Source organism: Ruegeria marisflavi, from assembly GCF_025673445.1.
Taxonomy (GTDB): domain Bacteria; phylum Pseudomonadota; class Alphaproteobacteria; order Rhodobacterales; family Rhodobacteraceae; genus Ruegeria_B; species Ruegeria_B marisflavi.
Genome location: NZ_JAOVQN010000007.1, coordinates 1 through 109,958, shown reverse-complemented (window position 1 = coordinate 109,958; position 109,958 = coordinate 1). Strand labels below are relative to the sequence as shown.

Annotated in this window: 119 protein-coding genes and 1 tRNA gene (1 of these 120 running past the window's edge); 51 read left to right on the top strand and 69 right to left on the bottom strand. The window is 63.5% G+C overall.

The features are described from left to right. Positions 1–642 carry the 3' portion of a glycosyl transferase family protein gene (locus OEZ49_RS08925; RefSeq protein WP_263387978.1) on the top strand. The gene continues 378 nt to the left of window position 1, outside the view, so the window shows 642 of its 1,020 coding nt (coding positions 379–1,020); the start codon falls outside the window, past its left edge; its stop codon occupies positions 640–642. After that, on the top strand, positions 639–2,045 hold the full coding sequence (locus OEZ49_RS08920) for a cobyrinate a,c-diamide synthase (protein ID WP_263387977.1): 1,407 nt from the start codon (positions 639–641) through the stop codon (positions 2,043–2,045). The genes OEZ49_RS08925 and OEZ49_RS08920 overlap by 4 nt, the downstream gene beginning before the upstream one ends. An 11-nt stretch (positions 2,046–2,056) precedes the next feature. On the opposite strand, the gene OEZ49_RS08915 is transcribed toward OEZ49_RS08920, so the two are convergent. The 3 genes from OEZ49_RS08915 to OEZ49_RS08905 form a co-directional block, all read right to left on the bottom strand. Next, on the bottom strand, positions 2,057–2,281 hold the full coding sequence (locus tag OEZ49_RS08915; RefSeq protein WP_263387976.1) for a sulfurtransferase TusA family protein: 225 nt from the start codon (positions 2,279–2,281) through the stop codon (positions 2,057–2,059). 31 nt (positions 2,282–2,312) lie between these two features. Next, on the bottom strand, positions 2,313–2,816 hold the full coding sequence (gene dsrE2, locus OEZ49_RS08910; protein ID WP_164131259.1) for a sulfur carrier protein DsrE2: 504 nt from the start codon (positions 2,814–2,816) through the stop codon (positions 2,313–2,315). 317 nt (positions 2,817–3,133) lie between these two features. Beyond that, positions 3,134–3,207: transfer RNA gene (locus tag OEZ49_RS08905), tRNA-Cys, on the bottom strand. A 206-nt stretch (positions 3,208–3,413) separates the two neighbouring features. Between OEZ49_RS08905 and OEZ49_RS08900 the strand changes: the two genes are divergently transcribed. The 3 genes from OEZ49_RS08900 to OEZ49_RS08890 all read left to right on the top strand — a co-directional run bounded on the left by OEZ49_RS08900 (position 3,414) and on the right by OEZ49_RS08890 (position 6,640). Next, positions 3,414–4,067: a protein-L-isoaspartate O-methyltransferase family protein gene (locus OEZ49_RS08900; protein WP_263387975.1), complete on the top strand. Its 654-nt coding sequence runs from the start codon at positions 3,414–3,416 to the stop codon at positions 4,065–4,067. A 95-nt stretch (positions 4,068–4,162) separates the two neighbouring features. After that, a complete protein-coding gene (locus OEZ49_RS08895; RefSeq protein WP_263387973.1) occupies positions 4,163–5,581 on the top strand; it encodes a TolC family outer membrane protein in 1,419 nt (472 codons plus the stop codon). Between the two features lie 75 nt (positions 5,582–5,656). Beyond that, a complete protein-coding gene (locus OEZ49_RS08890) occupies positions 5,657–6,640 on the top strand; it encodes a prolipoprotein diacylglyceryl transferase (RefSeq protein WP_263387972.1) in 984 nt (327 codons plus the stop codon). On the opposite strand, the gene OEZ49_RS08885 is transcribed toward OEZ49_RS08890, so the two are convergent. Beyond that, complete coding sequence (locus OEZ49_RS08885) at positions 6,641–8,098, bottom strand: cobyric acid synthase (protein ID WP_263387971.1); 1,458 nt, start codon at positions 8,096–8,098, stop codon at positions 6,641–6,643. Between the two features lie 156 nt (positions 8,099–8,254). Further along, positions 8,255–8,572, bottom strand: coding sequence for a DUF6280 family protein (locus tag OEZ49_RS08880; protein ID WP_093030065.1), 318 nt, complete (start codon positions 8,570–8,572; stop codon positions 8,255–8,257). A gap of 219 nt (positions 8,573–8,791) precedes the next feature. Between OEZ49_RS08880 and efp the strand changes: the two genes are divergently transcribed. Further along, positions 8,792–9,355 (top strand): elongation factor P, encoded by a 564-nt coding sequence (gene efp, locus OEZ49_RS08875; RefSeq protein ID WP_164132472.1) that lies wholly within the window; start codon positions 8,792–8,794, stop codon positions 9,353–9,355. A 69-nt stretch (positions 9,356–9,424) separates the two neighbouring features. On the opposite strand, the gene OEZ49_RS08870 is transcribed toward efp, so the two are convergent. Both OEZ49_RS08870 and ygfZ read right to left on the bottom strand, forming a co-directional pair. After that, entirely contained in the window at positions 9,425–10,321 is an 897-nt protein-coding gene (locus tag OEZ49_RS08870) for an ABC transporter transmembrane domain-containing protein (protein WP_263387970.1), read from the bottom strand. Positions 10,322–10,376: 55 nt separating this feature from the next. Then, positions 10,377–11,111 carry a CAF17-like 4Fe-4S cluster assembly/insertion protein YgfZ gene (gene ygfZ, locus OEZ49_RS08865; RefSeq protein WP_263387969.1) on the bottom strand — a complete coding sequence of 245 codons (735 nt, stop codon included), beginning with the start codon at positions 11,109–11,111 and terminating at the stop codon, positions 10,377–10,379. 80 nt (positions 11,112–11,191) lie between these two features. Here ygfZ and OEZ49_RS08860 point away from each other — a divergent pair, with 80 nt between their 5' ends. The 5 genes from OEZ49_RS08860 to OEZ49_RS08840 are packed head-to-tail and all read left to right on the top strand — an operon-like array spanning position 11,192 to position 16,162. After that, a complete protein-coding gene (locus tag OEZ49_RS08860; RefSeq protein ID WP_263387968.1) occupies positions 11,192–11,872 on the top strand; it encodes a TIGR04283 family arsenosugar biosynthesis glycosyltransferase in 681 nt (226 codons plus the stop codon). A gap of 39 nt (positions 11,873–11,911) precedes the next feature. Continuing rightward, positions 11,912–12,595 carry a paraquat-inducible protein A gene (locus tag OEZ49_RS08855; RefSeq protein WP_263387967.1) on the top strand — a complete coding sequence of 228 codons (684 nt, stop codon included), beginning with the start codon at positions 11,912–11,914 and terminating at the stop codon, positions 12,593–12,595. Further along, positions 12,592–13,194, top strand: a complete 603-nt coding sequence (locus OEZ49_RS08850) for a paraquat-inducible protein A (RefSeq protein WP_263387966.1) — start codon at positions 12,592–12,594, stop codon at positions 13,192–13,194. Before OEZ49_RS08855 ends, OEZ49_RS08850 begins: the two co-directional genes overlap by 4 nt. Next, positions 13,187–15,601, top strand: coding sequence for an MlaD family protein (locus OEZ49_RS08845; RefSeq protein ID WP_263387965.1), 2,415 nt, complete (start codon positions 13,187–13,189; stop codon positions 15,599–15,601). Before OEZ49_RS08850 ends, OEZ49_RS08845 begins: the two co-directional genes overlap by 8 nt. 3 nt (positions 15,602–15,604) lie before the next feature. Beyond that, positions 15,605–16,162, top strand: a complete 558-nt coding sequence (locus OEZ49_RS08840; RefSeq protein WP_263387964.1) for a PqiC family protein — start codon at positions 15,605–15,607, stop codon at positions 16,160–16,162. Between the two features lie 33 nt (positions 16,163–16,195). Here the strand turns inward: OEZ49_RS08840 and OEZ49_RS08835 are convergent, their stop codons facing one another. Then, positions 16,196–16,954, bottom strand: a complete 759-nt coding sequence (locus OEZ49_RS08835) for a hypothetical protein (protein ID WP_263387963.1) — start codon at positions 16,952–16,954, stop codon at positions 16,196–16,198. 178 nt (positions 16,955–17,132) lie between these two features. Here OEZ49_RS08835 and OEZ49_RS08830 point away from each other — a divergent pair, with 178 nt between their 5' ends. Beyond that, entirely contained in the window at positions 17,133–17,483 is a 351-nt protein-coding gene (locus OEZ49_RS08830) for a L,D-transpeptidase (protein ID WP_263387962.1), read from the top strand. Positions 17,484–17,608: 125 nt separating this feature from the next. Here the strand turns inward: OEZ49_RS08830 and OEZ49_RS08825 are convergent, their stop codons facing one another. From OEZ49_RS08825 to OEZ49_RS08805, 5 genes are all read right to left on the bottom strand, one after another. After that, a complete protein-coding gene (locus OEZ49_RS08825) occupies positions 17,609–17,734 on the bottom strand; it encodes a hypothetical protein (protein WP_255455806.1) in 126 nt (41 codons plus the stop codon). 425 nt (positions 17,735–18,159) lie between these two features. Continuing rightward, complete coding sequence (locus OEZ49_RS08820; RefSeq protein ID WP_263387961.1) at positions 18,160–19,026, bottom strand: hypothetical protein; 867 nt, start codon at positions 19,024–19,026, stop codon at positions 18,160–18,162. 25 nt (positions 19,027–19,051) lie between these two features. Continuing rightward, positions 19,052–21,010: a DNA topoisomerase IV subunit B gene (parE, locus tag OEZ49_RS08815; RefSeq protein ID WP_263387960.1), complete on the bottom strand. Its 1,959-nt coding sequence runs from the start codon at positions 21,008–21,010 to the stop codon at positions 19,052–19,054. Positions 21,011–21,161: 151 nt separating this feature from the next. Next, the gene (locus tag OEZ49_RS08810) at positions 21,162–23,087 is read right to left on the bottom strand and encodes a DUF3604 domain-containing protein (protein ID WP_263387959.1); all 1,926 of its coding nucleotides are present in this window, start codon (positions 23,085–23,087) and stop codon (positions 21,162–21,164) included. A 148-nt stretch (positions 23,088–23,235) separates the two neighbouring features. Then, positions 23,236–25,104, bottom strand: a complete 1,869-nt coding sequence (locus OEZ49_RS08805) for an adenylate/guanylate cyclase domain-containing protein (RefSeq protein ID WP_263387958.1) — start codon at positions 25,102–25,104, stop codon at positions 23,236–23,238. A 160-nt stretch (positions 25,105–25,264) separates the two neighbouring features. Between OEZ49_RS08805 and OEZ49_RS08800 the strand changes: the two genes are divergently transcribed. Both OEZ49_RS08800 and ppk2 read left to right on the top strand, forming a co-directional pair. Next, a complete protein-coding gene (locus OEZ49_RS08800) occupies positions 25,265–25,873 on the top strand; it encodes a carboxymuconolactone decarboxylase family protein (protein ID WP_164132459.1) in 609 nt (202 codons plus the stop codon). A gap of 350 nt (positions 25,874–26,223) precedes the next feature. Next, on the top strand, positions 26,224–27,123 hold the full coding sequence (gene ppk2 / locus OEZ49_RS08795; RefSeq protein ID WP_263388027.1) for a polyphosphate kinase 2: 900 nt from the start codon (positions 26,224–26,226) through the stop codon (positions 27,121–27,123). Positions 27,124–27,125: 2 nt separating this feature from the next. Here the strand turns inward: ppk2 and OEZ49_RS08790 are convergent, their stop codons facing one another. The 4 genes from OEZ49_RS08790 to OEZ49_RS08775 all read right to left on the bottom strand — a co-directional run bounded on the left by OEZ49_RS08790 (position 27,126) and on the right by OEZ49_RS08775 (position 30,483). Beyond that, entirely contained in the window at positions 27,126–27,737 is a 612-nt protein-coding gene (locus OEZ49_RS08790) for a glutathione S-transferase family protein (RefSeq protein ID WP_263387957.1), read from the bottom strand. Further along, on the bottom strand, positions 27,734–28,627 hold the full coding sequence (locus tag OEZ49_RS08785; protein WP_263387956.1) for an alpha/beta fold hydrolase: 894 nt from the start codon (positions 28,625–28,627) through the stop codon (positions 27,734–27,736). The genes OEZ49_RS08790 and OEZ49_RS08785 overlap by 4 nt, the downstream gene beginning before the upstream one ends. Before the next feature lie 65 nt (positions 28,628–28,692). After that, positions 28,693–29,850, bottom strand: coding sequence for an alpha/beta hydrolase family protein (locus tag OEZ49_RS08780; RefSeq protein ID WP_263387955.1), 1,158 nt, complete (start codon positions 29,848–29,850; stop codon positions 28,693–28,695). A gap of 3 nt (positions 29,851–29,853) precedes the next feature. Further along, the gene (locus OEZ49_RS08775; protein ID WP_263387954.1) at positions 29,854–30,483 is read right to left on the bottom strand and encodes a TIGR02453 family protein; all 630 of its coding nucleotides are present in this window, start codon (positions 30,481–30,483) and stop codon (positions 29,854–29,856) included. Between the two features lie 100 nt (positions 30,484–30,583). Here OEZ49_RS08775 and OEZ49_RS08770 point away from each other — a divergent pair, with 100 nt between their 5' ends. Then, the gene (locus tag OEZ49_RS08770; protein ID WP_263387953.1) at positions 30,584–31,936 is read left to right on the top strand and encodes an MATE family efflux transporter; all 1,353 of its coding nucleotides are present in this window, start codon (positions 30,584–30,586) and stop codon (positions 31,934–31,936) included. A 64-nt stretch (positions 31,937–32,000) separates the two neighbouring features. On the opposite strand, the gene OEZ49_RS08765 is transcribed toward OEZ49_RS08770, so the two are convergent. The 3 genes from OEZ49_RS08765 to OEZ49_RS08755 all read right to left on the bottom strand — a co-directional run bounded on the left by OEZ49_RS08765 (position 32,001) and on the right by OEZ49_RS08755 (position 35,068). After that, a complete protein-coding gene (locus OEZ49_RS08765; RefSeq protein WP_164132454.1) occupies positions 32,001–33,371 on the bottom strand; it encodes a dipeptidase in 1,371 nt (456 codons plus the stop codon). Between the two features lie 67 nt (positions 33,372–33,438). Continuing rightward, a complete protein-coding gene (locus tag OEZ49_RS08760; RefSeq protein WP_164132453.1) occupies positions 33,439–33,840 on the bottom strand; it encodes a hypothetical protein in 402 nt (133 codons plus the stop codon). A gap of 25 nt (positions 33,841–33,865) precedes the next feature. Next, positions 33,866–35,068, bottom strand: coding sequence for a pyridoxal phosphate-dependent aminotransferase (locus tag OEZ49_RS08755; RefSeq protein ID WP_263387952.1), 1,203 nt, complete (start codon positions 35,066–35,068; stop codon positions 33,866–33,868). A 91-nt stretch (positions 35,069–35,159) separates the two neighbouring features. On the opposite strand from OEZ49_RS08755, the gene OEZ49_RS08750 reads away from it, so the two are divergent. From OEZ49_RS08750 to OEZ49_RS08740, 3 genes are all read left to right on the top strand, one after another. Continuing rightward, positions 35,160–35,552, top strand: a complete 393-nt coding sequence (locus OEZ49_RS08750; protein ID WP_263387951.1) for a helix-turn-helix domain-containing protein — start codon at positions 35,160–35,162, stop codon at positions 35,550–35,552. Continuing rightward, entirely contained in the window at positions 35,549–35,806 is a 258-nt protein-coding gene (locus tag OEZ49_RS08745) for a succinate dehydrogenase assembly factor 2 (RefSeq protein ID WP_164132450.1), read from the top strand. Before OEZ49_RS08750 ends, OEZ49_RS08745 begins: the two co-directional genes overlap by 4 nt. Before the next feature lie 77 nt (positions 35,807–35,883). Continuing rightward, positions 35,884–36,381, top strand: a complete 498-nt coding sequence (locus tag OEZ49_RS08740; protein ID WP_370462863.1) for a MarR family winged helix-turn-helix transcriptional regulator — start codon at positions 35,884–35,886, stop codon at positions 36,379–36,381. A gap of 111 nt (positions 36,382–36,492) precedes the next feature. Here the strand turns inward: OEZ49_RS08740 and OEZ49_RS08735 are convergent, their stop codons facing one another. From OEZ49_RS08735 to OEZ49_RS08715, 5 genes are all read right to left on the bottom strand, one after another. Next, positions 36,493–37,200 (bottom strand): DUF1194 domain-containing protein, encoded by a 708-nt coding sequence (locus OEZ49_RS08735; protein WP_263387950.1) that lies wholly within the window; start codon positions 37,198–37,200, stop codon positions 36,493–36,495. Further along, complete coding sequence (locus tag OEZ49_RS08730; protein ID WP_397545654.1) at positions 37,197–37,931, bottom strand: DUF1194 domain-containing protein; 735 nt, start codon at positions 37,929–37,931, stop codon at positions 37,197–37,199. Before OEZ49_RS08730 ends, OEZ49_RS08735 begins: the two co-directional genes overlap by 4 nt. After that, positions 37,898–38,326 carry a VOC family protein gene (locus tag OEZ49_RS08725; protein WP_164132448.1) on the bottom strand — a complete coding sequence of 143 codons (429 nt, stop codon included), beginning with the start codon at positions 38,324–38,326 and terminating at the stop codon, positions 37,898–37,900. Before OEZ49_RS08725 ends, OEZ49_RS08730 begins: the two co-directional genes overlap by 34 nt. Before the next feature lie 67 nt (positions 38,327–38,393). Further along, on the bottom strand, positions 38,394–39,812 hold the full coding sequence (locus OEZ49_RS08720; protein WP_263387949.1) for a porin family protein: 1,419 nt from the start codon (positions 39,810–39,812) through the stop codon (positions 38,394–38,396). Next, positions 39,778–40,698, bottom strand: coding sequence for a thymidylate synthase (locus OEZ49_RS08715; protein ID WP_263387948.1), 921 nt, complete (start codon positions 40,696–40,698; stop codon positions 39,778–39,780). The genes OEZ49_RS08720 and OEZ49_RS08715 overlap by 35 nt, the downstream gene beginning before the upstream one ends. Positions 40,699–40,897: 199 nt before the next feature. Between OEZ49_RS08715 and thyX the strand changes: the two genes are divergently transcribed. Then, positions 40,898–41,809 carry an FAD-dependent thymidylate synthase gene (gene thyX / locus OEZ49_RS08710; RefSeq protein WP_263387947.1) on the top strand — a complete coding sequence of 304 codons (912 nt, stop codon included), beginning with the start codon at positions 40,898–40,900 and terminating at the stop codon, positions 41,807–41,809. A 101-nt stretch (positions 41,810–41,910) separates the two neighbouring features. On the opposite strand, the gene OEZ49_RS08705 is transcribed toward thyX, so the two are convergent. Next, positions 41,911–42,117, bottom strand: a complete 207-nt coding sequence (locus OEZ49_RS08705) for a cold-shock protein (RefSeq protein WP_164132444.1) — start codon at positions 42,115–42,117, stop codon at positions 41,911–41,913. Between the two features lie 215 nt (positions 42,118–42,332). On the opposite strand from OEZ49_RS08705, the gene OEZ49_RS08700 reads away from it, so the two are divergent. Then, positions 42,333–42,650 carry an arsenate reductase family protein gene (locus OEZ49_RS08700; RefSeq protein ID WP_164132443.1) on the top strand — a complete coding sequence of 106 codons (318 nt, stop codon included), beginning with the start codon at positions 42,333–42,335 and terminating at the stop codon, positions 42,648–42,650. A 44-nt stretch (positions 42,651–42,694) separates the two neighbouring features. Continuing rightward, complete coding sequence (locus OEZ49_RS08695) at positions 42,695–43,063, top strand: hypothetical protein (RefSeq protein WP_263387946.1); 369 nt, start codon at positions 42,695–42,697, stop codon at positions 43,061–43,063. 40 nt (positions 43,064–43,103) lie between these two features. Here OEZ49_RS08695 and OEZ49_RS08690 read toward each other — a convergent pair whose 3' ends face one another. From OEZ49_RS08690 to OEZ49_RS08660, 7 genes are all read right to left on the bottom strand, one after another. Then, positions 43,104–43,670, bottom strand: a complete 567-nt coding sequence (locus OEZ49_RS08690) for a DoxX family protein (protein WP_263387945.1) — start codon at positions 43,668–43,670, stop codon at positions 43,104–43,106. Further along, positions 43,645–44,427 (bottom strand): HvfC/BufC N-terminal domain-containing protein, encoded by a 783-nt coding sequence (locus tag OEZ49_RS08685; protein WP_164132440.1) that lies wholly within the window; start codon positions 44,425–44,427, stop codon positions 43,645–43,647. The genes OEZ49_RS08690 and OEZ49_RS08685 overlap by 26 nt, the downstream gene beginning before the upstream one ends. Then, complete coding sequence (gene bufB, locus OEZ49_RS08680) at positions 44,424–45,281, bottom strand: MNIO family bufferin maturase (RefSeq protein ID WP_263387944.1); 858 nt, start codon at positions 45,279–45,281, stop codon at positions 44,424–44,426. Before bufB ends, OEZ49_RS08685 begins: the two co-directional genes overlap by 4 nt. A gap of 81 nt (positions 45,282–45,362) precedes the next feature. Then, positions 45,363–45,668 (bottom strand): BufA1 family periplasmic bufferin-type metallophore, encoded by a 306-nt coding sequence (locus OEZ49_RS08675; protein ID WP_263387943.1) that lies wholly within the window; start codon positions 45,666–45,668, stop codon positions 45,363–45,365. Between the two features lie 221 nt (positions 45,669–45,889). After that, a complete protein-coding gene (gene thrS, locus OEZ49_RS08670) occupies positions 45,890–47,836 on the bottom strand; it encodes a threonine--tRNA ligase (RefSeq protein WP_263387942.1) in 1,947 nt (648 codons plus the stop codon). Positions 47,837–47,994: 158 nt separating this feature from the next. Then, a complete protein-coding gene (locus OEZ49_RS08665; RefSeq protein WP_263387941.1) occupies positions 47,995–48,408 on the bottom strand; it encodes an MAPEG family protein in 414 nt (137 codons plus the stop codon). Then, complete coding sequence (locus OEZ49_RS08660; RefSeq protein WP_263387940.1) at positions 48,405–49,148, bottom strand: ArsR/SmtB family transcription factor; 744 nt, start codon at positions 49,146–49,148, stop codon at positions 48,405–48,407. The genes OEZ49_RS08665 and OEZ49_RS08660 overlap by 4 nt, the downstream gene beginning before the upstream one ends. A 115-nt stretch (positions 49,149–49,263) precedes the next feature. On the opposite strand from OEZ49_RS08660, the gene OEZ49_RS08655 reads away from it, so the two are divergent. The 5 genes from OEZ49_RS08655 (at position 49,264) to OEZ49_RS08635 (ending at position 52,825) form a co-directional block, all read left to right on the top strand. Further along, the gene (locus OEZ49_RS08655; RefSeq protein ID WP_263387939.1) at positions 49,264–50,007 is read left to right on the top strand and encodes an alpha/beta hydrolase; all 744 of its coding nucleotides are present in this window, start codon (positions 49,264–49,266) and stop codon (positions 50,005–50,007) included. Next, positions 50,007–50,999 (top strand): alpha/beta hydrolase, encoded by a 993-nt coding sequence (locus OEZ49_RS08650; RefSeq protein ID WP_263387938.1) that lies wholly within the window; start codon positions 50,007–50,009, stop codon positions 50,997–50,999. The genes OEZ49_RS08655 and OEZ49_RS08650 overlap by 1 nt, the downstream gene beginning before the upstream one ends. Further along, on the top strand, positions 50,999–51,427 hold the full coding sequence (locus OEZ49_RS08645) for a VOC family protein (protein WP_263387937.1): 429 nt from the start codon (positions 50,999–51,001) through the stop codon (positions 51,425–51,427). The genes OEZ49_RS08650 and OEZ49_RS08645 overlap by 1 nt, the downstream gene beginning before the upstream one ends. A gap of 17 nt (positions 51,428–51,444) precedes the next feature. Then, positions 51,445–52,059, top strand: a complete 615-nt coding sequence (locus tag OEZ49_RS08640) for a hypothetical protein (RefSeq protein ID WP_263388025.1) — start codon at positions 51,445–51,447, stop codon at positions 52,057–52,059. 70 nt (positions 52,060–52,129) lie between these two features. After that, positions 52,130–52,825, top strand: a complete 696-nt coding sequence (locus OEZ49_RS08635; protein WP_263387936.1) for an alpha/beta fold hydrolase — start codon at positions 52,130–52,132, stop codon at positions 52,823–52,825. A gap of 3 nt (positions 52,826–52,828) precedes the next feature. Here the strand turns inward: OEZ49_RS08635 and OEZ49_RS08630 are convergent, their stop codons facing one another. Together OEZ49_RS08630 and phaZ are read right to left on the bottom strand one after the other, a co-directional pair. Further along, positions 52,829–53,413, bottom strand: a complete 585-nt coding sequence (locus OEZ49_RS08630; RefSeq protein ID WP_263387935.1) for a DUF6151 family protein — start codon at positions 53,411–53,413, stop codon at positions 52,829–52,831. Between the two features lie 2 nt (positions 53,414–53,415). Beyond that, positions 53,416–54,690 (bottom strand): polyhydroxyalkanoate depolymerase, encoded by a 1,275-nt coding sequence (phaZ, locus tag OEZ49_RS08625; protein WP_263387934.1) that lies wholly within the window; start codon positions 54,688–54,690, stop codon positions 53,416–53,418. A gap of 111 nt (positions 54,691–54,801) precedes the next feature. On the opposite strand from phaZ, the gene OEZ49_RS08620 reads away from it, so the two are divergent. The 4 genes from OEZ49_RS08620 (at position 54,802) to OEZ49_RS08605 (ending at position 58,655) form a co-directional block, all read left to right on the top strand. Continuing rightward, on the top strand, positions 54,802–56,604 hold the full coding sequence (locus OEZ49_RS08620; RefSeq protein WP_263387933.1) for a PHA/PHB synthase family protein: 1,803 nt from the start codon (positions 54,802–54,804) through the stop codon (positions 56,602–56,604). Positions 56,605–56,735: 131 nt separating this feature from the next. Beyond that, positions 56,736–57,182 carry a phasin, PhaP gene (locus OEZ49_RS08615; RefSeq protein WP_164132427.1) on the top strand — a complete coding sequence of 149 codons (447 nt, stop codon included), beginning with the start codon at positions 56,736–56,738 and terminating at the stop codon, positions 57,180–57,182. A 145-nt stretch (positions 57,183–57,327) separates the two neighbouring features. Beyond that, positions 57,328–57,888: a polyhydroxyalkanoate synthesis repressor PhaR gene (gene phaR, locus OEZ49_RS08610; RefSeq protein WP_263387932.1), complete on the top strand. Its 561-nt coding sequence runs from the start codon at positions 57,328–57,330 to the stop codon at positions 57,886–57,888. Next, complete coding sequence (locus OEZ49_RS08605) at positions 57,885–58,655, top strand: trypsin-like serine peptidase (RefSeq protein ID WP_263387931.1); 771 nt, start codon at positions 57,885–57,887, stop codon at positions 58,653–58,655. Before phaR ends, OEZ49_RS08605 begins: the two co-directional genes overlap by 4 nt. Positions 58,656–58,697: 42 nt before the next feature. Here OEZ49_RS08605 and OEZ49_RS08600 read toward each other — a convergent pair whose 3' ends face one another. From OEZ49_RS08600 to OEZ49_RS08535, 14 genes are all read right to left on the bottom strand, one after another. Beyond that, on the bottom strand, positions 58,698–60,413 hold the full coding sequence (locus OEZ49_RS08600; RefSeq protein ID WP_263387930.1) for an adenylate/guanylate cyclase domain-containing protein: 1,716 nt from the start codon (positions 60,411–60,413) through the stop codon (positions 58,698–58,700). A 74-nt stretch (positions 60,414–60,487) separates the two neighbouring features. Next, complete coding sequence (locus tag OEZ49_RS08595) at positions 60,488–61,702, bottom strand: DegT/DnrJ/EryC1/StrS family aminotransferase (protein ID WP_263387929.1); 1,215 nt, start codon at positions 61,700–61,702, stop codon at positions 60,488–60,490. Between the two features lie 158 nt (positions 61,703–61,860). Beyond that, positions 61,861–63,219 carry a glutamine synthetase family protein gene (locus OEZ49_RS08590; RefSeq protein WP_263387928.1) on the bottom strand — a complete coding sequence of 453 codons (1,359 nt, stop codon included), beginning with the start codon at positions 63,217–63,219 and terminating at the stop codon, positions 61,861–61,863. A 1-nt stretch (position 63,220) separates the two neighbouring features. Next, a complete protein-coding gene (locus tag OEZ49_RS08585; RefSeq protein WP_263387927.1) occupies positions 63,221–63,901 on the bottom strand; it encodes a type 1 glutamine amidotransferase in 681 nt (226 codons plus the stop codon). 61 nt (positions 63,902–63,962) lie between these two features. Continuing rightward, on the bottom strand, positions 63,963–65,303 hold the full coding sequence (locus OEZ49_RS08580; protein WP_263387926.1) for a glutamine synthetase family protein: 1,341 nt from the start codon (positions 65,301–65,303) through the stop codon (positions 63,963–63,965). 189 nt (positions 65,304–65,492) lie between these two features. Next, positions 65,493–66,551, bottom strand: coding sequence for an NAD(P)/FAD-dependent oxidoreductase (locus tag OEZ49_RS08575; RefSeq protein ID WP_263387925.1), 1,059 nt, complete (start codon positions 66,549–66,551; stop codon positions 65,493–65,495). Between the two features lie 8 nt (positions 66,552–66,559). Continuing rightward, positions 66,560–67,369: an ABC transporter permease gene (locus OEZ49_RS08570; protein ID WP_164132418.1), complete on the bottom strand. Its 810-nt coding sequence runs from the start codon at positions 67,367–67,369 to the stop codon at positions 66,560–66,562. Continuing rightward, a complete protein-coding gene (locus OEZ49_RS08565; protein WP_164132417.1) occupies positions 67,366–68,253 on the bottom strand; it encodes an ABC transporter permease in 888 nt (295 codons plus the stop codon). Before OEZ49_RS08565 ends, OEZ49_RS08570 begins: the two co-directional genes overlap by 4 nt. Before the next feature lie 86 nt (positions 68,254–68,339). Beyond that, on the bottom strand, positions 68,340–69,062 hold the full coding sequence (locus tag OEZ49_RS08560) for a transporter substrate-binding domain-containing protein (protein ID WP_164132416.1): 723 nt from the start codon (positions 69,060–69,062) through the stop codon (positions 68,340–68,342). Positions 69,063–69,099: 37 nt separating this feature from the next. Continuing rightward, complete coding sequence (locus tag OEZ49_RS08555; protein WP_164132415.1) at positions 69,100–69,876, bottom strand: ABC transporter ATP-binding protein; 777 nt, start codon at positions 69,874–69,876, stop codon at positions 69,100–69,102. A 109-nt stretch (positions 69,877–69,985) separates the two neighbouring features. Next, entirely contained in the window at positions 69,986–70,738 is a 753-nt protein-coding gene (locus OEZ49_RS08550; RefSeq protein ID WP_263387924.1) for a phosphate/phosphite/phosphonate ABC transporter substrate-binding protein, read from the bottom strand. Further along, on the bottom strand, positions 70,735–71,172 hold the full coding sequence (locus tag OEZ49_RS08545; RefSeq protein ID WP_263387923.1) for a tellurite resistance TerB family protein: 438 nt from the start codon (positions 71,170–71,172) through the stop codon (positions 70,735–70,737). The genes OEZ49_RS08550 and OEZ49_RS08545 overlap by 4 nt, the downstream gene beginning before the upstream one ends. A gap of 37 nt (positions 71,173–71,209) precedes the next feature. Further along, on the bottom strand, positions 71,210–71,656 hold the full coding sequence (locus OEZ49_RS08540) for a tellurite resistance TerB family protein (RefSeq protein ID WP_164132412.1): 447 nt from the start codon (positions 71,654–71,656) through the stop codon (positions 71,210–71,212). 42 nt (positions 71,657–71,698) lie between these two features. Then, entirely contained in the window at positions 71,699–71,992 is a 294-nt protein-coding gene (locus OEZ49_RS08535; RefSeq protein WP_263387922.1) for a DUF1330 domain-containing protein, read from the bottom strand. A gap of 95 nt (positions 71,993–72,087) precedes the next feature. Between OEZ49_RS08535 and OEZ49_RS08530 the strand changes: the two genes are divergently transcribed. Continuing rightward, a complete protein-coding gene (locus OEZ49_RS08530) occupies positions 72,088–73,131 on the top strand; it encodes a dipeptidase (RefSeq protein ID WP_263387921.1) in 1,044 nt (347 codons plus the stop codon). A 186-nt stretch (positions 73,132–73,317) separates the two neighbouring features. On the opposite strand, the gene OEZ49_RS08525 is transcribed toward OEZ49_RS08530, so the two are convergent. Both OEZ49_RS08525 and secG read right to left on the bottom strand, forming a co-directional pair. After that, positions 73,318–74,961 (bottom strand): CTP synthase, encoded by a 1,644-nt coding sequence (locus OEZ49_RS08525; RefSeq protein ID WP_263387920.1) that lies wholly within the window; start codon positions 74,959–74,961, stop codon positions 73,318–73,320. 162 nt (positions 74,962–75,123) lie between these two features. Next, positions 75,124–75,486, bottom strand: coding sequence for a preprotein translocase subunit SecG (gene secG, locus OEZ49_RS08520; protein ID WP_263387919.1), 363 nt, complete (start codon positions 75,484–75,486; stop codon positions 75,124–75,126). Positions 75,487–75,636: 150 nt separating this feature from the next. Between secG and nthA the strand changes: the two genes are divergently transcribed. From nthA to OEZ49_RS08505, 3 genes are read left to right on the top strand one after another with little or no spacing between them, the layout of a single operon-like run. After that, positions 75,637–76,251, top strand: a complete 615-nt coding sequence (gene nthA, locus OEZ49_RS08515) for a nitrile hydratase subunit alpha (RefSeq protein ID WP_263387918.1) — start codon at positions 75,637–75,639, stop codon at positions 76,249–76,251. Continuing rightward, positions 76,248–76,922: a nitrile hydratase subunit beta gene (nthB, locus tag OEZ49_RS08510; protein WP_263387917.1), complete on the top strand. Its 675-nt coding sequence runs from the start codon at positions 76,248–76,250 to the stop codon at positions 76,920–76,922. Before nthA ends, nthB begins: the two co-directional genes overlap by 4 nt. Then, positions 76,919–77,251 (top strand): nitrile hydratase accessory protein, encoded by a 333-nt coding sequence (locus OEZ49_RS08505; RefSeq protein WP_263387916.1) that lies wholly within the window; start codon positions 76,919–76,921, stop codon positions 77,249–77,251. The genes nthB and OEZ49_RS08505 overlap by 4 nt, the downstream gene beginning before the upstream one ends. On the opposite strand, the gene OEZ49_RS08500 is transcribed toward OEZ49_RS08505, so the two are convergent. Beyond that, complete coding sequence (locus tag OEZ49_RS08500; protein ID WP_263387915.1) at positions 77,252–77,485, bottom strand: DUF2842 domain-containing protein; 234 nt, start codon at positions 77,483–77,485, stop codon at positions 77,252–77,254. Further along, the gene (locus OEZ49_RS08495) at positions 77,485–78,777 is read right to left on the bottom strand and encodes an adenylosuccinate synthase (protein WP_263387914.1); all 1,293 of its coding nucleotides are present in this window, start codon (positions 78,775–78,777) and stop codon (positions 77,485–77,487) included. Before OEZ49_RS08495 ends, OEZ49_RS08500 begins: the two co-directional genes overlap by 1 nt. Before the next feature lie 159 nt (positions 78,778–78,936). Between OEZ49_RS08495 and OEZ49_RS08490 the strand changes: the two genes are divergently transcribed. Continuing rightward, positions 78,937–79,332, top strand: coding sequence for a DUF6524 family protein (locus OEZ49_RS08490; RefSeq protein WP_263387913.1), 396 nt, complete (start codon positions 78,937–78,939; stop codon positions 79,330–79,332). Between the two features lie 104 nt (positions 79,333–79,436). On the opposite strand, the gene OEZ49_RS08485 is transcribed toward OEZ49_RS08490, so the two are convergent. Continuing rightward, positions 79,437–81,455, bottom strand: coding sequence for a chemotaxis protein CheA (locus OEZ49_RS08485; RefSeq protein WP_263387912.1), 2,019 nt, complete (start codon positions 81,453–81,455; stop codon positions 79,437–79,439). Between the two features lie 139 nt (positions 81,456–81,594). Between OEZ49_RS08485 and OEZ49_RS08480 the strand changes: the two genes are divergently transcribed. Beyond that, positions 81,595–82,287 carry a thiamine diphosphokinase gene (locus tag OEZ49_RS08480; RefSeq protein ID WP_263387911.1) on the top strand — a complete coding sequence of 231 codons (693 nt, stop codon included), beginning with the start codon at positions 81,595–81,597 and terminating at the stop codon, positions 82,285–82,287. Here the strand turns inward: OEZ49_RS08480 and OEZ49_RS08475 are convergent. Beyond that, positions 82,232–83,146: a DMT family transporter gene (locus OEZ49_RS08475; RefSeq protein WP_263387910.1), complete on the bottom strand. Its 915-nt coding sequence runs from the start codon at positions 83,144–83,146 to the stop codon at positions 82,232–82,234. The genes OEZ49_RS08480 and OEZ49_RS08475 overlap by 56 nt on opposite strands. A 392-nt stretch (positions 83,147–83,538) precedes the next feature. Here OEZ49_RS08475 and OEZ49_RS08470 point away from each other — a divergent pair, with 392 nt between their 5' ends. Beyond that, positions 83,539–84,276 (top strand): hypothetical protein, encoded by a 738-nt coding sequence (locus OEZ49_RS08470; protein ID WP_263387909.1) that lies wholly within the window; start codon positions 83,539–83,541, stop codon positions 84,274–84,276. A 68-nt stretch (positions 84,277–84,344) separates the two neighbouring features. Here the strand turns inward: OEZ49_RS08470 and OEZ49_RS08465 are convergent, their stop codons facing one another. From OEZ49_RS08465 to OEZ49_RS08450, 4 genes are all read right to left on the bottom strand, one after another. Continuing rightward, the gene (locus tag OEZ49_RS08465) at positions 84,345–85,718 is read right to left on the bottom strand and encodes an L-serine ammonia-lyase (protein ID WP_263387908.1); all 1,374 of its coding nucleotides are present in this window, start codon (positions 85,716–85,718) and stop codon (positions 84,345–84,347) included. Between the two features lies 1 nt (position 85,719). Further along, positions 85,720–86,421, bottom strand: coding sequence for a glutathione S-transferase family protein (locus OEZ49_RS08460; RefSeq protein WP_263388024.1), 702 nt, complete (start codon positions 86,419–86,421; stop codon positions 85,720–85,722). Between the two features lie 82 nt (positions 86,422–86,503). After that, on the bottom strand, positions 86,504–87,280 hold the full coding sequence (locus tag OEZ49_RS08455; protein WP_263387907.1) for a methyltransferase domain-containing protein: 777 nt from the start codon (positions 87,278–87,280) through the stop codon (positions 86,504–86,506). A gap of 81 nt (positions 87,281–87,361) precedes the next feature. Further along, positions 87,362–87,808, bottom strand: a complete 447-nt coding sequence (locus tag OEZ49_RS08450) for a hypothetical protein (protein ID WP_263387906.1) — start codon at positions 87,806–87,808, stop codon at positions 87,362–87,364. A 75-nt stretch (positions 87,809–87,883) separates the two neighbouring features. Here OEZ49_RS08450 and OEZ49_RS08445 point away from each other — a divergent pair, with 75 nt between their 5' ends. The 9 genes from OEZ49_RS08445 to OEZ49_RS08405 all read left to right on the top strand — a co-directional run bounded on the left by OEZ49_RS08445 (position 87,884) and on the right by OEZ49_RS08405 (position 96,392). Next, positions 87,884–88,315 (top strand): MarR family winged helix-turn-helix transcriptional regulator, encoded by a 432-nt coding sequence (locus tag OEZ49_RS08445; protein WP_263387905.1) that lies wholly within the window; start codon positions 87,884–87,886, stop codon positions 88,313–88,315. A gap of 81 nt (positions 88,316–88,396) precedes the next feature. Then, on the top strand, positions 88,397–89,185 hold the full coding sequence (gene rpiA / locus OEZ49_RS08440) for a ribose-5-phosphate isomerase RpiA (RefSeq protein ID WP_263387904.1): 789 nt from the start codon (positions 88,397–88,399) through the stop codon (positions 89,183–89,185). A gap of 134 nt (positions 89,186–89,319) precedes the next feature. Further along, entirely contained in the window at positions 89,320–90,678 is a 1,359-nt protein-coding gene (gene gor, locus OEZ49_RS08435) for a glutathione-disulfide reductase (protein WP_263387903.1), read from the top strand. 74 nt (positions 90,679–90,752) lie between these two features. Continuing rightward, positions 90,753–91,898 (top strand): FtsH protease activity modulator HflK, encoded by a 1,146-nt coding sequence (gene hflK, locus OEZ49_RS08430; RefSeq protein ID WP_164132392.1) that lies wholly within the window; start codon positions 90,753–90,755, stop codon positions 91,896–91,898. Continuing rightward, positions 91,898–92,773 (top strand): protease modulator HflC, encoded by an 876-nt coding sequence (hflC, locus tag OEZ49_RS08425; protein WP_263387902.1) that lies wholly within the window; start codon positions 91,898–91,900, stop codon positions 92,771–92,773. Before hflK ends, hflC begins: the two co-directional genes overlap by 1 nt. A gap of 126 nt (positions 92,774–92,899) precedes the next feature. After that, positions 92,900–94,129 carry a hypothetical protein gene (locus OEZ49_RS08420; RefSeq protein WP_263387901.1) on the top strand — a complete coding sequence of 410 codons (1,230 nt, stop codon included), beginning with the start codon at positions 92,900–92,902 and terminating at the stop codon, positions 94,127–94,129. Then, a complete protein-coding gene (locus OEZ49_RS08415; RefSeq protein WP_263387900.1) occupies positions 94,126–94,323 on the top strand; it encodes a DUF2065 domain-containing protein in 198 nt (65 codons plus the stop codon). The genes OEZ49_RS08420 and OEZ49_RS08415 overlap by 4 nt, the downstream gene beginning before the upstream one ends. Positions 94,324–94,525: 202 nt before the next feature. Then, positions 94,526–95,953, top strand: coding sequence for a DegQ family serine endoprotease (locus OEZ49_RS08410; RefSeq protein ID WP_397545656.1), 1,428 nt, complete (start codon positions 94,526–94,528; stop codon positions 95,951–95,953). A gap of 76 nt (positions 95,954–96,029) precedes the next feature. After that, on the top strand, positions 96,030–96,392 hold the full coding sequence (locus OEZ49_RS08405) for a nuclear transport factor 2 family protein (protein ID WP_263387898.1): 363 nt from the start codon (positions 96,030–96,032) through the stop codon (positions 96,390–96,392). A 172-nt stretch (positions 96,393–96,564) separates the two neighbouring features. Here the strand turns inward: OEZ49_RS08405 and OEZ49_RS08400 are convergent, their stop codons facing one another. The 5 genes from OEZ49_RS08400 to OEZ49_RS08380 form a co-directional block, all read right to left on the bottom strand. Beyond that, complete coding sequence (locus tag OEZ49_RS08400; protein WP_263387897.1) at positions 96,565–97,233, bottom strand: Crp/Fnr family transcriptional regulator; 669 nt, start codon at positions 97,231–97,233, stop codon at positions 96,565–96,567. A 108-nt stretch (positions 97,234–97,341) separates the two neighbouring features. Beyond that, positions 97,342–97,953 (bottom strand): inner membrane-spanning protein YciB, encoded by a 612-nt coding sequence (locus OEZ49_RS08395; protein ID WP_263387896.1) that lies wholly within the window; start codon positions 97,951–97,953, stop codon positions 97,342–97,344. 19 nt (positions 97,954–97,972) lie between these two features. Then, positions 97,973–98,875 (bottom strand): DMT family transporter, encoded by a 903-nt coding sequence (locus OEZ49_RS08390; RefSeq protein WP_263387895.1) that lies wholly within the window; start codon positions 98,873–98,875, stop codon positions 97,973–97,975. A gap of 94 nt (positions 98,876–98,969) precedes the next feature. Further along, positions 98,970–100,145 carry a signal recognition particle-docking protein FtsY gene (ftsY, locus tag OEZ49_RS08385; RefSeq protein WP_263387894.1) on the bottom strand — a complete coding sequence of 392 codons (1,176 nt, stop codon included), beginning with the start codon at positions 100,143–100,145 and terminating at the stop codon, positions 98,970–98,972. A 61-nt stretch (positions 100,146–100,206) separates the two neighbouring features. After that, complete coding sequence (locus OEZ49_RS08380) at positions 100,207–100,845, bottom strand: lysoplasmalogenase (RefSeq protein ID WP_263387893.1); 639 nt, start codon at positions 100,843–100,845, stop codon at positions 100,207–100,209. 111 nt (positions 100,846–100,956) lie between these two features. On the opposite strand from OEZ49_RS08380, the gene OEZ49_RS08375 reads away from it, so the two are divergent. Both OEZ49_RS08375 and OEZ49_RS08370 read left to right on the top strand, forming a co-directional pair. After that, complete coding sequence (locus tag OEZ49_RS08375; RefSeq protein WP_263387892.1) at positions 100,957–101,955, top strand: alkane 1-monooxygenase; 999 nt, start codon at positions 100,957–100,959, stop codon at positions 101,953–101,955. 33 nt (positions 101,956–101,988) lie between these two features. Continuing rightward, positions 101,989–102,381, top strand: a complete 393-nt coding sequence (locus OEZ49_RS08370; protein WP_263387891.1) for a hypothetical protein — start codon at positions 101,989–101,991, stop codon at positions 102,379–102,381. A 74-nt stretch (positions 102,382–102,455) separates the two neighbouring features. On the opposite strand, the gene OEZ49_RS08365 is transcribed toward OEZ49_RS08370, so the two are convergent. The 3 genes from OEZ49_RS08365 to OEZ49_RS08355 form a co-directional block, all read right to left on the bottom strand. Next, on the bottom strand, positions 102,456–103,097 hold the full coding sequence (locus OEZ49_RS08365; protein ID WP_263387890.1) for a glutathione S-transferase family protein: 642 nt from the start codon (positions 103,095–103,097) through the stop codon (positions 102,456–102,458). Continuing rightward, entirely contained in the window at positions 103,097–104,581 is a 1,485-nt protein-coding gene (gene xseA / locus OEZ49_RS08360) for an exodeoxyribonuclease VII large subunit (RefSeq protein ID WP_263387889.1), read from the bottom strand. The genes OEZ49_RS08365 and xseA overlap by 1 nt, the downstream gene beginning before the upstream one ends. Before the next feature lie 224 nt (positions 104,582–104,805). Next, complete coding sequence (locus tag OEZ49_RS08355; RefSeq protein WP_263387888.1) at positions 104,806–105,192, bottom strand: lysozyme inhibitor LprI family protein; 387 nt, start codon at positions 105,190–105,192, stop codon at positions 104,806–104,808. 193 nt (positions 105,193–105,385) lie between these two features. Here OEZ49_RS08355 and OEZ49_RS08350 point away from each other — a divergent pair, with 193 nt between their 5' ends. The 3 genes from OEZ49_RS08350 (at position 105,386) to OEZ49_RS08340 (ending at position 109,054) form a co-directional block, all read left to right on the top strand. Next, positions 105,386–107,149 carry an adenylate/guanylate cyclase domain-containing protein gene (locus OEZ49_RS08350; protein ID WP_263387887.1) on the top strand — a complete coding sequence of 588 codons (1,764 nt, stop codon included), beginning with the start codon at positions 105,386–105,388 and terminating at the stop codon, positions 107,147–107,149. A 107-nt stretch (positions 107,150–107,256) separates the two neighbouring features. Then, a complete protein-coding gene (gene purD / locus OEZ49_RS08345) occupies positions 107,257–108,519 on the top strand; it encodes a phosphoribosylamine--glycine ligase (protein ID WP_263387886.1) in 1,263 nt (420 codons plus the stop codon). A gap of 169 nt (positions 108,520–108,688) precedes the next feature. Continuing rightward, positions 108,689–109,054 (top strand): hypothetical protein, encoded by a 366-nt coding sequence (locus tag OEZ49_RS08340; RefSeq protein WP_263387885.1) that lies wholly within the window; start codon positions 108,689–108,691, stop codon positions 109,052–109,054. Here OEZ49_RS08340 and OEZ49_RS08335 read toward each other — a convergent pair. Both OEZ49_RS08335 and OEZ49_RS08330 read right to left on the bottom strand, forming a co-directional pair. Continuing rightward, positions 109,027–109,389, bottom strand: a complete 363-nt coding sequence (locus tag OEZ49_RS08335; RefSeq protein WP_263387884.1) for a terminase gpP N-terminus-related DNA-binding protein — start codon at positions 109,387–109,389, stop codon at positions 109,027–109,029. The genes OEZ49_RS08340 and OEZ49_RS08335 overlap by 28 nt on opposite strands. A gap of 188 nt (positions 109,390–109,577) precedes the next feature. Continuing rightward, the coding region (locus OEZ49_RS08330) for a phage protease (RefSeq protein ID WP_263387883.1) at positions 109,578–109,958 on the bottom strand (381 nt) is incomplete at its 5' end.

The following is a 109,958-nucleotide window of genomic DNA, read 5'->3' as shown; positions in this document are numbered from 1 at the left end:
ACGCCCGGCCGGGTCTATACGCGCGGGGTGATCGAGTTGCTGGGCATGCCGGTGGCCTCCAGCCTGAGCGAGGCCGCGACCCAGGCTGAGACGCGCGGCTTCACCTATATCCCGCTTGAGGTGATGAGCCCGGTCCTGCGTCACCTGATCGAACTGCGCCCGGTTTTCGGCCTGCGCTCGCCGGTGCATTCCTTTACCCGGATGATAAACCCGTTCGACGCGCCCACGATGATGCAGGGGATTTTCCATCGCGGCTTCATGGATATTCATTCCGGCGCGGCCCGGGTTCTGGGCCAGCCGAATGCGGCGGTGTTCCGGGGCGAAGGGGGCGAGATCGAGCGGCGGCCGAACAAGCCGACGCAGGTCTGGACCACCCATGGCGCGGGCGAACCGATTGTCGAAACCTGGCCCGCGCTGTTGGACGATGCGCATCAGCCCGCCGACGCCCAGATGGAGCCGGAGCGCCTGTTTGCCGTTTGGCGCGGGGAGAAGACGGATGCCTATGCCGAGGCGTCGATCACCGGCACACTGGCGGTGACATTGCGCACCATGGGCCGGGCCGGTTCGCTGGCCGAGGCCGAAGACGCCGCCTCCCGGATGTGGCAGGCCCGGGACCGGGCGTTCCTTGAGGTGCGGCGGTGAGCGTGCCCAGCCTCATGATCTCGGCGGCGCATAAGTCGTCGGGCAAGTCTATTGTGTCCTCGGGGCTGGCGGCGGCGCTGTCGCAGCGTGGCCAGACGGTTTCCGTGTTCAAGAAGGGGCCCGACTACATCGACCCTATGTGGCTGTCGCGCGCGGCGGGGCGCGCCGCCTACAACCTCGATTTCAACACCATGTCCCGGGCCGAGATCCTGCGGTTATACGCGCGGAAATCGGCGGGCTGCGATCTGGGGCTGATCGAGGCCAACAAGGGGCTGTTCGACGGTCTGGACCCGCAAGGCAAAGACTGCAACGCGGCGCTCGCGCATCTGCTGGGGGCGCCGGTCGTGCTGGTCATAGACGCCCGGGGAATGACCCGGGGCATCGCCCCCTTGTTGCAGGGCTATGTCCATTTCGACCCTGACCTGCAAATCGCAGGTGTCATATTGAACCGTACTGGCGGCACCCGGCATGAGCGCAAGTTGCGGCAAGCCATCGAGGACTATACTGATCTGGACGTGCTGGGGGCGATCCGGGAAACGCCGGAACTGGATATCTCGGAGCGTCACCTGGGCCTGACGACCCCGGCGGAATGTCCCGGAGTGGAGACATTCTTGGAGAGCGCCGCGCGGATCGTGGCGAGCTCGGTCGATCTTGACCGGATCTGTGCATGTGCTGGAGAGGCCCGGGAGCTGTCGGTCCCGGAGAGCGGACACAAAACACATAGACGCGCCGGCCCGGGGTTGCGGATCGGGATCGCGCGGGATGCCGCTTTTGGCTTCTACTATCCCGACGATCTGGAGGCGTTCGAGGCACAGGGGGCGGCGCTTGTGCCTATAGACATGCTGCGCGATGCCGAGTTGGCGGATGTCGATGGGCTGTTCCTTGGCGGCGGTTTTCCGGAAACGCAGATGTCCGAGCTTTCGGCGAATGTCTCGATGCGCAACTCGGTCAGATCGGCGCTGGAGCGTGGCTTACCCGCCTATGCGGAATGCGGCGGGCTGATGTACCTGTGCCGGTCCATCAGTTGGCAGGGCGAGAGCAGGCCAATGGTCGGGTTCTTTGACGTCGACGCCGTCATGCAAGCGCGCCCGCAGGGCAGGGGATATGTGCGGTTCTCCGCCACGCGCAATGCGTTGTGGTCGGCCGGTGAGGGCGAAACGAAGGCGCACGAGTTTCACTATGCCAGTCTGGAAAACATGGGCCCGGCCCCTTTCGCGCGGCATGTCTTGCGCGGGCGGGGCATTGACGGCGCCCATGACGGGCTGGTCAAGTCGAACACGACGGCCGGGTTCATTCACCTGCGCAACGCGTCCGCCGCCCCCTGGGTCAGCCGGTTTCTCGGCTTTGTAGAGACCTGCCGCCAAACGAAAAACCCCGCGCCATGGGCGCGGGGGTCGGCCTGATTGCGTTTTTCTCAGGCGCGTTTGATCTCGAAGCGATAGATGTCGCCTTCGCTGCTGGAACTCATCAGTTTATTGCCGGTCTGCTTGCAGAAGGCCGCAAAATCGGCAACCGATCCCGGATCGGTCGCGCGCACTTCCAGGATCTGTCCGGCGCTCATGCCTTTCAGAGCCTTCTTTGCCTTGATGATCGGCAGGGGGCAGTTCAGCCCTTCTGCATTAAGTGTCTGGTCTGCCAAATGATTTCCTCCCATTTGAAGTGCAGTTTTGTCAGATGAACAGGTTGATGTCCGAGCGAAGCGCCTTTTCCATGTAGGTCGCCGCCCCGCCGATCTCCATTTCGTCGATCATGTCCTTGCGGTCATATTCGAACAGATCGAGCGTCATCTGGCAGCCGATCATCTTGACCTCGGATTCGATCGCGGCCTCGCGCAGTTCCTCGATCGAGGCGACGCCTTTCTTTTTGATCAGGTTCTTCATCATCTTGCCGGCCGCGGCGCCCACGCCGGGGACCATACCCATCATGTTTGGCATAGGCATATGCATGCCCATCATCGGCATTTCCATCGCCGGGTTGCCCAGCGTGGTGAACTTCAGGTTCAGATCTTTCTTCAGCAGAGTAAGACCATAGAAGGTAAAGAACATGGTGACCTCGACATCCATGGCCGCGGCGGTCGTGCCCAGGATGAACGGAGGATAGGCCCAGTCCAGAGACCCCTTAGTGACGATGATTGACATGCTTTTCGCATTGTCCAAATTCTGTGTGTCGAGCATGCGATCCTCCCTAATCCCGCTGCCAGACACAGAGTATCATTCACATAGCTGAATGTATATGTTTTGTTGTGAGGGGCTGGATATTCGATCCTGAAAAAAACCACATGAGTAATTCGCCCCTGCCCTTGCACCAGAGGGCCTACCCAAGCCGAAGAGCATCCGTTCTCCGTTGCTCTCCTGTTCTCCGGATAAACACGCGGCTGCCTGTCGGTCGTGGCTTCACGGTGGAATGAGAATTGAACAAAGCGGATTTGTTGAAACCGCTTTAACGGGAGAAAGCTCACCTAGGTCGATATGTCTAAGTCATTGATATGATGTGGAGGCGAGTACCGGAATCGAACCGGTGTACACGGATTTGCAATCCGCTGCGTCACCACTCCGCCAACTCGCCTTTGTAAGTAAAATCAATTACTTGAGGTGGTGTGAGGCGGGTTCTACCAGCTTTCCGGATTGCCGTCCAGATGGCAATCGCAGAATTCGCGCCAAATTCGCGGGCGGGCCGCGCCGCGGTGCCGCGGTCTTTTGGGCAATGGGACGTTGCCGCTGGCCTGCCATTGTGGCAAAAGCCGGGTAAGTAATCTGCTAGTGAGCTGCAAAATGACCGAATTCGCCAATCGCCGCCGCATGATGGTTGATACCCAGGTCCGCCCTTCGGATGTCACCAAGTTTCCGATCATTCAGGCGATGCTGACGGTTCAACGCGAGAACTTTGTGCCGGATGCGCAGCGAGAAGCCGCCTATGCGGATGTCATGGTTGACCTTGGAGAGGGGCGGTATCAGTTGGAGCCGCGCACGCTGGCCAAAATGCTGGATGCGGCGAATATCGCGAGCAACGAGATGGTGCTCGATATCGCGGCCGGGCTCGGGTATTCCTCGGCGGTTGCGGCGCGGATGGCGGAACTTGTGGTCGCAGTCGAAGCAGACGAAGCAATGGCGGAAGAGGCGCAAACGCAGCTCATGGATGCAGGCGCCGACAATGCCATTGTTCACTCGGGGCCTCTGGCCGAGGGTGCGGCCGAGCATGGGCCCTATGACGTGATACTGATTCAAGGCGGGGTGGAAATCATACCGCGGGCATTGCTCGATCAACTCAAGGATGGCGGTCGGATCGTCGCGGTGTTCATCGAGGGTGCTGTGGGTGTGGTGCGCCTGGGCCGAAAGGCCGGCGCTCAGGTGTCCTGGCGGTTTGTGTTCAATGCGACGGCGCCGGTGCTGCCAGGGTTCGAGCAGGTCCCGGAATTCGCGCTTTAATACAATACCTGAGACGACGTGGGTCCTTGCCTTTTTTGCCGGGACACAGGCATTCTCAGCGCAGGCAAAAACGAAGTAACGAGGGAGGCAGGGCAATGCTGAGACTGGTTTCGGGACGCGTGGCGAGAATGGCGGCGTTTGCCGCGAGTGTCGCCGTACTGGCCCTGGGTCCGCGGAGCGCTGTGGCGGACAATATCGCGGACGCCTTGATTGGCGCATACAATACAAGCGGTCTGCTTGAACAGAACCGCGCCTTGCTACGGGCTGCAGACGAAGATGTAGCTATTGCTCTTTCCACGCTGCGTCCGATCATCGATTGGACCGCGCGGATCCAAAGCAGTTACACCAAGTCCGGCAATGCTCTTGTGTCTTCCACGAGCCATCCCGACACGTTTTTTACAGGGCTTGAGCTGACCCAACTCATTTATGATGGCGGTGCTTCGGTCCTGGGAAAACACGCGGCGCAGGAAACCGTGCTCTCGACACGTCAGGCATTGCTTCAGGTAGAACAGCAGGTGCTTTTTCGTGCAGTTACCGCGTATCTGAACGTGCTGTTGCAGGAAGAGACCGTTTCGATCCGCCAGAACAACGTGAACTTGCTGGGTGAAGAGCTACGCGCCTCGCAAGATCGATTTGAAGTGGGCGAGGTGACCCGTACCGACGTCGCTCTGTCTGAATCCCGGCTGGCGAACGCAAGGGCAAACCTGGCCGACGCCAACGGGGCGCTGACCACAGCGCACGCGGAGTACATCAATGCGGTCGGTCACCACCCGGGCCGCACCACCGGGCAGCCGTCGCTTCCAGGTCTGCCACGGTCTGAGGCAGATGCCGCTGCTTTGGCGCAGCGCAATCATCCGTCGCTCTTGTCGGCACAGCACCAGGTGCGCGCACTGGACCTTGCTGTTGACCGGCAGAACGCAGCGCTTGGACCGACGGTCCGCTTCAATGCCGAGATCGGCATGACCGACGATTTTGGCGGATCTGATTTCGCGGATACGGCGGCGGCGCGCATCATTTATTCGCAACCGGTCTACTCTGGTGGCCGCCTGATGTCGCAAGTGCGCCGAGCAATGGCACAGAGAGACGCGTCGCGCGCTAACCTGTTGAATGTGCAAAGGGATGTGACCCAAGACGTCAGCGATGCCTACGTACGTTTTCAGACGGCCAACGCCAGCCTGAGCGCGTCCGACGAGCGGGTACGTGCCGCGCAGGTGGCCTTTGATGGCATCCGTGAAGAAGCGACCTTGGGCGCGCGGACGACATTGGATGTGTTGACCGCTGAACAGGATCTGCTGGATGCGAAACTGTCCCAGGTTACCGCACGCACTGAGCGCTCTCTGGCAGCTTATCAACTTTTAGTTGCGCAGGGCCTGTTGACAGCTGAACGGCTGGGGTTGGCTGTGCAAATCTATGACCCTACACTTTACTACAACCTAGTGAAGAGTGCTCCGTCTGCGATCTCGAAGCAGAGTCGGGATCTGGATCGTGTTCTGGAAGCGCTCGGCAAGAAGTGACAATTCGTGTCATCTGTTGTCGGATCAGCGGATATTCGTTACACTCCTTGACGAGGCCAAGAGTGGTAACAACAAATGTCTGACCCTGCAAAGTCCGTAGAGATTGAGGATGTCCTATCCTCGATCCGAAGATTGGTAAGCGAAGAGGGCCGTTTCGAGGCGCGCCCTAAAGGGCCTGCGGTACGGCCGGGAAAGCTGGTGCTGACTCCAGCTTTGCGTGTTGCTGACCGGGCCGAGGCTGATGCCCGCGCCGACAAGCAAGCACTGGCGAATACTGCCACCGATGAACCAGTAAAGGTCGATCCCTCCGCCGATGAGTTGCTCCAGGCAGATGCCCCCGCGGATGAATTTGTAGAGGTCGATACAGCCTCGGATGAACTGGTAGAATCTAACAGTGCTGCCGATAAACTGGTACAGGAGCCTGAAGCAGCGAGCGAGGGCGAGACAGTTGATGCGTCCGCGCCTTGGAATGATCCAGATGCAACGCTTTTTTCGGCGGCACAGGCCGCGGGCGAACCAATCATCCAGGCGGATCATGCGGTGGCAGAGGAAGGTTTCCCCGAGCCGGAAGCACTTCATGAACCGGATGCGCCGGATGCCGAGTTGGTGCTGGCCAGCGAAGAGCCCCTGAGCGCGCGGATCGAGGTGCTGGAGGCTGTCATCGCCCAAACGGACGACAATTGGGAGCCTGATGGGTTGAGCCCGGACGCCTATTCCGGGACACGGGTCGATGCAATGGAATGGCAAGACCATTTGTCCCCGGCTAGCGACGAAGGCACGGTCGACGAAAGCACGGCCGAGGAGATCCCGGTCGATGTTGCTGACGATTCGATCGAACTCGATGCTGACGAAGCCTCGGATTATGATGAGCTTGAAGACGAGCGGTCCATTCTGTCGCCGGAAGAAGGCTATCTGGATGAAGAGAGTTTGCGGGAGCTTGTTGCGGACATCGTGCGCGAAGAGCTTCAGGGTGCATTGGGGGAGAGAATTACCCGCAATGTGCGCAAGCTGGTGCGCCGCGAGATCCATCGCGCGCTGACAGCACAAGAATTCGAGTGATCAGGCCCCTCGCGGCGTTTCCGAAAGCTCAAGCAACAGGTCGAGGTCCAGATGGGCCTCGATATGCTCTGCCAGCGCGTCCAGTACCTGCTCGACACCGTCTTCGTATCCGACCAGCGCTTCCTGCCCGAATTCGGCCAGATAGCGTGCGCGGAACGGGTCCGAGGTGAATACCCCGTGCAGATAGCTGCCCCGAATCCGCCCGTCGGCGGATGCGGCGCCTTCTGGGCGCCCGTCGATCTCCAGCCATGCGCGCGCGCAGTCGGGGCCCGAGGTCCGGCCGATATGGATCTCGTATCCGGTCACCGGCTCGCCGCCGGGAACGGCAGTAGCATGGCGCAGGGTGACCTGTTTGTCGCTGGTCATGACGGTGTCGACATCCAGCAGGCCAAGACCGTCGACCTTGCCCGGGCGCCCCTCGATTCCTTCGGGGTCGTCGATGCCGTGTCCCAGCATCTGATATCCACCGCAAAGCCCCAGCACATGGCCGCCGCGCCGCACATGGGCGTAGAGGTCGATGTCCCAGCCTTGGGCGCGGAAGAAGGCGAGATCGCCGATGGTGGACTTGCTGCCGGGCAGCAGAACCAGATCGGCATCGCCGGGCAGGGGGCGGCCCGCCGGGATGATTTCGACCGTCACGCCGGGTTCGGCGGACAGCGGATCCAGGTCGTCGAAATTCGCCATGCGTTCCAACTGCGGCACCGCCACCTTGAAGGTGCCGCCCGCGCTGGAGCGGATATCCATCATATCCTCGGCCGGCAGGCGCCAGGCATCGTGAAACCACGGAACCACGCCCAGGCAGGGCCAACCGGTGCGACGGGAGATATCATCGCGGCCCTCGTCGAAGAGGGAGATGTCGCCCTTGAAGCGATTGACGGCAAAGGCGCGGATCTGTGCCAGATCACCAGGTTCCAGGACCGCTTTGGTGCCCACGATCTGGGCAATCACCCCGCCGCGATGAATATCGCCAACCAGGACCACAGGCACACCAGCGGCGCAGGCAAACCCCATATTGGCTATGTCGCCCGCCCGCAGGTTGGTTTCCGCTGGGCTGCCCGCGCCTTCGACCAGCACTAGGTCAGAGTCGCCGCACAGCCTGCCGAAGCTTTCCAGAGCCTTCTCCAGCAGATGCGCCTTGTTCTTGCGGTAGTCGCCCGCGCGCATCGTGCCGGCCCGCTTGCCCTGTACGATGATCTGCGCGCCTGTGTCAGTTTCAGGCTTCAGTAGGATCGGGTTCATGTCGGTATGCGGGATCCGTCGCGCCGCCCGCGCTTGCAGTGCCTGGGCGCGGCCGATCTCTCCGCCGTCCTCGGTGGCGGCGGCGTTGTTCGACATGTTCTGCGGCTTGAAGGGCGCCACGCGCAGCCCCCGCCGAACAAAAGCCCGCGCCATGCCCGCGACCAGCATCGACTTGCCGACGTTGCTGCCGGTTCCCTGAATCATGATCGCGCGAACCATGCGTGCTCCCGTTGTCCGTCGCTGGAAGATGATCCGAAATCCGGTGCCGTGACCAGTCCCCCTGCGGCATTCGGTGTCCGGTTGCCGTCATGCCCCGAACCAACGAAAAACGCGCTCCCCGAACGGAGCGCGCCTTTTGTCGACAGCCTTGATGTGTCAGGCGGCTTCGGCCTGTGCGGCGTTGCGGCGCTCGCTCTCTTCGCGCGACAGCGCGACAGAGGTACGGACCCCACGTCCCACGAATTCCATCAACCCGCGCACGACGCGTTCGTTCGGGTCGATACCGGCACAGCTCAGCACCTCGCGCCCATCACGCGAGCGGGCCCAACGGGCGATCTGTTCGGGGCCATTACCGTACTTCTTGTCGTCGGCGATGGCATCATCCAGCGCGGCCAACACAACGGCCGCAAACAGTTTTCTAGCACGGTTGCCTTGCTCGTTGTTGTAGGCGGTGCCGTCAACGAAATCTTTCATCTCGTCTTCCTTGTTGTTCTTGCTCTTGCAATTTTCGGCGTAGCGTTGCTTATGACCGATTGGACTCGATTCGGGTACCCCATTAATGCATAGATGAGTTGCATGTTTTGCATAACTGCTGCGATTGCAGCACTAGGTTTCGTTGTCTTGCCAGGGATCGTCCCGCCAGATATAGGGGCGCAAATGGGTGCATCAACCGTCGTGTGAAGGAAATATGTCATGCCCAAGATCAACGGAAACGAAATCCGCCCCGGCAATGTTCTGGAGCACAATGGCGGGCTGTGGGCGGCTGTGAAGGTCGACCATGTGAAGCCCGGCAAAGGCGGGGCCTTTGCTCAGGTCGAACTGCGCAACCTGCGTAACGGGTCAAAGCTGAACGAACGGTTCCGCTCTGCCGACAAGGTCGAGCGTGTGCGTCTGGAGCAGAAAGACCAGCAATTCCTGTATGAATCCGATGGGATGCTGGTGTTCATGGATGCCGAAACCTATGAACAGATCGAACTGCCCGCCGAACTATTGGGAGAGCGCCGGCCCTTCCTTCAGGATGGCATGACCATCCTGGTCGAGTTTCACGAGAGCGAGGCTCTGAATGCGACGCTGCCGCAGAAGGTGACCTGCAAAATCGTCGAGACCGAGCCGGTGGTCAAAGGCCAGACCGCGGCCAACTCCTTCAAGCCCGCATTGCTGGACAATGGCGTCAAGGTGATGGTGCCCCCGTTTATCGGGCAGGACGAAATGATCGTCGTGAATACCGAGACCATGGAGTACTCCGAACGCGCATAACGTTGCGTCACAAGGCCGCCCGATGGGCGGCCTTTTTCGTTTCATCTTCCCTGCGGCCCTTACGGGACCTCACCGGATCAGGTCGCGCAGTAATTCGAACTTGATTCTGTTGGCGCTGACCTGGCGGTAGAATGCGATCAGAAAGGCGGTAGGCCCCTGAATACGGCCCAACCCGCTGACCGCGGCAACCACGGTTCCCACATCCGTACGACCATGTAGAACCAGCCAGCCGCCAAGCATCAGCACCGCGACCGTGCCCGCGCCATTGATGGCGCTGAGCACGAACTTGGTCGACAGTTTCCACAGGAACATGTTGCGCCGGGTGTCATAGATCTCGTCGAACTTGGCCTCGATCCCGGCAATTTCGTCGGTGATGTCCTGCCTGCTCAATTGCTCGCTTGCGGCCCGCAGCAGTTTCACGCGCAGGGCGACATAGCGGTTCACCTTCCGTTGCGACAGCAGGACGATGGCGATCTGCGGCAGGATCATGCCCGCCGCGATCAATCCCAATCCCGGCTGGGTAGAGGAGATATAGCCGATCACGCTGATCAGTGTGCCGATCTGCACCACCGGGTCGGAGAACGCCCCGCCAGCGAATTTACCCAGCTCTTCCGCCTCGGCGGTAACTGCGGCGGTCAGGGTGCCCTGACTCAGATCGTTGCTTTGCGCAGAGGCGCGTTCAACCAGCCGTCTGCGGATCAGGCGGATGACATGCTCTCCCAGCGTGCCCGACAGAAACCCCATCAGGAATTTGAGCAGCAGGCTGAGCAGGATCACGGCGCCCATCCCGGCGCCGAGCACGAACAGTTGGCCGGTGTCGAGCGAGGCCTCGGTCAGGTGGTTGACGATGTCCCGTTGAAACTCCAGCGGGGCGGCGGCCAGAGCGGCGATCGCCAGGGAGAGTATGATCAACACCACCTGACGGCGCGCGCTGACCCGCCAGATTGCGGCGTAAAGCTGAAACATCCCCGGTCCCCTGATCGTTTACGGGAAATCTGCCGCGCCGCGCCGCAAAGATCAATCAGTCCATGCGCACGCGCGCCGCCCCGGCCTGCAACTCTCCACCGGCACGATCGAAGCGGAGATAGGCGATTGCGTGATCGCCGGATCGGGTGTGCAGGGTGCCGACTGTCTTGCCGTCTGCGGTGATCTCGATGCCGGGGGCTGCGGAACCCTCGACTGTGACTTTTGCAAGCCCCTTGCGCAATTCTGTCTTGTGCTTCATGCGGGCGGTGACTTCCTGACCGACATAACACCCTTTGCGAAAGTCGACCCCGTTCAGCGCCTCGAACCCGGCTTCCAGAATGTAACTGTCCCCGGTCAGTTCGATCCCGGTTTCGGGAATGCAATGAGCAACCCGGATCGCGTTCCAGTCGCTGCCGTCGTCGCTCTCTGCGGCCCCGGTATACGCACGCCACCCAAGCGCGGGATGGCGGGGGTCCATGAGTGCGCTCTCGGGCGCGGGGCCGGTACCGCGTTGCAGATGCAGGCCGCTTTCACCAATGGTGACATCCGCCCGCAATTTGTACATGGACAGGCGTTTCACCAGCCCGTCCGCCAATGGCTCTGCCACATCCAGCAGGATCGATGCGCCGTCCCGTTTCAAAAAGAAATCGGCCAGATACTTGCCCTGCGGGTTCAGAAGGGCCGCATAGACCAGCCCCCGATCCAGCTTGCGCGTGTCGTTGGTGACCAACCCCTGAAGAAAGTCTTCCGTGTCGGCTCCGCTTAGTCGCAGGATACGTCGGGTGGGCATGTCTTGGTCCTCGTCATCGCCGTCAGACCCGTGATATAGGAGAACCCGCCCAACTGACCAGAGGCCAGAGGAAACAGACCTTGCCAGCCAAGCTCAGCATCGTGATTCCGACCCTTGCGGCCGAGGCAACCCTGCCTCGGGTTTTTGCCGCCCTGATGGAGGGGTTGCCCATGGGTCTGATCCGAGAGGTGATCGTGACCGATGGCGGATCCGAGGACCGAACACTTGATATCGCCGAGGAGGTAGGGGCCGTCGTACTGCAAGGCTCACCATCGCGGGGGGGGCAACTTAGGCGCGGCTGCGCCGTGGCGCGGAGCGAGTGGATCCTGATCCTGCATGCTGACACGGTGCTGGATGCAGGATGGTCCGGTGTGGTGTCGGATCACATCGCCAGCAGCGAAAGGGCGGCGGTCTTTCGGTTGGCATTTGCCGCGCGGGGTCTTGGGCCTGCCTGGGTCGCGGGCTGGGCCAACCTGCGGACGCGATTTCTCGGGCTCCCCTATGGCGATCAGGGTCTTTTGATCCGCAGCGAGGACTATGAGGCCGCAGGCGGGTATCCTGACCAGCCCTTGATGGAAGATGTGCATCTGGTGCGGGCGCTGCCCGCCCCGCCTGTCCTGCTCCCGTCGGGCGCCGTGACCGGGGCCGACAGGTACCTGCGGGACGGATGGTTCGGGCGCGGGGCGCGCAATCTGTGGACGCTGCTCAGGTATTTCGGTGGTGTCTCGCCGGAACGGCTGGCGCGGGCCTACAGGCGATAGGGGGCGGTCCAGATTGGTACCCAGAGAAGAAACAGGTTCATGACAAGCTTGCCCGATGTGACACCGACCAGCGACGATCCGGAACGGAGGGCATGGGTCCGCCTGTTCGAGGCCGATCCCGACGGGGTGATTGCTTGTCCGTCCTGCGATACGCTGCATGTGGCAGAGACGATCGCGCCGGGGCAGGTCGCGCGGTGCAAGCGCTGCCATTTCACCCTGATCGCTCCGCGACGGGATACTTTGAACCGGACCCTGGCGCTGGCGCTCACCTCGGCCATCCTTATGGTGGCCATGCTCAGCTTTCCTTTCTTGACTCTGACCCGGCAGGGCTTGTCCAACGAGGTGTCGATCCTTGGCATGATCGGCGGCCTTGCGCATGGCTGGTACATGTTGCTGGCCTTTGTCGTCGCAATGTTCGTGGTCGGCGTGCCGATGCTGCGGGCGGGTGCCTTGATCTATGTGGTCTGGGGGCTGCGCCAGAAACGCGCGCCGCGCGCCGCGCGCGAGGTGTTTCGCCTGGCCGAGGCGATGGCGCCCTGGGCCATGACCGAGGTGTTTCTGATCGGGACCGGGGTTGCCCTGGTCAAGGTGGCTGGGCTGGCGCGTGTGGGCTTTGAGGAGGCATTCTGGATCTTCTGCGTGATGGTGCTTGTGCTTGCGCTCAAGAATGCCTCGGTCTGCCGCTGGACGATCTGGACTATGATCCGGGAGCGGCAGGAATGATGCGCGCGACGGATATCGGCTGGATCGGCTGCCACAATTGTGGCGCCGTTCATTCCAAGGGAGGGCAGACGTGCCGCACCTGTGGTTCGGCCCTGCATCACCGGTTGCCCAACAGCATGCAGAAGCTTTGGGCCTGGCTGCTCACCGGTATCTTTTTCCTGATCCCCGCCAATCTTTACCCGCTCTTGAGCAACGAGATCTTCGGCCATGAGGAAGGCCACACGATCCTTGAAGGGATCCTTCTCTTTGCCCAGTCCGGGGACTACTTGGTCGCCGGGGTGATCTTCCTTGCCAGTTTTGTCATCCCGTTTTTCAAGGTCGCGGTGATCGCGACGCTGGCCCTTTCGATACAGCATGGCTGGCAGCTGTCCCCAAGGCTGCGGCACGTGCTTTACGAGTTTGTCGAGTTCATCGGGCGCTGGTCCATGATTGACGTGTTTGTTGTGGCATTGCTGACCGGTCTGGTGCATCTGGGGGCAATCCTGGCGTTTCTGCCGGGGGCGGGGGCGATCTGTTTCGCATTGTCAGTGATCTGTACAATGCTTTCGGCACAGGCGCTTGACGCCAAGTTGATCTGGGACGGTGTAACGAATGAATGACGACATGGAACTTGCCCGTCCCGAGGTGGAGACCAGCCGGGCGCGCGGCTGGCGCGGCCTGTCTCTGGTCTGGCTTGTGCCTGTCGCCGCGGTTGCGGGCGCGATGGGGCTGGCCTGGCAGAACTATGCCAACCGCGATGTCCCGATCCGCATCGCCTTTGCCGACGCAACCGGGATCGAACCCGGTAAGACCGAGATTCGATATCGCGAAGTTGGTGTTGGTACTGTTCGGTCGCTGCAATTCAGCGACGATCTCAATCAGGTCGTGGCGCATGCGGAAATCAACCGTGACCTGGCCCGCTATCTGGATAAGGACACGCGGTTCTGGCTGGTGACGGCGCGCGTCGGCCCGGGCGGTATCAGCGGGCTCAATACCTTGTTGTCAGGGTCCTATATCGCCGCGGACTGGGATGCGGAAACCGGAGACTCGTCACGGGATTTTGTTGCAGAAGAAGTTTCACCCGTGGTGCCGCCGGGAACCAAGGGGCGGCCCGTGGTGCTGGTGGCGCCCGATAGTGGCTCGGTCTCGGTCGGCGCGCCGATCCTGCACAAGGGGGTGCAGATGGGCAAGGTTGCCGCCGTGCGCTTCGACCCACTCAGCGGCTCGGTCCTGATCAGCGGCTTCATCGAGGCGCCGTATGACAAGATGATTACCTCGGGCACGCGATTCTGGAATGTGTCGGGTATCGGCCTGGAACTGGGCGAGGGCGGCATTCAGCTGAAAGTGGACAGTCTGGCTTCGCTGTTGCAGGGCGGGATTGCCTTTGACACGCCGGTATCGGGTGGCGAGGCGGTGGGCCGGCGGCCGGTGTTCGACCTCTATCCCAACGAAGCATCCGCGCGCGACGCCCTGCTGGGGGACACCCTTCAGGCGACGGTCGAGATCATGTCGAGTTTCGAAGGGTCCGTGCGCGGGCTGAGAGTTGGCTCTGAGGTTCTGTTTCGGGGCGTCAAGGTGGGTCAGGTCAAGCATATGACTGCCCAGGTCGACGAAGTCGAAGGCCAGTCCCCGGAAATCAGGATGCAGGTCCTTTATACGGTCGAGCCTTCTCGCCTGGGGCTGCACGACGTAAAGACCGCCGAGGATACCTTGTCGCTGTTGTCCACCATGGTGGAGCGCGGCGGGTTGCGGGCACGGCTTATGCCTGCGTCGTTGTTCTCTGGTGGGCTGGTGGTACAGCTTGTCGAAGACAACCAGGCAGAGTCCGCTGTCATCGACCAGAAAACGGCGCCGTTCCCGATCATGCCCTCCTTGCCGACACCGCCAGACACGCTGGCCGTCGCATCCCAGAACGTGCTTGACCGGGTGGCCGCCTTGCCGGTCGAAGAATTGATGCAGCGCGCGATCACGTTGTTGGACAACGTCAATTCCATCGTCGCCGACGGCGATACGCGTGCCTTGCCTGCCGATATCCGCAGCGTGCTCGACAATGTGAATTCGGTGGCCGGCTCGGAAAGCCTGCGGACGCTGCCCGACGATCTGCGTCAGGCTGTGGCTTCGGTAAATGCGGTTCTGGACCGGTTCACACAGGATGAGGGCTCACAGAAACTGGTTGCCGCACTCGAAGAGGTGCGCGTGGCCGCGACCTATGTGACGGAGTTCAGCGCAGAACTGCCGGCTTTGGTGTCCAACATTGACCGGCTGGTGGCCAAGGCCGATGCACTGCCGCTCGAGGATGTGGTGGCTTCGGCCGGTGACGTCCTGCAAACAGCCAATGCGTTCCTTGAGAAAGAGGACGTAACCCGTGTGCCTGCCGCGCTTTCCGCTGCGCTGGAGCAGGCGGAGAAAACCCTGGCCTCGATCGACACGACGGTGGGTTCGGTCAACGAAACACTTGGCCGGTTCGAGGAACAGCAGGTGTCCCAGACCCTGATCGACGCATTGAACGACGTGCGCACAGCCGCCGCCAATGTCGAGGATGCCAGCGCCGGGTTGCCGTCGCTGGTGGAAGACATCGACAGGCTGGTGGCAACGGCGAATGAATTGCCGTTGGGCGATGTGGTGGCCTCGGCCGATCAGGTGATGCAGTCGGCGGACGCCTTCCTGCGCAACGAGGACATGGAAAAGGTGCCCGGCGCCCTGTCGGGCGCATTGGAGCAGGTGCAGCAGGTACTGGCCGAGTTGCAGGCGGGTGGTGCGGTCGAAAACCTGAACCGCACCCTGGAAACCGCAAGCTCGGCCGCAGAGTCGGTGGCGCTTGCGGTCAAGGATCTACCCGAGCTTGCCCAGCGGCTGGACGATCTGGCCGACAGCGCCGAAGCGACCATCGGAGCCTATGGGCCGGGCTCTCCGGTCAATCGCGAGGTGCAGGCCGCCATCGGCGATCTGCGCGCCACGGTCCGGTCGCTGAACGCACTGGTCGAAGCCATCCGGCGAAAACCCAATTCCCTATTGGTAGGACGTTGACCTATGAGAAAGCTGTTTTCCGTTGCACTGATTGCACTTGCGGCCTGTAGTGCACCCGAGGAGCGATATCTTTTGCCGGAAATCACCGGTGTCGACACCTATCGGACAGGGGTGCGCACGGTACAGGTCGCCCGGATGGATCTGCCTGCCTATGTCAGCGACAGCGAGATCACGCTGCTGGGTGACGACGGCGTGTTGCGACCGACCAAGGCGGGATTCTGGGCCGACGATCCCGAGCGGGCCATGAGCGAGATGCTGGCGGCTGGACTGGATCAGGCTCTCAGCGCCTCTGTCGCCGCCGATCCGTGGCCGTTCGAGACCCCCGCCGATGTTCAGGTGGCGGTCAAGGTGCATCGGCTGTCTGGCGTTCCGGGGCAGAACTTGTTGTTTTCCGGACAATATTTTCTGACTTCTCCCGCCCATGGTCACCTTGAGAAGGCATATCGGTATTCGTATTCCGTACCGATGACCGGGCCCACGATACAGGCTATGGCCCAGGCGCAGACCGAGGCGATGCGGCAACTGGTCAACGATATCGCGCGACGGATTGCAAAGGGTTGATTCTATTTGATATCAATGGGATAACGGATCTTTCTAAAGTAATTCGATGATTGATTTCCCAAGCCGGAAGGGCGCGGCAAAGCTGACAAGGCAAAGCGCCAGGATTTGCAGAACCAGGATATGGGCATTGGCTTTGAGGTATTCCCACTCCGACTTCAGCTTGCCAATCTGTTCGATCAGTTCGTCATAGGCGTCGGCCAGAATTTGAAAATCGCCCGCAATTGCAGGGACTTTGCGGCGCATGTTCTGCAAGGCGGCCTGTGTAGGTTCGTCCAAGGTGGTGAATACCAGGAATTCGCTGACGTCGAATGCATCCACTTTTTCGGTCATGCCCTTCATCGTATTGGATGCCGAACCGGCGCTGCCGAAGAGGAAATGCAGGTTGGCCAGGGGGGCGACCTCCTTTGTGACCTCGATAAAGAGCGGCAGTTCAGCATTGGTGGCTGTGGACGCTGACAGGAATTCTACTTTGTTACATAGTTCTTTAATATCAGCATCATATGCTGGGTCGCAAAAGCGCAACCTGAACCGCGCGGCATCGCGATCGAAGGCGGTTGTGGCGGCGTAGGCGATGTCGATCTGGCGGTCCAGGCGGGAATGGTCCGATTTGTACAAACCCGCCAGCACCGCAACCAGCGCCCCCAAACCGCCCAGGACAACCCAGACGAGGTCGGCGAGTTTCCAGGCCCGGTGGCCTGCGGGCTTGTGCAGCAAGAGCCAACCGGTTCCGACGCAGCCGGTCAGGAAACAGACGAGGATCAGGGGTAACTGGTTGTCGGCAATGAAAATCATTCCGCGAAGTTAGGGGGTTTGCCAGTGGTCGGGCAAGAGGTCAAACCGACTTGTGATAGCGCGCGGGACGGATAGACTTGGGTCCGGGGATGGAGGGAGAATGCGGGTGTTTTACCGGATCTTAGTCCTTGGGATTTTCTTGATTGTGACGGTAAATCAAGGGCTTGCGCAGCTTTTGTTGATCGATATCGATCTGTCCGAGCAGCGGATGCAGGTGCTGGACAGTGGTGCGGTGACGCATGACTGGCCGGTCTCCACGGCGCGGCCGGGCAAATGTACACCCACTGGAACCTTTACCCCATACCTCCTCAAGCGTGAACACTACTCGACGCTTTACGACGGCGCGCCGATGCCGTTTTCCATATTCTTTTCAGGGAATTACGCCATTCACGGCACGACGCAGACCGACCGTCTGGGCACGCCTGCCTCGGCCGGGTGCGTGCGGTTGGATCCGGAGAATGCGGAAGTGTTGTTCAACCGGGTGCGCGAGGTGGGCAAGGAGGAAACGCGGGTGGTGATCCACGAGTGACGGGGTTTTGTACCGCAAATTGACCGTTTTGTACCCCCGCTGGCACCCCGATTGACCGTTTTGTACAGGGGGCGGGTGTGACACCGCCCCGCCGTGAGGTTGCCTTGGGGGGAAAGACTGGGGGCTTACTTGCCCTTGTCGCGGCCTGCGACAGGGGCGGGTTTCGCCATTCCGGCGGTGGCCAGGACCTTGGGCTTTTCCTTTTTCGGCTTCTTGGCCTCGCGGTTGCCGCGATTCTTTTCCTTGGACATGGATGTTTTCTCCTGACGGGTCCGGCGGGCACCATGCCTGCCGGGAGGGGTAGCTTGGCCGTTGCTCTGGGTGTCAGGGTTGCCTGACCCAAAGGGGCCAGGGCGATGAGACTTTCGACGCAGCAGGGGCGCGGGGCCTCGCGGTCAACCGCCGCCTGCATGGGGGAATCTATGCTTGGGTTTGGGGTGCCGCAAGGGGGGTGACGGGGGATGGGGGCGGTATTTTTGTGGGGATATGAGGGCGGTGGGCAGGGGGCGGTGGGCAGGACTGCCCACCCTACGCAGGCTAGGTGTTGGTCCAATTGCAGGATGCGGAGCATCCTGCACGCGCCCGACCCGCCCCCAGGGCGGGCGCGTTCCGCACCCACCCTCGGGCCAGGCGCGACGGTTGTTGAGGGCAGGAGCGGTGGGCAACAATGCCCACCCTACGCTGGCTCGTGATCACCCTCATAGAACTCCTTCTGGCTTCCCGCAAACCTCTCGGAAATAGGATTAGCCAGCTTTGAGAAGTTTGATTGCATCTCCAGTAGCTCTAAAGGGAATTTGCTTAGAGAGTTTGAACAAGCTAGAATGCCGACATGAACAATGACCCAACATGCGATCATGTTTTGATAGATTTTGACAGCTTCAGCATCCAGTTTGAGCAGCGCCACTGTTGCGCTTCTGGTCGCTTGGTCTGCCTCTAATCCAAGGCCAATTCCATCGGCATGTAAGTAGTTACTGCATATCCCATAATCATAAAGCATCGGTGAAAGTGGGAAGTTAAAACCGAGAGAGCAAAGAGATTTTTCTACTTTAGGAAGAATTCTCGTAAACGCCCATTTCTGATCAAGAGCGTTTCTTTCAGTTTTTGAAAGAACGGAAGGCGCAGATTTCGCATCCTTTTCGACACGTGAGAAAACAACTTTGGCGAAGTTATCGCTAAACGCTCCAGAAAATGACACGACGTCAGCCGCTCTCTTCTGTAATCTGTAGTTCTGAGTTTTGGGCAAGGTTATCGCTAGTTCTTGAGCGAGTTTTGACGCTTCATCTGGTGCAGAGGTTGCGATGTATGCGGCTCGCATTGTCGCTTCGAACGCGCTCCGCATAAGGATCGCGGCGCATTCGTTCGAATGATCGAGCAGCAGAGAATCCACGCCGCGGCACACTAGGTTCAAGTGTAGGCAAAGTTTCTCGACGATTTGATTGACTTCTTCGCCGGAAATTTTTGAAATTGCGTCCCACGAATTCGCTTGAAGTAAGTCTATGATACTCCAAGCGCTTTCGCGAACTGGGGCGAGATCATTGGTCACTCAATGAAACCTTCGAAAATACCCTTCAAACATCCAGCTCCTCCACGAACCGTGCGTTTTCCTGGATGTACTGGAACCGCAATTCGGGCTTCTTGCCCATCAGCCGTTCCACCAGGTCGCCGGTCTCGCCGGGTTCGTCCTCGTCGATGGTGACTCGGATCAGCTTGCGGGTTTCGGGGTTCATGGTGGTGTCTTTCAGGTCCTTGGCGTCCATTTCGCCCAGGCCCTTGAAGCGGGAGACGTCGATCTTGCCCTTGCCGCCCAGACCCTTGGCCAGCCAGTCGTCGCGCTCGCGCTCGTCCAGGCAATAGACGCGTTTGGCGCCCTGGGTCAGGCGGTAGAGCGGTGGGCAGGCCAGATACAGGTGGCCGGTGTCGATCATCGGGCGCATCTGGGTAAAGAAGAAGGTCATCAGGAGCGAGGCGATATGGGCGCCGTCGACATCGGCGTCGGTCATGATGATGATCTTGTCATAGCGCAGGTCATCCACGTTGAACCGTGTCCCCAGCCCGACGCCCAGCGCCTGGGTCAGGTCGCTGATTTCCTGGTTGGAGCCGAGTTTCGAGGAGGCCGCGCCCAGCACGTTCAGGATCTTGCCCCGCAGGGGCAAGAGCGCCTGTGTCTTGCGGTCGCGCGCCATCTTGGCCGAGCCGCCGGCGCTGTCGCCTTCGACGATGAAAAGCTCGGTGCCCTCGCGCGAGGTGGCCGAGCAATCGACCAGCTTGCCGGGCAGGCGCAGTTTCTTGGTGGCGGATTTGCGCTGGGTTTCCTTTTCCTGCCGGCGGCGGATGCGTTCCTCGGCGCGGAGCACCAGGAAGTCGAGGATGGCGCCCGCGGATTTGGTATCGGCGGCGAGCCAGTTGTCGAAATGGTCGCGCACGGCGCCTTCGACCAGGCGCTGCGCCTCGACGGTGGCGAGGCGGTCCTTGGTCTGGCCCACGAACTCGGGCTCGCTGATGAAACACGAGACCAGCGCGCAGCCACCCGTCAGCAGATCCTCGCGGGTGATCTGGGCGGCCTTCTTGTTGTTGATCAGCTCGCCATAGGCGCGGATGCCCTTGAGGACGGCGGACCAGAACCCGGCCTCGTGCGTGCCGCCCTCGGGGGTGGGGACGGTGTTACAATAGGACTGGATGAAGCCGTCGCGGGACGGGGTCCAGTTGATTGCCCATTCGACCTTGCCGGGCGTGTTGAATTTCTCGGTGAAGTCGACGGTACCGGCAAAGGGCTGCTCGGCATAGGTCGAGGCGCTGCCGAGCGTCTCCTTGAGGTAGTCGGCCAGGCCGCCGGGGAAGTGGAAGGTGGCCTCGGTGGGCGTTTCGCCGTCGTCGATGGCGGATTTCCAGCGAATCTCGACGCCGGAGAAGAGGTAGGCCTTGGAGCGGATGGATTTGAACAGGCGGGCGGGCTTGAACCGGTGGTGGCCGAAGATTTCCTCGTCGGCGTGGAAGGTAACGGTGGTGCCGCGCCGGTTGGGGGCGGCGCCGATCTGCTGGATCGGGCCGAGGGGTACTCCGCGCGAGAAACGCTGCTCGTAGAGTTGCTTGTCGCGGGCCACCTGTACGACCATGGAATCGGAGAGCGCGTTCACCACCGAGGCGCCGACGCCGTGCAGGCCGCCCGAGGTCTGATAGGCTTTCCCTGAGAACTTGCCGCCCGCGTGCAGGGTGCAGAGAATGACCTCGAGCGCTGATTTTCCGGGGAATTTCGGGTGCGGGTCGACCGGGATGCCACGGCCGTTGTCGCGCACGGTGAGCGCGTAATCGGCGTGCAGTTCCACCTCGATCCGGTTGGCGAACCCGGCCACGGCCTCGTCCATCGAGTTGTCGAGGATTTCGGCCACCATGTGATGCAGCGCCCGCTCGTCGGTGCCGCCGATATACATGCCGGGACGTTTGCGGACGGGTTCCAGCCCTTCGAGCACCTCGATCGAGGAGGCGTCGTAGGTGGCGGTGTTGGCTCCGCTGAGAAGATCTTCGGGCATGGCGCTGCTCTTGTTCTTGGGTTGGCCTGCATTATGGCAGGTGATGTGGTCGGGGGAAAGAGGGACGCTAAGGGTTGTGGACAACTCGGGGTGGCTGGAACAAGAATGCCGGCCCGAAGGCCGGCATGCCAAGTTGCCGATTGGTCCCGGTTCAGCCGGGGGTGTACCAGATGGGCGAGGTATAGGCGCGCTCCTGCGTTTCCATCGGGCTTTCGGCGGGTACCTCTGCGCCCATGCGGAAGGCGTCATAGGCTGTCCAGCGTGGTGTCGGAATCTCGATCACGCGGGCATAGTAGAACGCCGGCTGCGAGGGGTCGAAATCGGGATCGGTCCAGACGGTTCCCATTTCGCCCAGGCCAATCGTGTTGGTCCAGGTTGCGCGTGCGACATCCACGGTGGACCCGATGGCGGGGAGCTTGCCGTTTGCGTCGGGTTCGCGGTCGCCTGCCCAGACCACGTCATACACCTGTTCGTGCGTTTCGCCCGCGCTGTCCATCCAGCCCTTGACGATCTGGATCCGGTCGAGATTGCCGCCGATCGGGTCCTTGAGCGCATAGACCATGAAGTTCGGCGCTGTGGCTCCTTCGGGGGCTGCGGACAGATCGCCGCCCATCGGCGCGCCCTTGGCGTACCCCAGCGCGGCGGGCGTGCGCGAGGTCAGGTCGTCCATCGTGTAGTCCCAACCGCCGAAGAAACGGACCCCGATCCGCGAACCGGTGGTAGCATAGACCTCCTTGCGCTCCATCGCGTCAAAGATCGCCTCGCGGGTGTTCTCGGCGGCCCAGACCGCAGCGAGACCCGAGGCCACCATCTCCCATCCGAGGATCGCGACATCGCCGAACTGGCCGACGATATGAGAGGGGCGCTGCGGGTTCGGTTCGGCGCCGGAGTGCTTGCCGAAGAAGTTGTCCTCTTGCGCGGTGGCAAGCGAGGTGTGGCTGTCGGTCGAACCGACCATGCCGAACTTGTAGGGGTTGGTGCCAAGGCGGGCTTCGAGCTTGAGCCCGGTTTTCAGCGCTTCACGGGCGTATTCGCCCGCCAGCATCGAATCTTCCTTCAGTTCGGACAGGTTCAGGTTGCCCTTGTCCCATGTCTCGTAATCGGCGAACTCGTCATTGGGGCTGAGGAAGGGGTGTGTCTCGCCGTCGCCCTTGATCTGGGTGACCTCGTACATCGGTTCCCATCTTGCCCGCGTTTGAACGTACTCCTCGTCCAGCTCGGTGCCGTCGTATTGCGCCGTTTCCGGGAACATGATGCCGTTCGAGAGGTTGCCGTTATGCGCCAGTGCCAGGACATCGCCGCGCGTCACCTGCTCGTAATTGGCCATCCATTTCCACAGGTCGCGCGGGTTGATGGAGCCCGCCGGGCTTTCGGTGGTGAACGGGTCGAGCATACCCGCCTTTTGCCCATTGTCGCGGTAGATCACGACCCGGTGCATGTTGCCGCCCTGGATCAGCGAGGTCCATTCGTAGCCGATGAAACTGGTGAAAAGCCCCGGCTCATAGGCTTCTTCGGCGGCCGCGATCTGGCGCTGCCAGACCGAGCGGAACGGTTTGGTCCCGGCCTCTACCGCGAGGGCCGGAGAGAGGACCTGTCCGCGCGAATAGGCGTCGATCAGTTCCAATGCGGCAGCCACGCCCTCGTCGCCGCCATTGGCCACCATCGTGGCGATACGGTTGCCTTCGGCGTCGGACATGATGGCCGGGTCCTGGGCATTGATCATGTCAAAGAGGCCCATGTTGTCGGAATGGTCGGCCACGACCAGCCAGTCGAGCGGGCGCGACAGCCGGGCCATGAAGCCGGTCGTCGCCTGTACTTCCTGCCCCTTGGCAAAGCGATAGGCCGCGCGCGCATCCAGCCGATTGCCAAAGGCGCCCGCATCGAATGAGGTCGAGGTGTGCAGGTGTGTGTCACCCCAGAGCGGCCTGTCGGGGATGCCCCGTTGCGCGTAGGGCGAATAGGACTTGCCCGGAAAAGCCTTGGAAAGGCTGGATCCGTCCGGGGTCGGTTCGAACGCGGTGGCCGCAGACGCGCCAAAGATGCAAAGAGCCGCGGAGATGAGGTATGTGTGCCGCATGAAAGGCTCCAAATCTCGAGATCAATATTCGCATTCTAGCATGTAATCGGCATTTTCGGAAAACTTCTCGTCGCGACGGTCTGTTTGGGGGCTGGGTCCACCTGTTCACGACGACCGGAAAGGAGATGCGCACCGTGGCGCGCGAGGGTTACTCTGGCACACCCGCTGCGGCGGCTGCGTTGTAGAGGCGTTCGCGGTTCTCGGCCAGCTTGAACGCCTTTACCAGGCCCCATTCGGACAGGCGGAAATCGGGCCAGAGTTCCAGCAGTTGCGCGACGGTGGCGGCGGCCTCGTCGTGTTTGCCAAGCAGATGCTGGGTTGCCGCCAGCCAGACATAGGCATTGGGATTGCGGACGGCAAAGCCGGTGATCCGTTGCAGGCGCAACTCTTCGGATTTGGCATAATTGCCGTTCATGAAATAGGCGTTGGCGAGGAAGGCCACCCCCCGGATCGTGTCATGCGGGCTGATGCGTCGGGCCAGTTCCAGGTGGCGGACCGCCTCGGCGGCCTCGCCCGCGAAATAGAGCTGGAAGCCCATGAAGAGGTTCTCTTCGTATCCGTTGGGCTGGATCTGGAGCGCCCGCCGGGCCGCGCGGACGGCCGCGTCATGGTTGCCGTTGGACAGTTGCGCCCCGGCCAGCGCGATATAGGACCAGGCGAATTCGGGGTCGATCTCGATGGCTTTCTCGGCAAACTCCAGCGATTTGCGCGCGTCCTCCTTGGGCGAGGGGCCGAACCTGAGCCGCGCCTTGACCGAGTGGTTGAAGGCAAGACCGGCATAGCCGCCGGCGAATTGCGGGTCGAGCGCGATGGCCTCGGAAAACAGTCTCTCACCCTCTTCGACGTTTTCCCGGCCCGGGGACTGGACCAGCCGGCGGGCCCGGAGAAAGGCATCGTAGGCGTCAATGTTGGTCGTGTACTTTTGCAGGAGCCGGTCGTGTTCCGACGCCTTGAGGGTCACGGCCATGGCGCGGACGACCTGCCGGGTAACGTCCAGTTGAACCGCAAAAACATCGCTGATGTCACGGTCGTAACGCTCGCCCCAGATGGTGTTGCCCCGGAGGGCATCGGTCAGTTGCGCAGTGATCCGGACATTGCCGCCCGAGCGGCGCACGCTGCCTTGCAGGACGTGGCGCACGCCGAATTCCTCGGCCACGTCGCTGATTTTCACGTCCTTGCCCCGGAAGGAGAAGGAGGAGCTGCCAGCGACCACGAAGATGCCGGAGACCTTGGAGATATCGGTGATGATGTCCTCGGTGATGCCATCCGCGAAATAGTCCTGATCGTCGGTTTCCGAGAGGTTGACGAAGGGCAGGACGGCGACCGAGGGCCGGTCGGGCAGGCTCAGCTTCATCCGGTTGATCGAGGCGGGTTCGGACCGGGTTGCCCAGGGGGGCAATAGGGCGAGAGCGAGCCCTGCCACCAGCACCAGACCGGCCAGGACCAACGCTGTTCTGCGCGCGGGCCGTGGGGTGGGGCGGGTCTGCGCTGCGGCCTCGACCAGCCGGAAGGTCCGTACGGGCTCGGGGATGTTCTTGACCTTCTGGGGGCCCAGGTCCTGGAACCCGACCGAGAGCCGGTTTCTGACCTGATCGAAGGTGCTGCCGGAAATCGTGATGCCGCCCGGTTCGGCCAGGCTTTCAAGACGGGCGGCGATATTGACCGCGTCGCCCAGCAGATCGTCGCCATCGACCATCACATCGCCGACATTGATGCCGATGCGCAGGTGCATCTGGTGATCCGGCGGAAGGTTTGCGTTTTCCTCGGCCAGTCTTTCCTGCGCCGTCATGGCGCAACGGACGGCTTCGACGGCGCTGCCGAACTCGGCGATGACGCTGTCTCCGGCGGTGCCGAACACCCGCCCGCGATGGCGCGCGATCAGGTCCATGAGGATGTCCCGGTGCGATTTCAGGGTGCGCAAGGCCGCCTCTTCGTCGCGCGCAACGAGGCGGCTGTACCCTGCCACATCGGCGGCGAGGATCGTGGTCAGCCTGCGCTGGACAGCTTCGTCGGCCATGTGCGAGCGCTCCCTTGCGGGTCAAGTTTATGTGGCGCAGGGGTTGGTGTCTATCGCGCGGGGCGCTTCGGTTTGGGTCGGGACGGTTGCCGGTGAGGTGGACTTTCACCAGAGGCCGATCACACCTAGGGTGAGCGTGAACCCGAACGGAGAGAACCGTATGAGCTGGATCAGGACCATTCCCTTTGCCGAGGCCACCGGCAAGCTGAGGAAGCTTTATGACCGGGTGACCGGGCCGGGGGGCAATGTGGACAACATCATGATGGCCCATTCCCTGCGCCCGCATTCGATGGAAGGGCATATGGTGCTGTACAAGAACGTGCTGCACCATACCGGCAACGCCATTCCGAAATGGTTTCTGGAGACGCTTGGGGTCTGGGTCAGTTCGCTCAATGGTTGCGCCTATTGCGTGGAGCATCATTTCGCGGGGCTGGTACGGCTGTTGGGCGACGGCGCCCGCAGCGACGCCATTCGGGCGGCAATCGAGGATCGCGCCCCGGATGGGGCGCCCCTGGATGCGCGCGAGCGGGCGGCGATGGTCTATGCGCGCAAGCTGACAGAGACACCGGCGCTGATGGTCGAGAGCGATGTGGAAGCACTGCGCGCGGCGGGATGGGAGGATGGCGAGATCCTGGAGATCAACCAGGTCTGCGCCTATTTCTCCTATGCCAATCGCACGGTGCTGGGCCTGGGCTGTTCGACCGATGGCGACGTGCTGGGCCTGTCGCCGGGCAATTCCGAGGACCCAGATGACTGGGGACACCGCTAGGGGGCGCTGCCCCCCGGTGCAGAATTCGCAGAATTCTGTCACCTCCCCCCGGAGTATTTGCAGCAAAGCGAAGAGGCGGGGCGGTCTTTGCGACGGAAAGGTTTGGCGATTTGTAACGTTTTCTTGACACGGATCAACGCGGGCTGCGGGCGCGGCGGATATAGTGACGCGCGAACCAGACAGACCAGACCGTTAGCGAGGAGACAGAACCGTTGGATACAGCAAAGCGCATCGTTCCGCAGGAAGACAAGCAAACCACCGCCAGCCTGGAGGCTCCGGCAGAGGTGGCGGCGCCGGTCGCGGCCCTGGAGGCTGTTCCGGAGCCTGTGGCCGATGCGTCGGCTGACCTCGTGACGGAGCCTCGGCCCGCGCGGACGCGCCGGGTGGTGATGCCGACGCCCGAGAATGTGCGCCACGCGTTCGAGAGCGGCAAATACCCTTATGTGCGCAAGATGGCGCGCCGCCCCTATGAGGCGGAAAAGGCGCGCTTGCAGGCGGAGCTGCTGAAGGTACAGCTCTGGGCGCAGGAGACCGGCGAGCGCTTTGTCCTGCTGTTCGAGGGGCGCGATGCCGCGGGCAAGGGCGGCACCATCAAGCGGTTCATGGAGCACCTGAACCCGCGCCAGGCCCGCGTTGTCGCCCTGAACAAGCCCACCTGGGAGGAAAAGGGCCAGTGGTACTACCAGCGCTATGTGCAGGAGCTGCCCACGGTGGGGGAAATGGTGTTCTATGACCGCTCCTGGTACAACCGGGCCGGGGTCGAGCGGGTGATGGGGTTCTGCACACCGAACGAATACCTGGAATTCATGCGCCAGACGCCGGAACTGGAGCGGATGTTGGTACGCTCGGGCATCCGGCTGTACAAGTACTGGTTCTCGGTCACGCAGGAGGAACAGCAGCGCCGGTTCACCGCGCGCGAGACCGATCCGCTGAAACAGTGGAAACTGTCGCCCATCGACAAGGCGAGCCTGGACAAGTGGGACGATTACACCGAGGCCAAGGAGGCGATGTTCTTTTACACCGACACCGCCGATGCGCCCTGGACCATCATCAAGTCGAACGACAAGAAACGCGCGCGCCTGAACTGCATGCGGCATTTCCTGTCGACCATCGACTATCCCGGCAAGGATATGGAGGTGGTGGGTGCGCCCGATCCGCTGATCGTGGGCCGCGCCCATCACGTGATCCACAAGTCCGAGCATATCCTGGGTACCGCCCTGCATCCCGACCAGCGGGCCAGGCAGGACTGAGATCAGTCGCCGCCGCCCGCGGCGAGCGCGCGCTGAAAGGCCGGGCGCGCGGCCATGTCGGCGCTGAACTCGGCGAGCCGGGGAAACTCGGCTTCGCGGCCCAGCCGCGCCACCACGCCCGCGGGAAAGCTGAGCAGGATGTCGGCGGCGCTGAGCCCATCCAGCACGAAATGGCCCGAGGGGCGCAGGCTGTTCTCCATAAAGCGGAAATGGCTGGTCAGTTCCGACTGGATGCGCGGATGCAGCGGCGCGCCTGCCTCGCCCAAGAGGCCGACATAGAGATTGAGCAGGATCGGCGTCATCACCGAGCCTTCGGCGAAATGCATCAGCTCCAGATGTTCGGCCCAGGCCGGGCTGTCCTGCGGCGGCATCATCTGTGGTGCATGGCGGGTGCAGAGATAGTCGACGATGGCGCCGGACTCGGCCAGCCGGATACCGTCGGTCTCGATCACCGGCGATTTGCCCAGCGGGTGGATGGCGCGCAGTTCGGGCGGGGCGAGGCGGGTCTTGGGGTCGCGCTCGTACCGGATGACCTTGTAGGGCAGGCCCAGTTCCTCGAGCAGCCAGAGGATGCGCAGCGAGCGGGATTGGGCGAGATGATGGACGGTGATCATGGGGCGGTCTCCGGTTGGGGCATCCAGTTCAGGATGGCGGCGGCGACCCGGTCGGGCGCCTGATGGCACAGCCAGTGGTCGGTGCCGGGGATGGTGATGCGGGTGAGGTTTGGTGCGAATTCTTCAAGCCTCTCGGTCGCCTCGGGCAGCAGCGCGCGGTCGTCCGGCCCCCAGAGCAGCAGATGCGGGCAGCGCACGTGCAGCCGGTCGAGCGGCAGCGCGGGCAGGTCGGTGCGGGGTTGTCCGGGGGCAGCGATCACCAGTGGCGAGGCGCGGTACCAGTTGAGCATGGCGTCGAGCCTGCCGGGGCGCGCCCATTCGGCCTTGTATTCCGCCAGCCGTCCAGGGCTGAGCCAGCCATACCCGCCCATGTGACGGGTGAAGAAATCGGCCAGCGCCTTGTAATCATTGGCGGCAAAGTGCTGCGTCGCCTCGGGCGCGCGCAGGGCGTTCATGTATTGCGAGGCCGCCGATTGCGCGCCGCCCGCCGCCAGCGCGCGCTGGAACGGCACCGGGTGCACGCCATTGGCGATGATCAGGCGGTCGACCAGTTCGGGGCGGAACATGGCCAGCCCATAGGCCACCGCCGCGCCCCAGTCATGCCCCAGCACGGTGAGCGGTGTGCCAAGGGTTTCAGCCAGCGCCGTCATGTCCGCAACGAGGTGGGAGGCCACATAGTGGCCTGCTCCTTCCGGGGTCCAACTCTGGCCATAGCCGCGCTGGTCAGGGGCGATGCAGTGGAACCGCTGGGCGAGATGCGGGGCGAGGTCGGACCAAGCACCGCCGTACTCGGGAAAGCCGTGCAGCATCAGGAGCGGCGGCAGCGCGGGATCGCCCCAGCGGCGGAGAAAGAAGCCTTGTCCGTTGAGCGTTACGGTTTCGGTTTGCATGGCGCGCTCCGGGATCTGATCGCCGCAGTCAAGCAGGTTGCGAGCCTGCGGGAAAGATGTGGCGTTCAGTGACCTTTCGTCAGCGTCTCAAATGTGAGGGCGCGGGCAGAGGTGGGGGCGAAACCGACAAAGCTGTCGTCAAGGTAGCGCTGCATGGTCTTGTCGCCCTTCAGATGCAGCGACAGGAAGGCGGTGGCGAAATGCTGCGCGATGTTGTTCATGCGGACCGTATCCCAGACCGGATCGGCGTAATGTTCGAACGGGATGAAGTCGAGCGCGGGGGATGCGGCCCAGCTCTCGGCCGGGGCGGGGATGGGCGCGGCGGCATTGTGACTGGCCCCCTGAAAGGTGAGCAGGTGGCGGGTGGTGCCGGTGGTCTGCTCGAAGATACCGCGCATGGCGGCATAGTCCGAGACCTCGTCAAGGCTGCCCGCCATGATCATCAGCGGTTTGGCCAGTTGGGCAAGGCCGGGAGAGTCCCAGATGCCCCGGTGATTGCCCCAGGGGCCGATGGCGATGGCGGCGCGCACGCGCGGGTCGATCAGGGCCGCGTGGGTGTCGGACCCGGAGACATGCCGTGACAGCAGCCCGTCGGACGGCGCGAAATCGGCGGTGGTGGCGGTGCGGCTGACACCGGCGCCACCAAAGACCAGCGCGCCGTAGCCACCCATGGAATAGCCGATGACGCCGGTGTGGTCGGTATCGGCCTGCGGCACGGTTTCGGCGACATGGTCGATCACGGCGCGCTGGTCGAGCGGGCGGTGATAGAGCGTGGCACCAAAGGCGCCCTGGTCGGCATAGGTGCTGTCGGCGTGATCGGGGGCGGCAGCGATGAACCCGCGCGAGGCCAGCGTTTCGCCCAGATGCGACATCAGGAACCTGTTTCCCGGATAGCCATGCGAGATCACCACCAGCGGGAAGCGGCCCTGGGCGGGGGTGGCATCGCGGGCGGCGCGGCCGAGGAGGCGGGTGGTGGTCTGCCCGTCGCGGATCAGCGTATCATAGTGGCCGTCCGGTGGGGTGTCGGGCGCGGCAGGGTACCAGAGCTCGACCGTCATTGGCCGGTTATAGAGCGGCTGGCTGTCCTCGGTGGCGCGGGCCACGTCGATCCGGCCGGGAATGTCGAGTTGCGAGGTCCGCACACCCACCGGATGCGGGCCATATCCGGCCTGTTCCGGGGCGTCGGGGCGAACGGTGTCGATACGGTTGGGGATCTGGGACATGGGTCAGTCTGCCAGCAGGGCGGAGAGCGCCGCCTGAAAGGGTTTGAGCCGGTCGAAATCGCTGGTCAAGTGCGCCAGAACGTCGGTCAGACCGGCGTCATGGTCGAACCAGAGCGAGAGGGATTTGCGGCGGGCCAGATCCGCGAGCGGGTCGCCGGGTGAGATCGGCGGTGCGGGGCGCTTGAGCTCGGGCTCGGACAGGCGCGCGCCCTGGGCTGTGAGCGCGTTTATCTCGGCTTGCAGCGCCGGACCGAGGGCGGGCAGGCGGTCGCGATAGCGGGCGAGGGCGGCCGCGTCGAACCCCATCCGTCCGCCGCCCGAAGTGACATAGTTGGACGAGAGACCAAAGAAGTATTGCGCGCCATCGGGCGTGGTCCACAACAGGTGCAGATGGGTGTTGTAGGGCGTCTTGTCCTTGGAAAATCGCACATCGCGCTGCGGGCGAAAGAGCTTGGTCGCGGTGCCGGGGCCCAGATGCGCGGCGATCTGGTCCAGCAGGATCAGCGCGGGGGTCTTCAGCCCGGCGTCGTAGCGCGCCTTGTGCAGGGTGAACCAGTCGCGGCTGTTGTTGGCGGCAAGCTCGGTCAGAAAGGCGCGCGCTTCGGGGATCAGTCGGGCAAGGGGATCGGTCATATTGGCCTCCGTCTGGGGGCGAGCCTAGCACGGGGGAGGTCAACGGGAAGGGGAAAGATCGCGCTTGCCCTTGCCGCGGGTGCCGCCTAAGCCTGATCGGATGACCCAGATGATGACATATGGCGGCCATGCTCGCGCGATTGCTGTTCTGGGCCTGCCGTTGATCGGCGGGCACCTGGCGCAATTTGCCATTGGCCTGACCGACACGGTCATGCTGGGCTGGTACGGGGTCGAGGCGCTGGCAGCGGTGACGCTGGGCCACAGCTATTTCTTTGTGTTGTTCCTGATGGGCGCGGGCTTTGGCTGGGCGGTGATGCCGATGGTGGCGGCGGCGGCAGCAGAGCGAGACGAGACCAGCATCCGCCGGGCGACGCGGATGGGGCTTTGGGCCTCGCTGATCTTTGCCACGCTGGCGATGCCCCTGCTGATCTGGTCGCAGCCGATCCTGCTGGCGCTGGGACAGGAGACCGAGATCGCCGCCATGGCGGCGGAATACTTGCGGGTCGCGGGTTGGGGTATGATCCCGGCGCTGATGGTGATGGTGCTGAAATCCTACCTCGCGGCGCTGGAGCGGACACAGGTCGTGTTCTGGATCACGGTCCTGGCGGTCTTTGTCAATGCGGCGGCGAATTATGCGCTGATCTTCGGCAACTGGGGCGCGCCGGAACTGGGGATCACCGGGGCGGCGATTGCCTCGATCTGCACACAGGCGGTGTCGCTGGTGGCGGTGGTGGCCTATGCGCTGTGGGTTCTGCCGCAACATACGCTGTTCCGGCGGTTTTGGCGGCCGGATACCGAGATGCTCCGCCGGGTGGTGCGCCTGGGTGTGCCGATTGCGCTCACGAACCTGGCCGAGGTGAGCCTGTTTTCCGCTTCCGCCGTGATGATGGGCTGGCTTGGCGCGGTGCCGCTGGCCGCGCATGGGATCGCGATCCAGCTGGCGGCAGCCACGTTCATGGTGCATCTGGGCCTGTCTAACGCGGCGACGATCCGGGCGGGCAATGCCTATGGCCGACGTGACAGGGAGCATATGGCGCGGGGCGGCAAGGTGGTGATCGCGATGTCGCTGATGATGTCGCTGGCCACCATCACGCTGTTTCTGACCTGCGCCGAGCCGCTGATCTCGCTCTTCATGGAGCCGGACGACCCGAACCGGCCCCAGATCCTGGCCATCGGGGCGGGGCTGTTGGCGATGGCGGCGCTGTTCCAGCTTGTCGATGGTGCGCAGGTAATGGCGCTGGGCCTGTTGCGCGGGGTGCAGGACACCACCGTGCCGATGGTGATGGCGGCGGTCAGCTATTGGGTCGTGGGCATACCGGCCTCTTACGGCCTGGGGTTTCTCCTGGGATGGGAGGGCATCGGTGTCTGGGCCGGGTTGGTGCTGGGGCTGTTTTTTGCCGGGATCCTGCTGATGGCGCGGTTCTGGGGCCGGTCGATCAAGGCGGTGACCTAGCGCCGGGCTCACATTTTCTTGGCAAGAGAATGGCACAGAACATTTTTTCAAAATTCTGGTTGCGCTACCGGCCCAGCCGTTCCAGCAGGCGGCAATAGGCGGTCTGGCCGCGGCGGAAATTCTCCAGGCGGAAGAACTCGTTGGGGGCGTGCAGGTTCTCGTCGGCGATGGAAAAGCCGAACATGACCCCATGTACGCCAAGCGCGCGCAGGAACAGCGTCATGATCGGGATCGAGCCGCCGACGCGGGTGACATAGGGATCGGCGCCATAGACCTCGCGCAGCACCTCGCCCGCCGCCTGGGTGGCATTATGGCCGCGGGGCACGAGAAAGGGGTCGGCATCGCCTGCCAGATGCTCGATGCGGGCCGTCACACCGGGCGGTGTGTGGGCCGCGACATGAGCGGCGATCAGCTCGGCGATGCGCTCTGGGCGCTGGTTGGCGACCAGACGGCAGGTGATCTTGGCGCTGGCGCGGGCGGGCAGGACCGTCTTGCTGCCAGCGCCCTGGTAGCCGCCGGTCAGCCCGTTCAGCTCCAGCGTGGGCCGGGCCCAGAGCCGTTCGCGCACGGTGTAGCCTTCCTCGCCAAACGCCTCTGTCACGCCCAGTTCGGCGCAATACTCTGCCTCGTCAAAGGGGACGCGGGCGATGTCCTCTTTGTCTTCCACCGTCAGCTCGACCACATCGTCATAGAAGCCGTCGATGGTGATCCGGCCGGTCTGTGCGTCCTTCATCGAGGCGAGGATCTGGCTGAGCGCCATCAGCGGGTTGTTGATGCCGCCGCCGTGCAAGCCGGAATGCTGATCCGCCTGCGCGCCCTCGACGATCAACTCGACGCCGACCAGCCCCTTGAGCCCCATCACCAGCTGCGCCTCGTCCGCTGTCCATTGCAGGCCGTCGGCGGAAAAGATCATGTCGCAGGAGAGCCGTCGCGCCTGGGCGGCGATGAAGGGCGGCATGTCGGGCGAGCCGATTTCCTCCTGCCCTTCGAACAGGAACTTGACGTTGACGGGCAGGCGGCCGGTGGTGGCGAGCAGCGCCTCGGTGGCGAGGATGGGGATGAACATGCCGCCCTTGTCGTCCGAGGCGCCGCGTCCCCAGACGCGGCCGTCGCGGATCTCGGGCTGGAAGGGCGGGCTCAGCCAGAGGTCGAAGGGCTCGGCAGGCTGCACGTCGAAATGGCCGTAGATCAGCACCGTGGGCTTGTCCGCCCCGGCATGCAGCCAGTCGCCGTAAACCGCCGGGTGGCCGGTGGTGGGCAGAACCGCGGTGTTCTCGATCCCCGCCTTGTCCAGGCGCGCGGCGACCCATTGGGCGGCGCGTTCGACATCCGGCATATGGTCGGGCTTGGCCGAGACCGAGGGGATGGCGACGAAATCCAGAAGCTCCTGCTCGAAGCGGGTTTGGTTCGTGTCGAGATAGTCCTGCCAGCCCATGTCCTGTCTCCTCCAACAAGCCTTGTGGGGACAGTACGGCAATCGTGGGGGCTGGCAAGGGCCGGGCTTAGCCCTTGGTCAGGCGGTCGGCCTTCTTGCGCACCAGGACGGAGCGCAGATCGTGCATGGCCAGAAGCAGCGAGTCGGTGACCTCTTCCAGTTGCGCGTCGCTGGCCTTGGACTGAACCCAGTGGGTCGTCAGGTTGAGGTAGTCCACCGCCCGCAGGATATCGTCGATGTCGCGACGGGCCAGCAGCTCGGTCCGTTCAGTCATCCAGCGTTTGATGGCCTTCATGTCCTCGGGCGTGAGGTCGCGGCCGCCATGGGGTTTCACCTCGCCATTCTTGATGTTGACCATGGCGATCTGGTCCATCTCGATCCGGCGCTGGCGGTTCTCGGTGTCCACGCGAAAGACAAAGGCGCCGTTCTCGCGGATCCGGAAGTAATAGTCTGGCAGCTCGGCGCCCATGCGCGGCCTCTCCTTCGTTTAGCGTTCAGACCAACGACGCGCAGAAGCGCTGGATGCGGGTGCAGGCCTCGGTCAGGGCCGCGTCCGAGGCAGCGTAGCTGACCCGGAAGTTCGGCGAAAGCCCGAAGGCGGCGCCAAAGACGACGGCCACGTCGGCCTTTTCCAGCAGGGCGGTGCAGAAGGTTTCATCACTGTCGATCAGGGTGCCGGCGGGGGTCGTCTTGCCAATCAGCCCGGCGATCGAGGGATAGACATAGAAGGCGCCCTCGGGCGTCGGGCAGTCGATGCCGTCGACCGCGTTCAGCATCGAGATCACCAGGTCGCGGCGGCGTTTGAACAGCGCGGCGTTCGGGGCCAGGAATTCTTGCGTGCCATTGAGCGCCTCGACCGCCGCCCATTGGCTGATGGTGCAGGGATTCGAGGTGGACTGCGACTGGACCTTGCGCATGGCGGTGATCAGTTCCACCGGACCCGCGGCATAGCCGATGCGCCAGCCGGTCATGGCATAGGCCTTGGACACGCCATTGCAGGTGAGCGTGCGGGGGTAGAGCCCCGGTTCGACCTGCGCGGGGGTGCAGAATTCGAACCCGTCATAGGCCAGATGTTCGTACATGTCGTCGGTCATCACCCAGACATGCGGGTGCCGCATCAATACGTCGGTCAGGGCCTTGAGCTCGGCCCGGCTGTAGCCCGCGCCGGTGGGGTTCGAGGGCGAGTTGAAGATGAACCATTTGGTGTTGGGCGTGATCGCCGAGTCCAGCTGTTCGGCGGTCAGCTTGAACCGCGTGTCGAGCGAGGTTTCGACCACCACGGGCGTGCCACCCGCGAGCAGCACCATGTCGGGGTAGCTGACCCAGTAGGGCGCGGGGATGATCACCTCGTCTCCCGGATTGAGCGTCGCCATGAAGGCGTTGTAGAGCGTCTGTTTCCCGCCCGTGCCGACCGAGACCTGCGCGGGCGTGTATTCCAGCCCGTGGTCACGTTTCATCTTGGCGCAGACCGCCTGTTTCAGCTCGATGATGCCGTCGGGGGCGGTGTATTTGGTCTTGCCCGCGGCGATGGCGGCGACGGCGGCGTCCTTGATGTTCTGCGGGGTGTCGAAATCGGGCTCGCCCGCGCTGAGGCCGATGATGTCGCGGCCTGCGGCCTTGAGCTCGGCCGCCTTGGCGGTCATCGCGACGGTGGGCGAGGGTTTGACGCGGGACAATGTCGCAGACAGGAAACTCATGGGCGGCCTCGGTTTGAATGTTGGGCGCGACTGTCATAGGGTGCGCCCGAGCGGCGATCAAGCCGTATGCAGACCCGGAAGGACCAGGACGATGAGCGACATGACCGACTATTACGGACAGGACTCGGCAACCTTTGGCGACCGCTTGGCGGCAGCGCGCGAAGCGGCGGACATGACACAGGCGCAACTGGCCCGCAGGCTGGGGGTGAAAAAGTCGACTATCGCGAGCTGGGAAGAGGATTTGTCCGAACCGCGCGCCAACCGCTTGCAAATGGTGGCGGGAATGCTGAACGTGTCGATCATGTGGCTGATCACTGGCGAAGGCCAGGGGACGGAGATGACCGACGGGGAAGACGACAGCAACCGTGATATGGCGGCGTGGCTGTCGGAGCTGCGCGAGCTGCGCACGCTGTTGCAGGCCTCGGCCGGGCGGGTGGCCAAGCTGGAAAAGGCGGTGCGCCGGAGGATGGAGGTTGACGCGTGAACGAAACCCGGGAAAACCGCATCAAGCGGATGCAGATGCGGTCGATGCGGCGCGGGATCAAGGAAATGGACCTGATCCTGTCGGCCTATGCCGAACGTAATCTGGCCGGTATGGATGTCGCGGCGCTGGATCTCTATGACGCGCTGCTGCACGAAAACGACCAGGACCTGTACCAATGGGTCACCGGGCAGGTCCCGGCGCCTGAGCGGTTTGGCGATCTGATCCAGGATATCTCGCAAACGTTTCAAAAATAACACAGATTCCGACTTAACTGAATCTTTGGCTTTTCTGCCCAGAGTGTCTTGCAGGCATGGGCGAGTCGGAGAGACGGATGAGTATGGAAATGCAGGTTGCGACGGCCGGCGGCAAAAGCTTTATGTCGGGCTATCTGGAGGCACTGTCGCTGGTCGAGCGTCTGCACCGGTTGCTGCTGGACGTGATCAAGGATGAGTTCGAGCGGGTCGGCGTGCTGGAGATCAACGCCGTGCAGGCGCTGTTGTTGTTCAACATCGGCGACAACGAGGTGACGGCGGGCGAGTTGAAGAGCCGCGGCTACTATCAGGGCAGCAACGTGAGCTATAACCTGAAGAAGCTGGTCGACATGGGCTATATGCATCATCAGCGCTGCGAGATCGACAGGCGCTCGGTGCGGGTGCGGCTGACCCAGAAGGGGCGCGACATCAGGGATGTGGTCACCGATCTGTTCCAGCGCCATGCCGAAGGGTTGCAGGGGCGCGGCGTGCTGGGGCCCGAAGGGGTGATGGAGATCACCAGCGCGTTGAAGCGGGTCGAACGCTATTGGACCGACCAGATCCGCTACATCTATTGAGCGGCTATACCGAAAGGGCGAGCAGGCCGGGGCAGGCGTGGCAGGTGCCGCCCCGGCAAGGGGCGTTTGTTGTACCAGGTGCCGCCGGGGACGGGGCGCAGTTGCGCGGGCTCAGGGCAGGGCGGACAGGACCAGCCCTTCGAGTTCGCGCAGCAGTTTGCGCTCCATCGCGCGCTGATAGTCGTCGTATCCCAGGGCAACCTCGACAAAGGCATCGGGTCCGGTCAGCACCCAGGCGCGGTAATAGGCGGACAATTCACCGATCTGCACCTGGCGGCGGTCGGTTGCGGTGGTGCTGTCGGCCCCGATCACCAGCCCGTTGATGGTGATCCCCCTGTGTGACAGGGTCGCGCGCATGTCGCGGGGGTGTGGACCCATGTTGTGTTTGCCATCGCCCGACAGATCGAGCGTGCGTTTCCAGCAGTCGGCCTGTTGCCCCAGCAAAGCCGCGCCATGCGCCATGGCGGGGCCGATGGCGGTGCCAGGCGGCGCGGGGGCGCGGCGGATTTGGGTGAGCTGGGCGGCGATCGCGGCGATATCCGCGGCGGTGTGGACCTCTCGCCAGGCGAGGATCAGGCGCTGATGCCCCGGCTCGCTCCATTCAAAGACCGCGAGCCGCAGCGGCGCCGAGGGCATGGCCAGGAGCCTTTGCTGCACCTCGGGCGCCAGGAGCGCCGCTGCCAGCCCGTCGAGTTGCAGGCGGTACTCGGTGGCGTCGACCGAGCCGGATACGTCCAGCCCAAGGACGAGGGCCTGCCGGCAGGCGGCTTGAAGCGGCGCGGCGCTCAGGTAGAGAAGGCAGGCGAACAGCCGGATCATGGCAGAACCGTGCCGATCACCAGGCCCGACAGCTCGCGTTCGAGCTTGGCGGCCATGGCGCGTTCGAAATCGGCAAACCCCTGGGCCACCTCGATAAAGGCGCCCGGACCGTGCCGCACATTGTCCAGGAACCAGGGAATGAGCTGGATCTCGGTCTCGTATTCCGCGCCATTGATCGGTAGGCCATTGACCGTAATTGCGTCGAAACCCGGCAGGGCATAGACATCTTGCGGACCCGGGCCTTCGTTGTTCTCGCCATCGCCCGAGATGTCGATGGTGCGAAACAGGCAGTCCGGGCCGCGCGCCATCAGCGCCGCGCCATAGAGCAGGGCCTGCCCCATGGCGGTAGGCGCCTCGGTGCCGTTGCGGGGGGCGCGGGCGAGCCGGTCTGCCACCCCGTCCAGATCGCCGGGGGCCCGGATCAGGACCCAGTCCAGCAACAGGTGCTGCTCTGTCGGGCCGCTCCATTCATAGACGGCCAGAGCCACGGGCAGGGGTACGGCAAAAAAGGCGCGGCGCACCTCGGGGGCGCGGAGCGCGGCGATCAGGCCGCCGCGCTGAAGCGCGTGTTCACGCGCATCGACCGAGCGCGAGACATCGAGCGCCAGCGCCAGGGCAAGCCGACACTCGGACGCCGCCGCCGCACCAGGAAACCACGGCAGGATCGCGACGCAGAGCGCCGCCCGCGCCGCCCCGGTCACCAGTGGCCGGTGCTTTCCATGCTGGCCCAAGGCTCTGCCGGTGCCAGCGCCTCGCCGTTCTGCAACAGCTCGATCGAGATGTTGTCGGGCGAGCGGACAAATGCCATGCGCCCGTCGCGCGGCGGCCGGTTGATGGTGACCCCGTTCTCTTGCAGCATGGCGCATGTCTCGTAGATGTTGTCGACACCATAGGCGAGGTGGCCGAAATGACGGCTGTCCGAAGGCAGCCCCTCGTCGCCATCCCAGTTGTACGTCAGTTCCAGCGGCGTCTCGTCCTGCCCCGGCGCGGCCAGGTAGACCAGCGTGAACCGGCCCTGCTCGCTCTCGTAACGGCGGATTTCGCGCAGGCCGAGCAGTTCGTAAAATGCCATGGATTTCTCAAGGTCCTTCACCCGGACCATGACATGGAGATATTTCAGCGCCATCGCGTGCGATCCTCAGATTGTTCCGGGTCGGAGCCTAGCGCAGTTAGCGGCGATGTCGAGGGCGCGATCAGAACTTGGACTCGATGCCGATCGATATCGAAGTTTCGCGAATGTCGAAACGAGAGATGTTGGAGTCCTTCCGTCCACTCCGCAGTCGGAGCACCGGCGCGAACCCGGCGACGTCGTATTGGTCGAAGATCAGGTTCAGGTCACCGTAAATGGAGTGCTCTTTCCGGCCATTCTGAACCGGTCCGAAGGCGTTCAACGACGGCAGGAACAGAATATATGTGGGGTAATCCGTCCGACCCACGGTGAGTCCTGCATTTATCCGCACCGGGCCCAGCGATTTTCCGAAGTCATAGTTGATACGGGCCGATCCAGCGCGAAACGTTCCGTTGGGCGATTTGGCATCAGTGTTGCGCCAGGCGAGGCTGAATGTGATCCGGTCGCCATTCTGCAAGAGTTGGGTATAGAGCGCGCTGAGCCCGAGGATATCGGCCTCTTGTGTCGGGTAACGCGCTGAAAACCGGGTCTCGACCAGCGCACCCAAAGTCAGCCGTCCCTTGCTGAGAGCAAGGCTATGCGATGCTTCGACCCGTGCGAGGTTGTAACTGCGTTCCCCGGCGGCCCAGCTTGTTCCCCAAACTGCCTGGACAAGAGCAATGCCGGACCCCGTCTTGAACCCGTGTTTCAGCCCGATCTCGCCATAGGTGGTGGCCAGATCCGAGTTGCTGAGCCCAGGGGCTGCGGCTTTTGCTTCGGAAGAGAGCGCAACGCGCTGTACATACAGTCGCCCCGCGGCCGAGGTTTCTGTCGTTTCCGAGCGATGGAACCGGTACGCGCTGGTCAGGTCAATGACGCCGATGGTTCCTGATAACGCCTGAGCGGAGGGGCTGAGCGCACCGATGACTGGTTCGCCATCGATGATCTGGCGGGCACTGTCGGCCCCGTTGTTCACGTTGTCGGAGGGTCGCAACTCGGTCCGAAGACGGAATGACCAGGGGTTGATCCGGCGCAGAACGCCATAGTCGCGGGCAATCAGTCGATCCGCCTTATCATCCGGCGAGTGCAACGCTGTCAGGCGCAACCAGTATTGCGCACGGGTCGGTTGACCCGCATCCAATGCGGTACGGGCGGCCATCTGCGCTGCACGAAATTTGTCGGCGTGGTCTTCGGAATACCGATAGGCCCGCGCAGCGGCGCGCCGGGCAGCATCGGGCTGCTGCAACTGTACGTAAGCGTTGGCCTGTAGATAGTGCAGCAGGGGGTTTTTAGGATCGGCTGCGAGCAATCCTTCTGACATCTGGAGGGCCAGCGTTGGCTTATCGTTCCGCAAGGCCCGGACGGTGATTTGCAAGGCCTCGTCGAGCGTAAGCCGCTGAACCGTTTCCGGCTCGGCGGCTGACACGAATTGTGTGGACAGGCAGGCGAAAAAAGCCGCCGCCACCGGTTTACGGGCGCGGTTGAGTACAAATCGGATCGGCATTCGCGCCACCGCAGACACCTAGGACGAACGTGCCGTATTCGATTTCGTTGTCGTATGCGTCGATGTGATCCTCGGCATGGATCGCGCCTGCAACGGCCGTCGCGCCCTGGCTGCTGAAGAGACCGGCATATTCTCCGACATCCCGGAGATCGGGGGTCATCACTGTGCCCTCAAAGCCGCCATTTGCGGTAATTTCGGTCGGACGTAGAGAAAGGTCCTGTATCTCTTGATCAAAGTCTATGATCCGGCGGTTGTAGATAATTCCGTCCACCTGGTTTTGGGTGTCGCCGAAACCTGCGTTGATCAGGATGTCTCCGGTAACTTCGGCGACCTGTCCGGGAAGAACCGAAGGGTCGGTGCCGGGCGTTACCGGCAGCAGGTCCTCGGCGCTGCCATTTCCGTTCACGACGCCAATGTAATTGCCAGCATAGGTGACCACGCCGCCGTTGGGGAGTGTGGTTGGCGCTACATAAATCCCGTCACGCCCGAATTGCGTACCCTGAATGACGGTATTGAACTGAACACCGCTGCCGATCACAGCGCCATATACGCCGTCGATTTCGCGCACGAAGGCGGTGAAGTGGCGGGTCAGTGAGCCATCCTGTGCGGCATAGGCATCGTAGCCAGGCCTATCCAGCGATGGCTTGCGGGCGTAAACATCGGTGAATTCCACATCGTCGAGACCCGTTCCCCGAACAACAAGAGTCTGGGCGTCCGGATCGTAGGCTATGCTGGTAATGCTTCCAGCGATTGGTTCCGGAACTATAGGGTTCGTCGGGTTTTCTCCGCCACCGCCATCACCCGGGTTCGTTCCAAAAACGGCATCCGATCCGCCACATGCGGACAACACAACGAACGTTGCCAGTGCAACGAAATAGGGTCTCATCACTGCCTGCCTCTGCTCTTTGTTAGAGAGATTTTTCAGCCATAGTCTGGCTTTGGTTGTGGAAAGTCAAATGGTTCGAGTGCAGGGCTTGGGTTTGCCCCCGGAGGGTGCCCAAAAAGCCATACCTTATGTCGCGGTTTCGGTGGCTATTAATGCAAGATATAGTATTGTGGCGACTCATCTAGTGAAAGGACCCCCGATGCCGCTAACGCCTGAGCAATTGGCCGAGATCGATGCCCAGCGGGCGCAGACAGCGACGACGCGGCGGGTGGTTTCGCCGGGCATGGAAGAGCACCTCTATACCGCGCACCCGGTGCTGGACCACGGTTTTGTTCGGGTGATCGACTATATGGGTGACGATGCGGCGATCTGTCAGGCGGCGCGAGTCAGCTATGGCAAGGGCACCAAATCGGTGCAGAACGACGAGGGGCTGATCCGCTATCTGATGCGGCATTGGCATTCGACCCCGTTCGAGATGTGCGAAATCAAGCTGCATGTGAAGCTGCCGGTGTTTGTCGCGCGGCAGTGGATCCGGCACCGGACCGCGAATGTGAACGAGTATTCGGCGCGCTATTCGATCCTGGACCGCGAGTTCTATATCCCAGCGCCCGAACATGTGGCGGCGCAATCGGCGGTCAACAATCAGGGGCGTGGCGACACGCTGGAAGGCGCCGAGGCGGCGCGGGTTCTGGAAATCCTCAAGGCCGACAGCGCCCGCTGCTATGACAATTACGAGGCGATGATCGGGCAGGAGGGCCAGCAGGGGCTGGCGCGCGAACTGGCGCGGATGAACCTGCCGGCGAATATCTATACCCAGTGGTACTGGAAGGTGGATCTGCACAACCTGTTTCATTTCCTGCGGCTGCGTGCCGACGCGCATGCCCAGTACGAGATCCGGGTCTATGCCGAAACCATGTGCCGGATCGTCGCCGACTGGGTGCCTTTCGCCTACAAGGCGTTCGAGGATTACCGGCTGGGCGCGGTTAACCTGTCGGCGCAGATGGTCGACAACCTGCGCCGGATGCTGGCGGGTGAAACGGTCACGCAGGAGAACTCGGGCCTGTCGGCGCGCGAATGGCGCGAGTTCCAGGACGTCATCGGCCGGTCGTGATAGCGGAGCGACCGGTTGACACGGTCCAGCCGGGTTTTAGGACATAACAACAGTCCGGCGGCCGCTGGCCGCCGAACCCCTGACGTGGTTCTGCCGTGGATTTACAACGGCTTGATGTCGGCGGCCATCTGACGGCCGTCGCGGCCGTCTTGCAACTCGAACGACACTTTCTGATTGTCGGCCAGACCGGTCAAACCGGACCGCTCGACAGCCGAAATGTGGACAAAAACATCCTTGCCGCCGCCGTCGGGGGCAATAAACCCATAACCTTTAGTTGCGTTAAACCATTTCACGGTGCCGGTAGGCATGTCCCGTGTCTCCTTCTGACATTCAAATCGTCCCCGAATATGCGGGGCCATGGGCGGGTGGCCGGTGGCGACCGGGCTCTTTCCCTTGTGCCGGGTCAGAGGGTGGTAAACACCGGATCCGGCCTCAAGATTGCACGGTGCCGCCAAAAATCAAGAAAAAGGGACTGTGCCCGGTTCATTTTGCACGATATTTGGGCGGAAAGGATGGAGGTTTTATGCTGATCTACGGGTTGAAGAACTGTGACACGTGCCGCAAGGCTCTGAAAGCATTGCCGAATGCGCGTCTGGTCGATGTTCGCGACGATGGGATCGGCAAGGAGGTTCTGGCACGCGCATGGGCGGAATTCGGCGCAGCTCTGCTCAACACCCGTTCGACCACATGGCGGGGGCTGGACGAGGCAGAGAGGGCGCGCGACCCGCTGGACCTTATCGCCGGACACCCGGCGTTGATGAAGCGGCCGCTGATCGAGGCCGGGGGGGAATTTTACCTGGGTTGGACCCCTGACACCCGGCGCGCCCTTGGCGTGGACTGAATGGGGGCCTATGTGAACCCGGAATCTGAATTGGAGGTCACCCAATGCGCAATGCGGCGCTTGTCCTTGGTATCATTGCCGGTTTGATCGGTATGCTCGTCGGCTTTGTCAGCTTTGGCTATGTCGAGGCGGTGGAGTATTTCGGCGAGATCGAGGGCGTGGCCGAGCAGGTCGGCAATACCGATCTGGTGCAGATGACTTCGGTCATTGCCCCGATGCTGGCGATTGCGGGCGGCGCGATGGCGCGAGCGCGGGCCTTGTGGGGCGGTGTGCTGCTGATGATCTCGGCGGCGGGCATGTACCATGCCTTTGGCTTCAACGTGTTCACGATGTTCCCCATCGCCTTTGCCGGGGTGGCCGGTGTTCTGGCGGTGGCAGCTGGCAAGCCGGACGAGGAAAAGGCGCATTTCTGAGCAGGGAAGGGCCCGCAATGCGCGGGCCGATCCTTGCGGGTCAGGCCATGGCGGCGCTTTGGGCGCGGTTGCGCAGCAGCGCGTCGACCGACAGGGCGCCCGCGCCCCGGATCACCAGGATACCAAGGGTGAACACCCAGAACAGGCGCTGGTCCATGATCACGCTGCCGGACTGGTTGTCGAACCAGGCGCCCAGCGTGGCCAGATCGGTGGCGCCGTGGCCGTAGACATCGGTCAGCGACTGCACCACCACAAAGCCGATCATGCCGAGGGCGGCCAGCCGGGTGAAGAGGCCGATCACGATCAGCAGCGGCAGGATGAATTCGGCATAGGTGCCCGCCATGACCACAGCCCAGTGGTACAGGCTCAGTTGCGAAACGTCATAGCCGACCGCCTCCAGCTGTTTGGGAAAGATCTGGCTGTAGGCGCCGATCGAGGGGCTGAACAGGCCAAGGATGCCATCGCCGAGCTTGGTCAGGCCCGAGTTCCAGTAATAGATCAGCAGCACAGCGGCAAAGGTGAACCGGGCCAGCAGCGGCAAGAGCCAGGTTCCGGCGGTTTCGACAAGGCCAAAGACCTTGTCATGGATCGAGACGAGTGGGTTCATGCTCTTGTCCTTCCTCTGTGAGTGAGGTGAGGGCGCCCCCCTGGAGGAGCAGGGCCAATGTGGCGCCCAGGTCGAAATCGGGTGTCGTTTCGGCGGCGGCTTCATAGGCCGCGCCGATGGTCGCACCGGCTTGCAGGGCTTCGATCCAGTCGCCGCCGCCGGGGGGCAGCGGCTGTGGGATCGGGTCGTATTCGGGCCGGGTGATCAACACATCCTGACCGCCCGGTTGCGGCTTCGGCGCGCCGTCCTCGGTATTGAACCGCCAGATCGCATGAATCGGCCAGGGCGACCGGATCAGCCGCATGGCCGGGGCGAAGTCCAGCCGCGCGGACATCAGCGCCTCGGGGTCGATGGACAGCGCCTTTGGGTCGAGCGGGGTGCTGTCGGCGGCATGGTAGGACTGGCGTATCGCCAGTTCGAGCCGCGCCACATCGGGCAGGTAGCCCAGGTGCGACAGCTGTTCCATCCCGGCGAGGAAGTCGGGAAACGCCTCGCCGTAGAACATCATCAGCGGCGTCGACGGCGGATGGCGCCGAAGGAAGAGTCCCGCGAGCCCGTCCATGTTCTGCGCGCCCAGCAGCTTGGCGATGACCGGAAAGGCCTGGTGCATCGCCTCGGTCAGCGACACAGCGACATTGTTGCGGTAGACGTTGAACCGGCGGCCTGCCGGATGCGCGTCGGCGTCGCACAGACCCTCCGGGATCGCTCGGCCCGGATCGAGCAGAGCGGCATGGAAATCATCCTGTGTCACGGTCATGCCGGTAAGCGCTCCAGCGCGGTTTGGGCGCGCGCGGCCTCGGCCCGCAGAACGTGCCAGTCGGGCACGTCGGTGTCCCACTCGATCAGGATCGGTTTCGGGCCTGACCGGTCGAGCACGAAATCGAGCAGGGACCAGACCGGGTCCACCACCTCGCGCCCGTGGCTGTCGATCAAGAGCGGGCGACCGTGGTCGTCATGATCCTCGTCATGGCCGCCCAGGTGAATTTCGCCCACTTTTTCCAGCGGATAGGCGTCGATATAGCCCTGCGGTGAAAAATCGAGATTGGTGGCCGAGACAAAGACGTTGTTGACGTCGAGGAGCAATCCGCAGCCGGTGCGCCGGGAGATTTCCCGCAGGAAATCGGGCTCGGACCAGGTGCTTTCGGCAAAGGCGAGGTAGGAGGAGGGGTTTTCCAGCAGCATCCGGCGGCCAACCACGTCCTGCACCTGGTCGATGTGATCGCAGACGCGGGTCAGCGTGGCATCGGTATAGGGCAGCGGCAGCAGGTCATTGAGAAAATGGCTTTCATGGGTGGACCAGGCCAGATGTTCCGAGAAACTGGCCGGGTTCAGCCAGCTTACGAGGTGTTTCAGCCGGGCCAGGTGATCAGGGTCGAGCGGACCCGCGCCACCGATGGACAGGCCGACACCATGCAACGAGACCGGGAACCGCTCGGACAGGTGGCGCAGCTGCGCCAGCGGGCGGCCGCCGTCGCCCATGTAGTTCTCGGCATGGATTTCCAGCCAGCCGACCGGACCGGGCGCATCGAGGATCTCGGCGAAATGCTGTGGCTTGTAGCCGACGCCGGGTACGGACGGCAGGTCGTTTGGGGCGCGGGAAGCATCCAGCATGACATCGTCCTTTCGGCAATCCCGGCGGGGTAGGAAAAGTGGCGGGCCGGTGGGCGGCCCGCCCCCTGAAGGTGTCGGGCCTTATGCGGGCAGGTCGCGGGCCAGCGCTTCGAGCGAGCCTTTGCGTGCCGAGCCATCGGCCTGTGCGGGCAGTTCGATCGTCGCGCAGGTGCCAGCGTCGACCAGCGTCCAGGCATTGCCCTGGTAATCCACGGTCGAAGTGCCGGCGCAGGTGGTGCCGGGGCCTGCGGCGCAGTCGTTCTTGCCGGCCAGCGATACGCCATAGCACTTTTCCTTGGCTTGGGCGCTGGCAGTGGTGACAGTGGCTGCGGAAAGCGCGGCAGCTACGGCGCCCGCGATGGCCAGGGTCTTGGTGGTGTTCGACATCTCGTTCATCCCTTCATGATCGTGTGATGTTTTCGTCTTGGACAAGTCAAAGGTAGTGTCGTCGGTGCTCGGTTTGAATTCACGACCCCGTGTCTCACATTCCTGTCAGAATTCTTGGGCAAGTCACGCCGTAAACAAAGGGATTCTTTTGACAAACCCCCGAAATGTTACAGGCCAGCCCCCGGTGAGGAGGCTGGCCTGCACGTCATTTGTGAGAATTGTTACAGCAGGTCGGGCGGTGTCGCGGCGCGCGCCAGCTCTTTTGTAACATCTGCAAGCGGCTGCACGCGGGTTTCCTTTTCGCCCAGGCGACGGACGCTGACGGTGCGTTCCTCGACTTCGCGCTGACCGACGGCAAGGATCACCGGCACCTTGCCCACCGAATGCTCGCGGACCTTGTAGTTGATCTTTTCATTCCGGGTGTCGGCCTCGGCCCGGACGCCTGCGGCGCGCAGTTCGGCCACCACCTGATTCACATAGTCATCCGCCTCCGAGGTGATCGAGGCGACCACCACCTGGCGCGGGGCCAGCCAGAAGGGCAGCTTGCCCGCGTGTTCCTCGATCAGGATGCCGATGAACCGCTCGAACGAGCCCAGCGTCGCGCGGTGCAACATGACCGGGCGATGCTTGGCCCCGTCGGCGCCGATATAGGTGGCGTCCAGCCGCTCGGGCAGCACGAAGTCAACCTGATGGGTGCCGCATTGCCAGTCGCGGCCGATGGCATCGGTCAGGACAAACTCCAGCTTGGGCCCGTAGAAGGCACCTTCGCCCGGGTTCAGTTCCGGCTCGATCCCGGCAGCGCGGGTGGCGGAGAGAAGGGCTGCTTCTGCTTTGTCCCAGACCTCGTCGGAGCCGGCTCGGGTGTCGGGTCGGTCGGAGAATTTAACCGAGAATTTCTCGAATCCCAGATCCTTGTAGATCATCGACAGGAAGTTGATGAATTCCGCGGTTTCGGATTCAATCTGATCCTCGGCGCAGAAGATATGGCCGTCATCCTGGGTAAAGCCGCGCACCCGCATGATGCCATGCAACGCTCCCGAGGGTTCATAACGGTTGCAGGAGCCGAATTCGGCCATGCGCAGCGGTAAGTCGCGATAGGATTTGAGGCCCTGGTTGAAGATCTGCACGTGGCAGGGGCAGTTCATCGGCTTGAGCGCGTTGACCGCCTTTTCGCGGGCGTGTTCCTCGTCGACTTCGACGATGAACATGTTCTCCTGGTACTTCTCCCAATGGCCCGACGCCACCCACAGCTTGCGGTCAACCACCTGTGGCGTATTCACCTCGACATAGCCGCCGCGGCGCTGCTGGCGGCGCATATAGTCCTGCAGCGTTGTGTAGACGGTCCAACCGTTGGGGTGCCAGAACACCTGGCCGGGGGCCTCTTCCTGCATGTGGAACAGGTCCATCTCGCGGCCCAGTTTGCGGTGGTCGCGCTTGGCGGCCTCTTCCAGCATGTGCAGGTGGGCTTTGAGCTTTTCCTTGCCGGTGAAGGCGACGCCATAGATGCGTTGCAGCATCGGGCGATTGCTGTCACCACGCCAATACGCACCGGCGATGGACATCAGCTTGAACGCGTCGCCGGGGACCTGGCCGGTGTGTTGCAGGTGCGGGCCGCGGCAAAGGTCCTGCCAGTGGCCGTGCCAGTACATACGGATCGGCTCGGTGCCGGGAATGGCCTCGATCAGCTCGACCTTGTAGGGTTCGTTATTGGCCTTGTAGAATTCGATCGCGCGCGTGCGTTCCCAGACCTCGGTGGTCACGGGTTCGCGCTTGTTGATGATCTCCTTCATCTTTTTCTCGATCAGGCCGAGATCTTCAGGCGTGAAGGGTTCGGCACGGTCGAAGTCGTAATACCAGCCGTTCTCGATGACGGGGCCGATGGTGACCTTGGTGGCAGGCCAGATCTCCTGTACGGCGCGGGCCATGATATGGGCCAGGTCGTGGCGGACCAGTTCGTTGGCCTGTGCCTCGTCGGCCATGGTGTGAATGGCGATCTGCGCGTCACCCGCGATCGGCCATTGCAGGTCCCAGTGCTTGCCTTCGACGGTGGCAGAGATGGCCTTTTTTGCCAGCGAGGTGGAGATGTCGGCGGCGACCTGCGCGGGCGTTACACCTGCGTCATAGGATCGTGCATTGCCATCGGGAAAAGTGAGAGAAATCTGGGCCATATCTGGCGGCTCCTCGTCGGTTTGGCGCCCACTGAACGCCCGGTTGCGGGTTATGGTGTCCGCCCGATTTGGCAGGGGCCGCAGACGAAGTCAAGGCAGCAGACCTTCCGGGAAAGTTTGTGCCCAAAGTTTCGCGAAACTTTGGGCCGGCCGCGCGGTCAGCGCGCGGCAAAGATGGCATAGGCCATCATCAGGGTGCAGACCCAGCCGGCGCTGAACAGGATCGGCCGCAGCGGCATGCGGGCATAGCCCGAGATCATGCCTGCCGCATGCACCACCCGGATCCAGAAGAAGGCAATCGCGGTCCAGTAGGTCAGCGTCGAGAACCCGTTCATCAGCGCCAGGATCAGCACCAGCACCGCAAAGGGCGTCGCCTGTTCCAAGAGGTTCAGATGTGCCCGGTGGGCGCGCTGAACCCAGGGGCGCAAATTTGAAATCTGCGCCGGCCGGGCAAAGGCCTCTTCATGCGAGGGATCGGTGGCGATGCCGACGACATAGGGAATCCAGAGCGAGGCGGCGAGGATCATCAAGCAGGTGAGAATGCCCAGTTCGGTGGGAAAGCTTTCCTTCACGCGGCCCCTTTCAGCGCGGTTCCGGTTTCCAGATAACTCTTGAGCGAGGCGGCCAGGCGTGCCCAGCCTTCGCCGATGCCCTCTTGCCCGGCGGCAAGGTTGTAGTGTTCGATGGTCAGCTTGCAGATCTCGCCCTGCGGTTCGATCAGATAGACCATTTCCGAGGCCGCGGCACCCGGTCCCATGAAAAGCGGCTCGAAACTCATCTCGATGCGTGATTTCGGGTCGAGCCGCCGGGTCACCTGTCGCAGCATGGCGCCCCCGGCGGGCGTGATGAATTCGACAGTCTCGCCGGGCGAGACCTTGCCCTGCACCTCGTTGCAGAGGAAGTGATAGGCCGCCATCTGTTCGGTCTCGGTCAGCGCGGCCCAAAGCGCATCCTGTGTGCAGCGGATGAATGTCTGCATCATGAAATCGGGCTTTCCCATTCTGTTCTCCGTTTCCAATTTGTCTTTCAAGGCTGCTAGCCCCTGTGCCTGCGGTTGCAGGAAGGGCGCCACCCAGCGGTTGATCATGTCCTGCAAGGGCAGGGGGTTGAGGTAATGGTATTTGAACCGCCCCTCGCGTCGGGTGAGGACCAGATGCGCCTCCTCCAGCAACTTGAGGTGTTTCATGACCCCGAACCGGGTCATGTCGAACTTGCTTTCCAGCTCGCTCAGGCTTTGCCCGTCCTTCTGGCGCAACTGGTCCAGAATGGCGCGGCGGGCGGGGTCGTTGAGAGCTTTGAAGAGCGTGTCCATGGATCGACTATATGTGATTCTATAGTCACGTGACAATATGGTAACTTAATGATCCTTGCACCTGCCCGCAAAGCGTTGGAGGCTTGGGAAAAACGACCAGCAAAGGAAAAGCCAGGTGAGCGATACTCTGACAACCGACCGGGGGCGCAGCCTCGCCTATCAACTCACCCCGGGCGACGGTCCCTGCATCGTGTTCCTGGGCGGGCTGAAATCGGACATGGAAGGCACCAAGGCCGTGCATCTGGAGGCCTGGGCGCGGGCGCGAGGGCATGCGTTTCTGCGGTTCGATTACTCGGGACATGGCGAAAGCTCAGGCATATTCGACGAGGGCGCGATCGGCGATTGGCATCAGGACACGCTGGCCGCGGTCGATAGCCTGACCGAGGGACCGTTGATCGTGGTCGGCTCGTCGATGGGCGGCTGGCAGGCGCTGCTTTTGGCGCGGGCGCGGGCGGACCGCATTGCGGGCATGGTCACCATCGCCGCCGCGCCGGATTTCACCGAAGATGGCTGGTGGGCCGGGTTCGACGCGGGTCAAAGGGCGCAATTGGCGGCCGAGGGCCGGGTGGAACTGCCCTCGGACTATATGGAACCCTATATCGTTACCCGCCGCATGATCGAGGACGGGCGTAATCATCTGGTGCTGCGCGCGCCGCTGCACCTGCCGTTCCCGGTGCGCTTTCTGCAAGGCACCGCCGATACGGCGGTGTCGGTCGATACGGCGATGCGGCTCTTGCAGCAGGCGACGGGGCCTGACATGCGGCTGTTGCTGGTCAAGGACGCCGATCACCGGTTCTCGGACGAGACCTGTCTGAAGATCATCGAGGACGCGGTGATCGACGTTCGGGGTTGTGGCTGATGCGGCGGCTCGGGAAGTTTCTGGGGCGTGCCCTTGCGGTGCTTGCGCTGGCGGGGGGGCTGGCCTGGTGGTTTGGGCCTTATGAGGAGGTGGACCTAGTCGCGGAATTCGATCCGCGCAAATTCGGCGAGGGTGTGCAGGTCTATTTCGAGAGCATCGAGTCGGGCTTTTCCGATATGGTGCCTGGAGTAGAAAAGCGGGTGATCTGGGCGCCGGGCGGGTACGAGCGGCGGACGCCCTATGCGTTGGTCTACCTGCACGGATTCTCGGCTACCTCCGAGGAAATCCGCCCGGTGCCCGACCGCATCGCCCAGGCGCTGGGCGCCAATCTGGTCTATACCCGGTTGCAGGGACATGGGCGCGGCAGCGCGGCAATGACCGAAGGCACGGCATCAGGCTGGATGCGGGACGCGGCCGAGGCGCTGGCGGCGGGCCGGGCGGTTGGCGAAAAGGTGATTGTCCTGTCCACCTCGACCGGCGGCACGCTGGCGGCGGCGGTGGCGCTTGACCCCGGCATGTCGACCGATGTGGCTGCGATGATCCTTGTCTCGCCCAATTTCGGAGTGAACGATCCGCTGGCCTTTGTTCCGACCCTGCCGGGCGCGCGCTATTGGTTGCCCTCGGTCATGGGCGGCGAGCGGGATGCCAGCAGCCCCGATCCGGAGAAAAACACCTATTGGACCACCCGTTACAGCTGGTCGGCGCTGGTGCCGATGGCGGCCTTGGTCAAGACGGTGATGGCGCTTGATTTCGGGCAGGCCCGGGTGCCGGCCCTGTTCTGGCTTTCGCCTGACGACAAGGTGGTGCGCCCCGATCTGACGGGCGAGGTCGCCAAGCGCTGGGGCGGACCGGCCGAGATGCGCACCGTAACCATGGGGCCGGGCGACGATCCGTCCTCGCATGTGATCGCGGGCGATATCATGTCGCCGGGGCAGACCGATATCGCGGTCGCGGGCATGCTCGCCTGGCTGCGGGAACAGGGAATAGAGTGATGGACCAGCGGGTGAGCCTGATCACCATCGGCGCCGAGGATATCGAGGCGGCGGCATCCTTTTACGAGGCGCTGGGATGGCGCCGGGTCGAGACGTCGGACGGGGTGATCGCCTTTGACCTGATCGGGCAGGTGCTGGGCCTTTACCCGCTGGACGCGTTGGCCAAAGATATCGGCCTGCCAGTGGCGTCGCTGGGGCAGGGGGCAATGACGCTGAGCCACAATTGCCGCGACCGGGAAACGGTCGATGCGCTGCTCGACCGGGCGCAAGCGGCGGGGGCCGAAATCCTGAAACCTGCCTCAGATGTGTTCTGGGGCGGCTATCACGGCTATTTCCGCGCCCCAGACGGCAGCATCTGGGAGATCGCCCATAACCCGTTTTCGGCGCTGGGACCGAATGGAGAGTTTCGCTGGAACGGGTACGGCTGATGCGCCGCCCGGGCAGCATGTGGAGCCTGGAGACCCTGGGTCGTGTGCGCCTGTCACGGCATTTCTTCATGCGCGATTTCCTTTACTCCGAGATCGGCAGTTTTCACGAGAAACAGAACATTCCCGACGATCCCGATCTGGCGATCGAGACCGGGCGGGCCTTTTGCGAAACGCTGATGGATCCGCTGGAGGAGACCTTTGGCCGTATCGCGGTGCGCTCGGGCTATCGCTCGGCGGCGCTCAACCGGTTCGGAAATGAAAACCGGCTGAATTGCGCCCGCAACGATCATCCGCTGGAATGCCACATCTGGGACCGGGGGCGGGGAGAGGCGCGGATTGCCGGAGCATCGGTGGTCATCCCCTGGTTCGCGGACCGCTACGCGCAGGGGCGCGACTGGCGCGATCTAGCCTGGTGGCTGCACGATCACCTGGATTATTCCGAGATCTGGTTTTTTCCCAAGCTCTGCGCCTTCAACCTGGTGTGGCGGCCCGTGCCGCTGCGCCGGATCGACAGCTATATCGCGCCGCGCGGGCGGCTGGTGGTGGCGGGAGAAGAGCCGCCGGTGCCTGTGTACGACCGTCAGGCGGCCTATGCCGACTTCCCGCCCTTCCGTGGCATCAGGTATCCCTGAGAGGGCTTGTCCGGTCGCCCGAAAATGCCCATTCTGCAGCCAGTTGAGGTGAGTGGCGGAAAGGACGACAATGACCGAACCCCTGGTTTTGTTGCCGGGCATGGCCTGTGATGTGCGGCTTTTCGATCATCAGATCCGCCATTTGTCGGCTGACCGGGCCGTCACCTTCTGCCCGATCACCCAGTCTGAACGCATCGAGGAGATCGCCAAGGCGATCCTGCCGCAGCTTCCGGCCCGGTTCGCGCTGGCGGGGCTCAGCATGGGCGGGATCGTGGCGATGGAACTGATGCGGCGGGCGCCCGAGCGGGTCACGCGGCTGTGCCTGATGTCCACCGACGCGACAACTGATACGCCGCAGGTCGCCGCCGCACGCGAGCCGCTGATGATCAGCGCACGGGTGGGTAAGCTGGACCAGGCCCTGGCCCAGATGATGCGGCCCGAGACACTGGCGCCGGGGCCGGGGCGGATGGCGCTGCTGGATCTGGTGCGCGACATGGGGCTGGGGCTGGGCCCAGATGTCTTTGTACGGCAAATGAAGGCGCTGCAACGGCGCCCCGATCAGCAGGGCACCCTGCGCAAGATCAAGGTGCCGACCCTCATCCTGTGCGGCGCGCATGACCGCATGACCTCGGTCCGGCGGCACAGCTTCCTGGCGGATCTGATCAGCGGGGCGGAACTCAGCGTGATCGAGGATGCGGGTCACCTGCCGACGCTGGAGACACCCGAGACGGTGACAGAGCATCTGCGCGGCTGGCTGGCGGTCTGACCGTCAGGGGTAGAGCGCCCGGCGTTCGTCCTTGGTCAGGATATGGGGTTCCGCCACCGGATCGCCGGTGGTCGGATCAAAGAACGGGGTTTCCCGCCAGCGGCCCGACAGCCGCGCCGAGAGCATTCGGGACAACAACCCGTAAACCGCCGGTATGGCGTTGATGTGCTTGGTGCCGCCGCCGGGCTGCGGCACGAAACCTTGCGTGCGCACCGGCCCCAATGCGGCCGTATCGGTCAGTCGCCGCGTGTTGAATCCGGCAAAGGGGGTCTTGGCCGATTTCAGGGTGGTTGCGATCGGGGTGTTGCAGCACTTGGCGTACCAGCGGAACAAGCCTTTGGGCGACAGGCGCATCAGCGCAAGATGCTCGCGCCCCTTTTCGATAACGATTCCATCAGGGCTGAGCTGGAAAATATCCACCGGGCCGGGCGCCGGATCGGGCTGATCAAAGTAAAGCTCACCGGCCCGGCAATCCGCGCAATAGCAGACCACATGGGTCCCGGATTGCACCGCTGCCGGAGTCAGGTGGCCGGACAGCGCCCCGCAGGCGCAGGCGAAAGCCAGCGGTTGTGCGGGGCGCTTTGGCATTGTCAGGCCGCCGAATTCGTGTTGGCGACCTTGATCTTGTTATCTTTGCGGGCGTTGTTGTTCATGAACTCGATCACCAGCGGGCGGATGTTGTCGCGCCAGCTGCGGCCGGCAAAGATACCGTAATGACCGGCCTCGGGCTCAAGATGGCTGGCCTTCTTGCTGTCCGGCAGGCTGGTACACAGGTCGAGCGCGGCGATACACTGGCCCGGGGCCGAGATATCGTCATTCGCGCCCTCGACGGTCATTACCGCAACATTGGTGATTTTCGAGATATCCACCTTGTGGCCGTCGACCACGAACTGGTTCCTGGCAATTTCGCGTTTCTTGAAGACCCGCTCGACCGTCGACAGGTAGAATTCCGCCGTCATGTCCATGACCGCCAGATATTCATCGTAGAATCTGTTGTGCGCGTCGTGGTCGGATGCCTCGTCGCGCATCACGCGATAGATCTGGTCCGTGAACGCCTTGGAATGACGGTCGCTGTTCATCGACATGAAGGAGGCCAGTTGCAGCAGGCCGGGATAGACCATCCGGCCAACGCCCTGGTATTTGAACCCGACGCGCTGGATCATCGACTGTTCCAACTGGCCCATGGTGACGCGGCGGCCGAAATCCGTGACCTCGGTCGGGGTCGCGTCGGGGTCGACGGGGCCGCCGATCAGGGTCAGTGTGCTGGGCTGCGCCTTGGGGTCCAGTTCCGCCAGATAGGCGGTCGCGGCCAGGGTCAGGGGTGCCGGCTGGCAAACCGCCACCACATGGGTGTCGGGGCCAAGTTCGCGCATGAAATCAACAAGGTAGAGCGTGTAATCCTCGACGTCAAACTTGCCTGCGGACACCGGAATGTCGCGGGCATTGTGCCAGTCGGTGATATAGACCTCGCAATTGACCAGTAGGCTCTTCACGGTCGAACGCAAGAGCGTTGCATAGTGTCCCGACATCGGGGCCACGATCAGCACCTTGCGCGGCTGGGTCTCGCGGCCGGCGACGTTGAAGTGGACGAGATCGCCGAAATCCCGCTCGACCACGGTGGTGATCTCGACCAGGTGATCCTTGCCGTCCTCACAAGTAAAGGTGCGGATCCCCCAGTCGGGTTTCACGACCATGCGTTGGAAGGTGCGCTCGGTCACCTCGCCCCAGGCGGCCATCCAGTTGAACATGGGGTTGGGAACCATCGAGAAGGCGGGATAGGATGCCATCGCGCTGGCAGTCGCCCCAAGCCACTGGTTGGTGTTCCGAACGGTTTCCATCAAATCGTAGGTCATCATGTAGCGCATGAAATGGGCCTCCTAAGCCACACCCATAGAGTTTGGACCATTCGTCGCTTTGCCCCCCGACACCCACGACGGTATTCTGCATAGCAGCGACGTTAAGGGGGATTCCTTAAAATGACAACAAGTGACGGGAATACGCCGGAATTGACCGGCGAACACTTTGAACAGCTCAAGGAAAATATGGCCAAAGTCGAACAGCTGTCCAAACGGCTAGTCGAACTCATGGCCGGGAAGAAGCCGCATACGCCCGCGCTGGATTCCCCGAATCAAGAGCTTTTTGCAAAGGCAGCAACGGCCTATTGGACCGAAGCCTGGCAGAACCCCGCCAAGCTGCTGGAGCAGCAGCTGGAATTCTGGGGCAAGTCGGTGATGAATTTCGCCGAAGCGCAACAGGCCCTGCTGACCGGCGAGGTCGAAGAAGGGGAAGGGGCGCCGAAGGATCGTCGCTTTGCCAACCCGCTTTGGGAAACCAACCCCTATTTCCGCTTCGTCAAGCAGCAGTACCAGACCAACGCCGCCGCGCTGGCGCAGGCGGTCGCCTCGGTCGAGGATCTGCCGGACAAGGACCGCAAGCGGCTCAAGTATTTCTCGCAGCAGATCATCGACCTGATGGCGCCGACCAATTTCCTGGGTACCAACCCCGATGCGCTGGAACGGGCGGTGGAAACCGAGGGGCGGTCGCTGCTGCAAGGGTTGGAGAACCTGATCCGGGATCTCGAGGCCAATGGCGGCGAACTGGTGGTCAAGCTGGCGGACGAGAGCGCCTTTGAGGTTGGCGGCAATATTGCCACCACGCCGGGCGATGTCGTGTATCGCAACCGGATGATGGAGCTGATCCAGTACAAGCCGGTCACCGAGACTGTCTATGAAACGCCGATCGTGCTGTTCCCGCCCTGGATCAACAAGTTCTACATCCTTGATCTGAAGGCGCAGAACAGTTTCATCAAATGGGTGACCGAGCAGGGTTACACCATCTTTGTGGTCAGCTGGATCAACCCGGATGCCAGCTATGCCGATGTGGGGATGGAGGATTACGTTCAGGACGGTTTCCTGACCGCTATCGACGAGGTCAAGAAGATCTGCAAGGTCAAGCAGGTCAATGCGGTGGGCTATTGCATCGCGGGCACCACGCTGAGCCTGACGCTGTCGCTGATGAAGCAGACCGGCGACAAGTCGGTGAAATCGGCGACCTTCTTCACCGCGCTCACCGATTTTTCGGACCAGGGCGAGTTCACCCCCTTCCTTCAGGACGATTTCATCGACGGGATCGAAGACCAGGTCGACAAGGACGGCGTGCTGCGGTCCTGGATCATGGCGCGCACTTTCTCTTATCTGCGGTCAAACGACCTGGTCTATTCCCCGGCGATCCGCAGCTATATGTTGGGAGAGACGCCGCCGGCGTTCGACCTGCTGTACTGGAACGGCGACGGCGCGAACCTGCCCGGCAAGATGGCCAAGCAATATCTGCGTGGCCTGTGCCAGCGCAACCAGTTCGCCGGAGAAGGGTTCGACCTAATGGGCCACACGCTGCATGTGCGCGATGTGGACGTGCCGCTGATGGCGATCACCTGCGAGACAGACCACATCGCGGCCTGGAAGGATTGCTATCGCGGCGTGCAGCAGATGGGATCGAAGTCCAAGACTTTTGTGGTGTCGGAATCCGGTCATATCGCCGGGATCGTGAACCCGCCGTCCAAGAAGAAATACGGCCACTACACCAACCCCGACCTGAAGCTGGATGCCGATGCGTGGATGGCAGAGGCCGATTTCAACGAAGGCTCCTGGTGGCCGATGTGGGATGCCTGGATGCAAAAGCGCTCGGGCAAGCAGGTTCCCGCCCGGGACACCGGTGATTCGGATCACCCCCGCCTGTGCCCGGCGCCCGGCACCTATGTGGTTGCCAAGGCAAGTCGTTGATTTCTTGGGCTTAGGTGAAAAAATTCTGCGGTGCAGCAAAAAAAACTTGAAATGCTGCATCGCAGAAAGCATATTCCTCTCAAGCCGAAGGAAACGGGGTGGGCCCGGACCCGGCAAAGAGGATTGAGACAATGGCAAAGACCCAAGATTTTTCCGCCGTCATGAAAGACATGATGGGTGCATTCCCGGTTGACACCAAGGCAATGGAAGACGCGTTCAAGTCGACCGCAGCCCTGAACGAGAAACTGTCGGGCGTCGCTCTGGAAGCCGCCGAGAAATCGGCTGAGATCTCCAGCAAGTGGACCAAGGAAACCCTGGCCAAGCTGAGCGACATGTCGAAAGCAAAGGCAGAGCCGGCAGACTATGCCAAGGCGATGACCGATTTCGCCAGCGCGTCGGCTGAAGTTGCCGCCGAGAACATGGCCGCCTTCGCCGAAGTTGCGAAGAAAGTGCAGATGGACACCGTCGAGCTGCTGATGGCCGCTGGCAAGGACATCACCGAAGATGCGACCGCAGCCGTGAAAAAGGCCACCAACGACGTGACCGCCGCTGCAAAGAAAGCCGCAGCTGCAAAGTAAGCGAAAGCGCGGGGGCGCACCCTCTCTCCTCCCCCCTTTGGTGTGAACCCGCTGGGCAGGTCGAAAGACCTGCCCTTTCTCTTTTCTTTTGTGCTGCGCTCGCATAGGCTTTGCCGCAGCGCGATAAAAATGGGGAGGGTTCGCCTTGGGCGATGGAGACAAGCCGCTGCTGATCAAGCGTTATGCCAGCCGGCGCCTTTATAACACCGAGACCAGCGATTACGTGACGCTGGAAGATATCGCCGGGTTCATCCGCGCCGGGCGTGAGGTGCAGATCATCGACCTGAAATCCGGCGACGACCTGACGCGGCAATACCTGCTTCAGATCATTGCCGAGCATGAGAGCCGCGGTGAAAACGTGCTGCCGGTGAACGTGCTCAACGACCTCGTGCGCAGCTACATGTTGCCGGGAGGCGGTATGATGCCCCAGTTCCTGCAAAGCTCGTTCGACATGCTGCGCGACAGCCAGTCCAAGCTGATGGAGAACATGAACGCGATGAACCCGATGGCCCAGATACCCGGGTTCGAGGCGCTCAAGGCCCAGCAGGAGGCATTCATTCGCGCCATGACCGGCGGGCTTGGCGGCAATTGGAGCGGCCCCGGGCGCAAGCAGGATGAAGCCGGTACGTCGGACTCGGGCGAGGATCTGGACGATATCAAGAAACAACTGGCCGAGTTGCAGCGCAAGCTTTCCAAGCTGAGTTGATCTTTGGACGGCTTTGGCTGCTGGCTTTGCTGGCCCTGCTGCCGATCGGTGCAGGGCAGGCGCAGGGTGTTCTGACACCCGACTATGACGGAATATGCGGATTGGGTCGCCAATCCGATACCGGATGTTCGGACATCCGGGCGCGCCGGATCGTGGACGCGGCGCAGCCCCCCTGGCGCGCCATCGGCCGCGTGAACTTCGCCGGTCCCGAGGCCCGGTTTCATTGCACCGGTGTTCTGATTGCCGAGCGGTTGGTGCTGACGGCAGCCCATTGTCTGTACCATCAGGCGCGCAAACGCTGGATTCCTCCGGGGGCGGTGCAATTCGTGGCGGGATACCAGCGGGGCGAGGCAACGGCGAGTTCGCCCGTGCGCCGTTATCGGCTCGATCCGAAACAGGGTGTCGGCGGCGAGTTTCACGCCGATCCAGTGCTCGATTGGGCGGTGCTGGAACTGGTTCAGCCCTTGGGCCGGTCGGTCGGGATGCTGCCAGTTACCCTGCCTGGAAAATCCGGTTTCGTTGCGGGATACAGCGGATTGCGCCCGCAAGTGCTGAGCGTGACAGATGGTTGCTCTGTACCCTCGAAGGCAGGTGGGTTGCTGCGCGGGATCTGCCCGGTGATGCAGGGCGATTCCGGTGCGCCGCTGCTGACCGGCTCGGCCGAGCGGCCCAGCGTGGCGGCGATCGTGTCCCGTATCGCGCCAACGGCCGAAGGCGTTTCGGTTCTTTTCCTGCCAGTGGCGATGTTCGACCTGAACCAAGAGTGAAGGCCGCAAGTCCGCGTGAACATCGCTCTCGTAGCGCGGTGCTTATTCCGGCAAACCGGCCCGGCGCAGCCCCTCCAGCCAGCGCTCCCAATCATCCTCGTGCCGGACCGGAACAATCGCGCGGACGCGTGTCACGGTCAGACCGGGCATTTTGTCCAGCAGCCTGCCGACCGAGGCGTGCGCCTCTTCTTGTCTTCCCAGCATTGCCAGTGCAGCAGCTTCCTGCCGCATCAGCGAGGCATATCCCGGTGTTTCCCGCAGGCCTGCCTGCGCATTGTTCAGGCAGGTTTCGTAATCCGCGGCGACATAGGCACCGATGCCGAAACCACCCCGCCAGAAAGGTTTCAAAGGATCCCGCGGGCTGAGCGCCGCGGCCCGTTCATAGGCCGCCTTTGCCTCGGGGTACTGGCCGGAGACACCGTAGAGCGCGGCGCAGTTCCCGTATCCGACCGCCAGGTTGGGGTTGAGCCGGATCGCACGCATCAGATGGGTTTCACCTTCTTCGAAATCGCGGGCAAAGTTGCAGGCCATGCCCAGAATGGCATGGGCATTGGCGTTGTTGTCGTCCTGTTCGACCGCTTTTTCCGCCGACGCCTTGGCCGATTGGATCGCAGCCCCCGTGTCGGTGCGCCAGACATGCAGCATGGCCATCAGATCGCAGAGCGCGATCCCGGCATGCGCTTCGCTCATGTTGGGGTCGCTGGCGACGATCTGGCTCAGCAGGGCGCGCGCCTCTTCGTTGTCGGGCTGCAAGAACTTACCCAGATGCCAGCGCGCGCGCAGGACCTTGTCCCAGGATGACAGGCTTTCGGGCCGGCTGCGGGCGCGTTTGAACTCGGCGTTCATGGTCTCGGGCGCCACCGCCTCGACAATGGCCTGGGTGATCTCGTCCTGAACCGCAAAGATGTCGTCGATCGAGCGGTCGTAGCGGTCCGCCCAGAGATGGGCACCGGTCTCGCCGTCGATCAACTGCCCCGTGACACGAATCTTGTTACCAGCCTTGCGGACGCTGCCTTCGAGCAGATAACGCACGCCGAGATCCCGGCAGACCTGATCGACGCGAACGGCCTTGCCCTTGTAGGTGAAGGTCGTGTTGCGGGCGATGACCTTGAATTCGCGGAAATGCGACAGGGCGGTGATGATGTCCTCGGCGATCCCGTCCGAGAAATACTCCTGCTCGGGGTCGGCGGACATGTTGTCAAAGGCCAGAACCGCAATGCCTGGCCGGTCGAACCCCGGTTCGGCCAGGGCTGCTTCGGGCTCCATGTCCGGCAACCAGCGCAACACCCGGACAGGTTTTTCGATGTTCTTGAGCTGCTGCAATCCGGTATCGGCAAAACGCGGGTCCAGTCGGCTGCCCAGGCTGTCGGCAACCGGGCCAGAAACGCAGATACCGCCGGGTTCGGCCAGCGCCTCGAGCCGCGCGGCGATGTTCACACCGTCGCCGTAAAGATCGGATCCTTGAAGAATCACGTCGCCCAGATTGATCCCGATCCGCAGTTTCAGCGTTGGATCTGAGGCCAGCCTTTCCTGTACCGCGATGGCGCAGGACACCGCATTGGCGACGCTGGAAAACTCGACCAGCGCGCCGTCGCCCATCAATTTGACGACCCGGCCGCCGGTACGCGCGACTTCCGGGTCGAACACGGTCTTGCGCATGTTGATCAAGCGGGCCAGCGTGCCGACCTCGTCCCGGCCCATCATCGCGGAAAACCCGACGACATCGGCAGCAAGAATAGCGGTCAGGCGTCGGGTCATCGGGGTCTGCTCTGTTGGAACGGGCAAGCCCATTCCAACAAAACGGCGGCGATTTTCCTAGGAAAATCTATGCCTCAGGTCCCATAGGCCCGGGCGGGGCCGGTCACCTCGGCCATTGCGGCCAGCAGGATTTCGGCGATCACGTCCAACTCAGCCCGGCTCAGCCGCACCGGCAGGCGCACGTCGCAGGCGCGCATCAGCATGGCGCGGGTCTGCGGCAGCTCGGGTACATCGCCCAGGAACTGCCAGTTCCAGAAGGCGCGGGCATTATCTTCGCTCAGGCCAAAGATCTGCACCTTGACCCCACGCCGCTCGGCGGCTGCGGCAAAGGCGCGGGTTTCCGCCTCGTCCAGACCGATCAAGTTGAACTGGATCGAATCCGGGGCGCGCTGTTCCGGCGCCAACGGGGCAGGGACGTCGATGAAGGGGGACGTGTTCAGGCGACCCGCCACATAGTCGTGATTGACCAGCCCGTCGCGCACCCGGCGTGCCAGTTCGGGGATTTGCGGCCGGATCACTGCGGCGCTCAGGTTCGACATGCGCAGATTGTAAAGCGGCAGCTTGTTCTGCCAGCGGGCAAAGGCCTCGGCCAGTTCCGGCGAATTCTGCCCCTCCGGACCCTTGTGTTTCTTCCAGTTATGCTCATACGCGCCCGACATGATCACCGCGCGCGCCACCAGATCGGCGTCATCGGTGACCAGGATGCCGCCTTCGCCCGCATTAATCATCTTGTAAGACTGGAACGAGAAACAGCCGACCCGGCCGATAGTGCCGATATTGCGCCCGTGCCATGTGGTCCCCAAAGAATGCGCCGCGTCCTCGATCACCGGGATACCGCGCGCATCGCAGAGCGCCATGACCCTGTCCATGTCCGAGGTATGGCCGCGCATATGGCTGATGATCACGGCCTGCACACCCTCAAGCTTGGCCGCAAAATCGCCCATGTCGATCCGGTAATTGGCGCCGACCTCGCACAGGACCGGAATACAATCGGCATGCACGATGGACGAGGGTACGGCGGCAAAGGTAAAGCCCGGGATCAGCACCCGCGCATCACGCGGCAGACCCAATGCCTTGAGCGACAGGAACAGCGCCGCCGAGCACGACGACACCGCCAGCGCATATTTCGACCCCAGCAGTTCGGCGAACTCTGCTTCGAGCAGCGCCACCGGCGCATCCTGCGGCGCGGTATAGCGGAACAGATCACCCGATCGCATCAGCGCGTCGATTGCTTCGCGCGCAGCGGCGGGAATGGGTTCGGCGTCGTGAACGTTGGGTGGCAGCGTCATATTTGAGATTCCTGAATTCAACCTTTCAAAATTGTAAATCAGTTGTGTAACAGAGCCAAGAAAATCCTGAACGGACATACAGAAATCCGCCGAGTGGATGAAAAAAAACGGGAAGGGCAAGCCCTTCCCGCATCACAGGGAGAACAATCTGCTGCTGATCAGACGTTCAGCAGCAGGTGTTCGCGTTCCCAAGGTGAAATCACCTGAAGGAACTCATTGTATTCGGCGCGTTTGACGATGCTGTAGACGCGGGCGAACTCCGGCCCGAGTACATCGTGCAGGTCCTTGGCCTCGTCGAACATGTCGAGCGCATCGCCCATCACCTGCGGAATGTCGCCCTCTCCATCATAGGCGTCGCCCCGGAATTGCTTGCGCGGGCGTTTCTCTTCCATCAGGCCGAGATAGCCACAGGCCAGCGACACCGCGATGCCCAGGTAGGGGTTACAGTCCATGCCCGCCAGCCGGTTTTCGATCCGGCGCGCGGCCGGGCCCGACAGCGGCACGCGAATGCCGGTGGTGCGGTTGTCACGGCCCCATTCCAGGTTGATGGGGGCGGCGTGATCTTTCACATAGCGGCGGTACGAGTTCACATAGGGCGCCATCACCGCCAGCCCGGACGGCATATAGTTCTGAAGACCCGCGATGAAGTGATAGAAGGCGTCGGTTTCGCCGCCTTGCGGGCCTGAGAAGATGTTCTCGCCGGTTTCCATGTCCACGATCGAATGGTGAATATGCATGGCGCTGCCGGGTTCGTCCTCGATCGGCTTTGCCATGAAGGTGGCGAAACAATTGTGGCGTAGTGCCGCCTCGCGGATCAGCCGTTTGAAATAGAACACCTCGTCGGCCAGTTTGACCGGGCTGCCGTGCCGCAGATTGATTTCCAGCTGACCGGCGCCGCCTTCCTGGGTGATGCCGTCAATCTCGAACCCCTGCGCCTCGGCAAAGTCGTAGATGTCGTCAATCACCGGGCCGAATTCGTCGACCGCGGTCATCGAATAGGCCTGCCGTGCCGCCGCCGGGCGGCCCGAGCGGCCCATCATCGGCTCGATCTCCTTGGCCGGGTCGAGGTTGCGGGCCACCAGATAGAATTCCATCTCGGGCGCCACGACCGGTTTCCAGCCCTGCGCATGATAGAGCGAGACCACATGTTTCAGCACGTTGCGCGGGCTGAACGGAATCGGGTCGCCGTCGCGGTCATAGGCGTCATGGATCACCTGAAGCGTCCAGTCGCCGGTCCAGGGGGCGGCGGTGGCGGTCGAGTAATCGGGGCGCAGGATCATGTCGCGCTCGATAAAGCCCTCTTCGCCCGCCGCATCGCCCCAGTCGCCGGTGATGGTCTGGTAAAAGATGCTGTCGGGCAGGTGGAAATAGTCCTGCCGCGCGAATTTGCTGGCGGGAACCGCCTTGCCACGGGCAATGCCGGGCAAGTCCGAGATGATGCATTCCACCTCGTCCAGGCGGCGGTTTTCCAGGTATGCCTTGGCGGCATCGGGGAGGTTGTCAGTCCAGTCGGCCATATCAGGCCCTCGCTTTCTTGTAGAAGTCCACCATCCGTTGACCGATGGCGGGGCTGTCCAGCGCCGTTTCCAGCCGGCGGGTCGCATCGTTCAGTACCGTGTCCGGTACCACGCCGCGTCCGCGGGTGCGGATCAGCCCGTCTATGAAGGTATTGTCGTATTCAGGATGCGCCTGAATGGTCCAGATGTTGTCGCCATAGGCGACCATCGCGTTCTGGCAGAACGCGTTGGAGCCCAGGACCCGGGCTCCTTCGGGAAGGGCCACCACCTGATCCTGGTGCCAGGCGTTCACGGTAACGCGCTCGCCATCCAGGTCGTATTCGGTAGGGCCGACGGCCCAGCCGCCCTTGAACTTCTCCACCTTGCCGCCCAGGGCCTGGGCGATGATCTGGTGGCCGAAACACACGCCGATCAACGGCTGACCCTTGTCGCGGATCTCGCGGATCAGCGCTTCGAGTGGGGGGATCCAGGGGTGGTCTTCGTAGACCCCGTGGCGCGAGCCGGTGATCAGCCAGCCATCGGCCGCGTCGGCGCTGTCGGGAAACTGTCCGTCCACCACCGCGAAGGTCACGAATTCAAAATTCTGAGGGCCAAGCAGGCGTTGGAAGAACCTGTCATAGTCGCCGGTTGCGCCGATCAGGGCGTCGGGGGCGTGGCCGGTCAGAAGGATGCCAATTTTCATGTATCACCAAATTGTACAATTGCCGGATCGGGGCCCCGGCATTGCCCGTCGCCTGAGCGATTCAGACCGTATCGAGATAGACTTCGATCTTTTCCTGATCCGTCAACTCCTGAATGTAGCGATACTCTTGCCGCTTGGTCATGACATAGTTGCGGATCAGCTCGGGTGCAAAGATCCGGGCCACGGCGGGATCGGTTTCGAAGGCCTCGATGGCCGCTTCCCAACTGTCGGGGATCTGCGGCAGGTCGACGTCATAGGCGTTGCCCGACACTGCGGGCGGCGGCGTCTTTCCGTCCTCGATTCCGTTCAGCGCGGCACCCAGAACCGCTGCGATCATCAGGTAGGGATTGACGTCGCCACCGGCAACCCGGTGTTCGATCCGGCGCGCGACGGGGCTGCCCGAGGGGATGCGGATGGCTGCGGTGCGATTCTCGTAGGCCCAGGCGACGCCGGTCGGCGCATGGGCGTTGGGCACCAGTCGTGCATAGCTGTTGTCATGCGGCGCAAAGATCAAAGTGCTACCCCGCATCGCGTCCAGACAGCCGCGCACGGCGTGCAGCAACGTATCGCTGCCGCGCTCGGTGCCATCGTCGAAGACATTGTTGCCGTCCTCGTCGAGGACCGAGAAATGCATGTGCATGCCCGAGCCTGCATAGTCCTCGTAGGGCTTTGCCATGAAGCTGGCGGCGAAGCCGTGTTTACGGGCCAGACCTTTGACTAACATCTTGAAAAGCCACGCATCATCGGCGGCGCGCAGGGCGTCGTCCTGGTGCATCAGGTTGATTTCGAACTGGCCTACACCCGCTTCCGAGATGGCTGTGTCGGCGGGGATGTCCATGACCTCGCAGGCGTCGTAAAGCTCGGTGAAAAAATGATCAAACTGATCGAGCGCGCGCACCGACAGGATCTCGCCCGCCTTGCGCCGCTTGCCCGAGCGGGGCGATTGCGGGATTTGCAGGTGACGGCCGCTGTCGTCGATCAGGAAGAACTCCAACTCGACCGCGACCACCGGTTTCAGGCCGCGCGCCTTGTAGCGTTTCACCACCGTGTTCAGCGCGTGGCGCGGGTCGCCCTCGTAGGGGCGGCCGTCCTCGTGGAACATCCAGATCGGCAACAGGCCGGTGGGCGTATCGAGCCAAGGCATTGGCATGAAACCGCGTTCCGTCGGCTGCAAGACGCCATCGCGGTCGCCCGAGGCCAACACCAGGGGGCTGTTTTCGATATCCTCGCCCCAGATGTCGAGATTCATTACCGACATCGGAAAGCGGGTACCGCCTTCGATCGCCTTTTCGGCGAACCGACCGGGCACGCGCTTGCCGCGTGGCTGGCCATTCAGATCGGCGGCGGCAACACGAATTGTTCTTACCTGCGGGTTCTTCCGCAGCCAGTTCTTGGCTTGCATGGGACCTTCTCATGCGATGTCTGTTAGATTTGATCAAATTCCTACTACCAGTCCGGGGGGTCTGGCAAGCTCTATTTCCCGCCCTTTTGATTTTGCTGCTATTCGCGGATCGCGAAACGCACCGGAATTGACCGTTTTGTAGGGCCATTAAGGGGTGAATTGACCGTTTTGTACCAAGGCTTCAGGGGTTCAGAAGAACCGTTCCGGGCGGTAGAGGTCCAGCAGCGGGTCGCTGTCCTGCTCCACCACCTCGCGCGCGACAAGCTCGCCCACCAGAGGGCCGAGGGTGACGCCGCTGTGCATGGTGGCAAGGTAGAGCCCATCTTGGCCGGGCACGGGACCGATGGCGGGAAAGCCGTCGGCGGGGACCGGGCGGGTGCCCAGGGCGGCCTGTTCCAGATGCAGGTCCGCGACGCCGGGCAGGCGGCGGTGCAGGCGGGCCATCAGCTCGTCGATCAGGCCGCTGGCGAAATCGAGCGTCTCGGTGGCGATGCCACCCGAGAATATCTCGCCCAGGTAGAGACGACCGTCGCTGGCCTGACGGAAATGGATGTCCGAGGACATGACGATGCGGCTGATCACCGGGGCGATGGGGGCGGTGCGCAGAATCAGGCCAGGGCGGTTGCTCATCGGCAGGCCGGTCAGCATGCCGGAGCGGATGCCGGCGGCGACGATCACGAGATCGGCGGACATCGGGCCAAGGTCGGTTTCGATCCCCGTCACCCGGTCGCCGGTGCGCGTGAGCCCGGTCACCTCACGCCCCAGGATCAGGCGGGCGCCATTGGCGGTTGCCCGGCGCAGCAGCGCGCGTGCCACCTTGTCGGGTTCGGCCGCCCCTTCGGAAGGGCACCAGATCGCCCGTTCGGGCGGGTTGGCGACATTGGGTTCCAGCCGGGTGAACTCGTCCGGGCCGATCAGCGAGACGTCGTAGCCCCAGCGCGCCATCGCATCGAGATGGGTCTCGAAGGCTTCGCCTTCGTCCTCCCACCAGATGCAGCCTTTCCAGGTGACCGCATCCGACAGGTCGAGCGTGTCGCAGAGCGTGCGAAAACGCGCGACCGCCGCGAGCCGGAAACGGAAGTAGCTGTCGCTCTCTGACGCGGCGGCGTTGATCCAGCCGAATGACATGCCCGAGGCCCCGGCGCCGGGACCCGCGCGGTCGATCACGGTAACGCGCGCGCCGCGCGCGGCGAGCTGATCGGCAATGGAGGCGCCGACAATCCCGGCGCCGATCACCACGACATGCATGCGGGACCTCAGCGGGCGAGGGTGAGGCGGAAGCGCATCTTTGCACGCCGTTCCGCCGGAAGGTGACGGTTGAGCCTGGTGTTGATCACGCCGAACACGCCCACCACGGTCAGCGTCAGCAGGATGAAGTAGAAGGCCAGGATAGGGTAGGGGACGAAGGGGTTGAAGGTCTTGTCGGCGAAATAGCTGGCGTAATAAAGCGCATCGCCGCGCTGTTGCCAGGCCGGGAAGGCCGAGAAGAAGACCAGCGTTGTGGCGTGAAAGAGAAAGATCGCCTCGTTCGTGTAGGCGGGCCAGGCCAGCCGCATCATGGTGGGCCAGACGATGCGGCGGAAGCGGGGCCAGCCGCTCATGCCATAGGCGTCGGCGGCCTCGACATCGCCCTTGGGGATCGTGCGCAGCGCGCCATAGAAGATCTCGGCCGAATAGGCGGCGGTGTTCATGAACAGCACGATCAGCGCCCCGGCCCAGGCCGAGGTCAGCATATCGAACATCGGATAGCTCTTCTTCAGCGACAGGAAGAAGAAATAGGCAAAGAAGAACTGGATGAAGAGGGGCGAGCCGCGGAAGACGAAGATGAACCATTCCGCCGGTTTGCGCGCCCAGCGGTTCGACGAGCTTTTGCCAAGCGCCAGGGTAACGGCCAGAAAATAGCCGGTGACCAGCGCCATCAGGCCGAAATAGATGTTCCAGATCATGCCCGAGCCGATCAGGGTGAACTGTTCACAGAGCGTGAAGTCGGATTTCGGCAAGAGCCGTTCGCCGATACCGATCGAGCGCAGGCCATAGTCCTGGATGGTGTCGATACAGGATTTCATGCCGCGGCCTCCTTGCGCAGGGCCTCGCCGCCGGTGGTGGCCTGGCCGTGGCTGAGGCGCACGGTCAGTTTTTCCAGCAGGATTTCAGAGATGCGGGTGAAGCTGAGATAGAAGACCAGCAGGAACAGGAAGTACCACATGCGCCAGTCGTCATGCGGATAGCTGGTGAATTTCGAGGTCTTGGTGCCGCCGATCTCGCGCGCCCAATAGACGATATCCTCGATCCCCAGCAGGAACAGCAGCGGGGTTGCCTTGATCAGGATGAGCCAAAGGTTCGACAGGCCGGGCAGGGCATAGATCCACATCTGCGGGACGAGGATGCGCCAGAAGGTCTGGCGCCGGGACATGCCATAGGCGGCGGCGGTTTCCAGCTGGGCATGCGGCACGGCGCGCATGCCGCCGCGCAGCACGTTGGCGGCAAAGGCGCCGAAGACGATGGCAAAGGTGATGACGGCGAGGAAGAAGGAATAGCTCTGATGCACCCATTCGGGCGCCGTGCCAAGCGGCAGCTTGGCGGCGGGGCAGACGAGGAAGTCGTTGCCCTGGCGGATCGGGTCGGTCCATTCGGGGCAGAGGACCTGGTGGCGGGTCCATTCAAAGGCCTGGTCGAGCGCGATCACGAAGAACAGGAAGAAGGCGATATCGGGAACGCCGCGCATGATCGCGATATAGCCCTCGCCCAGCCAGCGGACCGGGGCCAGGTGCGCCCGGGTGGCCATGGCGCCGCCAAAACCCACCGCCAGCGCCACGGGCGCGGTGATGAACAGCAGCAGCAGCACCTTGATGAAGGACATGTAAAACGACAGGTGCACGCCGTTGGTCAGGTAGCACGAGAACCAGCGAAAGGTGCCAAGCGTGTCGGGATCAGCGCAGTAGGAAAACATCGGAGAGCCTTTGCGGGGCGTGGCGCGGCGATGGCGCGCGGGGGGCGGGGCGGCCTTCGACGAAGGCCGCCCCGCCCCTGACGGGATTATTCGTAGATGGCGGCGTTTTCGCCGAACCACTTCTTGATCATCGCGTTCAGCGTGCCGTCCTCTTTCATCGAGGTGATCGCCGCGTCGAACTTGCCGCGCAGCTCGCCGTCGCTTTCGCGCAGGCCCATGCCGACGCCGCCGCCCAGCGGCACGTCATCGCCCACGAACATCAGCTCGCCGCCCGATTCCTCGACCAGCGGCACCAGGTAGTCCTTGTCGGCAAACACGGCATCGGCCTCGCCGTTGCGGACGGCGGCGATGGTTTCCTCGGGCGTTGCGAACTCGACCAGGGTGGCGCCGCTTTCGGCGATGTAACCGGCCTGGATGGTGGCGGTCTGGGCCGAGACGACGCCCGACAGGTCGGCGCCTTCGGAGGTGGCGACATAGGCCGAGGCGGTCGGCGGCAGGTAGTTCTGGGTGAAGTCGATCACCTCATCGCGCTCGTCGGTGATCGACATGCCGGCGATGATGGTGTCGTAGTTGCCCGACACCAGGTTCGGGATGATCGAATCCCAGTCGTTCTTGACCCATTCGCAGGTCAGTTCGGCGCGCTTGCAGAGCTCGTCGCCCAGTTCGCGCTCGAACCCGTCAACTTCGCCCTTGTCGTTGATGAAGTTGTACGGAGGGTAGGCGCCCTCGGTCCCCATGCGCACGGTCTGGGCCATGCCCATGCCGGCGGTGAGCGCCAGGGCGGCGGCGGTCAGAATCAGTTTTTTCATTGTGAGACACTCCCCTTAGAGTTTGGTGTTTTTGAGTTTATGCGGCCTGGGTGGCGGAAAGGAAGCCCCGCAGGCGTTCGGATCGGGCCGCGCCGAAAATCTCTTCGGCAGAGCCTTCTTCCTCGATCAGTCCCTGGTGGAGAAACACCACATGGGACGAGATATCTGCGGCCATCTTCATGTCATGGGTGACGATGATCATGGTGCGGCCCTCGGCGGCGAGGTCCTTGATCACGCGGATCACCTCCTGCTCCAGCTCGGGGTCGAGCGCCGAGGTCGGTTCGTCGAACAAGAGCGCCTGCGGCTCCATGCACAGGCCGCGCGCGATGGCGGCGCGCTGTTGCTGGCCGCCCGAGAGCTGCGCCGGGTAGTTGTCGCATTTGTCGCCGATGCCGACCTTGTCGAGATAGCGGCGGGCGCTGTCCTCGACCTCGCGCCGGTCGCGGCCCAGCACGTGCAGCGGCGCCTCCATCACGTTTTGCAGGATGGTCATATGAGCCCACAGGTTGAACTGCTGGAACACCATGCTGAGGTTGGTGCGGATGCGCAGCACCTGCTTGGGGTCCGCCGGGCGGCGGTTGGAGCCCTGGCCGACCCAGTGGACTGGTTCACCGTTGAAGATGATCTCGCCCTGCTGGCTGTCCTCGAGCAGGTTGCAGCAGCGGAGCAGCGTGGATTTCCCCGAACCGGACGATCCGATCAGCGACACGACGTCGCCGCGACGGGCGGTGATGTCGACGCCCTTGAGTACTTCAAGCTGGCCAAATGCCTTGTGAAGGTCCTTGATCTGGATGACGGGGGGATTGTCTGTCACGTGGTGTCCCGGTGCTTTTGTTCTTGTTGTCAGAGCGTAACTAGGTCCGAATTTTCGGCATATTGCAACGTTCAAAACGACGGTTTGCGCAGTGAAGCTGCCGAAATGGTCAGTCTTGGGGGCGAAATGCGTCCGGTGCGGGCGGGTTGGGGACCGCCAGATAGGCGGCCGCGGGGATGTCGACCAGCCCCCTGAGATGCAGGGCGGCGCGGTCGGCGGGGGCCAGATTCGCGATTGCCGCACGCACCGCGCGGGCAATGGCCGGGGCGTCACGGCCCGGTGCGGTGATATAGGGCAGGGTCGGCGTGGGCGCGGTGTGGGCCACCTCGCGCAGGCGCGGGCCGAGGTCGGTATGTTCGCACAGCAGCTCCCAGGTCAGCGCATCGAGTGCTGCGAGATCGGCGGACCCGTCCACCACCGCCCGCGCCGACAGGGCATGGGCGCCGGATTGTTGCGGATGTCCGGGATGCAGGCCAAGCGCCAGAAGATGGCTGACGGGCGCTGCCCAGCCCGATTGCGACAGCGCCTCGTTATAGGCAAAGACCCCCTCGGCCAGCGCCGCCAGATCGCGGTCATCCCCGGCGCGCGCCACGAAGACCGAGCAGTAATGCCCGGGCGGACAGCCGGGCAGGCCGTAATCCGGCGTTCCCACGAGTTGCACGGTTTGGTGCAGGCGGGTGCGAAAGGGCATGCCGCAGGTCTGCGCCAGCACCAGCGCGGGGTCCTGCCAGATCTCCCAGACATCCCGGTCACGGTCGAGCCGGTCGGGGCCAGTGCCCAGTTCGGTGCGAATCAGCGACCAGAACCGGTCGTTGACGTCCTGGATGGCGGGCATGTCATACATGCCGAGCATCGCGGTCATTGCTGCGCCGCCATTTGCCGAGCGAGTGCCGAATCCAGGTCGTTGACGCCCAGCAGGCTGGCCACCAGCCGCATCAGCGCATCCTCCTCGCCGCTGCGCTGGCCGTCGGCCAGCGCCACCGACCAGGCGGCTTCGACCACGGCGCGGCGGTCTTCGTAGGCGACCGCATCCTTGATGGCGCGGGTGAAGCGGACGGTATCGGGCGCCTCGGATTCAAGCGTTTCGGCGCGGGCGCGCAAGGCGGTGGCCTCGAACGGCGAAAGGCCATATCGCCGGGCGGTGATCCGGTCGATCCGGGCCACCTCGGCCGGGGCATAGTCGTTGTCGGACCGGGCGATGCGGACCAAGAGCGCGGTCAGCGCCAGGCGGGCGTCGTCTTCGGTCAGGGGGTCGGGCTGCGGCTGGGACAGCCGGTTCAGGAAATCGCGAAACATGTTCAAGCTATAGGGCGGGATGTTGGCCGCGCCAAGATCAGCCGTTGCGGCGGGCCAGAATCCGGGCGCGGGCGTCGTCGCTGTCCTTGCGGCTGAGACCCATCGCGATGCGCGCCTCCTCGACGATCTTGACCTCGCCTTCACGTTCCTCGTTGTCGGCCAGGACCACCTCCCACAGCGCGTCGAGCGCGGCCAGGCGTTCCTCGAGCCCGGTGGTCTCGCGGATCAGCCGACCGAACGTGTCGGTTTCGGGGGCTGCGGCATGCAGTTTCTCGCAGGTGGCGCGGACCTTGGCGGCCTCGATCGCGTTATGCTGGTAGAGGCGCGCCAGGATGCGGTCGATCAGGCTGATCTCTTCGACCTGATAATCGCGATCCGCCTTGGCCACGCGCACCAGCAGCGCGCCGAGCGCCAGTTCGGCGTCGGGATCGGGCAGTTGTGTGGGCGCGGGCGGCCGGAAGGCCTGGAACAACTTTTTAAGCATGGCGGGAATTTACCCCATATCTAGCGGGTCGCCAAGCGCGAACTACCCGTCATAGCCCTGGATGATCACCATGTCGCCAGTCGAGACCGGATCGCGCAGCGCCTTGGCGGCCTGGTAGCCCGGGCTGCGGTAACAGGCGAGCGCGGCCTCGTAACTGGGAAATTCGATCACCACGGTGCGGGCGCGGCAATGGCCTTCGGTCTGTTCATAGGCGCCGCCACGCACCAGGAAGCGGGCGCCATATTCGGCAAAGGGGGCGGCATTGGCGGCGATGTAGGTCTTGTAGGTTTCGATATCGTTCACATCCACATGGGCGACCCAGTATCCCTTGGTCATCTTTCGCTCCTTCAATGTGCGGTCAACCTGCCGGGGAACGCGCGGCTGCGCAATCCCGCTTGTGCGGTGCGGCGAATTCGGCAAAGTGGGACGAGATGCTGACATTCGACGGACATAACGACGTGCTCACCGAGCTGAGCCGGGTCGGCGGGCGGGCCGCGGCGCCGGGGTTCCTGACCGGGTTGCCCGGCCAGATGGACCTGCCGCGGGCGCAGGCCGGCGGCTTTGGCGGCGGGTTCTTCGCGCTCTGGTCCCGATCCGACGGTTTTACCGATTTCAGCATGCTTGGCGCCGAATACGACGTGTCGCTGCCCGATCCGGTGCCGGATGCGCAGGCCTGGGAGATGATCCGGGCGCAGGCGGACACGCTGGTGGCGCTGGAGGAGCTGGGCGCGCTGCGCATCTGCACCAGCAGCACCCAGATCGCCCGCGCCCGGGCCGATGGCGTGCTGTCGGCGATCCTGCATCTGGAGGGGGCCGAGGGAATCGGGCCCGATTTCTACGAACTCGAGGAACTCTACGCGCTGGGCCTGCGCTCGCTCGGGCCGGTCTGGAGCCGGCCCAATGTCTTTGGCCACGGTGTGCCGTTCCGCTATCCTTCGGGCCCCGATATCGGGCCGGGCCTGACCGAGCGCGGCCGCGCGCTGATCGCGCGCTGCGAGGAGATGGGCATTCTCGTCGATCTCAGCCACCTGAACCTGGCGGGGTTCCGCGATGTGGCGGCGATCTCGAAACGCCCGCTGGTGGCGACCCATTCCAATGCTCATGCGGTGGTGCCGCATGCCCGCAATCTGACCGACGAACAGCTGCGGATCATGGCCGACAGCGGTGGCCTGGCCGGGCTGAATTTCGAATCCACCTTCGTGCGGCCGGACGGGCGGCCGGATGACGACATTCCGCCCGCCTTCCTGCTGGCGCAACTCGATCACCTGATCGACCGGCTGGGCGAGGAAGGCGTCGGGCTGGGCTCGGATTTCGACGGCTGCACGCCGCCCAAATGGCTGAACTCGGTCGACAAGCTGCCGGTGCTGGTACAGGCGATGGAGCAGCACGGCTACACGCCGACCCGGATCGAGCGGATCTGCTGGGGCAACTGGATGCGGGTGCTGTCGGACGTCTGGCGCGAAACCCGGCCCTGATAACAAGGTGCGCCTGCGGCGCGCTCACCTGTTTTGGCGCCTGCGGCGCGGGATGCGAGGCGCTGCCTCGCGCTCCGGAGTATTTCGAACCAGAAAGAAGCAGGATTGCTTCCTGTACTTTCCTCTTGCTGAAAGTATCCCGGGGGAGGCGCCGAAGGCGACGGGGGCAGAGCCCCCATCCCCCGATCAGACCAGGCGCGAGCTTTCCTTGGCCGCGCGCACGAAATCGGCAAATAGCGGATGTGGTGCAAAGGGTTTCGATTTCAGTTCGGGGTGATACTGAACCCCGATGAACCACGGATGATCCGCCCATTCCACGATTTCGGGCAGGCGCCCGTCGGGCGACATGCCGGAGAACCGCAGCCCCGCCTTTTCCAGCTTGTCGCGGTACTTGATATCCACCTCGTAGCGGTGGCGGTGGCGTTCCTCGATGTTGCAGGCGCCATAGACCTCGGCCACTTTCGAACCTTCGGCCAGCACCGCGTCATAGGCGCCGAGCCGCATGGTGCCGCCCTTGTCGTCATCGACCTTGCGGCTGACCTTGTAATTGCCCTGCACCCATTCCTTGAGGTGATAGACCACCGGCTCGAACCGTTTGGCGCCGGCCTCGTGGTCGAACTCCTCGGATCCGGCGCTGGCCATGCCCGCGACGTTGCGCGCCGCCTCGATCACCGCCATCTGCATGCCGAGGCAGATGCCCAGATAGGGCACCTGGTGTTCGCGGGCATATTGTGCCGCCTTGATCTTGCCCTCGGTGCCGCGTTCGCCAAAGCCGCCGGGCACCAGGATGGCATGGAAGCCTTCGAGATAGGGCGCGGGATCCTCGCGGTCGAATATCTCGGCATCGACCCATTCGATCCTGACCTTGACCCGATTGGCCATGCCGCCGTGGGTCAGCGCCTCGGCGATGGACTTATAGGCGTCCTCGAGTTGGGTGTACTTGCCGACGATGGCGACCTTGACCTCACCCTCGGGGTTGTGGATGCGGTCGCTGACGTCTTCCCATTTCGTCAGGTCCGGCTTGGGCGCCGGGCTGATCTGGAACGCGTCCAGCACCGCCTGATCGAGCCCCTCGGCATGATAGGCCAGCGGCGCGTCGTAGATGGTCGAGAGATCCTGCGCGGCGATCACCGCCTCGGGGCGGACGTTGCAGAAAAGCGCCAGTTTCTCGCGTTCCTTTTGCGGGATCGGCCCTTCGGAGCGGCAGACGAGGATATCGGGGGCGATGCCGATGGAGCGCAGCTCCTTGACCGAGTGCTGAGTGGGCTTGGTTTTGAGCTCGCCGCTGGCCTTGATATAGGGCAGCAGGGTGAGGTGCATGAAGATGCACTGGCCGCGCGGCTTGTCCTGGGAAAACTGGCGGATCGCCTCGAAGAAGGGCAGGCCCTCGATATCGCCGACGGTGCCGCCGATCTCGCAGAGCATGAAATCGACCTCATCCTCGCCGATCGAGATGAAATCCTTGATCTCGTTGGTGACGTGCGGGATCACCTGGATGGTCTTGCCAAGGTAGTCGCCGCGGCGTTCCTTCTCCAGCACGTTGGAATAGATCCGGCCCGAGCTGACCGAGTCCGTTTTGCGCGCGGCCACCCCGGTGAAGCGTTCGTAATGTCCGAGATCCAGATCGGTCTCGGCGCCGTCATCGGTGACAAAGACCTCGCCATGTTCAAAGGGCGACATGGTGCCCGGATCGACGTTCAGATAGGGGTCAAGCTTGCGCAGGCGAACCGAGAAGCCGCGCGCTTGCAGCAGTGCCCCCAATGCGGCCGAGGCCAGACCCTTGCCAAGCGAAGAAACGACACCGCCGGTGATGAAGATGAAACGCGCCATGAGTGTTCGGCTGCCCCCGTGAGAAGTCATAAATCAGCTGCCCGGCGGTTTTGGAAAAACCGCAGCATCACGGGACTTCACGTATAAAGGATTCGCGCCAATTGCGCAAGAGAACCGCAAGATGCTGTTGCGGCCCTCACCAGGAATGCAAACTGTTGTAGATCAGTCGGCCTTGGGCACCAGGGGTACATTGTCGCCCGTGCTGGGCGGCAACAGGTCGCTGCCTGCCGGAACGTTGGGTGTGGCCGGCTCGGATGCCGCAGGCGCGGGAACGCCCAGACGGTCGATGACCGAGGTGCCGGATGCCTTTTGCGCCGCGATCACGGTCAGGGTGATCGAGGTCACGATGAACGCGATAGCCAGAACCCAGGTCACCTTGCTGAGCGCGGTTGCGGCCGCGCGGCCGGTCATAGCGCCGCCGCCGCCGCCCATGCCCAGGCCGCCACCTTCGGACCGCTGCATCAGGACGACGGCGATCAGGCCCAGAGCCAGGAGAAGGTGAATGATAAGGACGACGTTTTCCATGGTGTTCCTGCGGCCGGTGGCGAGTATCGCGTGGTATCTATGCAAGTTTGCCCGCAGGGGCAAGCCGCGAGTTTGGATCACCTTTGGTAATACCCTTCATCACGGTAAAGAGGCTGGACAGGCTCGGACGCGCGCGGCAGTCTTCGCCGTATGCCACATGACCATCACGACCACCCGCATTCCCTTCTCCCCCCGGACCCGGCGCTGCGCGTCAAGGCTTTGGAGACGATCCTGACCCGCAAGGGGCTGATCGATCCGGCCGCTCTGGACGAGATCATCGACACTTACCAGAATCGCATCGGGCCGCAGAACGGGGCGCGTGTCGTCGCCCGCGCCTGGGCCGATCCGGCGTTCAAGGCGGCGCTGTTGGCCGATCCGATGCCTTTGTTGACCGAGCTGGGGTACTACGGACGGCAGGGTGAACACATGGTCGTGGTCGAGAACACGCCCGAGACCCATAACATGGTCGTCTGCACCCTGTGCAGTTGCTATCCTTGGCCGCTGTTGGGCATTCCGCCGGGCTGGTACAAGTCCGACGCCTATCGCTCGCGCGCGGTGCGCGAGCCGCGCAAGGTGCTGGCCGAGTTCGGGGTGGTCCTGCCCGAGGGGACCGCCGTGCGGGTGTGGGATTCGACGGCCGAGATCCGCTATCTGGTGCTGCCGATGCGGCCCGAGGGGAGCGAGGGTCTGGACGAGGAGGCGCTGGCCGCGCTGGTGACGCGCGACAGCATGATCGGCACCGGGCTGGCGCGGGTGCCGGCATGACGCGGGTGCATGACATGGGCGGGCGGTTTGGCGATGGCGCCATCACGCCCGAGGCCGATGGTATCCCGCGCTTGGGCGACTGGCAGGCGCGGGCCTTGGCGCTGACCGTGGCGGCGGGGTCTCTGGGACAGTGGAACATCGACGTCTCGCGCCATGCGCGCGAGCGGCTGTCACCGGCGGATTATGGCCGCTTCAGCTATTTCGAGAAATGGATCGCGGCGCTGGCCGATCTGCTGGTCGAGACCGGGGTGTTGACCGTGGATGACCTGCGCGGAGGCGGCGCGGCAGGGGTTCACCCGCTGGCCGGGCGCGCGATGAAGGCCGAGGCGGTCGCGGGCGTGCTGGCGCGTGGCGGTCCGGCGGACCGCCCGTCGAACGTGGCGGCGCGGTTCGAGGTCGGACAGATGGTTCGCACCCTGCGCCCGGCGGCCAACCGACTGGTCGATGGCGGCCATACGCGGCTGCCCGCCTATGCGGCGGGCGCGCGCGGGCGGATCGTGCTGAAACACGGCAGCCATGTGTTTCCCGACAGCAGCGCCCACCGGCTGGGCGAGGCGCCCGAGCCGCTGTATGCGGTGGCTTTTCCGGCCTCGGAGCTTTGGGCCGACCCCGAGGCGCCGGGGGACGAGGTGGTGCTGGATCTCTGGCAAAGTTACCTGGAGCCGGCATGAGCGAGTGCCCCGATATCGCCGCGCCCGAGCCGGTCTTTGCCGAGCCCTGGCATGCGCAGGTCTTTGCCCTGACGGTGCATCTGAACGAGGCCGGACGGTTCACCTGGGCCGAGTGGGTCGACCGCTTCTCGGCCATGCTGGCGCAACATGGAGTGTCGCGCGACCTGGACGGGGGCGAGGATTACTTCAACGCCTGGCTAGAGACGTTGGAGACGCTCTTGAGCGAGGAGGGAGAAGCCGCGCCCGAGGAGCGCGCGCGGATGCGCGCGGCCTGGGAACACGCCTATCTGTCGACGCCGCATGGCCAGCCGGTGCGGCTGGCCGAGTGATCAGCCCTTGTCGTCGGGGTCGGCCTGACCGATCCCGCGAAACACGGCCTTGAACGGCAGCGCCCAAAGGATGCCGAGACCCACGAACACCGCCAGTTCCACCAGCATCGGCAGCCCATCGAACCGGGCGCGCAACCAGTCGGTCAGGGTCACCGCCACCACCACGTAGAGCGGCAGCCCCACGAGCAGAATCACCAGTGCCCAGCGGCGGCGGGCCTTGTAACTCAGCGCCATCAGTCGGCGAACGGGTCGGTCACCAGGATGGTGTCCTCCCGCTCCGGGCTGGTCGAGACCATGGCGACCGGGCAGTCGATCAGTTCCTCGACGCGGCGGACATATTTGATCGCATTGGCGGGCAGGTCGGCCCAGCTGCGGGCGCCTTCGGTGGATTCGGACCAGCCGGGCATTTCCTCGTAGATGGGCGTGCAGCGCGCCTGTTGGTCGGCGGCGGTGGGCAGGTAATCGAGCCGGGTGCCGTCCAGATCGTAGCCGACGCAGATTTTCAGCGTCTCGAACCCGTCGAGCACGTCAAGCTTGGTCAGCGCGATGCCGTTGATGCCGCTGGTGGCGCAGGTCTGGCGCAGGAGCGCGGCATCGAACCAGCCGCAGCGCCGCTTGCGCCCGGTGGTGGTGCCGAATTCATGGCCACGGGTCCCCAGACGCTCGCCATCGTCGTCATGCAGCTCGGTCGGGAAAGGGCCTTCGCCGACCCGGGTGGTATAGGCCTTGACGATGCCCAGCACATAGTTGATCGCGCCGGGGCCGATGCCGACGCCGGTTGCGGCCTGACCTGCGATCACGTTCGAGGAGGTGACAAAGGGATAGGTGCCAAAGTCAATATCCAGAAGCGCGCCCTGCGCCCCTTCGAACAGGATCCGCTTGCCAGCCTTGCGTTTCTCGTTCAGCACCTTCCAGACCGGGGCGGCAAAGGGCAGGATCTGCGGTGCGATCTCGCGCAGTGCGGCCAGCAGCGCGTCGCGGTCGATCGAGCCCAGACCCAGACCCGAGCGCAGCGCGTTGTGGTGTACCAGCGCCCGGTCGACGCGCAGTTCCAGCGTTGCGGCATCGGCCAGATCGGCGACGCGGATCACGCGGCGGCCAACCTTGTCCTCGTAAGCGGGGCCGATGCCGCGCCCGGTGGTACCGATCTTGGCCACCGAATTCTGATTTTCGCGGGCGCGGTCAAGCTCGCCGTGGAAGGGCAGAATCAGCGGCGTATTCTCGGCGATCATCAGGGTTTCGGGGGTGATCTCGATGCCCTGATCGCGGATGGTGGCGATCTCCTTGACCAGATGCCAGGGATCCAGAACCACGCCGTTGCCGATGACCGATAGCTTGCCGCCGCGCACCACGCCCGAGGGCAGCGCGTGTAGCTTGTAGACCTGGCCGTCGATCACCAGCGTATGGCCGGCATTGTGGCCGCCCTGAAAGCGCGCGATCACATCGGCGCGCTCGCTGAGCCAATCCACGATCTTGCCTTTACCTTCGTCGCCCCACTGGGCGCCGACAACGACGACGTTGGCCATATCCGGTCCTTTTGCTTGGTGTTACAAACCCGCGCCCATATACCGATGCGCGCGCGACAGGGAAACCGCAATTTCGACGCATGTGATCTGAAACACTGGACAGATTCGTGCGTTTGAGCGATTTTCTGCGGTAAAAAAAGAAGAAGGCGGTATGGACATATGGGCGTTTTCCTGAGGTGGTTCTTTGCCTTCGCGTTGTTGGCGCTGACCTACAACCCGACGGAACTCAACTTCGTGCATTGGACGTATGAACATTATCAGACCCATCTTTCGGTGGCCGTGTTCATGGGATTGGTTCTGTCGATCGGGTACATCATCTATATCCGCGCCACGTTGCGGTCGATCGGGCCATTTGGCATGGCGCTGGTGCTGTCGCTGGTGGCGTCGCTGTTGTGGGTGCTGTTCGATTTCGGCCTGCTGCATCTGGACAACAACACCGCGAATGTCTGGCTGGGCATCCTGGCGCTGTCGGTCGTGCTGGGGGTCGGCCTGAGCTGGAGCCATGTGCGCCGGGCGCTCGCCGGGCAGGCGGATGTGGACGATGTTGACGAATAAGGCTGTTGCTGCGGCGTTTCCGCAAAGGAGATGATAGCGCCGCGGTGATGGCGCAAAGAAAAACGGCGCCTGACGGGCGCCGTTTTGCATTTCTGCCGGTTCGATTATCCGGCGGCGCGTTTGTCGGGGCGGAACCCGATCTGGCCTGAGGCAGTGAAGAGGCCATTGGAGGTTTTCTTCAGCTTGCCCTCGCGCAGGAGTTGGCCGAAGGAGCGCAAGCCGTCCTCGCGGTTGAACTCCTGATCGTCGAGCTGGCGCACCTTGTTCATCAGCTGTGGCCGCGAGAAGTGGTCGCGATTTTCGACGAAGGACATATAGGCGGCCGCCGCTTCAAGCAGTTCGTGCAATCCACTGGCCCCGGTTTCGGCGACGAATTCGGCAAAGCTGCCTTCGACCGCCGCGGCGGGGGCGTCCTCGGACACCAGGCTGGCCACGCGGCGGGGGAGGACCGGGCCGCGCGAGGCGGCCGCGCGCGGTGTGTCGATGCGCTGTTCGGCCACCAGTTTCAAGGGTGCCGGGCGCACATCCTCGCGGGCGCGCGGGGTCTGCGCTGTTGCCACAGGACGACGCGGGCGAACGACCTCGGCCAGGTCGGAGCGATACTCGTTATCGTCGGTGCGGGTGCCAAATGTACCCCCAGCGGATTTCTCGGCCTGGGCTGCCGCGATGGCGCCGCGCATCTGCGAGTACGTTTCGCGATTGCTCGACAGTTCGGGGTCTCCGAGTTTCTCGTCGGCGCGGGCCATCAGGCGCGAGATGTCATCCTCGCCCGCGTTGTCATCCTCGTCATCGAACTGATCGGTGAGGTCTGCTGCGTCATCGGCACCGAAAATGGAGGCTTCTTCATCACCGAACGGGGTGTCGTCTTCGTCGTCGGCCTCGTCAAAGATCGAAGCGCGGTCATCGGTGTCCTGGTCCTCGTCTCGCTCTTCGTCCGCGTCTTCTTCACGGTCCGAGAAATATTCGGCTTCGACAGCAGCAAGCTCACGCAGAAGGTCTTCCTCGTCCTCGGCAGACAGCGATCCTGCCTTTTCGGGTTGCAGTCGGGCTTCCTGCTGCTCGATTTCGGTGCGTCTGATCTTGGTCACGCGGATGGTCGCGCTTGGGGCCGGAGCGACCAAGGGTTCGTCGCTGTCGTCCGCATCTGCCGCCTCCTCGTCTGTATCCCAGTCGGCGGTCATGGCAGCAGCGGGCACTACGGCCTCGTCTTCGTCTTCGTCTTCGCCTTCGTCATAGAACTCTTCATACTCGTCATCCGCCTCAATCGCGGCGGTGATATCCGCGACTGCTTCGGAAACGGTGACCTCGGCCGATACGGCATCAGCGTGCTCGTCTTCCGAGAAGTCCTCTTCGTTGCGGGCGGCCTGTTCGTTGCGCGAGACTACTGCGCGGATGCGCTGAAGCTTGGCGGCTATCGAATCGGCGGCAGGCGGGGTCTGTTCCACCGGCTCGGCTTCGAAAGCCTCCGCCTCCACCGGCTCGGACTCGAAGGTCTCGGGCTCGGCCCATTCGGCGACTTCGGCCTCTTCCTTGGCGGTGTCCTGCGGCTCATCCTCTTCGATGTCGTGGGCGGCGACGCTGGCCAGGATGTCGGCCGTGCCGTTTTCCTCCGCTTCATCTTCAACGGCATCGGCGGCCTCGGCTTCGACCGGCTCGGCGGCGCGCTCTTCGGCTGCGACCTCTTCGACCATTTCCTCGGCGGGGGCCTCTTCCACTGCGGTTTCCGCTTCGGGCGCCGGGGCGGCTGCGGTCTCCGCAACAGGTGCTTCTTCGTTCACCGGCTCGGCGAGCGCTTCGGCTTCGGCCTTAGGAGCGGGTTCGGCGGCGGGGGCGGCGGTAGCGGCAGGGGCGACAGCAGCGGTCGCGGGTTCGGCTGCGCGCAGGACAATGCCGGTCGCGTCGCGCCGCGCCTCGACCTGGCGGGCGATCTCGCGCTGGGCGATTCGCGCCAGCATCTCGGCATCGGGTTGCGGCGGTTCGGCGCCGAAATAGCGGTCGTCGGCGGCCAGGTCCCGGAAGTACTCGGCAATGGCCTTCATCGTATCGAAGGAATCCTCGAACCCTTCGAGGGTACAGGAGAACGTCCCATAGGAGACGGTCAAGACCTTGTTGTTCTGTACCATGGGATGCTCGTCCTCTACATAGTTGTGCCTAAGCGTTTACCATCCCTTGGGCGTCAATTTCGGCCCGATTCTGTGCAAATGACCGTATCATTTTGTGACTACAATATGTCCTGCTTCCTGAAAGGGCGACAATTCAGCCATGAATACCCCGATTGTTGATACTTCGGAACCGGTAACCCTGATAGGGGGCGGCGAGATCGGCGCTGGCGACCTGGATCTGGCGCTTGAGCGCGCCAGAACGCTGGTCGCCGCCGATAGTGGCGTGCTGGCGGCGCTGGCGCAGGGGCGGATGCCCGATGCGGTGATCGGGGATATGGACAGTCTGCCGGCGCTGCACCGGGTGCATATTCCTGAGGAGCGGCTGCACAAGGTCCCGGAACAAGACAGCACCGATTTCGACAAGGCGCTGCGCCATGTCACGGCGCCGCTGGTGTTGGGGGTGGGCTTTCTAGGCGCGCGGGTGGATCACCAGCTGGCGACGTTCAACGCATTGGTGCGGCATGCGGATCGCCCTTGTGTGCTGATCGGTGCGGTCGAGGCGATCTTTCACCTGCCGCCGCGGCTGGAGCTGAATCTGGTGCCGGGTGATGTGGTCTCGGTGTTTCCAATGGCGCCGGTGACAGCCCGGTCCGAGGGGTTGCACTGGCCGTTGGCGGGCCTGCAGATGGCGCCCGACGGTCCGATCGGAACCTCGAACCGGGCGACCGGGCCGATCGCGATCGAGGCGGCGGGGCCGGGGTTGCTGGCGATGGTGCCGCGCGGGGCGCTGGACGGGGTTATCCGCTGGTTCCTGTCGCCGCGCTGCGGGCGGTGGCCTGCTCGCGCAGGATGACATAGAGGCCCGCGGCCATTGTGATCAGGATGCCGAGCGCCGCCAGCCCGTTGGGCAGGTCGCGAAAGATTAGCCAACCGATTGCGGTGGCGACCGGGATTTCCAGATACTGCATCGGCGCCAGCGTCGCCGAGGGCGCATAGCGCAACGACCAGGTCATCAAGAGATGTGCTGCCGTGCCCAGCACGCCGATGGAGAGGAGCAGCCAGAGCGTTTCTCCCGAGGGCGCGACAAAGGTCAGCGCCTCGATCCCAGTGGCATGACCGAGCAGCAGGATCGGGGCGAGGATCACACTGGCCATGACCCCCGACACCGCCTGAAGCGCGATCGGGTCGGTATCTTTGGCCAGTTGTCTTGTGACCAGCATGAAGAGGGCAAAGACCACGGCGACGACAAGTGGCAGAAGGGCGGGGAGGCCGACTTCGGCAAAGCTGGGCTGAATCACCAGAAGTGTGCCGATGAACCCCACGATACAGGCGCCAAGGCGGCGCGGGCCGACTTCCTCTCCCAGAACGTATTTGCCCAGCAACAGCATGATGAAGGGCATGACAAAGGCGATGGCAACCGCATCGGCAAGCGGCAGGTATTGCAGCGCGGTGAACATGGCCCAGATGCCCACGATATGCAGCAGGGTGCGCAGGGCAGTCAGGCGCAGGAGCCGCCCGCGCAATTGCCAGGGGCGTCCGGTGGCCTGGACCAGCGGGATAAGGATCACCGCTTGTATACTGAAGCGCACAAGCAAAAGCTGCATGGTGGGCATGGTGCCGCCCAAAAGTTTGGCCAGAGCATCGCCCATCGGGGCGAGCACACAGAAACCAAGCATCAGGAAGATGCCGAGAAGGGGGCGGTCAGCGGTCATTGCGCCACGCTAGTTTCGCCTGTGCCAGGACACAAGGGTGCACGAACGTCGCGCGCGTGTGGGGGATGACCCAGGACGTGACGTCCACAAGTCTTGCGGACCTGCGGTTGGCTCGCAGGTTAATGTGAGCGCTTTCTGATTTTGGCAGGTCATGCCGATCCGGTCGGTTTTGGGATGTGCGCTGCTCTGTTCCGGGTATGGCGGAGCCTTGTGTGCGGGTGAGTCCCCGAATGTGCAATGAATGTCCCGAATTTGAAGAAAAACGAAATTCAATCGGGTCATTGGGGCTCTATCAGCAACAATAGCCCCTATTTTCCAACGTATTGGCCGCGACCGAATGAGTAGGTATGCGGTAAAGTTCTTTCAGTCTCTTTTGTTTTGGGGTTACCAGGTTGTACCGCGTTTACGTTTCCCTTTCCGCAACGATCTTCTTGGCCACGGTCGCCACTGCGTCGCCGCTGCCGAGGTGGTCGGGTGCAGGTCCGAACGCGTGCAGGGGTGCCTGCTCGCAGGAATGGGCTATCGGTCAGTTGAACGAGGCTGAGCGCGCCGAGTTGGCGGCTGCGCGGATCGCGGCCCCGGACCCACAGCCGTTTGTCGTCGAGAACGGCGACGTTTTCACGATGATGTCCTATCAGAAAAAGGGGCGGCCGGTCGCGTACCGAACCTATACTGTTGCCGATCTGGGCGAGCCGGAGCTTGCGCATGGATGGTCGATGAACGGGTGGTCGTTTGTTCGGCTAGAGGCGTGCGGGAACTGGGCGATTGTCAATCAGAACGCGCAAGGTCCGGCGTTTTCGCCCCCCCTGCCGGTTGCCGCTCAGATCACGCCCTTGCCGACATCGCTGCGACCTACATCGAACCGCAACACTGCCGGACCAATTCCAACGCCGACCGGAGCGGTGTTTTCGACACCAATTCTACCGGATTCCGGCGGACCGATCGTGAATACGCGAGATATTGAACCTCCGATTTTCACCGAGAGTAACGAGTTTCCGGAGCCTTTGAAGAACCCGCCGATATCTCCGGTACCCATTCCCGCATCATTCTGGGCGCTGATTATGGGTGTGATGGCGATTTCGGCGTTGGGTCTTCGGCTCAAGTCTGTGCAAGGTCACCGGCGGGTTTGAGCGGGACGGTCTGTTGCCGAAGCCGCAGACCGCAGACCAGTACCAATCGGTTGCGAGCTGACCCGACATCAGCAGTTCGGCACGTTCACTGCCAGCCCGCCCAGCGAGGTTTCCTTGTATTTCTCATGCATGTCGGCGCCGGTCTGGCGCATGGTCTCGATCACCGCGTCGAGCGGCACGAAATGCTTGCCGTCGCCGCGCAGGGCAAGGCTGGCGGCTGACACGGCCTTGATCGCGGCCAGCCCGTTGCGTTCGATACAGGGTACCTGCACCAGACCCTTGACCGGGTCGCAGGTCATGCCGAGATGATGTTCCAGCGCGATCTCAGCCGCGTTTTCCACCTGTTCGGGCGTGCCGCCCATCACCGCGCAGAGACCTGCCGCCGCCATGGCGGCGGCGCTGCCGACCTCGGCCTGGCAGCCGGCCTCGGCGCCCGAGATCGAGGCGTTGTACTTGACCAGCCCGCCAATGGCGGCAGCGGTCAGCAGGAAATCCTCGACATGGCTGGGGGCGGCGCCCGGCACGTGGTCGAGGTAGTAGCGCAGCACCGCGGGCAGGGTGCCCGCCGCGCCGTTGGTGGGGGCGGTCACCACCTGGCCACCGGCGGCGTTTTCCTCGTTCACCGCCATGGCATAGACGCTCATCCAGTCGTTGATCGTGTGCGGCGCGTTCAGGTTCATGCCGCGTTCGGCCACCAGAGCGTCATGGATCCCTTTGGCGCGGCGGCGCACATTGAGGCCACCGGGCAGAATGCCGTCGGTGGCCAGTCCGCGTTCGATACAGTTGTTCATCACTTCCCAGAGCCGCGCGGTGCCCTTGGCGAAGGAGACCTCGCAGCCACGCGCGATCTCGTTGGCGCGTTTCATCTGCGCGATGGATTTGCCCGAGGCGGCCGCCATCTCCAACATCTCGGCGGCGGATTTGAACGGGTAAGGGACCGGCGGGCCGTCATTGCTGTCCTTGCCCTGGGCCAGTTCCTCTTCGGTCAGGACAAAGCCGCCGCCGACCGAATAGAACACTTGCCGCAGGATTACGTCGCCCTGTGCGTCGGTGGCCATCAGGATCATGCCGTTGGCATGGCCCGGCAGGGCGTGGTCATAGTCGAAGATCAGGTCGCGCCTGGGGTCGAAGGCCAGCACCGGCAGCCCCTCGGGCGTTACCGTATGGGTGGCGTGGATCGCGGTCAGCGCCGCCTCGGCCTTGTCGTTGTCATAGCTGTCGGGGACAAAACCCGCGAGGCCGAGGATGGTGGCGCGGTCGGTGGCGTGACCCACACCGGTAAAGGCCAGCGAGCCGTGCAGCGAGCCCTTGACCCCGTGGAAGGCAAAAGGCGAGGCGCGCATCATGTCGAGGAAGCGCGCGGCGGCCACCATCGGCCCCATGGTGTGCGACGAGGACGGGCCGATGCCCACTTTGAACATGTCGAAGACGGAGAGGAACATATCAGGTAGCCGAACCTTCTGGCGGGTTTGCGTGATGGGGGGCGGTGAACGGGGTGTCGCCCAGCCCCTCGGCCGCTTGCGCGGCTCGGGTGGCGGGGCGGGTTTCCAGCGCCGCGAGGATGCGATGCAGATGCGGCGTGTCGGCGGCCGCGAACCAGCTGCGGTCGCTGTCCTGGGGATAGAGCGCCAGCCAGCGCATCAGGCAGGCCAGATACCAGCTCAGGATGGACGGGGTGGCGGGCGACAGCCAGTCCGGCGCCTCGGCGGCCACCGCGTCGAGCAGAGCCAGATGGGTGCGCAGGCGCGGGCGCAGGCCCGCGCGCAGCGTCTCGGCCTCCATCTCGGCGATGTATTTGTCGGGATAGAACAGCATGCGCATATCCGCATGCAGCGTGTTCGAGGCGAAGAACAGCCATTTCAGGAAGGCGCCGCGCGCCGGATCGGCGGGGGCCGGGGCCAGACGGCCATGGGTATCGGCAAGCCAGAGCAGGATGGCGGCGGTTTCGAAAATCGGGCCTTGCGGGGTTTCCAGCACCGGGATCAGCCCGGCGGGGTTGAGCGCGCGATAGGCGGCGCTGTCCTGGGCCCGGGTTGCGCGGTCGACCAGCACGGTGTCATAAGGCAGGCCCATGTCCTCGAGCGCCAGCCGGATCACCAGCGAGGCGTTGTCGGGGGCATAGTGGAGGCGATAGGGCGCGGTCATGCCCCCGATATAAGATGCATGGGCGATTCTGCATTCACCGATTGCGACGTTTCCCATCGGAAACGCGTAAGCTTGTCGCGAGTCACGGTTTCTGCGCCTGGCAGATGAAATGGGTCAGGGAAAAGAAGAAGCGCCCTGCGCGTGCCAGGTCCTGCTGTTCCTGTGCCCAGGCACGGGCCTCCGGTTCCGCCAAGGCTCCGGTTTGAATGGCATAGGCGGTCATCAGGCGGATCAACATCGCCGCCAGCCCGTCCGGGCGCAGTTGCGTGTCGCAAAAGGCCAGCGGCGTCGTGCTGATCGCGCGAAACCCGGCCTCGGCCAGCAGCGCCGGGAGGCGTGCCGGAACATCGCGGCAGGCGAGGTGGCGGTCCCAGATGCGGCACATCTCGACCATGCGCGCGGGTCGGTCGCTGTGCCAGGTCAGCGTATCCCAGTGCATGTCGCCGATCACCAGCCGGCCACCGGGTTTCAGCGCGCGAAAGAGTTCGGTCAGCGTTGGGCGCATGTCGTCGAAATACTCGAACACTTGCAGCGAGACCGCGCCGTCGAGGCTGTTTTCATCGCAGGGGAGGGCCTCGGCGTGGCCTTCCCGGAAGGCGACATTGCCGCGACCCGCGCAGCGGGCGCGCGCGAGGTCGAGCATGTCGAGGCTGGGATCAAGACCCAGCACATGACCGGTGTCGCCCACCGCGCGGGACAGGTCGAGTGTCAAGAGGCCATTGCCACAGCCCAGATCCAGCAGCCGGTCGCCCGGCGATGGTGCCAGCACGTCGAAGCTGGCACGGCGGCGGCGGGTGATATCGGCGCCCTGATAGGCATCCTCCAGAATGCGGGCGGTGTCTTCGTCGAATTGCAGCATGTGCCCTGTCCCCGCTTCTGTCCTGTGCGATCATAGCACGGAAAGGGCGCGGGGCGGGAATCGGGGGGTGTTCCGACAGGTTCATCTGCCACGCGCGGCGCGACGGCGGCGCAAGGCCAGACCGGCACGCAGGTTCAGTGTCAGCAGGGTGATGTTGGTGGCGCCCGCCAGAAGTTCCAGCGCCTGCACGACATAGAAAAGCGTGTCGAACTGACCGGCATTGGCGCGGATCGCGAGGAACACGGCGCTGGGCAGCAGGATCAGCAACCCGTTGGCTGCGATCATCTTCATCCGGGCGGATTTGGCGGCGACCTCGGGCAGGCGCCAGCCCTTGCTCAATGCGGCACCGGTGGCGCCAGCGGTGGCCATGGCCGGGATCAAAAGCGCCATGCCGTAGAGGATCGCCGTCTTTACCTGCGCGATCTGGGCGTGGGTGCCGAACAGCTCGACCAGCGCGGTCGAGGTCCAGAAACAGGTGGTGGTGAGCAGGGCGATGGCACCGCCGAACGCGTGCAGTTTGAGTTTCATCCTGGGTCTCCAATTAAATAGCGTGCTATGTAAATAGTGTTGCATAGCACGCTATGCAAGGGGTAGGTCGCAGGCATGGATCAGTTTCAGCACAATTCGGCCGGGTATCTGGCCAATCACATGGCGCGGCTCTTTGCGGCGGGGCTGGCGCGGCGCATCCAGCCGCTGGGGCTCGCCCCGGCGCAGTTCATGGTGCTGCTGGAACTGTGGCACAGCGACGGGCGCACCCAGGCCGACCTGACGGCAGCGCTGGATGTCGAACAGGCGACCATGGCCAATACGCTCAAGCGGATGGAGCGGGACGGGCTGATCCGGCGCTTGCCGTCCGAGGAGGATCGCCGCGCCCGGCTGATCCATCTGACCGACCGCGCCCGCGCGTTGGAGGCAGAGGCCAAGGCGGCGGCAGGGGCGCAGAACGCGCAGGCGCTGGCGGGGCTGGACGAGGCAGAGCGCGCGACATTCATCGCACTTATGCGCCGGGTAATTGCCAATATGCAGCGGGGCTGAGGCGCGGGGGACCGGATTTGGTCTCGCAGTCGGGCGGGGCGTTGCGTATAACGCTGGCAATCATCGACAGGGGATGCTGCCATGACCGGAGAACTCTCGCCCATAGACAAGGCGAAATTCGTTGCCGCCAAACGCGCCGCCGACATGGTCGAGGACGGGATGCGCGTGGGTCTGGGCACCGGATCGACCGCGGCTTGGCTGGTGCGTTGTCTGGGCGACATGGTGCGCAAGGAAGGCTTGAAGATGCGCGGGGTTCCGACCTCGACCCGGACGGCTCAGCTGGCGCGCGAGGTGGGGATCGAGATCATCACGCTGGACGAGGCGCGTTGGCTGGATATCACCATCGATGGGGCCGACGAGTTCGATGGCGATCTGAACCTGATCAAGGGCGGCGGCGGCGCGCTGTTGCAGGAAAAGATCGTGGCGACCGCGTCAGATCAGATGGTGGTGATTGCCGATGTCGGCAAGGAAGTGAGCCGTCTGGGCGCCTTTCCCCTGCCGGTTGAGGTGATCCCGTTCGGATGGCAGACGACGCAGGCGCTGATCGAGGAGACGCTGATCTCGATGGATGTGCTGGGGCGGACGGCAACCTTGCGGATGAACGGCGACACGCCGTTCATCACCGATGAGGGAAATCATATCCTGGACCTGCATCTGCAACGGATTGGCAATGCCCGTCAGGTGGCGCTGGTGCTGAACCAGATCCCCGGCGTGGTGGAAAACGGCCTCTTCATCGACATTTGCGATACCGTGGTGCTGGGCCATGGCGACGGGCGGGTGGAAATCCGCGACATCAACCACGGCACGGTGGAACATGACCGGCTGGATTTTGTCGAAAGCGACAACCTGTTTACCGATCTGGCGGACTAGGGGCGCGCGCACGCGGGCGTGAGCCGTGTTGTTTTGGGGTCCATGGGTCATATCTGAACGGTTCACCGCGCCGCGACGCGCAAGAGACAAGGCGCCCCGCCTTTCGGGTGGCGGCAGGAAAGCGAGACAGGCACATGAGTTTTGACTACGACCTTTTTGTCATCGGCGGCGGATCGGGCGGCGTGCGCGCGGCGCGGGTTGCGGCGGGCGAGACCGGGGCCAAGGTGGCGCTGGCCGAAGAGGATCGCTATGGCGGCACCTGCGTGATCCGGGGATGTGTGCCGAAAAAGCTGATGGTCTTTGCCAGCGAGTATGCCTGCATGGTCGAGGATGCGCAGGCCTATGGCTGGGACATCCAGCCGGGCGCGTTCGACTGGGACGTGTTTCGCGACAAGCTGTACAAAGAGCTGGACCGGCTGGAAGGTGTCTATCGCAACATCCTGAAGAACAACGGGGTCGAGACCTTTGACATGCGCGCGCGGCTGGTCGATGCGCATACGGTCGAGCTGTCCGACGGCACCCGCAAAAGCGCGAAACATATCCTGATCGCCACCGGTGGACGCCCGGTCAAGCCCGAGATCAAGGGGGCCGATCTGGGCATCACCTCGAACGAGATCTTCCATCTGGAGAAGCTGCCCGAACGAATGCTGATCGTCGGCGGCGGTTACATCGCCTGTGAATTCGCGGGCATCATGAACGGCATGGGGGTCGAGGTGACCCAGTATTATCGCGGCGCGCAGATTCTGCGCGGTTTCGATGACGAGGCGCGCGGGCTGGTCAGCGAGGAGATGTGCCAGAACGGCATCAAGCTGCACCTGGGCACCAATGTGCTGGAGATGGAACGCGAGGGCGACCGGATCCGGGTCAAGGCCACCAATGGTGACGAAGAACTGTTCGATCAGGTGATGTTCGCCACTGGCCGGGTGCCCAATGCCGACGATCTGGGGCTTGAGGGGCTGGGCGTCGAGCTGGGCCGCAAGGGGCAGATCGTCGTGGATGACTACAGCCAGACGGCGGTCCCCTCGATCTATGCGATCGGCGACGTGACCGACCGGGTCAACCTGACCCCGGTTGCGATCCGCGAGGGCATGGCCTTTGTCGATACCGTGTTCCGGGGCAAGCCGACGCCGGTCGATTACGCGCTGATCCCGACCGCGATCTTTACCCAGCCCGAGATGGGCACCGTGGGGTTGAGCGAGGAGGAAGCGGCGGCGCAGGAACCGGTCGAAATCTATGCGACCTCGTTCAAGCCGATGCAGACCGCCTTTGCCGGGCGCAGCCAGCGGGTGCTGATGAAACTGATCGTGTCCAAGGCCAACCGCCGCGTTCTGGGCTGCCATATCGTGGCCCCGGGCGCGGGCGAAATGATCCAGTTGGTCGGTATCGCGGTAAAAATGGGGGCGACCAAGGAAGATTTCGACCGGACGGTTGCGGTTCACCCCGTAATGGCCGAAGAACTGGTCACCCTGCGGCAACCGGTCCGCAGCGCTTGAATTGACGGGCAAAATGCTCACGTTAGAGGCAATGCCGGTAACGGCAGTTTGAACAACAAGGGGAAAAACGACATATGGCGGGCAACTCAGGTGGCCCCTGGGGGGGCGGAGGCTCTTCCGGCGGCGGCGGCGACAGAGGAAACAATGGCGGCAAGAGGCCGCCCGATGGCGATGGCCCGCAGATCCCCGAGATCGACGAACTGATGAAAAAGGGGCAGGAACAGCTGCGCGTGCTGATGGGCGGGCGTGGCGGCAGCGGCCGGGGCGGCAATGGCCGTGGCACCGGCGGTGGCGGCGGTCCGGCCTTTACCCGGGGCACCGTGGGCCTGGGCCTGTTGGTGGCCGTTGGTCTTTGGGGCATGGCGAGCTTCTATACCGTCAAACCCGAAGAACAATCGGTTGAACTGTTCCTGGGCGAGTTTTCCGGCATCGGCACCGAAGGTCTGAACTTTGCCCCCTGGCCGCTGGTCACCGCCGAGGTGATCCCGGTCAAGGTCGAGCAGACCGAGACCATCGGCTCGGGCGGGCGCGGCAGCGATGCCGGGCTGATGCTGACCGGGGACGAGAACATCGTCGATATCGACTTCCAGGTGGTGTGGAACATCAGCGATCCGGCCAATTTCCTGTTCAATCTGCGCGACCCGCGCCAGACCATCCAGGCGGTGTCGGAATCGGCCATGCGCGAGATCATCGCGCAGTCGGAACTGGCGCCGATCCTCAACCGTGACCGTGCGGTGATCGCCGAGCGGCTGGAAGAGCTGATCCAGCTGACGCTGGACAGCTATAACTCGGGCATCAACATCGTCCGGGTCAACTTTGACGGAGCCGACCCGCCAGAGCCGGTCAAGGATGCCTTCCGCGAAGTGCAGTCGGCGGGTCAGGAACGTGACCGGCTGGAGAAACAGGCCGATGCCTATGCCAACACGGTTCTGGCCGGTGCGCGCGGTGAAGCGGCACAGGTGCTGGAAGAGGCCGAAGGCTATCGCGCCCGCGTGGTGAACGAGGCCCAGGGTGAGGCCAGCCGCTTCTCGGCGGTTCTGGAAGAATACCTCAAGGCGCCCGACGTCACCCGCAAACGTCTGTACCTGGAACGGATGGAACAGGTGCTGGGTGATATCGACAAGGTGATCCTGGACAGCAACGGGGCGGGCAGCCAGGGCGTGGTGCCCTATCTGCCGCTTAACGAGCTGCGCAAATCCGGCGACAAGGAGAACAACTGATGCGGAAATCGACCTTTCTCCTGCCTATCATCGTGGTGCTGGTTGCGCTGGGCCTGTCGTCGCTGTTCATCGTGGACGAGCGTGAAAAGGCACTGGTGCTGCAATTCGGCCGGGTGATCGACGTCAAGGAAGAGCCGGGACTGGCCTTCAAGATCCCGCTGATTCAGGAAGTGGTGCGTTATGACGACCGTATCCTGAGCCGCGAGGTCGGTCCGCTGGAAGTCACCCCGCTGGACGACCGCCGTCTGGTGGTCGACGCCTTTGCCCGCTATAGGATCGTCGATGTGCGGCAGTTCCGTCAGGCCGTGGGTGCCGGTGGCATCGCAACCGCCGAGACCCGGCTCGATTCGATCCTGCGTGCCAAAACCCGCGAGATCCTCGGTTCGGTCAGCTCGAACGACATCCTGAGTTCGGACCGTGCCGCGCTGATGCTGCGCATCCGCAATGGCGCCATTTTCGAGGCCCGCGATCTGGGGCTTGAGGTGATCGACGTGCGCCTGAAACGCACCGACCTGCCCGAGGCCAACCTGAACGCCACCTTTGCCCGGATGCGGGCCGAGCGTGAACGCGAAGCCGCCGACGAGGTGGCGCGCGGTAACGAGGCAGCGCAGCGGATCAGGGCCCAGGCCGACCGGACCGTGGTCGAGCTGGTGTCAGAGGCACGTCGCGAGGCCGAGATCGCCCGAGGCGAGGCCGACGCGCAGCGGAACGCGATCTTTGCCGACGCCTTTGGCAAGGACCCGGAATTCTTCGAGTTCTACCGCTCGCTCTCGGCCTATGAAAAGGCGCTTCAGGGTGGCAACAGCTCGATGGTGATGAGCCCGGATTCTGAGTTCTTCAACTATTTGAATTCGCCTTTGGGCGCCTCGAACTAGGCCGCAAGGGATAGACATGGAAGGGGCCGGTACAATGTGCCGGCCCTTTTTGCATTCTCCCGGCAGTTGTCTTGATCCCTGGGCATGAATGCCTTCAAATGCTGGAACCGGAATTCGGGGTCTGAAATGCGATTGATTTTTACCTGTTTGACTGCCCTTGCTCTCGGTACACCGGCGCTGGCGGAACCCGTGATCGTGCTGGGCGATACCCCCTACAAGACCTTTGGCAAGCGGGTCTCGGTCAGCAGTGTCGTGCGTCTGGCCACCATCACCGGGGACCGCCCCCGCATGAGCGCCACCCGCGCCTATCTGCCGGCGGGCAAGATCCTGTTGGTGGGGCGCGGCGGGCTCTGCCACAAGAAATCGCTGGATCTGTGGTGTTTCGCCGTCACCCAGGACGGGTTGCCCGTTTTTGTGCGGGCCGACAGCAAGGGGTATTTCAAGGCCGACGCCTATGACGGGTTCATCGCCGTGGCGCAGCGGCCAGGGTCGGTGGCCACCACCAACGGGAGGGTGCTGGAATACAGCAGCTCGGAGCGCTATCAGGTGGTCGACTTCAGCGACGATACCGTGACGTTGGCCGTCGGCCCGGAAAATCAGAAGCCGGGATTCGACGCCGCAACCACGGTCGAGATTCCGCGCGAGGACAGCGATTTTGTCTTTGTCGATACCGACGAGTTGCGCAGCGCCACCAGCTATGCGCCGATCCGGCCGCGGAGCCGGGGCGATGCGCTAGCCCGGCTGTCGCAGGATATCGCCGACCTGGATATCGACGCGCAAAGCTTTCGCGAGGCGCGCGACTTCTTTGAACGGCTGCTGGTCGAGGAGAAGAATTGCAGCGACGAGATCACCCTGGAGCGGACCGCCGATGCCGAACTGGCGGTGGAAGTGGGAGGCATGCTCTCGGCCATCGACGCCAAGTTCCAGATCACCGCCTCTTACTCCAAGAGCACCAGCTATCCCAAGGGGATGCAGATGCGCGCGCTGCGCTATGTGCAGGACTTGCCCGGCGAGGGTTCCCGTTTCTTCGAGATCTGGGAGCGGTTGAGCTACGAGGACGAAAGCTGCAAGGGCGTGATCGCGGCCCGGCTGACCGGCTCCGACGATGCCGAACGCGGCGGCGAGAGCGGCGAGATCACCACCCAATCGGCCCGCGACATGGGACTGGGGGTCAGCGAAAGCCGCAAGTTCCCATCCTATTCCTGTGACCGCGAATACTTCACCGCGCTCGATCACCTGACCTCGGCCGATGGGCGGCTGTCGCAGGCCGCCGCCGAATTGCTGGTGACCTATGCGATGCGCTATCAGAGCGCGGGCGGAATCAAATCCTGCTGCAACCTTGGGGGGACGGGATGATCGGATTGGTGCTGCTGGCGCTGGGGTTGGTGCTGATTGCCGAGGGCGCGATCTATGCGATGGCGCCGGGGATGGTGGAACGGTTGCTGGAGATCCTGCGCAGCCTGCCGCTGGCGGCGCGGCGGCAGACCGGTCTTTTGAGCATGGTTCTGGGTCTGATCCTGGTCTGGGGCGCCTATCAGATCGGGTTTTAACCGATTGGTGGTCCGACGGGTTCATTTCTCTGCGATCCCGAGTTGCGGGCGGTGTCAAACCGACTACATTGAGGGCCGAGAAACAGTTTTGGCCCGAACCCAAGGGCCGACATGCAGGTTGGTGACAAGGAGGCCTCCAGTGCAGCCAAAGGCACGCAGTATTTCCGTGGCGCGGGACAACAGGATCACCAACGCAAGGCTGATGGCGCTTGCGTTGCTGACCGTCTTGTTCGTGCTGGTCCAGACGCTCATGGCCGCGGCACGGGCTGAAAGCCTGGCGCCGCTGGCCGACAAGGTCAGCCCGGCGGTGGTCAATATCACCACCTCGACCCTGATCGAAGGCCGGTCGGGGCCGCAGGGGATCGTTCCCGAAGGCTCGCCCTTCGAGGACTTTTTTCGCGACTTTCAGGATCGCAACGGCGACAGCAACCGGCCGCGCCGCAGTTCCGCGCTGGGCTCGGGGTTCGTGATTTCCGAGGACGGCTATATCGTCACCAACAATCACGTGATCGCCGAGGCCGACGAAATCCTGATCGAGTTCTTTCCTGGTGATGGGCAGCCCGCCAAGGAACTGCCCGCCAAGGTGATCGGCACCGATGAAAAGACCGATATCGCCCTGTTGAAGGTCGAGGCATCGAGCCCGCTGAAATTCGTCAAGTTCGGCAATTCGGACACGATGCGCGTGGGCGATTGGGTGATCGCCATGGGCAACCCGCTGGGGCAGGGATTCTCGGTCAGCGCCGGGATCGTCTCGGCCCGCAACCGGGCGCTGAGCGGCAGCTATGACGATTACATCCAGACTGACGCGGCGATCAACCGGGGCAACTCGGGCGGGCCGCTGTTCAACATGGACGGCGAGGTGATCGGGGTGAACACCGCGATCCTGTCGCCCAATGGCGGGTCGATCGGCATCGGCTTCTCGATGGCGTCGAACGTGGTGACCAAGGTCGTGGACCAACTGCGCCAGTACGGCGAGACCCGTCGCGGCTGGCTGGGGGTCCGCATTCAGGACGTGACCGATGATATGGCCGAGGCGATGGGCCTAGCCAAGGCCAGTGGCGCGCTGATCAGCGACGTGCCGGATGGCCCGGCGAAAGAGGCGGGCCTAAAGGCGGGCGACGTGATCGTGAGCTTTGACGGTGCCGAGGTAAGCGACACCCGGGATCTGGTACGCCGTGTGGGCGAGACCGAGGTCGGCAAATCGGTACGCGTGGTGGTGCAGCGCGATGGCGCCACACAAACGGTGCTGGTCACTCTGGGTCGGCGCGAGGATGCCGAGCGGACGGAAACCGCAGAAAGCGGCGGCGAAGAATCCAAGCCCCAGGCCACCGAGCAGGTGTTCCTTGGGTTGACCGTCAGCACACTTACCGACGAGATGCGTGCCGAACTGGGCCTTGCCGAGGATACCACCGGGCTTGTGGTCACCAATGTGGACGAGAGTTCGGAAGCCTATGAAAAGGGACTGCGCGCGGGTGACCTTATCACCGAGGCGGGGCAGCAAAAGGTCACCACACTGTCTGACCTTGAGACGCGAATTGACGAAGCCCGCGAGGCCGGGCGCAAGTCGCTGCTGTTGCTGGTGCGCCGGGGTGGCGAGCCGCGCTTTGTCGCGCTGGGTCTGGGCAACTGAGTCTTAAGGCGAAGAAAGTAAGGGGCGGCCGGGAAATTCCCGGCCGCCTTTCGTTTCAAGGGCGGACAGGATGCAGATGGATCGGCTGAACGAATTGTTGGAGCAGGAAACTCAGGTCTGGCAGGCATTGGTGTCCGGCGATGGCGCGGCGGATGCGGCATTGCTGTCGCCCGAGTTCCTGGGGGTCTACTCGGATGGCTTTGCGGGGCGTGACGCGCACGCGGGTCAACTGGCGGGCGGTCCGACGGTGATCAGTTTCGAGCTCTCCGAGGCGCGGGTGATCGAGCTGGCCCCGGACTGCGCCGTCTTGAGCTATTTGGCGCGGTTCCGGCGCGTTGGTCGAGACGGGGACGAACAGATGTTTGTCAGTTCCATCTGGCGGCGACAGGCGGGCGGCTGGATCAACCTGTTCAGCCAGGACACGCCAGCGGTCATTTGATCTGAACGGAAAAAGAGCCATGTGCCGAAGCACATGGCTCAAGTCAAGGAAGAGGTGGGTTTAGGACGGGACACTGGGGATGATCCCCCAACCTCAGGACGGTAACCACTGACACTGTGGCGGGCAGGGGCGAGTCGGTGCTGTGATCCAGTTCACAATGTCCGCAAGTTTTTCAGATCTGGTCAGGATCGGCCAAAGCTTCCAGTGTTGGGAAATCCCGGATCAGGACGTGGCCGCGGGTGACATCGACAATACCCTGACGCTTCCAAACCGCGAGCGTCTTGGAGATTGCTTCGCGGGTGGCGCCGACATATTCCGCCAACTCGGCCTGGGACAGTCTAACCGCGCCAGCCTGTGCGCCCTGACGTGGGGCGAGATGCAAGAGCTTGCGCGCAACGCGCGTAGGGACGGGCAGGAACACCTGTTCATTCAGTTGCCGCCCCATCCAGCGCATCCGCTGACCAGCCAGGCGGATCATGTCGACGGCCAGCTCAGGATGATCTTGCAATTCGCGCATGACATCGGCGCGCAGCACCCGCAACAGTCGCGCGGGTTCGGTTGCGGTGACTGTCGCAGTACGGGTTCCGGGATCGAACAGGGCGATTTCGCCAAAAATGGCGCCGGGCGCCAGCAGGTCGAGCGAAAGTTTGCGGCCATCGAGCGACAGGATGGACACCTCCATCGCCCCGTCGATTACAACATAGAGCGCATCGCCGGCATCGCCCTGCTTAAACAGGACTGCACCGCGCTCCAGCCGGACCTCGTTGGCTTGCGCAGAAAGCATCTGGCGCAGCCGTGGCGATGCTTCGGCCAGAAAACCGCTTTGGGGCAGGGATATCATGGCTGTGGGTCTCCTCCACACTCTGGTCTAAGTGGGAGACGTGTCACAATCAAGTGAAGACATGCCAAAGACCCGGAGTACGAAAGGGAGAGCGGCTCAGGCCGAGCGTCAGTTTTCGCCCTCTTCAGGATCGATCATATGCTCCTGGAGCAGGCCGAACTGCAACATGATGAACCCCATGAGCGCGATGGGAAAGCCAAAGGTCTCGATCTTGACCCAGAGGTCGGTCGACAGCGTGCGCCAGACCGCCTCGTTGGCCAGGGCCAGCAGGGTGAAGGCGGCGCAGAGGCGGCGGGTCAGGATCATCCAGCCCTCGTCGCGCATCGGCAGCACGTCGCTCAGCACATAAGCCAAGTAAGAGCGCCCGCGCATCAGGCCGATCCCCAGCAGGATGGCAAAGACGCCATAGACCAGCGTTGTCTTCATCTTGAAGAACCGTTCGTCATTGAACCAGGCGGTGAGCCCGCCGAAGAAGATCACCATGAAGGCGGTAAAGATCTGCATCCGGCTGAGCTTGCCCGTCAGCCCCCAGAGCACGGCGATGGCCACCAGCAGGATCGGAATGAACAGCAGGGTGGCGACGATGAAGCCCGAATACTCGGTCCCGCCCAGGCTGAACGTGTCGTCCCTGAGCCGCAGGTAGATCAGGAAGAAGGCCACGGTGGGGCCCAGTTCCAGCACCTGCTTGATGATCGGGTTGATATCCTTTTGCGCCTTCATACTGCCCTTGTCCGTTCTTTCAGCTTCCAAACTCAACTATCACCGCACCCGCTGCGATCAACCCCATCAGGGCAATCCGGCGGGGTCCAACCGTCTCTTTCAGCACCAGCCAACCGATAAGCGCGGCAAACACGGTCGAGGTCTCGCGCAGCACGGCGGCCTCGCCCACCTTGTCGAGCCTTGTGGCCAGCATGATGGCGCCGAAGGAGAGAAAGGCGGTGATGCCTCCGGCAAAGCCGCGCAGGATCAGGGGACCGGGTGCGGGGCGGTGGATCATCGACCGCCAGCGCAGCCCGGCGATGACCGGGAATACCAGCCCGTCGATGAAGAAGAACCAGGCCAGGAAGGTAAAAGGGTCGGCGGTGGCACGGATGCCATAGGCGTCATAGGTGGTGTAGAGCGCCACAAAAAGCCCGGTGATCGCCGCCAGACCCAGCGCGGGGACCAGCGTTTCGCGTGCGGTGTCGAGAAAGATCATGTTGTAGACGGCCAGCCCGAAGATGCCCGCCAAGAGCACTCCGACGCCCAGCCATTGCAGGCCGGTAAAGGTCTCGCCAAAGAGCAGATATGCGCCGATCACGGTAAAGAGTGGCCCGGTACCGCGCACCACCGGATAGACCACCGTGTAGGCGCCCTTGGTATAGGCCATGGCCTGAAACAGCTTGTAGAAGACATGGATCAGCCAGGCGGTGGCAAAGATCGGCCACATATGCGGCTCGGGCCAGGGCACGACGAAAAAGGCGAAGGGCGCGGCCATCAGCGCATAGGCGCCGTCGATGGCCCCCCGGCTGAGCCAGGGATCGTGGCGGCCCTTTTGCAGCGCGCCAAAGACCGCGTGCAGGAAGGCGGCCATGATGGCCAGCGCCAGCGCAAGGTCATGGCCCGCAGCGGTGCCTTCGAGAGAGACGAGCCAGCTGCTCATGATTGAAGGACGGCGTTCAGAGGCCAGCGCCGGGGGGCTGTCTGCCCCCCGGACCCCCCGAGAGTATTTCTGGCGAAATGAAGGGGGAGGGGCGTCATGCCTGTGTGTCGAGGCCGGTCAGGGCGGCGGCAAAGTCCTGAGGGTCGAAGGGGGCAAGGTCGTCGATCTGTTCGCCCACCCCGATGGCATGGATCGGCAGGCCGAAGCGGTCGGCCAGCGAGACAAGGATGCCGCCCTTGGCGGTGCCGTCGAGCTTGGTCATCACCAGGCCCGAGACATCGGCCAGTTTTTGGAAGGTTTCGACCTGGCTGATCGCGTTCTGGCCGGTGGTGGCGTCGAGCACGAGGAGCGTGTTGTGGGGGGCGGTGTCGTCCTTCTTGCGGATGACGCGGACGATCTTGGCCAGTTCCTCCATCAGGTCGGCGCGGTTCTGCAACCGGCCCGCCGTGTCGATCAACAAGAGGTCGGCGCCGTCCGCCCCGGCGCGGGTCATGGCGTCGAAGGCAAGCGAAGCGGGGTCCGAGCCTTCGGGCGCGGTCAGCACCGGCACGCCGGCGCGGTCGCCCCAGACCTGGAGCTGTTCGACGGCGGCGGCGCGGAAGGTATCGCCGGCGGCGATAACCACCTTTTTACCAGCCGCCTTGAACTGGCTGGCGAGTTTGCCGATGGTGGTGGTCTTGCCAGAACCGTTGACGCCCACCACCAGCACCACCTGCGGGCGCTTGGGGTAGAGCGGCATCGGGCGCGCGACCGGCTCCATGATGCGGGTGATTTCCTGCGCCAGCAGTTCCTTGATCTCTTGCGTCGAGAGTTTGCGGCCGATCCGCCCCTCGGCCATGTTGGCGGTGACGCGCAGGGCGGTGTCGACGCCCATGTCGGCGGCGATCAGCAGCTCTTCGAGCTGTTCCAGCATGTCGTCGTCCAGCGTGCGGCGGACCACGGTCGCGCCGCCGGGGCGGGCGAAAAGGCGGCCGAGCAGGCCACGGCCCGTGCCGGTTTCCGCGGGCGGGGCCGGGTCGACGGGCTGCGGCGCCTCGGGCGGCATCGGTGCCGGGGTCGGGTCGACCGGTTGGGGCTCCGGCAGTTCGGGCGTGTCGGGCAGTTCCGGCACCGGCTGCGGTTCCGGGTCGGGCTGGGGGATCACCGGGGCGGGCTGGGCGGCGGTGACCGCTTCCTCGACCCCGCCATCCTCGACAATGGCGTCGAGCCCCTGTTCGAGTTTCGAGGACGATTTGAACAGACGGTCCTTGAGTTTCGAGAAAAACGCCATGTCCGGGCCTCCGCTTGCGATCCTGTCTCACCTAATGCGGATTGGCGCCGGTTGCAAAGGGTCAGGTGAGCGCAAGGGCAAAGCCCATCTGCGCGCCCCAATAGAGTGGCCAGACCAGATAGGGCGTCAGGCGCAGGGCCGGGTGGCCGGGCGGCAGCAGGAATTTCTCGGTCGCGAGGATCATGTCCGAGGCGATAAAGGCGGCTGCCGCAGGCAGCACCCAGGCCAGCATGCCCGACTGTGGAAGGGTCAGCGCGGCCAGCCCCATGCCGAGGATGATCGGGATATAGGCCAGCACCGGCCCTTTGAGGTCTCCCGCACGGGGGCCGAGCAGGCTGGCCATCACCAGCCCCAGAACCGCGAGACCTGCCACCAGCGGCCACTCTGCGGCGAGGCGTGCGGTCTCGCTGGCGGCGTGGGTCAGGAACAGGGCGACATAGGCCAGATGGCCTGCGGCAAAGGCGCCGACGCCCGCCATGAAGGTAGCCTCGGTCTCACGCGAGAGCAGCCAGTCGCCAAGCGCGCAGAGGGCCAACGACAGCACCAGCAGCACAGGTCCGCCCGCGGCCAGCACCATCAGCGCAAGCAGCGCCACCGAGGCAGTCTTGACCGCGCTGCGCGTCAGGCTGGCGGGGCGGGCGGTGAGCGCCAGATAGGCCAGCGCGCAGGCGGCGGCGCCAAGGAACAGGGTCTGGGTCACGGGGGTCCTCCGGTCTTTGGGACAGGGTGGCTTGGGAGGTAGGATGCGGGCAAGGGATTTTCGCCGGGCTGACGCGATGTTAAGCAGGGGCCAGGTGCATTTGGAGATCGCATGTATCGCTATGTCGTTGCCAGCCTGTTGCCCTATGTCGTCCTGGGCGCGGCCTGTCTGATCGGGGGCGGCTGGGCCTGGGGAGCGTTGATTTCGATGACCGTCTATGTGGCGGTCATGGACAAGCTGCCGGTTCGGCCGCTGGCGGCGGCGGATTGGGCGGGCTCGCAGATCTTGCCGCTGGTGCTGGCGGGGGCGCATTTTGCGCTGCTGGCGCTGGCGATCCCGGCTTTGGCCGATGGCCCGCTGACCGGGGTTCAGGCGCTGGCGCTGGGGGTCGCAGTGGCGCTCTGTTTCGGGCAAGTGTCGAACTCGAACGCGCATGAACTGATCCACCGGGGCGACCGCTGGCAGCGCTGGCTGGGGGCGGCGATCTATACCAGCCTGCTGTTCGGGCACCATAGCTCGGCCCATATGCGGGTGCATCACATCTGGGTGGCAACCCCGCGCGACCCCAACTCTGCGCGGTTTGGGCAAGGGTTCTGGAGCTTTCTGCCGCGCGCCTGGATTGGCTCGTTCCGAGCCGGGTTGGCGGCCGAGCGCGCGTTGCGGCAGGGCGGTGGCGCGACGCCGTATCGTGGGTATCTTCTGGGTGCGGGGGCGGTTGTGGCGTCAGCCTGGCTGCTGGCGGGTTGGCGCGGGGTGCTGGTGCTGGTGCTATTGGCGGGTTATGCGCAGATACAGTTGCTACTGGCTGATTACATCCAGCACTACGGGCTGCGGCGCAAAGCCCTGGCCAATGGTAAATACGAGCCTGCGCGGGCCGGTCATTCCTGGAACGCTCCGCATTGGTACAGTTCGGCGATGATGCTGAACGCGCCGCGCCATTCGGATCATCACCAGAACCCGGGCCGCGATTTTGCGGCTCTGCGGCTGGATCCAGACATGCCGAAATGGCCCTATGCCATGCCGATCATGGCGGTTTTGGCCACAGTGCCGCCGCTTTGGCGGTGGGTGATGGATCCGCGGGTTCACGCCCTGTTGGGGCAGGGTGAGTAGCCGCGAGCGGCGGGTTCTGCCACACTGGGTGTCATGATGCGATTGGCTCTGATTCTTGCGATGGTGGCGTCACCGGCGGTGTCGCAGCCGGTGATGTCGGCGGATGAGTTCGACCGCTACACCATTGGCAAGACTTTATTTTATGGCTTTGACGGCACTGCCTATGGGGTCGAGCGGTACATGTCCGGGCGGCGGGTTATCTGGTCGTTTCTGGATGGCGAGTGCAAGGAAGGCGTCTGGTACGAACAGGCGGGGCAGATCTGTTTCGTCTACGAGGACCGTTTCGACCCGCAATGCTGGGTGTTTCGCGATACCGGCCGTGGTCTGGTGGCGCAGTTCGAGGGCGACCCGACCCAGACCGAGCTTTATGAGGCCGAGGAGATCGGCGAAGAGATGCTCTGTTACGGGCCGGATGTCGGGGTCTGAGGCCGGGCAGGGGGGCGCTGCCCCCATCGCCTGTGGCGATTCCCCCGGAGTATTTTCAGCGAAATGAAGGGGGGTCAGGTGACCCGAAGCTCTTCGTAGGAGATCATCACGTGCTGGCGGAAAGCCGGGCGCGCGCAGAGGCGTTGATAGTAGAGTTGCAGATGCGGCAGCGGCATGCGGGTGACGTCGATTTCGTAGTAGCGATAGAGGATATGGCCGAGCTGGATATCGGCCAGGGTGAAGGCGTCTCCGGCAAGATGCGCGTGGCGTGACAGCTGGGTGTCGGCGAGGGCGAGTTTCGCCTCCAGCTCTTGCAGGGCCTGGGCGATGGCAATGGGGTCTCGCTGCTGTGGGGCGGTGCGGACCACGCGCCAGAAGACAGGGGTGGTGAAGGACTGAGCCACGTTCAGCTTGGCCCATTCGGCCCATTGATCGACCCGCGCGCGGCGGATGGGATCCGCGGGCCAGAAGCTGTCCTTGCCATAGCGGGTGGCGAGAAAGCGCAGGATGGCGCCGGTTTCCCAGATCGGCGGGTTGGTCCCGTCCTGGAGTACGGGGATAGTGCGGTTGGGATTGAGGCGGCCGAACTCGGGCGTGTCGAGCCCGCCATAACGGTGCCCGGCATCGTGGCGGATATGAGGCAGGTTGAGTTCACCCACGCACCACATCAGCGCCTGTACATTCGAGGATGTCTTGCGCCCCCAGATCGTCAGCATCAGAACAGCGAGCCCTGTTCGGGCGGTTTCTGTTTTGGTTTGCTGGCGGACCTTACGGGGGCGGCGCCGGTGTCGAGCGTGCCATCGGCGAATTCGATCTGGAGGGCGGTGGCCTTGGCCGCCTCTGCGCGGGTGGTGAGCAGCGTGCCCTGATCGTCGCGCACGACGGCGTAGCCGCGCGCGAGCGTCGCCTTGTAGCCCAGCGTCTCGCGCAGACGGTCGGTGGCGTCGAGCCGCTGGCGCAGGCGGTCGACGCGGGTGGTCTGGGCCGCCTGCAAGCGATCGGACAGGCGGGTCAGCCGGTCGCCCTGCGCCGCTATCTCGCGGTCCAGCGCACGGGGCGACAGACGCGAGCCGAGATGGGCGAGCCGGTCGCGGCGGGCGGTGACCAGCGCGCGCAGGCTGGTAGGGCGCAGCGGTGCCGAAAGTTCGGTCAGGCGTAGGCGGCGGCGCTGGACCCCGGTTACAAGGGCGCTGTCGAGCTTGTCTGCGACCCGATCAAACCTTTGTCTTGGAACGGAAAAAAGGCTTTCTCCGGTCGGGAGAGCGCGTGAGAGATCGCGCAGGCGCTGGGCGCGGCGCTGCACCGCGTCAGAGGCCGCGCGCGACAGGCGGGCACCCTGCTCGCCGGTCCAGGCGAGTAGTTCGAGGCGGACGGGGACGGCCATCTCGGCGGCGGCGGTGGGGGTGGGGGCGCGGCGGTCCGAGACGAAGTCGATGAGCGTGGTGTCGGTCTCGTGCCCCACGGCCGAGATCAACGGGATCTGGCTGGCCGCCGCCGCGCGGGCGACGATTTCCTCGTTGAAGCCCCAGAGATCCTCGATCGAGCCGCCGCCGCGCGCCACGATCAAGAGGTCGGGCCGGGGCAGGGCGCCACCGGGGGTGAGCCGGTTGAACCCGTCGATGGCGCGGGCCACCTCGGGGGCGCAATTGGCGCCCTGCACCGCGACGGGCCAGATCAGCACCTTGCGCGGAAAGCGGTCGCGCAGCCGGTGCAGGATATCGCGGATCACCGCCCCCTGCGGTGAGGTGATCACCCCGATAATCTGCGGCAAATAGGGCAAGGGCAGCTTGTGCTCGGGCGCAAAAAGTCCTTCGGATTCAAGGGCTTTCTTGCGCTTCTCCAGAAGTGCCATCAGCGCGCCCTGACCGGCGACGGCCACCTCGTCGACATTGAGATTGTATTTCGACTGGGCGCCAAAGGCGGTCAGGCGACCGGTCACGACGACCTCCAACCCTTCTTCGGGCACCACGGACAGGGTTGCAACCTGGCCTTTCCAGGTGGTGCAGGCCAGCACGTTCCGATCATCCTTGATGTCGTAATAGAGATGCCCGGACCGGGCCTGGAACACGCGCCCGACCTCGCCGCGCACCCGGATGCGGCCAAAGCTGCTTTCCAGCGCTCGCTTCACCTCGCCCGAGATCTCGGAGACGGTGAATTCGGGCATGTTCTGGCCCGGTTGGGGGTCGTCTAGGAGGTCCATGTCCGTGTCCTGATTTGCCTGCCCGGGCAGAGTAGACGGGTCGGTGCAGAAGGCCAAGCAGGTCGTGCGGGAGCCGAGTTTTGACCGTTTTGTACCGGTGTGCAGAGGGGGATTGACCGTTTTGTACATCGGTTTGGGGCTTGCGATCAGCCTTTACGAGGGATGCATCGGAAGGAGTAGCGGTGGGCAGACTGCCCACCCTACGGGGTCTGTCGTCTGGGGTGTCATTGCGTGTAGCGCATTAACTCGCGGGCGCGGTCGCGGCCCAGTTCAATCCGGCAGGAATTGATCCCGATGCCGGTGCCCGACCCGCCGCCGAAGGTTGCGCCGACATAGGCGCAATGGGCATCGCGATAGGCCGCCCAGGCGTCTTGCGAGGCGGTGAGCGCCGGGGCGGTGACCTTGCGGCCGGTCACCTCGTCCAGCTCTTGCGCGGCGGCCATGGCAAAGCCGAGATAGAGCTCGACCGTCGCATCGACGCGGGTCAGCGTGTCGGCCACGCAGGCGCCGATTTCGACCTGGCTGCTTCCGCCGCATTCAGAAGCGGGGTCGGCGAATGCAGCGAGGGGTGTGCAGAAGAAGAACGTAAAGATCGCGACCGACTTATTCATTGGTGAACCTCTTTTGAGCCTATGGGGAGCAGAGTATCGAAAACCTTCGCCTGTGTCTTGGAGGACATGCAGTATCCCGGTCGCGGTGAGTGGCGGGCGCCTTGCCATGGGAGAATAGGGCTTTGAATGCAAAGCCGGTCAAATGTACCATTCGACTTGAATTTCACGCTTGATGGGAAACGAAGGTTTTCAGGTGTCACGCCGGCTTGCAGCAATCTTCGCCGCCGATATGGTCGGGTATTCGCGGTTGATGGCGACAGACGAGGCCGGGACGATTGCCCGGTTGAAGGACATGCGCCGGGATGTTTTTGACCCCGCGATCCTGCGGGGGGGTGGCGAGATCGTAAAGCTGACCGGGGACGGGTTGCTGGTCCTTTTCGCGAGTGTCGTGGAGGCTGTCGAGACCGCAGCCCTGATTCAAGACGCCGTGGGCAGGATAGAAACCGGCACCGTGGAGGAGCGCATTCGCTACCGCATCGGTATTCATGTCGGGGATGTCGTCGTCGATGATGGAGAGATCTACGGTGACGGGGTGAATATTGCGGCGCGCCTCGAGGCACAGGCCGAGCCCGGCGGTATCGTTGTTTCGGCGGATGTTCAAAGTCAGGTCCGGGGCAAGGTCGGGCTTTCGTTTGTCGATCTGGGCGAACTGAGTCTGAAGAACATACCGTCGCCGGTACATGCCTATGCCATCGACCTGGAAGGCACTGCGCCGTTCGTTCAGGCGCAAGCGCCCGGTCCGGCCCAGAGGAAACCCTCAATCGCGGTTCTCGCGTTCCAGAACATGTCCGCCGACCCGGAGCAGGAGTACTTTTGCGACGGGGTCTGCGAGGATATCATCACCGAGCTGTCGCGGTTCCCCGACTTGTTCGTGATAGCCCGCAATTCATCATTTTCCTACAAGGGTCGGCCCGTCACGCATAGCGAAGTGGCCCGGGGTCTCGGTGTACGGTACATGCTGGAGGGCAGCTTGCGCCGCGCGGCTAGTCGTGTGCGCATCACGGCGCAGTTGATTGATTGCGAAACCGGCGCTCATGTCTGGGCGGAGCGCTATGACCGCGATATCGAGGACGTTTTCGAACTGCAGGACGAGATCACCAGCAGCGTCGTCGGCGCGATCGCTCCGCAGATCACCAAGGCCGAACTGGAGCGCGCGGGGCGCGCGCGGGGTATCGACATCAGTTCCTACGATCTGGCGCTAAAGGCGCAGGCAACGTTCCAGGAAGGTGCATTTTCCGACATCGAGGGCCATGATAAGGTTCTGGAGCTTACCCGGCGGGCGCTGGAACTTGATCCGCGCAACACGCAAGCGCTTTGGATCCAGGCCTATGTCTATACAATCCGGTACCTTTACCAGTTTGGTGAAGCGCCCGAGGAATCGTTGGGACATGCCGAAGCCGCAGCGGATCGGCTGTTCCAGAACAACAGGTCCGATCCCAGAGCGCTGGCGGCGCGGGGTATGATCCGCCATTTTCGACATGACTATGACGCGGCCACCGCCGATTTCAGACGTGCCTTTGAGCTCAACCCGAACTTTGCGCTGAACCTCTTCTTCATGGCCTGGCATGAGTCGCTGGTAGGGCGCACCGAAGACGCGAGGGAACACGCGTTGCTGGCGCTGCGGCTCTCGCCGAGGGATGCCGATATCTGGGTTGGAGACGCATACCTGGCACTGGCCCAGGCCAGTTTTGCCGAGGGTGATTTCATCGAGGCCCGCCGGTGGGGCGAACGGGCGATCGAAATGACGCCACGTGCCCCGATCAGGCGAGCCCTGATGATTGCGGCGGCGGCCCATCTAGGTCTTCTGGAGCAGGCGCGCCCTCATACAGAGGCGCTGGCCGATTTCGCACCCGCCTTCTTGGACAGTTTGGTGTCGGGCCGCCTGACGCTCTATCGTCTTCCCGAACACAATGCGCTGCTGGTGGAGGGCCTGAAGAAATCGGGGCAGCGTTGCTAAACCGGGCCTGTCTTGTTTCGCCTGGGTGCAGGGTGTGACGGTGTCGCCCTTGCAGGGGGCGGTTCCGGGGGGTAGACCGCGCGCGACGGCAATGCGTGGAGATCCCGATGAACATCCTCATTCTCGGCAGTGGCGGGCGCGAACATGCGTTGGCCTGGGCGGTGATGCAGAACCCCAAATGCGACAAGCTGATCGTGGCGCCGGGCAATGCGGGGATCGCGCAGATCGCGGAATGCGCCGATCTCGACATCATGAATGGCGGGCTGGTGGCGACATTTGCCGAGGAGAATGCCATCGACTTTGTCATCGTGGGCCCCGAGGCACCTTTGGCCGCGGGCGTGGCCGACCGGCTGCGCGAGGCGGGGTTGCTGGTCTTTGGCCCCTCGGAGGCGGCGGCGCGGCTGGAGGCGTCTAAGAGTTTCACCAAGGAGATCTGCGATGCTGCCGGTGCGCCGACGGCAGGCTATGCGCGGTTTTCCGAGGCAGGACCGGCCAAGGACTATATCCGGGCGCAGGGCGCGCCCATCGTGATCAAGGCCGACGGGCTGGCCGCCGGTAAGGGCGTGATCGTGGCGATGGACGAGGCGACCGCGCTGGCGGCCATCGACGACATGCTGGGCGGTGCTTTTGGCGGTGCCGGGGCCGAGGTGGTGATCGAGGAGTTCATGGAGGGCGAGGAAGCCTCGCTTTTCGTGCTGGTGGATGGCGAGACGGTGCTGTCGATCGGGACCGCGCAGGACCACAAGCGGGTGGGCGAGGGCGATACCGGCCCCAATACCGGCGGTATGGGCGCCTATTCCCCGGCGCCGGTGCTGAGCGCCGAGGTCGAAGCGCGCGCGATGGAGGAGATCGTGCGCCCCACCATGGCCGAGATGGCGCGGCGCGGCATGCCGTTCCAGGGCGTGCTCTATGCCGGGTTGATGATCAAGGATGGCGCGCCGCGCCTGGTGGAATACAACGTCCGTTTTGGCGACCCGGAATGCCAGGTGCTGATGCTGCGGCTGGGCGCGCAGGCGATGGACCTGATGCATGCCGCCGCCGAAGGACGGCTGGACGAGGCGCAGGTGAACTGGTCCGACGATCATGCGATCACCGTGGTGATGGCCGCCAATGGCTATCCGGGTTCTTATGAGAAGGGCAGCGAGATCAAGGGTTTGGATGCGCTTCCCGAGGACAGCCGCAACATGGTGTTCCATGCCGGCACCGCCGCGCGGGAGGGCGCGATTGTGGCCACCGGCGGCCGGGTGCTGAATGTGACCGCGCGGGGCGACAGCCTCGCCGAGGCGCGCGACCGGGCCTATGCCATGGTCGAGGCGATCGACTGGCCCGGCGGGTTCTATCGCCGTGACATCGGCTGGCGTGCGCTGTGAGGTAAGGGGGGCTCTGCCCCTGTGTGGTTACACCTGTACCTGACATAGGGGTTACAGTGGGTTTTGATACCGGACTATGCCGGGTATCCTCGGGCTCTCCGGGACCGCCCGGAGATGTTGGCGAACTCTGGACGGCGGGGCCTGTGGATGCGTTTCGGGACCACCAGGCGTGAATGCTGCTCTTGCCGACGCGGCGCTCAGGCGGGAAAGCTTCTTTGACCGCCTCGGCAATCTGGATGAACGTCAGCCGGTCAATCCGCGCCCGGATGAATGCCTGCAACTCCGGGTCGCTGTCAATGCGGGGCGGCGGTCCTGGGCGATGGTTTCGGCGGTGATCCGTGATTGGGACCGCCTCCGATTGAATCGCGTTCAAACCGGTTTCGACGGCCTCTTGAAGACCGTTCGAAAGCAGTTCCAAACCCTGCCGCTGAACCGTTCGCGCGGCGCTGAGCAGTTCGTCCGCTTCCCGGAGCTTGCCCAATGCGGCGTCCAGATCGCGCCGGAGGCTCATGGCGTGCTACTCCGCGCGCTGTAGCGTTGGAGATGGGTTCGGACGGTCGATTCGGAGGCCCGGACCTTCCGCGCGATTTCCGCCACGGGATAGCCCATGGCGTGAAGGCAGGCCGAAAGCCATGGATTGGCCAGCGGAACGCGCCGGGGCAAGAGGTAGTCGCGTTTGGCCAGTGCCTGCACTTTTCCCGCACCGATAAGCGCTTCGAGCCGACCGCTTCCCTTGGGATTTTCCGGCACATAAAGTTCCGCGCCGCCGAACTTGAGCAGGAATTCAACGGTGAGGTCGATCCCGAGAACGGCAACATAGGGTTCGACCTGGGCCGGTGGCTTGGGGAAGGAACGGACGGGCAGGTTCACACGCGCGTCTCCGCCGGACCGAAACTGGGAAACGGGAAACGCATGGGCGGCATGTCGGCTCTGGCCTTCCTTCCCTGGGCGGCGATTGTCCCCGGCCCGCATCAACACCTCGCAGGCCGGGGGTTCCCATGGACCGGTACCAGGAACCCGGCCGGGGAATGACGGCGGCCGGTCCCGGCCGCCAGCGGTCACTTGCTCAACGATCCGGGCGCAAGACCCAGTTGCGCGCAAACCGCCGCCTCCGCATCGGAGGTATCAACGGCATGGTCGAACGCAGACGGTGCCTGACGCCCCGCGAACAGTTCTTCGGTCAACCCTTTCCAGGCCGGGACCGCGCTCGACAGGAACCTGTCGTAACTGGCTTCGTCCTGTCGGCAAAGCGCGGTCGCCCAGGGCTTCATGGCGGGCGTGATATAGCCTTTGGCCAAAGCGTCCCCGACCTTGGCCGTTGCCCGTTCCGACTGTTGCTCGGTCTGCGTTCTGGACCGGCCGCGGCTCTGTTGCACAAATCGGCTGATAGTCGAGGCTCCCCTTTCCCCGGACAGAGTCATCCCACGGGTTTCGTGATG

Coding starts and splice junctions, on each gene's coding strand:
- OEZ49_RS08760 (WP_164132453.1), bottom strand. CDS start 33,840: ATGGGCGCCGAGCTGCCAGACTATTACTTCCGGATCCGCGAGAACGGC.
- OEZ49_RS08535 (WP_263387922.1), bottom strand. CDS start 71,992: ATGACCAAGGGATACTGGGTCGCCCATGTGGATGTGAACGATATCGAA.
- OEZ49_RS08900 (WP_263387975.1), top strand. CDS start 3,414: ATGACCGAATTCGCCAATCGCCGCCGCATGATGGTTGATACCCAGGTC.
- OEZ49_RS08750 (WP_263387951.1), top strand. CDS start 35,160: ATGAGCGACATGACCGACTATTACGGACAGGACTCGGCAACCTTTGGC.
- OEZ49_RS08715 (WP_263387948.1), bottom strand. CDS start 40,698: ATGAGACCCTATTTCGTTGCACTGGCAACGTTCGTTGTGTTGTCCGCA.
- OEZ49_RS08700 (WP_164132443.1), top strand. CDS start 42,333: ATGCTGATCTACGGGTTGAAGAACTGTGACACGTGCCGCAAGGCTCTG.
- OEZ49_RS08475 (WP_263387910.1), bottom strand. CDS start 83,146: ATGACCGCTGACCGCCCCCTTCTCGGCATCTTCCTGATGCTTGGTTTC.
- OEZ49_RS08740 (WP_370462863.1), top strand. CDS start 35,884: ATGAGTATGGAAATGCAGGTTGCGACGGCCGGCGGCAAAAGCTTTATG.
- OEZ49_RS08365 (WP_263387890.1), bottom strand. CDS start 103,097: ATGCTGACGATCTGGGGGCGCAAGACATCCTCGAATGTACAGGCGCTG.
- OEZ49_RS08645 (WP_263387937.1), top strand. CDS start 50,999: ATGGACCAGCGGGTGAGCCTGATCACCATCGGCGCCGAGGATATCGAG.
- nthA (WP_263387918.1), top strand. CDS start 75,637: ATGCCACATGACCATCACGACCACCCGCATTCCCTTCTCCCCCCGGAC.
- OEZ49_RS08725 (WP_164132448.1), bottom strand. CDS start 38,326: ATGGCGCTGAAATATCTCCATGTCATGGTCCGGGTGAAGGACCTTGAG.
- OEZ49_RS08675 (WP_263387943.1), bottom strand. CDS start 45,668: ATGTCGAACACCACCAAGACCCTGGCCATCGCGGGCGCCGTAGCTGCC.
- gor (WP_263387903.1), top strand. CDS start 89,320: ATGAGTTTTGACTACGACCTTTTTGTCATCGGCGGCGGATCGGGCGGC.
- OEZ49_RS08550 (WP_263387924.1), bottom strand. CDS start 70,738: ATGACCGCGATGCTCGGCATGTATGACATGCCCGCCATCCAGGACGTC.
- OEZ49_RS08870 (WP_263387970.1), bottom strand. CDS start 10,321: ATGTTTCAGCTTTACGCCGCAATCTGGCGGGTCAGCGCGCGCCGTCAG.
- OEZ49_RS08355 (WP_263387888.1), bottom strand. CDS start 105,192: ATGAATAAGTCGGTCGCGATCTTTACGTTCTTCTTCTGCACACCCCTC.
- OEZ49_RS08855 (WP_263387967.1), top strand. CDS start 11,912: ATGACAAGCTTGCCCGATGTGACACCGACCAGCGACGATCCGGAACGG.
- OEZ49_RS08770 (WP_263387953.1), top strand. CDS start 30,584: ATGACCCAGATGATGACATATGGCGGCCATGCTCGCGCGATTGCTGTT.
- OEZ49_RS08630 (WP_263387935.1), bottom strand. CDS start 53,413: ATGCCAAAGCGCCCCGCACAACCGCTGGCTTTCGCCTGCGCCTGCGGG.
- OEZ49_RS08575 (WP_263387925.1), bottom strand. CDS start 66,551: ATGCATGTCGTGGTGATCGGCGCCGGGATTGTCGGCGCCTCCATTGCC.
- OEZ49_RS08545 (WP_263387923.1), bottom strand. CDS start 71,172: ATGTTTCGCGATTTCCTGAACCGGCTGTCCCAGCCGCAGCCCGACCCC.
- OEZ49_RS08495 (WP_263387914.1), bottom strand. CDS start 78,777: ATGGCCAACGTCGTCGTTGTCGGCGCCCAGTGGGGCGACGAAGGTAAA.
- OEZ49_RS08735 (WP_263387950.1), bottom strand. CDS start 37,200: ATGATCCGGCTGTTCGCCTGCCTTCTCTACCTGAGCGCCGCGCCGCTT.
- OEZ49_RS08895 (WP_263387973.1), top strand. CDS start 4,163: ATGCTGAGACTGGTTTCGGGACGCGTGGCGAGAATGGCGGCGTTTGCC.
- bufB (WP_263387944.1), bottom strand. CDS start 45,281: ATGCTGGATGCTTCCCGCGCCCCAAACGACCTGCCGTCCGTACCCGGC.
- OEZ49_RS08465 (WP_263387908.1), bottom strand. CDS start 85,718: ATGTTCCTCTCCGTCTTCGACATGTTCAAAGTGGGCATCGGCCCGTCC.
- OEZ49_RS08790 (WP_263387957.1), bottom strand. CDS start 27,737: ATGATCACCGTCCATCATCTCGCCCAATCCCGCTCGCTGCGCATCCTC.
- OEZ49_RS08690 (WP_263387945.1), bottom strand. CDS start 43,670: ATGAACCCACTCGTCTCGATCCATGACAAGGTCTTTGGCCTTGTCGAA.
- OEZ49_RS08405 (WP_263387898.1), top strand. CDS start 96,030: ATGGATCGGCTGAACGAATTGTTGGAGCAGGAAACTCAGGTCTGGCAG.
- OEZ49_RS08375 (WP_263387892.1), top strand. CDS start 100,957: ATGTATCGCTATGTCGTTGCCAGCCTGTTGCCCTATGTCGTCCTGGGC.
- phaZ (WP_263387934.1), bottom strand. CDS start 54,690: ATGCGCTACATGATGACCTACGATTTGATGGAAACCGTTCGGAACACC.
- OEZ49_RS08570 (WP_164132418.1), bottom strand. CDS start 67,369: ATGAAATCCTGTATCGACACCATCCAGGACTATGGCCTGCGCTCGATC.
- efp (WP_164132472.1), top strand. CDS start 8,792: ATGCCCAAGATCAACGGAAACGAAATCCGCCCCGGCAATGTTCTGGAG.
- OEZ49_RS08685 (WP_164132440.1), bottom strand. CDS start 44,427: ATGACCGTGACACAGGATGATTTCCATGCCGCTCTGCTCGATCCGGGC.
- OEZ49_RS08695 (WP_263387946.1), top strand. CDS start 42,695: ATGCGCAATGCGGCGCTTGTCCTTGGTATCATTGCCGGTTTGATCGGT.
- OEZ49_RS08595 (WP_263387929.1), bottom strand. CDS start 61,702: ATGACGCTGCCACCCAACGTTCACGACGCCGAACCCATTCCCGCCGCT.
- OEZ49_RS08400 (WP_263387897.1), bottom strand. CDS start 97,233: ATGATATCCCTGCCCCAAAGCGGTTTTCTGGCCGAAGCATCGCCACGG.
- OEZ49_RS08800 (WP_164132459.1), top strand. CDS start 25,265: ATGAGCTGGATCAGGACCATTCCCTTTGCCGAGGCCACCGGCAAGCTG.
- OEZ49_RS08460 (WP_263388024.1), bottom strand. CDS start 86,421: ATGACCGCGCCCTATCGCCTCCACTATGCCCCCGACAACGCCTCGCTG.
- OEZ49_RS08825 (WP_255455806.1), bottom strand. CDS start 17,734: ATGTCCAAGGAAAAGAATCGCGGCAACCGCGAGGCCAAGAAGCCGAAA.
- OEZ49_RS08765 (WP_164132454.1), bottom strand. CDS start 33,371: ATGGGCTGGCAGGACTATCTCGACACGAACCAAACCCGCTTCGAGCAG.
- OEZ49_RS08720 (WP_263387949.1), bottom strand. CDS start 39,812: ATGCCGATCCGATTTGTACTCAACCGCGCCCGTAAACCGGTGGCGGCG.
- OEZ49_RS08785 (WP_263387956.1), bottom strand. CDS start 28,627: ATGCAAACCGAAACCGTAACGCTCAACGGACAAGGCTTCTTTCTCCGC.
- OEZ49_RS08415 (WP_263387900.1), top strand. CDS start 94,126: ATGATCGGATTGGTGCTGCTGGCGCTGGGGTTGGTGCTGATTGCCGAG.
- OEZ49_RS08845 (WP_263387965.1), top strand. CDS start 13,187: ATGAATGACGACATGGAACTTGCCCGTCCCGAGGTGGAGACCAGCCGG.
- OEZ49_RS08525 (WP_263387920.1), bottom strand. CDS start 74,961: ATGGCGCGTTTCATCTTCATCACCGGCGGTGTCGTTTCTTCGCTTGGC.
- OEZ49_RS08580 (WP_263387926.1), bottom strand. CDS start 65,303: ATGCAAGCCAAGAACTGGCTGCGGAAGAACCCGCAGGTAAGAACAATT.
- rpiA (WP_263387904.1), top strand. CDS start 88,397: ATGACCGGAGAACTCTCGCCCATAGACAAGGCGAAATTCGTTGCCGCC.
- OEZ49_RS08590 (WP_263387928.1), bottom strand. CDS start 63,219: ATGGCCGACTGGACTGACAACCTCCCCGATGCCGCCAAGGCATACCTG.
- secG (WP_263387919.1), bottom strand. CDS start 75,486: ATGGAAAACGTCGTCCTTATCATTCACCTTCTCCTGGCTCTGGGCCTG.
- nthB (WP_263387917.1), top strand. CDS start 76,248: ATGACGCGGGTGCATGACATGGGCGGGCGGTTTGGCGATGGCGCCATC.
- OEZ49_RS08805 (WP_263387958.1), bottom strand. CDS start 25,104: ATGGCCGACGAAGCTGTCCAGCGCAGGCTGACCACGATCCTCGCCGCC.
- OEZ49_RS08635 (WP_263387936.1), top strand. CDS start 52,130: ATGACCGAACCCCTGGTTTTGTTGCCGGGCATGGCCTGTGATGTGCGG.
- OEZ49_RS08560 (WP_164132416.1), bottom strand. CDS start 69,062: ATGAAAAAACTGATTCTGACCGCCGCCGCCCTGGCGCTCACCGCCGGC.
- OEZ49_RS08640 (WP_263388025.1), top strand. CDS start 51,445: ATGTGGAGCCTGGAGACCCTGGGTCGTGTGCGCCTGTCACGGCATTTC.
- OEZ49_RS08660 (WP_263387940.1), bottom strand. CDS start 49,148: ATGGACACGCTCTTCAAAGCTCTCAACGACCCCGCCCGCCGCGCCATT.
- thyX (WP_263387947.1), top strand. CDS start 40,898: ATGCCGCTAACGCCTGAGCAATTGGCCGAGATCGATGCCCAGCGGGCG.
- OEZ49_RS08540 (WP_164132412.1), bottom strand. CDS start 71,656: ATGCTTAAAAAGTTGTTCCAGGCCTTCCGGCCGCCCGCGCCCACACAA.
- hflC (WP_263387902.1), top strand. CDS start 91,898: ATGCGGAAATCGACCTTTCTCCTGCCTATCATCGTGGTGCTGGTTGCG.
- OEZ49_RS08445 (WP_263387905.1), top strand. CDS start 87,884: ATGGATCAGTTTCAGCACAATTCGGCCGGGTATCTGGCCAATCACATG.
- OEZ49_RS08780 (WP_263387955.1), bottom strand. CDS start 29,850: ATGTCCCAGATCCCCAACCGTATCGACACCGTTCGCCCCGACGCCCCG.
- OEZ49_RS08885 (WP_263387971.1), bottom strand. CDS start 8,098: ATGGTTCGCGCGATCATGATTCAGGGAACCGGCAGCAACGTCGGCAAG.
- OEZ49_RS08840 (WP_263387964.1), top strand. CDS start 15,605: ATGAGAAAGCTGTTTTCCGTTGCACTGATTGCACTTGCGGCCTGTAGT.
- ygfZ (WP_263387969.1), bottom strand. CDS start 11,111: ATGCCCACCCGACGTATCCTGCGACTAAGCGGAGCCGACACGGAAGAC.
- OEZ49_RS08410 (WP_397545656.1), top strand. CDS start 94,526: ATGGCGCTTGCGTTGCTGACCGTCTTGTTCGTGCTGGTCCAGACGCTC.
- OEZ49_RS08420 (WP_263387901.1), top strand. CDS start 92,900: ATGCGATTGATTTTTACCTGTTTGACTGCCCTTGCTCTCGGTACACCG.
- OEZ49_RS08490 (WP_263387913.1), top strand. CDS start 78,937: ATGGGCGTTTTCCTGAGGTGGTTCTTTGCCTTCGCGTTGTTGGCGCTG.
- hflK (WP_164132392.1), top strand. CDS start 90,753: ATGGCGGGCAACTCAGGTGGCCCCTGGGGGGGCGGAGGCTCTTCCGGC.
- OEZ49_RS08530 (WP_263387921.1), top strand. CDS start 72,088: ATGCTGACATTCGACGGACATAACGACGTGCTCACCGAGCTGAGCCGG.
- OEZ49_RS08650 (WP_263387938.1), top strand. CDS start 50,007: ATGCGGCGGCTCGGGAAGTTTCTGGGGCGTGCCCTTGCGGTGCTTGCG.
- OEZ49_RS08810 (WP_263387959.1), bottom strand. CDS start 23,087: ATGCGGCACACATACCTCATCTCCGCGGCTCTTTGCATCTTTGGCGCG.
- OEZ49_RS08390 (WP_263387895.1), bottom strand. CDS start 98,875: ATGAGCAGCTGGCTCGTCTCTCTCGAAGGCACCGCTGCGGGCCATGAC.
- OEZ49_RS08620 (WP_263387933.1), top strand. CDS start 54,802: ATGACAACAAGTGACGGGAATACGCCGGAATTGACCGGCGAACACTTT.
- OEZ49_RS08395 (WP_263387896.1), bottom strand. CDS start 97,953: ATGAAGGCGCAAAAGGATATCAACCCGATCATCAAGCAGGTGCTGGAA.
- OEZ49_RS08455 (WP_263387907.1), bottom strand. CDS start 87,280: ATGCTGCAATTCGACGAAGACACCGCCCGCATTCTGGAGGATGCCTAT.
- OEZ49_RS08890 (WP_263387972.1), top strand. CDS start 5,657: ATGTCTGACCCTGCAAAGTCCGTAGAGATTGAGGATGTCCTATCCTCG.
- OEZ49_RS08565 (WP_164132417.1), bottom strand. CDS start 68,253: ATGTTTTCCTACTGCGCTGATCCCGACACGCTTGGCACCTTTCGCTGG.
- OEZ49_RS08370 (WP_263387891.1), top strand. CDS start 101,989: ATGATGCGATTGGCTCTGATTCTTGCGATGGTGGCGTCACCGGCGGTG.
- OEZ49_RS08835 (WP_263387963.1), bottom strand. CDS start 16,954: ATGATTTTCATTGCCGACAACCAGTTACCCCTGATCCTCGTCTGTTTC.
- ftsY (WP_263387894.1), bottom strand. CDS start 100,145: ATGGCGTTTTTCTCGAAACTCAAGGACCGTCTGTTCAAATCGTCCTCG.
- OEZ49_RS08500 (WP_263387915.1), bottom strand. CDS start 77,485: ATGGCGCTGAGTTACAAGGCCCGCCGCCGCTGGGCACTGGTGATTCTG.
- OEZ49_RS08485 (WP_263387912.1), bottom strand. CDS start 81,455: ATGGTACAGAACAACAAGGTCTTGACCGTCTCCTATGGGACGTTCTCC.
- OEZ49_RS08615 (WP_164132427.1), top strand. CDS start 56,736: ATGGCAAAGACCCAAGATTTTTCCGCCGTCATGAAAGACATGATGGGT.
- xseA (WP_263387889.1), bottom strand. CDS start 104,581: ATGGACCTCCTAGACGACCCCCAACCGGGCCAGAACATGCCCGAATTC.
- OEZ49_RS08505 (WP_263387916.1), top strand. CDS start 76,919: ATGAGCGAGTGCCCCGATATCGCCGCGCCCGAGCCGGTCTTTGCCGAG.
- thrS (WP_263387942.1), bottom strand. CDS start 47,836: ATGGCCCAGATTTCTCTCACTTTTCCCGATGGCAATGCACGATCCTAT.
- OEZ49_RS08450 (WP_263387906.1), bottom strand. CDS start 87,808: ATGAAACTCAAACTGCACGCGTTCGGCGGTGCCATCGCCCTGCTCACC.
- OEZ49_RS08775 (WP_263387954.1), bottom strand. CDS start 30,483: ATGACCGATCCCCTTGCCCGACTGATCCCCGAAGCGCGCGCCTTTCTG.
- OEZ49_RS08755 (WP_263387952.1), bottom strand. CDS start 35,068: ATGAGTTTCCTGTCTGCGACATTGTCCCGCGTCAAACCCTCGCCCACC.
- OEZ49_RS08585 (WP_263387927.1), bottom strand. CDS start 63,901: ATGAAAATTGGCATCCTTCTGACCGGCCACGCCCCCGACGCCCTGATC.
- dsrE2 (WP_164131259.1), bottom strand. CDS start 2,816: ATGCTCGACACACAGAATTTGGACAATGCGAAAAGCATGTCAATCATC.
- OEZ49_RS08880 (WP_093030065.1), bottom strand. CDS start 8,572: ATGAAAGATTTCGTTGACGGCACCGCCTACAACAACGAGCAAGGCAAC.
- purD (WP_263387886.1), top strand. CDS start 107,257: ATGAACATCCTCATTCTCGGCAGTGGCGGGCGCGAACATGCGTTGGCC.
- OEZ49_RS08850 (WP_263387966.1), top strand. CDS start 12,592: ATGATGCGCGCGACGGATATCGGCTGGATCGGCTGCCACAATTGTGGC.
- OEZ49_RS08705 (WP_164132444.1), bottom strand. CDS start 42,117: ATGCCTACCGGCACCGTGAAATGGTTTAACGCAACTAAAGGTTATGGG.
- parE (WP_263387960.1), bottom strand. CDS start 21,010: ATGCCCGAAGATCTTCTCAGCGGAGCCAACACCGCCACCTACGACGCC.
- OEZ49_RS08480 (WP_263387911.1), top strand. CDS start 81,595: ATGAATACCCCGATTGTTGATACTTCGGAACCGGTAACCCTGATAGGG.
- OEZ49_RS08600 (WP_263387930.1), bottom strand. CDS start 60,413: ATGACCCGACGCCTGACCGCTATTCTTGCTGCCGATGTCGTCGGGTTT.